This is a genomic window from Clostridium tertium, from assembly GCF_017873245.1.
GTDB lineage: Bacteria > Bacillota > Clostridia > Clostridiales > Clostridiaceae > Clostridium > Clostridium tertium.
Window position 1 is genome coordinate 1 of the sequence record NZ_JAGGJY010000016.1, and the last position, 85,847, is coordinate 85,847.

Here is an 85,847-nt window from a genome sequence, read left to right on the forward strand (position 1 = left end):
TTTAAAAGATTTAACTTTTAATAATGAATACTTATTTATATTTATAAAAAAATCATCATATAAAAAGGGAATATATGATAAATTTATAAGAAAAATATAAAATACTTCTTTAGTTAGAAAAATAGTAAGGATATTAAGTATTGATAGGATATAAATTTTTTTTATAACAATCACCTTCTAAAGTAAAATAATGTAAAATTAGTAAATAATATATATTATATCATGAATTAATTTATTAGTAATGTTTTAAAGAGTTTAATGGGCTAATAATAATTTTTAATTATAAAATTGAATAGGACTTTATTAAAAATAAATTTGAAGTAATAAAAAATACTGCCAAGTAAATAGATTATTGGCAGTATTTTTATTCATTTTTATAGTTTTATTTATCAATAACTTTAAAGTAATTTCCTTCAATTATATCATCTGCAATTTTGAATACATCTTTCAAATGGTTTTCTTCATTTGAGTCTTTTGGAGTACCAATAATATCTCCATTGTTTAATATTGTTGCATTTCTATTTGTATTAACTAGGACTCTACCCATAGATGTATTATCAAATTTAGATCTTTCAACACCTAAAAGATAAGAAATTGTAGGTAAGAAATCCACTTGTCCACCAGCTTTAGATATAGTGGTAGCTTTTAAATCTTTATTATAAATTATAAAAGGTATTTTCTTATCATTTTCTTGCCACCAGTTTTCATTTAATGGAGCATCTTTTATTTCTTCTTCATAGAATTTATGAACACCACCATGATCTCCATATATCATTAAAACTGTATTATCTAATTGACCATTCTTTTCAAGTTCCTCAATAAAAAGCTTTATTGCTTCATCTGCGTATCTTACGCTTTGGAAATAACCACCTAACATATTATCGTCTAATTCCTTAGGTAGATTTAATAACTTTTTATCTTCTGGCATTTCAAATGGACCATGACTTGTTAAAGTAGCAATGAAAGTATAAAATGGTTGATTTTCTGATTTAATCTTATCTGCAATTTGTTTCAAGTAGGATTCATCAGATAGTCCTGGTCCAATTACTTCATCAATATTAAATTCATTTATATCCCAAAGCTTATCTGCTCCAAACGACTTATGAGGTTCAGCCCAATTCCAACTTCCAGGTAATTCTGCATGAGTTGAAATTGTTGTATATCCTTCATTGTTTAATATATTTTGTAAACTATTATATTTGGTCCAAGGATATGTTGGGAATGTACTAGTTGCTCTGATAGGGAAAATAGATGTATTAACCATCAAATCACAATCAGAGCTGGTTCCAGAATTATTTTGCTCATAAATATTATCAAAATATAAACTTCCAGAAAGCAGCTTGTTTAAAGTAGGCGTAATTTCTTGTCCATAAACTTTTTTATTTATAACAAAATTTTCTAATGATTCAACTTGAATTGCAATTAAGTTTTTTCCTTTAAGCATTCCGAAATACTCATTATCTGGAATATCTTCTTTATTATTATTTATCCAAGATTGTACATCATTTATATCTGAATCGGATAACTCTTTGTTTCTTCCTACAAAATATTTTAAATCAAACCCATGATAGCCTAAAGGGCTCATATCACTAAATGTTTGAAAAGGAGCCCAAGATAATCTTAAAAATGATTGTCCAGGTATTCTACCTTTTATATCAATTATATAGTGAGAAATAAAAATAATAAGTGCACTTAATGAAAATACTATAGCAGTTTTTAAAATTCTTAATGATAATCTTGAATTATCATTATACTTTCTTAATTTATCAAATTTAAATAAGATAAAGAACACTATAAAATCTATAACAAATAATAAATCTATAGGTCTAAAGTTTATTAAATTCTTACCAATAGGATTAAATATTTCTGGATGGAGCAAATGTCTAATTGATAAGAATGTTCCATTATTCCTGTAGTACCAGATATCCGCAATAAATAATAGTGTAATAATTGCATCAATTACTAATGCAGTCCACATTTTACCCTTGTATTTAAATAAGAACATAATACTTAATATTAATGTTATTATAACTAAATGTGCTCCAATAGCAGGAACTCCAAAATACATAGTGGAAAAATTTATACTAGATGAATTTGTAGTTCTAAGCATTGAGAGTAAAAGCATAGATTTTGCTTGAAGTATCAATACCATAAGTATAAATAGCCAATTATTTAATACTATTTTTTTAAATTTTTCTTTCATATGATTTCCTCCGAAATAAACTATTTCTTTTCAACTTATTTTATCTTAAATATAGAATTAACGCCATATAAAAATTATTATGTCAAAAAAAAGTAATATTCAACTTTAACAAGTATTATATTTACTCTTTTAAATTACAAATGTATAATTATTCTAAAGGAGGAATTTTTAGAATTATTAGAAAAATATAACATTATATAATGAGGGTGATAATTAGTAGGGTGAAAAAATAAAGTTCATAAATTATTGACGGAAAAAGTAGAAAAATATTGCTAGAATATACAATGTGATTTATAAAAATTAAATAATTTAATTTAGGGAGGAATCATTATGTCACAAAAAAATAAGCTCTCTCATGATGCTTATGGTGGAATAAGTGGAGAAAATTACACGCCTTATATTTCAGTTAAGGATGCATTGCCAGAGTTAACTATAGTATCCATAGTAGTTGGATGCATATTTGCAGCAGTTTTTGCAGCTGCAAATGTATATTTAGCATTAAAGGTAGGTATGACTATTGCAGCTATAATACCTACATCAATACTTGGGACAGCCCTATTATATGCCTTTGGACGAAAAAGTATTTTAGAATCAAATATGGTAGCAGGAATAGCAGGAATAGGAGAATCTTTAGCTGGAGGTATCGTATTTACATTACCTGCTATCGTTATATGGAATGGAGATATTACATTATTACAAATAGTTACTATTACTATTCTAGGAGGGATCTTAGGGATTTTATTTGTTATTCCTCTAAGAAAATATCTAATGGTTGAAGAACACGGAAAGCTAGCATTCCCAGAAAGTATGGCTGCATCTGAAGTTCTTGTTAACTCAACAGTAGGTGGTACTGGGCTTAAAAGTGTTATAACTGGTTTAACTGGTGGTGGAATATATAAATTTTTATCAGGTGGATTATTGTTATGGTCTGAAAGTCCTACATGGATGATAAACATGTCACAAAACGGTAAATCTATATTTCAAAGTATGTTTGGAGTTGATGCTTTAGCTTCACTTCTAGGCGTTGGTTTTATAGTTGGAACAGAAGCTGCTCTTTATATGTTTGCAGGCGGTGCAATAGCTTATTTTGGACTTATACCATTAATTAAATTTTTTGGCGATGGAGCTGTCAATGCAGTATTCCCAGCAACTGTTCCAATTGCAGAGATGACTGCAAGTGCTATAAGGGGAGAATATATAAGATATATTGGTGCTGGAGCTGTTGCAGCAGGCGGATTTATAAGCCTTGGAAAATCAATTCCAATAATAGTTAAATCAATGAAAGCTGCTTTTTCAGGAATGAAGGCTTCAGGGGGAGATGTAAAAAGAACAGATAAAGACTTACCAATGACTTGGGTTATTGGAGGTGCAGCATTAGTATTTCTGTTGTCTTGGTTGTTACCGATTACAGGTATCCATCCAATAGGAGCTTTATTAGCAGTATTATTTTCATTTTTATTTTCTGTTGTATCTGCAAGAATATGTGGAATTATTGGAGCATCTAACAATCCAGTATCTGGTATGACAATAGCAACTTTATTGTTTATAACTGGAATTTTAAAAGCTATAGGAGTTGTTGGCAATAGGGGGATGATAATGGCTTTACTCGCTGGTGCTATAGCTTGTGTTGCAACTGCTGTTGCAGGAGGAACTTCCCAAGCTTTAAAAACTACATTTATTTTAGGAGGAACTCCTAAAAATATAGAAATTGGATTAATTATGGGGTTGATAGTATCAGCAATTGCTGGAGGAGCTGCAATGCTATTATTAATCAATATCTATGGTATTGGTGGAGAAGCTGGTCTTCCGGCACCACAAGCAACTCTAATGTCAATGGTTGTCCAAGGTGTTATGGATGCACAATTACCATGGACTTTAGTTCTAGTAGGAGCTGCAATAGGTATTGCAATTGAAATATTAGGCCTACCTGTATTACCAGTTGCATTAGGCATATACTTACCAATAAATTTAAGCGTTGGTATTTTAGCTGGTGGTATAATTAGAGTAATAGTAGATAAGAAATTTAAACATGACGAAGAAGTTAAGAAAGAAAAAGTTGAAAAAGGTATATTAATTTCTTCAGGATTAGTTGCTGGAGATGCCTTGATTGGTATTTTAGTAGCGGGGTTAACAGGATTTGGAATTAATGAAGTTGTTGGAATAGGTCCTAAGTTATTACCTGTATTGGCTGAAAGTAAAGAATTTGCTTTAGTTATGTTTTTAATTTTAACTTATTTAGTATATAAATATATTATAAGTGATAAGAAAAAGGAAAGTAAGGCTAATTAAATTATTGGAGAATAATAATGTTTAATAATAGTAAAAAGCAAGAAAACTTCTTGTTGTATATACCAGTAAAGAAACACAAGGCTTTTGAAGAAAAAAATAATAGAGTATATTTGATATTTCATCATGATAAATTAATAGAAAAAATAGCTAGAAAGTTATTTAAAAAGCCGGCTATTACTGATATAGAACTAGATGAATTAGGAAGTGAAGTCTGGAGATTAATTGACGGTGATAAAAATATTCTTCAAATAGTTGAAAAAATGAGAGGAAAATTTGGAGAAAAATGTGAACCTGTTAATGAAAGATTAATTTTATTTATTCGTTATTTAAATAAAAGAAACTGGATAAATTTTAAGAAAAGTATATAATAAAAAGAGCTAGAGGTAAGTATTTCTAGCTCTTTTAAGCTCGTACTCAAATAAATAGGTTTATACTATATAATAACTAAATAAATTTTATTAATAGTAGTGGATGAACTAAGAACCCCGCAACCTACTAAAGTATAATTTGCTTAAAAATATAAAAAAGTATATTATTCAGGTCTTGAGTATTATATAGGATATGAAGTGAATTCTTTGCAAGCTACAGGATTTGAATCAAATATTTTATAGATTAATATAACAATAGTATTAATAATTAAATATAATATATTATCAGTAATTAAAAGGAGTTTTATTATGGAAAGTCCCTAAGCTAACACCTTTAGTAATATTTATATTTTGTTCTGCTATAAATGATAATTTAAACTATATAAATTATTTGTATACTAGATATAGAAAAAGGATAGATAACATAAATAACAATGAAAAAGTTATTAAAGTAAATAAAAATATTCAAGAAGTTTTAAAAGATTTATTTAAATAAATCTACAAATGGCGCAATCTTAGAAGTTTATTTAATATAAAACTTATTCAATTTCAAGTAAGCTTTATTTCATTAAAAAAGATAATCTCTTATTTCTATAAAGGGAGTCGCGAAACGCGACTCCCTTTTAAACCATTGATTTTACTTGATTAAAGACGTTTTTAAACTTAAATAGTATTTATATATTCGCAAAAATGAAAGTTCTAATTTGGTAATCTCTTTTATCTACTAATATCAAAATTTATTTTGATACAGCCCCTTCTTTATTTAATAAAAAGAAAAATATAAAATTAAATATCTATATAATGTATAAAGGGATAATTATATAAAAATAGCAATTTTGTTATATTTATTGATGTTATTATACAAGAAATAGTTAGAGATTTATTTTATAATATGCTTGTAGTCAAAATAATAATATGTGAATTCAATTTATCTATTTTATGTTAATTAAAACAATTAACGTTTAAAATAGGACATATTCAATTATGCAGATTATAGTTGAAACATATATACTATGGAAATAATTATTAAGAATAGAGGGTGATTTAATGTTAGGTAGACTATTAGGCTATGAAGTAAATAATAAAGAAATTAGATTAAAGTATGAAAGAAATGAAGCTACTATAACAATTATTAATGATGGGGTTGTTAATTTTTTTGTTCCATTTCACAGAAAAGAGAGAAACTCTAAGGCAGTTGAAAATTTGAATATAGAAAGTTCTAGTTTTTCACTAGAAAAAACTGAATATACTTTAAATATATTAACAGAAAAATTAAAAATTGTTGTTAATGATAATTTTAAGATAGATATTTACGATAAAAATGAAAAGGTTTTATGTAGGGATTATAGGGATACAAGAAATCCATTTAAAAGAAGAGGAAACAATCTTGATCTTGCAGCTGAAGAAGGACATAGTTTAAATGGACATCAAGATTTTAAGGTTTATGTAGCAAAGACAATGGAAGATGATATGTATTTTTATGGTCTAGGAGAAAGAACAGGATCTTTAAATAAGAAGGGTTATCATTATAAAAATTGGAATACTGATGATCCAAGTCCTCATGGAGAAACATTTGAGCAATTATATAAATCAATACCATTTTTAATATCATTAAAAGATGAAGAGGCATTTGGAATATTCTTCGACAATCATTTTGAAAGTCATTTTGATATGGGAAAAGAAAATTCAGAATACTATTATTTTGGAGCTATAGAAGGTAACTTAGATTATTACTTCATATATGGACCAGAAGTAAAAAATGTAGTAAATGAATATACAAAGCTTACAGGAAAAACTCCTCTTCCTCAATTGTGGACATTAGGATATCAACAATGTAGATGGTCATATGCACCTAAAGAAAGAGCTTTAGAGATAGCAAAAGCTTTTAGAGATAAGGGGATTCCTTGTGACACATTATATTTAGATATAGATTATATGGATGGTTTTAGAGTATTTACTTGGGATAATAAAAAATTTGAAAATCCAAAGGAGTTTATTGATGAGCTTAAGAATATGGGATTTAAAGTTGTTACAATTATAGATCCTGGTGTAAAAATAGATAAAGAATATAATATATATGATGAAGGAATGAAAAATGACTATTTTGCAAAAGACAAAGACGGAATAGTATATAAAAATAAAGTTTGGCCAGGAGATTCAGTTTATCCTAACTTTATGAGTTCAGAAGTTAGAAAATGGTGGGCAAAAAATCAAAAGATTATGATGGATGCGGGTGTTTCAGGAATATGGAATGATATGAATGAACCAGCTAGTTTTAATGGAGCATTACCAGATGATGTAGTTTTTAATGAAGATGGGTTAGAGGTTACTCATAAAGAAATACATAATATATATGGGCATATGATGAGTAAATCTACTTATGAAGGAATAAAAGAAAGCACAAATAAGAGGCCATTTGTAGTTACAAGAGCATGCTATGCAGGCACTCAAAAATATTCAACTATTTGGACTGGAGACAATCAAAGTACATGGGAACATTTGAGAATGTCTATTCCTATGTTAATGAATTTAGGTTTAAGCGGAATGAGTTTTTGTGGAACAGATGTTGGGGGCTTTGGACATGATTGTACTGGTGAGTTATTAAGTAGATGGGTACAAGTAGGAACATTTACACCATTATTTAGGAATCATTCAGCAATGGGAACTAGAGATCAGGAACCATGGGCATTTGATAAAGAAACAGAGGAAATTAATAAAAAATATATAAATCTTCGTTATAAGTTAATACCTTATCTATATGATTTAATGTGGAAGTGTGAAAATACTGGAGCACCAATTATTAGACCTCTTCTATTTGAATATCAAAGTGATAAGAATACTTATGAAGTAAATGACGAATTCCTTTGTGGAGATAGTATTTTAGTATCTCCAGTAGTTGAACAAGGTATGAGACAAAAACTTGTTTACTTACCAAAAGGAAGTACATGGATAGATTTTTGGACTGGCGAAAGCTATAATGGAGGACAATATATAATAAAAGAATCTCCTTTGAATACTTGCCCTATATTTGTAAAAGCAGATTCCATTATTCCAATGAGCATAGAACAAAATTATATTGGTGAAAAAGAGAGTGATGAACTAATTTTAAACCTATATTTAAGCGAAGAAGAAAATGAGTTTAAATATATTCATTATAATGATGATGGTGAAAGTTTCGAGTATAGAAATGGAATATATAATGAATATGAAATAATTGTATCTAACAATGAAAGCATTGATATAAAATTTATAATAAATAAGAATAATTATATTAAAAAATATTCTAAAGTTAAGTTTATAATAAATAATTTAAAAACAAATAAGAAAATAACATTAAACGGTAAAGAAGTTAGCTTAAATAATAATTCTATAGAAATGAATATATAAAAAATAAAAGCTAGTAGAATTAGAAATATCTACTGGCTTTTATTTAAGTATTTAGTTTTTTATTTATATATAAAATTAAATGGTATATTATTTAACAAATTCAACTACATCTTCAAAAGCTCTTCTAGTTTTAGGGGCAGGATTTTCATTTCTATATCCTAATGCTAGCATACATGATATGTTAAAGTGATTAGTATCTAGAAGATTTCTATCACTTAATATTTTTGTAACAGCTTTAGCATCATATCCACCTATAGTGCATGAATCAATTCCAATTAAAGCTGAAGTAGTTAGCATTGTACCAAGTGCAATGTATACTTGTTCTCTTGAATAATGCTTTATTTCTTTTTCATTATTTTTAAATCTATTATCATTTACATCTTTTATCATCTTTAACATTATATCTGCAACTTCTTTTGGTAAATGTTTATCTTCATTGAATAATTTATTTAAATATTTAGAATCTGCTTTTAAATCATTTGCTGCTCTATTTAAAAGTATTACTAAATGGCTACAAGAAGGAATTTGTTTTTTGCCACCTAAAGCAACGGCAGCTAATTCATTTTTTAAGTCTTCATTAGATATAACCAAGAATTTCCAAGGTTCAATACCAATTGAGCTTGGAGATAATCTACCACTTTCAAGTATTAAATTTAAGTCTTCATCGTTGATTTTTTTATTTTTATCAAATTCTTTACAAGCATATCTATTATTTAAAGCATTTAAAATTTCAGTATTGTTCATATTAAACTCTCCTTTATTAATTAATATTTATAAACTTTACAATTTAAATTATAATATATAAAGTAGTATAATGAATAAGATATCTCAAAACAAGTAGGCAAGTTTTCTTTAGTTAGTTACAAAAAAGTAAGTAATGGAGGCTAAATTATGAGTAATTATATTGAAAAAAAAGAAATAAACGAAGAAGATGTTAAATATGCTTTAGATATATTATCAGGAAAGTGGAAACTAAAAATAATGATAGAAATTTGGAAAAATGAAAGCATACGTTTTAATCAATTAGAAAAAAATGTAGATGGTATATCTAGTTTAATGCTAACAAGATGCCTTCGTGAACTTGTTGAATATAAAATAATAGAAAGAAAACAATTTAATGAAATACCTCCACATGTAGAGTATTCTTTAACAAAGCTTGGAAAATCTATTTGTCCAATAATACATTCATTAGAAGAGTGGGGAAATAAGGTTAAAAGTGAAATTAATAAAAAATAATGTATATTTAAAATGTTTTTTTGTGAATTCAGGTTGACTTATAATATAAAAAGAGATAATATAAATACAAGAATATTAATTGTATAAAATTAAATTTTAAACAATGCGAAATAAATGGAGGAATATTAAATGAATTTTTATGATTTTAATGCTAAAGATATTGATGGAAAAGAAATAAATATGAGTAACTATAAAGGAAAGGTAATTTTAGTAGTTAATACTGCAAGTAAGTGTGGTTTTACTCCTCAATATGCAGATTTAGAGAAATTGCACAAAGAATTTAATGAAAGTGGATTAGAAATATTGGGATTCCCTTGTAATCAATTTTTAGAACAAGAACCTGGAAATAACAAGGAAGTTAAAAGCTTTTGTGAAATAAATTATGGAGTAACATTTAAATTATTTGAAAAGATAGACGTAAGAGGCCTTACTGCACATCCAATATTTAAATTTTTATGTGAAAAAGAAAAGTTTAAAGGATTTGATTTAACTAAACCAAATGGAAAACTATTAAATAGTATATTAAATGAAAAATTCCCAGAATACTTAATTGATGATTCAATAAAGTGGAATTTCACAAAGTTTCTTATTGATAGAGAAGGGAATGTTGCAGGAAGATTCGAACCAACAGTAGATCCTCTTGATATGGTTGAAAATATAAAGAAATTACTATAATTAAAAGGAGATAATTTAATGAGCTTTTATGAATATTCTGCAAAAAATATAGATGGAAAAGAAATAAATATGAGCGATTATAAAGGAAACATAATTTTAGTTGTTAACACAGCGAGTAAATGCGGCTTTACCCCTCAATTAAAAGATCTTGAAGAACTCTATAAAGAATATAAAGATTCAGGTGTAGAAATATTAGGTTTTCCATGTAATCAATTTTTAAATCAAGAGCCAGGAGAGAATAAAGAAGTTAAGAACTTTTGTCAAATAAATTATGGAGTTACATTTAATATGTTTGAAAAAATAGATGTTAATGGAAGTAATACTCATCCCATATATAAATATTTAAAAGAACAAGAAAAAGGATTATTAACGAAAGATATTAAGTGGAACTTTACTAAATTTTTAATTGACAAAGAAGGGAATGTTATAAAAAGATATTCTCCAACAACCTCTCCTTTAAAAATAAAAACAGACATAGAAAAACTATTATAAATATAAATACGTTTATAATAGATATTGACATAAGAGCTTTAAAAATGTAAAATCAATTTAATTTAATAAAATTAAATTTGATATTTATATTGTAGGTGAATAATATGAATGAATATAATAATCTAAAGTTAGATAATCAAATATGCTTTTCTCTTTATGCCGTATCACGAGAAATAATAAAACTGTATAAGCCAATATTAGATAAAATCAATCTTACTTATACTCAATATATAGTAATGCTTGTATTGTGGGAAGAAAGAAAAGCAACTGTAAAACATCTTGGAAATAGATTACATTTAGATTCTGGAACTTTAACACCATTACTAAAAAAGTTAGAAGGAATGGAGCTTATAACTAGATATAGAGACAAAAATGATGATAGAGTTGTTATAGCTGAATTGACTAAAAAGGGCTCTGATCTTCAAGAAAAAGCAAAAGATGTTCCAAGTAAGATGATGTGTAATATTAATATTTCAAAGGAAAAAGCTATTGATTTAAAAAGAAATTTAGATGAATTACTTAAAAATTTGGAATAACTTTAAATGGAGTGTATTTAGTTTTTAAATTAAATACACTCTATTTTTATATAAACAAATTTATTGCATAAAACCTTATACTAGAGTACTATATTAGGTGTTTATTAAAAAAACGGAGTGATTAATAATGGAAGAAAGATTACAAAAATATATGGCTAGATGCGGTGTAGCATCTAGAAGAAAATGTGAAGAAATCATATTAAGTAGTAAAGTAAAAATAAATGATAAGATTGTAAATGAGTTAGGGGTAAAGATAGATCCTTCTAAAGATAAAGTATTTTATAATGGGAAAAGAATACTCCCTGAAGAAAATAAGCTATACATAATGTTAAATAAGCCAGAAGGATATATAACTTCTGTAAAAGATGAAAAAGGTAGAAAAACTATATTAGATTTAGTAAAAGTTAATGAAAGAATATATCCTATAGGAAGATTAGATTATGATAGTTCAGGATTGATTTTATTAACTAATGATGGTGATATATATAATAAAATAATACATCCAAGAGTTGAAGTTGAAAAGAAATATATAGCATTATGTAAAGGTGTATTTTCTGATGAAGAAATTAAAAAATTTGAAAATGGAATTGATATAGGTGGGTATATAACTGCTAATGCAAAAATAAAGCTTATTGATAAAGAGAAGGATAAAAAGACTAATACAGTTAATTCTTTAGTTGAAATTATAATTCATGAAGGGAAAAATAGACAAATAAGAAAAATGTGTTCTGCACTTGGTCATGAAGTTATAACATTAAAAAGAGTAGCTGTAGGAGATATAAAATTAGGTTATTTGAAAAGAGGAGAATGGAGAAATTTAACTAAAGATGAGTTAAATTATATTAATTCATTATAGGGGGAAATATGTACAGATATGTAGGAAATATAAGTGATCTATCTCATTATATAGTAAAGGATTTTGTGTTAAATAAAAAGATAGCTATAGATGCAACATTGGGCAATGGACACGATACTGATTTTTTATCTAGTATATTTGAAAAAGTTTATTCTTTTGATATACAAAATCAAGCTTGCGATAATTACAAACTAAAAGAAATTAAAAATGTAGAAATAATAAACGATTCTCATCATTTATTAAAGAAATACATTGATGAAAATGTTGATTGTATAATGTATAACTTAGGTTTTTTACCTGGAGGAGATAAGGAAATTACTACATTACATAATACATCTTTAGAAAGTATAAAAGAAGGGCTTAAGATTTTAAATAGTGGTGGATTAATGACAATATGTATTTATAGAGGCCATTATGAAGGTAAAATTGAAGAATCTTGCATTTTGGAATATTTAAAAAATTTACCTAAAAATAAGTTTGGAGTCATGGTTCAATCATATCTAAACCGTGAAGATATCTCACCTTTACTTGTAGTTATAGAGAAAAAATAAAATTGACAACTTTACAATTTATTACAAGTTTTTATAAGAAATATATAATAAAATGAAATGATTATTGATGAATTATTCAAAAAGTGATAATATATAAATATAGGTTTATAAGTAAAAGTTGTTAAGTTTAACGAAAAGAAGGGATACGGATGGATAATAATCTGAATGAAAACTCAAAAGATTTAATGCGATTAATACAAGCAAGATTTTCAAGATTAAGTAAAGGACAAAAATTAATTGCAGAATATATCTTAAAAAATTATGATAAGGCTGCTTTTATGACTGCAGCAAAATTAGGGGTCTCTGTTGGGGTTTCAGAGTCAACAGTAGTTAGATTTGCTAATGAATTAGGTTTTTCTGGCTATCCTAAGCTTCAAAAAGCATTACAAGAATTAATAAAAAATAAACTGACAACAGTTCAAAGATTGGAACTATCCAATGATTATGTTAGTGAGGGATATGCTCTTAAAGGTGTACTTAAGGCGGATATGGAAAATATAAGAGCAACTCTTGAAAAGATAAATTATAATACATTTGAAGAAGTTGTTAATAAGATATTTGAAGCTAAAAGAATATATATTATAGGACTTAGAAGTTCAACTGCTTTGGCTGAGTTTTTAGGTTTCTACTTAAATATTATTTTGCAAAATGTTAAGACAGTGGGCTATGGAATTTCTGATATATTTGAACAAATGATTAATGTGGAAGAAGGAGACTTGGTAATAGGTATAGGTTTTCCAAGATATGCTTCTAGAACTATAGATGCACTTGCATTTGCACAAGATAGAGGAGCTGATGTTGTAGCAATTACAGATAGTCTTTTATCTCCATTAGCTTCTAAATCAGATTATGCATTAATAGCTCAAAGTAATATGGCATCATTTGTTGATTCACTTGTAGCACCTCTATCTGTAATTAATGCATTAATAATCGCTGTAGGTATGAGAGAAAAACAAAGTATTACAGATACATTCAACAATCTTGAATTAATTTGGAAAGATTATAATGTATATTCTTATAACAATAAAAATGTTGGAGACGATTAATAATAAGAGTGTTAAGTTATGTTTATTAAGCATTTCTTAGCACTTTTTAATTGCTTGTTATATTGAATTAAAGATATTAAAATGATATATTTATTATGACAAAATAATGCATTAGGAGGATTATAATGAAAAAAGTAATAGTTATAGGAGCTGGACCAGCAGGAATGATGGCAGCTATAACAGCATCTAAAAATAATAATGATGTTATCTTATTAGAAGCTAATGAAAAGTTAGGTAAAAAGTTATTTATTACAGGTAAGGGAAGATGTAATGTTACAAACATTAAGGATATATCAGAATTTTTTGATTATATACCAGGTAACCCTCATTTTTTATATAGTGCATTATATACATATACAAATGAAGATACAATTAATTTTTTTGAGTCCCAAGGAATAAAGTTAAAGGCCGAACGTGGAGGGCGCGTATTTCCTTTTTCAGATAAATCTTCTGATATAATAAAAGGTTTATCAAATGAACTTTCAAAAAATAATGTTGAAGTAAAATTAAATAGTAAAGTTACCGATATAAATTTAAAAGAAGGTAAAATAGAATCTGTAAAAGTAAATGATGAATATCTTATAAAGGCTGATTATTTTATTATTGCTACAGGGGGTGTTTCTTACCCATTAACAGGTTCTAAAGGAGATGGTTTAAAGTTTTCTAAAAAGTTAGGCCACAATATAACAGAATTAAAGCCATCATTAGTTCCTATTGAGATAAAAAACAATTGGGCTAAGGATTTATCGGGATTAACTCTTAAAAATATAGAAATATCAATTTTTGATGAAAAAGTTAAGAAACCTTTATATAAGGATCAAGGAGAAATGCTATTTACAAGTTACGGTGTATCTGGACCTCTTATACTTAAGGGCTCAAGATACATAACTAATAATGGCAATTATAACATAAACTTAGATTTAAAGCCTGCTTTATCAAATGAAGAACTAGATAAGAGGATTCAAAAGGATTTTAAAAAATTTATTAATAAAGATTTTAAAAATTCACTAGATGAATTACTTCCTAAAAAACTTATACCAATTATTATTGAGCTTTCTGAAATATCGGAAAATAAGAAGGTAAATGAAATAACAAAAGAAGAAAGAAAAAATCTTGTGAATTTAATAAAGGGAATCAAACTGAAAGTAATGAAGCTCAGACCTATAGAAGAAGCAATAGTAACATCAGGTGGAGTAGATACTTTAGAAATTGATTCTTCTACTATGAAATCTAAAATAATATCAAATTTATCTTTTGCTGGGGAAGTTATAGATGTCGATGCCTTTACTGGAGGGTATAATGTTCAAATTGCATTATCTACAGGCTTTTTAGCAGGAAGTAATACATAAAATTACTTGTTAAAAATAGATAATAATAATATAATTTATATGAAAATGTTTTTCAAATATGAAAGGTGGAATATTATTTTGAGAATATCAGTTGCTATAGATGGACCAGCGGGGGCAGGGAAAAGCACAATTGCTAAATTAGTTGCCAAGGAATTTAATTTAATGTACATAAATACAGGAGCAATGTACAGATCTGTAGCTTTAGTTGCAAGAGAAAATAATATAGAAGATACAGATGTTGAAGGATTATGTAATTTAATAGATACTCTTGAAATGAGATTTGAAAATGATGATTTAATTTTAAATGACATTAATGTTCAAGAACAAATAACAATGCCGGAAATAAGTGCAATAGTATCTAAATATGCTTCAATTCAAGAAGTAAGATCTAAATTAGTTAAATTACAAAGAGATATGTCAAATAAATTTGATGTTATAATGGATGGAAGAGATATTGGTACAGTAGTACTAAAAGATTCTAAATTTAAATTTTTCTTAACTGCAACTCCAGAAGCTAGAGCAGAAAGAAGATATAAGGAGTTAAAAGATAGAGGATTAACCGTTGATTATTCTAATATACTTGAAGATATAATAAAAAGAGATTATATAGATAGTAATAGGGAAGTTGATCCTTTAAAGAAAGCAGATGATGCCATTGAAATTGATACAACAGGATTATCAATTTCAGAAGTAACAGAAAAAATATGCTTAAATATAAAAAATAATATTTAATAAGAATATTATAGTCTAAACACTTAAAAATATAATATACTTAAAATATAATATGTAATTAAACTTAGGAGAATTAATATGAATAAAGTTGTATTAGCTGAAAGTGCAGGATTCTGCTTCGGTGTACAAAGAGCCGTAGAAGAAGCACTTAAGGTAAAAAAACAATATGATAAAAAGATATATACATTAGGACCTTTAATACATAATAATGATGTAGTTAGATATTTAGAGAAAAATGATATATATTCAATTGATTTTAGCGAAATTGATAAGCTAGAAAAAGGAGATGTAATAGTAATTAGATCTCATGGAGTTACAAAAAAAGTTGTAAATACTTTAGAAGAAAAAGGTCTTGTAGTAGTAAATGCAACATGTCCATATGTAACTAATATCCATAAGAAAGTTAATAAATATTCAGATTTAGGATATAATATTGTTATATTAGGGGATGACAAGCATCCAGAAGTTATTGGAATAAATGGATGGTGTAATGATAGTGCTATAATAACAAAAGATGGTACTTTCGAAGAAGAACTTCCTAAAAAGATTTGTGTTGTATCACAGACTACAGAAAAAGAAGAAACTTGGAAAAAGACATTAAATAATTTATCTTCTAATTCTAAGGAATTATTAGCATTTAACACAATTTGTTCTGCTACAGAAGTAAGACAAAAAAGTGCTAATGAATTATCTCAAAATGTTGATACTATGATTGTAATTGGAGGAAGAAATAGTTCTAATACAACTAAACTTTATCAAATAGCAAAAGCTAATTGTCCAAATACAATTCATGTTGAAAATGCTAAAGAACTTACTAAAGAGTTCATAGAAGAAAATAAAGGGAAAGTTGTTGGAGTTACTGCTGGAGCATCTACTCCTGACTGGATAATAAAAGAAGTAATTGATATTATGGAGGGAAAGATTAATATGGAAGATCAATTGAAGCTAATGGAAGAAATGGATAGAAGATTTAGAATTGGAGACGAAATAAAAGGTGGAATTCTATCAATTGGAAGAGAAGAACTAGTTATTTCTCTTGTTGGATATAAATCAGATGGAGTTATTCCATTTAAAGAACTTACTTCAGAAGAAAACTTAGAATCATATCTTTCTTCATTAAAAATTGGAGATGAAATAACTGCAAAGGTTATAAAGCTTAAAAATGAAGATGGAAATGTAGTACTTTCAAGATTAGAATATGAAAAGAAATCTGTATTGAATGAACTTGAAAGTATATTTAATAATAAAGAAGTATTTTCAGTTAAAATAAAGGATGCCAAGGAAAAAGGCATAATAGGATATTATAAGGGTGTTAGAATATTTATACCAGCTTCTCAAGTTGATATAAGATTTTCAAATGATAGAAGCAATTTAATAGGAGAAAATTTAGAAGTAAGACTAATCGACTTCTCATTAGATAACCCTTCAAAGATAGTTGCATCAAGAAGAATTATATTAGAAGAAGAGAAAAAAGTTAAAGAAGATGCTGCTTGGGAAAATATAAACGTTGGTGATGTTGTAAAGGCTGAAGTTAAGAGATTTACAAATTTTGGAGCTTTTGCTGATATAAACGGAGTAGATGGATTAATACATTTATCTCAAATATCATGGAGTCATGTAAAATCAGCAGAAAGCGTTCTTAAAAAAGGACAAATTATTGATGTTAAGATAATAGAAGCAGATAGAGAAAATAATAGACTTTCTTTAAGCATAAAGGCGTTAACTCCAGAACCATGGAGCAATATAGAAGAAAAATATCCAGAAGGATCTGCAGTTTTAGGAAAAGTAGTAAGAATTAGTGATTTTGGTGCTTTTGTTGAGTTAGAACCAGGTGTAGATGGGTTGGTTCATATTTCTAAAATAACTCATGATAGAATCAATAATCCTGGAGATGTTTTAAAGATTGGTGATGAAGTAAAAGCAATAATCCTTTCAGTAGATGCAGAAAATAAAAAAATAGCATTAAGTATAAAGGATGCTGAGTAAGTAATATATATATTAAGACACACATATAAATTATATGTGTGTCTTTTATTATTATCTTGACCAGAATATTATGGAAGAAGTATACTAATTTATATAGAGAATAAAAGGGGTTTGCAGTAATGTTAGAGAAATTGACATTAAACAATATGGAATCTTTTAAAGGACTTTATTCTAAGAGCATGAAACATGAAAATTATGATAAAGATTTCTTTAAATGCTATAATAATCAAAATTTCTTAATAAAATTTTTATATAGAAAATTTATGAGAATTATAAAATTAAATAATACCGATATTGGATATATATGGTACGAAGCACCAATGGATAATTATATTAGGGTTTGGGCATTATATATAGATTCAAATTATATAAATCTAATAAATAAATCTACATTATCTTATTTTGACAATAGTACCCTTTCTTATGAAGCAATAGACAATGTAGAAAACTCTATAATTTTAGAAAGGTTAGGGTTCAAAAAAATTAAGTATACTTCATTAATGGAAATGAATATAGAGGATTACAGTAATACTGATAGAATTTATGAAGTCTATAATGAGATGGTTAAGAAATTACATTGGAGTAAGAACATTAATTCTAGAACTTTATTTTCTACTAGAAAATTAGTAGTAGGAAAGGATGAAGAACTAAGGTGTAATATTCAAAATGATATATTTGGTGAATGGAATAGAAGACCTTTAACTGTTGAGGATATATATAATGACATGACACAAGATTACTTTCTAAAAGATTTATGTATATTTGGAATGATTAACAACTCATATATTGGATATGGTCAAATAATATTTAATAGAGAAATGTTTACAATAGTAAATTTCGGAATAGTTAATGACTTTAGAGGTATTGGTTTAGGGAAATTATTATTACATGAAATAATTTTATATGCTAAAAAGTCAGGAATAAAAAACTTAGCTATTAGGGTAGACTGTACTAACATAAATGCTATTAATTTATATAAGTGGATTGGATTTAAAGAAAAATATAAAATAGTAATTTGGGAAAGAGAATGATATCACTAAATAAAAACTGGATCATTATATAAGCTAATAATCCAGTTTTTATTTTTGTCTTAAAGATTCATAATATAATATTAATAAATTAATTAATAAAATCTTGACATTTTACTCTTAGCTAATAGTTTAGACTCTCCTGTTTTTTCCCACTTTTCAACTTGATTAATAGCTTCTTCAGGCGCTTTTCCCAAACCAACAAGTACACCTGATAAAATAAATTCTTGATATAAATGTTCAGGATTTATACCTTCTTTTGATTCCATTAAAGCACGATCAACTAATGGAGTAATATATTTAACCCAATCGTCTGGAGTAAATTTAGATGTATCCTCTTGAAGAGAATCCCTATTTTTTGATGACTTATTAGTATTATTTAATGTAAATAAATAGTTATACTTTGAAGCATGTTTTAATTCATCCATAATAATATCAAATAACATATCTTTATATGCTCCAATTGGAAGTGCTCTTCTAATTGCTTTATATTTATCTACAGCTTTTAACTCACCAAATAAAGCTGTTCTTATCCCCTCCATAAAAGATGATGGTTTTTTTAAGTTTTCTTCATTCATCGTATTAATATCATTACCAGTAAAGTCTTTATAAATTTTTCTAAAAAGTTGATTATGCTTACGTTCATCATTTCTAATTGACTCAATTATTTCTTTCTCATCTTTTGTAGGTGCTAAACTAATTAAATAGTCATAAAACAACTCATCTTCTCTTTCTCCTTGAACAGCTTTTCTTATCTCATCAAGAGCTAAAGATAATTGCGGATGAGGTTTTTGGTTATTTTGTAATTCATCCATAAATATTAATAATCCTCCTACGATTAAATATGCTTTATATATTATATTAATATGAGATTAAATGGATATACTTAATGCTCATTATTTTTAAAATTATTACTAAATAAAATGAATTAAAATATAGTGAATAAATATTTAATAATAATAAATGTTTAGCTATTTAAAAATAATTAAATATTTATTATAATGTTATTGGGGAAAATATATTTCTAAAAAGGAGAATACTTATGAAGGAAGAAATTAAAGAATTAAAATATTACATAGAAACTTGGGGATGCCAAATGAATGAAGAGGATTCGGAAAAGTTATCAGGTATGCTTAAAAGTGTAGGATATACTAAAACTGAATCAATAGAAGAAGCTGGCATTATAATATATAATACTTGTTGTGTAAGAGAAAATGCAGAAAATAAGGTTTTTGGTAATTTGGGAGAGTTAAAGCACTTAAAAAAGAAAAATCCTGATTTAATAATTGCAGTATGTGGCTGTATGATGCAACAAGAAGGAATGGCAGATAAAATACTTAAAAAGTTCCCTCATGTTAATATAATATTTGGAACACATAATGCATATAAGTTCCCAGAATATTTAAATAGAGTTAAAACAGAAGGGGTTCAAGTTAAAGAAATATTCAATAAAGAATCTGAAATAGTAGAAGGTCTTCCAATAGATAGAGAAAGTGATGTTAAAGCTTTTGTTACTATAATGTATGGATGTAATAACTTCTGTACTTACTGTGTAGTTCCATATGTTAGAGGAAGAGAAAGAAGTAGAAAATCAGAAGATATTATAAATGAAATAAAAGATTTAGTATCAAAGGGATACAAGGAAATAACTCTTTTAGGTCAAAATGTTAACTCTTATGGAAAAGGCTTAGAGGAAGATATTGATTTTGCTAAGCTATTAAGAAAAATAAATGAAGTTGATGGGTTAGAAAGAGTTAGATTTATGACATCTCATCCAAAGGATTTAAACAAAGATGTTATTTTAGCTATAAAAGAATGTGATAAGTTATGTGAACAAATTCACTTACCAGTACAAAGTGGATCTGATAGGATTCTTAAAAAGATGAATAGACATTATACTAAGGAATACTATTTAGAGTTAGTTGATATGATAAAAAGAGAAATTCCAGATGTATCATTAACAACTGATATTATAGTTGGGTTCCCAGGAGAAACAGAAGAGGACTTCTTAGATACATTAGATTTAGTTGAAAGAGTTGGATATGATTCAGCATTTACATTTATATATTCAAGAAGAAATAATACTCCTGCTGATATGATGTTAAATCAAGTTTCAGATGCTGATAAGCATCATAGATTTGATAGGCTTATTAAAGTTGTTAATGAAGGGGTTATAAAGAGCAATAAGGTTTATGAAGGAAAAACTGTAGAGGTATTAGTTGAAGGTCCTAGCAAAAATGATTCAACTAAGTTAACTGGAAGAACAAGAAATGGAAAATTAGTTAACTTCTCAGGTGAAAATGTTAAAGCTGGGGATTTAGTAAATGTTAAGATAGTGAGAGCACAACCATTTTCTCTTGTTGGGGAAGTAAAATAATTAGAGAAAGATCATTAAAGAAGTTATATATTTATGTATAACTTCTTTTTTACTTTATTGAAATAAATTTAAATTTATTTTCATATAATACCAAGAATAATGATTTAGAAAGTGGAGATTATATGAGGGTAAAAAAATCTTTTTTCAATTTAATATTTTGGATAGGTCTGGCTATCTTATTTAATGTATACATATATTTTTCAATGGGAAGTAAACCAGCTATGGAATTTTTAGGTGGCTATATAATAGAAATGTCTCTTAGCTTAGATAATTTATTTCTATTTTTAATGGTATTTTCAAGCTTTAATATATCATTAGAATACCAAGAAAGAGTATTAAAGTATGGAATAATTGGCGCTATGATATTAAGGCTTATTTTCATATTACTGGGTATAGGAATTATAAATAAGTTTCATTTTATAGTATATATATTTGGAATAATTCTAATGTTTAGCGGTCTTAAAATGATGTTTCATGACGACAATAATATAGATTTTAATAAAAATCCATTTATAAGAATATTCAAGAAAATAATGCCTGTACATGATAAATTAGTAGGTCATAATTTTTTCACAAGAATAAATAGAAAACTTTATGCAACTCCTTTATTTATAATTTTGATAATTATAGAAAGTTCAGATGTATTATTTGCACTAGATTCGATACCAGCTATCTTTTCAATAACTCAAGATCCACTTATAGTGTATACATCCAATGTTTTTGCTATAATATGCTTGAGAAGTATGTATTACATACTTAATAGATTAAATAGTATGTTTAAATTTATGAGATATGGAGTAGCACTTATATTAATGTTTACGGGTATAAAATTGCTAGTATTATACTTTAATATAGAGATATCAGTGTCAATATCAATTTTAATAATACTAATAATCTTATTATGTAGTGTCCTATTTTCACTTATATTTTCTAATGATAATGAAAATGAAAATTTAAGAATTAGATAATTAATAAAAATAATTGCTTTTTAATGCTAAAATCTATTGAATTTTTTTAATTTTATTATTATAATAATAAAAAACGCATATAAGAAAGATAGTGATAAGGAAGAGTAATTTGACTAAGCATTAAAGAGAGCTAAAGAATGGTGAAATTTAGTATGATATGTTAAGTGAAGCAGCCTTTGAATCTCGTATTGAAAAATAAGAATATAAATTCTTAATTAGGTATTGACGTTGTTCTCACGTTATAGAGAATTGAATATTTTATGTATTCAAGTTGAGTGAGTAAATTAAATTTTACTTATTAGGGTGGTACCGCGGAAGCTATATCCTTCGTCCCTTGTTTTGGGATGAAGGATTTATTTTTTTATATGGAGGTAGTTAAAATGGATGAAATTTTAGAGGTATTAGAAAAAAATAGTAGGTATAGTGATGAAGAAATTGCTTTAATGACTGGGAAAACGGTTGAAGAAGTTAGAGAAGCTATAATGGATTATGAAGAAAAAAACATAATTGCAGGGTACACAACTCTTATTAATTGGGAAAATACAGGTAAAGAAACAGTAACAGCTTTAATAGAAGTAAAAATTACTCCACAAAGAGGTGCTGGATTTGATAAAGTTGCAGAAAGAATATATAAATTTAAACAAGTTAAAGCTTGTTACTTAATGTCTTCAGGTGGCTTTGATTTGACTGTAATTGTAGAAGGTAAAACAATGAAGGAAGTTGCTTTATTTGTTTCAGAAAAACTTGCTGTTCAAGAATATGTAACAGGTACTGCAACTCACTTTGTATTAAAGAAATATAAAGATCACGGAACAATATTTAAAGAAAGAAAAACAGAAGATAGGGAGGCTATTTTTATATGATTTTAGAAGATATGATATTAGATAATGTTAGGAATATGCCACCATCAGGTATAAGAAAATATTTCGATTTAATTAATGAAATGGATGATGTTATATCCCTAGGTGTTGGAGAACCTGATTTTGTTACTCCTTGGAATGTTATAGAAGCAGGTATTTATTCATTAGAAAAAGGACAAACTCATTACTCATCTAATGCTGGATTTGTTGAATTAAGAGAAGAAATATCAAAATATTTGAATAGAAGATTTAATTTAAGTTATAATCCAAGTGATGAAATATTAGTAACTGTTGGTGGAAGTGAAGGAATAGATTTAGCCTTAAGAGCTCTTGTAGGGCCAGGAGATGAAGTTATAATACCAGAACCTAGCTTTGTTGCCTATAAAGGATGTGCAACATTTTGTGGAGCTACTCCTAAAATAATAAACTTAAGAGCAGAAGATGAATTCAAGCTTACTGCTAAGCTTTTAGAAGAAGCCATAACTCCTAAAACAAAAGTTGTAATAATTCCATTTCCCAACAATCCAACTGGAGCTATTATGACAAAAGAAGAGTTAAAAGAAATCGTTGATGTTTTGAAGGATAAAGATATAATAATTCTATCTGATGAAATTTATGCTGAATTATCTTATGATAAAGAGCATTATTCAATTGCTAGTTTTAGTGAAGTAAAAGATAAAACTTTAGTTATAAATGGATTTTCAAAAGCATATGCAATGACAGGATGGAGATTAGGATATGTTTGTGGACATAAAGTATTAATTGAGGCTTTAAAAAAGATACATCAATATGCAATAATGTGTTCTCCAACAACTGCACAATATGCAGCAATTGAAGCATTAAAAAATGGTGATGATAGTGTAAGAGAAATGGCTAGAGAGTATAATAGAAGAAGAAGAATTCTTGTAGAAGGATTTAGAGAAATGGGACTAGAATGTTTTGAACCACTTGGTGCTTTATATGTATTCCCTTGTATTAAGTCAACGGGAATGAGTTCAGATGAATTTTGTGAAAAGTTATTGATGGAAGAAAAGGTTCTTGCTGTACCAGGTAATGCCTTTGGAGAATGTGGGGAAGGTTTTATAAGAGCATGTTATGCCTCTTCAACTGAAGACTTAATAGAGGCAGTTAAAAGAATAAAAAGATTTATTACAAAAATTTCTTAATATATTTTACCATAACGTTAAAAAAGTTGTATATATATTGAGGTATTATTATAAAAAATGAAAAAATTCAGATAATTTTTCATAAAATAGTTGCAAAAATAAAAAAATCATAATATAATGGTAAAAAATAACTTTGAGCAATGGCGTTCAATAGAAGTCTTTCTATTGTGCGCTTTTTTTATAAAGATTTTGAGGGGGAATACTTTATGCCAAAATATTCAAAAGAAGATATTAAAAAATTAGTAGAAGAAAATGGGGTTAAATTTATAAGATTGCAATTTACCGATATATTTGGATTTTTAAAAAATGTTGCAATTACTGATAGGCAATTAGATAAAGCTTTAAATAATGAAATTATGTTTGATGGCTCTTCTATATTAGGATTTGTTAGAATAGAAGAATCAGATATGTATTTAAGACCAAACTTAGATAGTTTTGTAATTTTCCCATGGAGACCACAACAAGGTAAGGTTGCAAGATTAATATGCGATGTGTATAGGCCTGATGGAACACCATTTGAAGGAGATCCAAGAAATATATTAAAGAAAGCTTTAAAAGAAGCAGCTAATTTAGGATATTCAATGAATGTTGGACCAGAATGTGAGTTTTTCTTACTAGACATTGATGAATATGGTAATCCTAAATTAAAAACTCAAGATAATGCTGGATACTTTGATTTGAGTCCTTTAGATGCTGGTGAAAATGTCAGAAGAGATATTAGTTTAGTTTTAGAAAATATGGGATTTGAAATAGAAGCATCACATCATGAAGTTGCAGCTGGTCAAAATGAAATAGATTTTAAATATGAGGATGCTTTAACAACTGCTGATAATATTATGACATTTAAATTGGTAGTTAAAACAATTGCTCAAAGACATGGTGTACATGCTACATTTATGCCAAAACCGTTCTTTGGAATAAATGGATCAGGAATGCATGTTAATATGTCATTAAATAAAGATGGGAAAAATGCTTTTGTTGATGAAAATGATGAATTAGGATTAAGTAAAATAGCATATAATTTTATCGCAGGATTAATAAAAAATATTAAAGGAATATCAGCAATAACTAATCCATTAGTAAATTCATATAAAAGATTAGTTCCAGGGTATGAGGCTCCAGTATATATAGCATGGTCAGCTAAAAATAGAAGTCCTTTAATAAGGGTTCCTGCTGCAAGAGGAAATGGTACTAGAATAGAACTTAGATGTCCTGATCCAAGTGCAAATCCTTACTTAGTGTTAGCATGTCTTTTATCAGCTGGACTTGATGGGATAAAAAATAATTTAGTTCCACCTGAAAGAGTAGAGAAAAATATATTTAAAATGACTTTAGAAGAAAGGGATTTAGATGGAATTGATAGTTTACCAGGTAGTTTAGAAGAAGCAATTAAATATATGGAAGAAAGTGAATTAGTAAAAGAAACTTTAGGAAATCATACATTTAATAATTATATAAAAGCTAAAAAAAATGAATGGGACGATTATAGAAGTAAAGTTCATAAATGGGAGCTAGATAACTATTTAAAACAATATTAAATTTACTTGTAAGGGAGCAATGTAAATGGCAATAGATGTAATAGTTGCATTAAATAATGAAGAAATAGGACAAAAGATAAAAACTATTTTAATTGAAAGGGGTTATAATGTTTTAGCATTATGTACTTACGGAAATGAGCTAATACGTGCTATAAGGCAACTTTCACCATCTATAGTTATTAGCGGTTATAAATTTAAAGATATGACATTAATAGATATATATAATAATGTCGGTGAAGTATGTAGTTTTCTTGCAGTAGTAAATGAACCGTATAAATCTTTTGTTCAGGAAGAAACTGATATATTTTGTATATCTAGCCCTATAAATAATTCAATATTATTAACTTCATTAGATATGATTTATCAAAGTGAACGAAAAGTTAAGAAGCTAAAAGAAAAAGTAACTGTGTTAGAAACAAAAATAAATGAAAGAAAAGTTATAGAAAAAGCAAAAGGTATACTTATGCAACAAAAAGGTATGAATGAAAATGAAGCCTTTAGATATATTCAAAAAAATAGCATGGATCTCGGACTAAAAATGATTGATTTTTCAAATAAAATTTTATTAGGAAAATAAACAAAGACTTAGGATTCTGTTAAGCAAACTTTATGTATTAATTTATTAATATAGGAGCTGCCATAAGTCAGCTCCATAAAATTATATTTTATTATGAAAATGTGAAAGGAGGACATAAATGCATAGTGAAATAGGATTATATAGAAGCTCTTTTGAGCATGATGCATGTGGAATAGGTGCAGTTGTAAATATTGATGGTAAAAAGACTCATAAGGCAGTAGAGGATGCTTTAAATATTTTAATTAACTTAGAACATAGGGGCGGAACCGGAGCTGATGGTAAAACTGGAGATGGATCAGGAATATTATTTCAAATTCCCCACAGATTTTTCAAAGAGGAAGTCCAGAAACTTGGAGTTATACTACCAGATGAAGAGGAATATGCAATTGGAATGTTCTTTTTACCAGTTAATGAATTTGATAAGATAAATTGTATAAATATATTTGAAAAACTTTGTAATGAAGAAGATCTTAAAATATTAACATGGAGAGAAGTTCCCGTAAATCCAGCTGAACTTGGTGATTTTGCAATTTTATCAATTCCATCTTTTAAACAAGTTATAATTGAAAGACCTTCACATATAAATGATGTTAAAGAATTTGAAAGAAGATTATATATATTAAGAAGAAGATTTGAAAAAGAATTAGTAACTGAAAATGCTTATATTTCATCTCTTTCATGTAAAACAATTGTTTATAAGGGATTACTTTTAGCTGGACAACTTAAAAACTTTTATAAAGATTTATCTAATGCAAAAGTTGAATCTTCAATTGTAATGGTACATTCAAGATATAGTACAAATACTGTTCCTAGTTGGAAAAGAGCTCATCCTAATAGATATATAATTCATAACGGTGAAATTAATACCCTTAGAGGAAATATCAATAACTTAATTGCTAGGGAAGGAAATTTAAAATCAAAAATATTTGGAGAAAATTTAAGTAAAGTACTGCCTATTATAAATACAGAAGGATCAGATTCAGCTATTTTAGATAACACTTTAGAATTTCTAATTATGAATGGAAGAAGTATTGAAGAAGCAATAATGATGTTAATTCCAGAGCCATGGGATAAAAATCAAGTTATTTCAAAAGAGGAAAGAGCATTTTTTGAATATAATGCAACTTTAATGGAACCATGGGATGGACCAGCAGCCATAGTATTTACTGATGGAGATGTAATGGGCGCAACTTTAGATAGAAATGGATTAAGACCTGCAAGATATTACATAACTAAAAATAATAGTTTAGTACTATCTTCAGAGGTTGGAGCCCTTGATATAAAAAATGAAGAAATAGTTTCCAAAGGAAGATTAACACCAGGAAAGATACTTTTAGTAGATACAAAGAATAAAAAACTATTAAATGATTCTGAAGTTAAAGAAAAGTACTATTCAAGATTACCTTATTCAAAGTGGATAGAAAATAATATAATTACCCTAGATAAAATCAAGTTCAATGAAGAAAATACTTCTATAGAAATTTCAAAATCAGAAAGACATACTTTAATGAAAGCTTTTGATTATAGCTATGACGACTTAAAAAACACTATTTTACCTATGAGTGAAAATGGAGAAGAGCCAATAAGCTCAATGGGAGTAGATACACCACTTGCAGTTTTATCAAACTCACCGCAATTATTATTTAACTATTTTAAACAGTTATTTGCTCAAGTTACAAACCCACCACTAGATGCTATAAGAGAAGAAGTTATTACTTCTACTACAGTTTATATAGGATCACAAGGAAATATACTTGAAGATTCAAAAGATAACTGTAAACAAATCAAATTACCATCTCCAATTTTATCAAATGAAGATTTATTAAAAATAAAGTATTTAAGAATTGAAGATTTTAAAGCTAAGACAATCAGCATTTTATACGGTAAAGAAAATGGAAAGTATGATTTAGAAAAAGCTTTATATAATTTATCTCTATCAGCAGAAAAAGCTTGTTATGAAGATTATAATATTTTAGTTTTGAGTGATATAGGATTAAATAATAAGCTAATACCAATCCCTTCATTACTAGCTCTTTCCTCAGTTCATAATTATCTTATTAAGAAAGGCTTAAGAAGCAAAATAGACATTATAATTGAAAGTGCTGAACCTAGAGAAGTACATCATTTCGCAACTCTTATATCATTTGGAGCTTCTGCAATAAACCCTTATTTAGCTTATGAATCTATAAGACAATTAAAAGATGATAATTTATTAAAAGAAGATTATGAGATATCAGTAAAAAAATATAATAAAGCTGTATTGAAGGGATTAGTTAAGATTATATCTAAAATGGGCATTTCAACTATTCAATCATATAGAGGAGCACAAATCTTTGAGGCTGTGGGAATAAACAATGAAGTTGTAAACAAGTACTTTTCTAATACAGTTAGTAGAATTGGAGGAATATCACTAAAAGAAATTCAAGAGGAAGTTCTAATTAGGCATCAAAATGCATTTAGGAAAAGTAATGTAAACTTTGAATATATTTTAGATTCAAAAGGAAGAGATAAATTACGTTCTGGAAAAGAAGAGCACTTGTATAATCCACTTACTATTCATAAATTACAACAAGCTACAAGGACAGGTAACTATGAAATATTTAAAGAATATTCAAGTCTTGTAAATAATAATGAAAGTTTTTTTACATTAAGAAATTTAATGGATTTTAAATTTTTAAGTAATCCTATATCAATAGACGAAGTAGAGACTGTAGAATCAATTGTTAAAAGATTTAAAACGGGAGCTATGTCATATGGATCTATTTCAAAGGAAGCTCATGAAGCTTTAGCTATAGCAATGAATAGGATAGGTGGAAAGTCTAACACTGGTGAAGGCGGAGAAGATAGTGATAGATTTACACAAGATGCAAATGGTGATTCAAGAAAATCTTCAATAAAGCAAATTGCATCAGGTAGATTTGGGGTTACTTCAGAGTATTTAGTTAATGCAAATGAATTACAAATAAAGATGGCTCAAGGAGCAAAACCAGGTGAAGGTGGACAACTACCAGGTAATAAAGTATATCCTTGGATAGCTAAAACTAGAGGAGCTACTACAGGTGTTGGTCTTATATCACCTCCGCCACATCATGATATATATTCAATTGAAGATTTAGCTCAACTTATATATGATTTAAAGCAAGCTAATGACAAAGCAGATATATCAGTAAAACTTGTTGCTGAGGCTGGCGTTGGTACAGTAGCAACAGGAGTTGCAAAAGCTGGCGCTAATGTAATATTAATTTCTGGTCATGATGGAGGAACTGGTGCTTCACCTAAGACTTCAATTCAAAATGCAGGATTACCATGGGAGTTAGGACTTGCAGAAACTCATCAAACATTAATTTTAAATGGATTAAGAGATAGGGTTAGGTTAGAAACTGATGGCAAGCTTATGACTGGAAGAGATGTAGCTATAGCTGCATTATTAGGTGCTGAAGAATTTGGCTTTGCTACTGCTCCATTAATTTCTTTAGGTTGTGTCATGATGAGAGTTTGTAATTTAGACAGTTGCCCTGTAGGTATTGCTACTCAAAATAAAGAACTTAGAAATAGATTTAAAGGCAAACCTGAATATGTAATTAATTTTATGTATTTTATTGCAGAAGAATTAAGAGAATACATGGCTAAATTAGGCTTTAGAACTGTTGAAGAAATGATTGGAAGATTTGATAGATTAAAACAAAAAGAAAATGTTAAAGGTTATAAAAGAAGCAAGGTAAATCTATCTTCAATATTTGTTCAAGATAAAAGAGTTCTAACTTTAAAAAATAAATTCAACAAAAATAATAAAGTTGAGTTATCTAAGACTTTAGATAGAAGTTTATTAATTCCTATGGTAGAAAAGTATTTTAATGGAGAAAATACTTTAAAACTTTATATAGATATAATGAATACAGATAGAACGCTTGGAACATTACTTGGATCAGAAATTACAAGAAAATATGGATATAATACTTTAAATGATGATTCTATTACACTAAACTGTACTGGATCAGGGGGACAAAGCATAGGTGCATTTTTACCTAAAGGAATAACAATTGAAGTTAATGGAGATTGTAATGATTATTTAGGTAAAGGATTATCTGGTGGAAAGATAATTGTAAGGAATCCTAAGGATTGTCATATAAAGCCTGAAGAAAATGTAATTATAGGGAATGTTGCTTTATATGGAGCTACATCTGGAAAGGCATTTATAAATGGAGTTGCAGGAGAACGGTTTTGTGTTAGAAATTCAGGGGCTATAGCAGTTGTAGAAGGTGTTGGAGCTCATTGTTGCGAATATATGACTGGTGGAACTGTTGTTTTACTTGGTGAATGTGGAATTAACTTTGCAGCTGGAATGAGTGGTGGAATTGCTTATATATATAATAAAAACGACAACTTTAATATCAATTTTAACAGAGAAATGGTTGAAATAGAAAAATTAGATGATTCAGATATAGATAAAGTAAAATCTTTAATAGAAGAACATGTTGAAGCTACTGATTCTAATCTGGGCAAGCAATTATTATTAAATTGGAGTATTGAAAGTAAAAAGTTCTTAAAAGTAGTTCCAAATGAGTACAAAAAGATTATTACCTTAATAGATAAAAAGAAAGCAGAAGGATTAAATCATGAAGATGCTTTATTAGCAGCTTTTTATGAAAGGAGTGCAATATAATGGGAAAGCCAACTGGATTTTTAGAGTTTGAAAGAAAAGTGGGTATTAATGATTCTATAAATGAAAGAATAACTCATTATAAAGAATTCCATAACTTACTTCCAGAAAGTGAGCAAATAAAGCAAGGTGCTAGATGTATGGATTGTGGAATACCTTTTTGTCAATCAGGAATTCTTATAAATGGAATGGCATCAGGATGTCCTCTAAATAACTTAATACCAGAATTTAATGATTTAATATATAAAGAAAACTGGGATTTAGGATTACAAAGGTTATTAAAAACAAATCCATTTCCTGAGTTTACAGGAAGAGTATGCCCAGCTCCATGTGAATCAGCTTGTACAGTATCTATAAATTCTCCTGCTGTAAGTATAAAAGAAAATGAAAGATATATTATTGATAAAGCATTTAAAGATGGAAAAATAAAAGCAGTGCCTCCTAAATATAGAAATAATAAAAAAATTGCTGTAATTGGTTCAGGACCATCAGGACTTGCAAGCAGTTATCTTTTAAATAAATTAGGATACTTTGTAGATGTATATGAAAGAGAAGATAGAATTGGTGGATTATTAATGTATGGTATACCTAATATGAAGCTAGATAAAGAAGTTGTAAATAGAAGAGTTGATATCTTGAAAAATGAAGGGATTAATTTTTTTACTAACACAGATATATTTAAAGATAATCAATTAAAAGAAAATGTATTGAAAGATTACGATGCTATAGTTTTAGCAACAGGATCTACAAAGCCTAGAGATTTAAATGTATCAGGAAGGAACTTAAAAGGCATAGAATTTGCTATTGATTACTTAAAAGAAAATACTAGAAGTTTATTAAATAAAAATGATAAATTTATATCTTGTAAAAATAAAAATGTTTTAATAATTGGTGGTGGTGATACAGGAACAGATTGTGTTGCTACAGCTATGAGACAAGGATGTAAATCTGTAATACAATTAGAAATAACAAATTCTCTTCCAAAAGAAAGACTAAGTAATAATCCATGGCCAGAATGGAGTAAAACACTTAAAGTTGATTATGGTCAAGAAGAATGTATAGAGCTTTTTGAATATGATCCTAGAAGATATTGCACTAGCATTAAAGAGTTCATAGGAGACGAAAAAGATAGTGTAAAATCTGCTATCACCATAAAAGTTGAATGGATAAAAGATAGAGATGGAAGAACTACTTTCAAAGAAATACCTAATAGTGAAGAATTAATTGATGTAGATATTGTATTACTTGCAATGGGCTTTTTAGGTACAGAAGAGTATATAAGTAATAGCTTTAATCTAGATTTAGATAATAGAGGAAATATTAAAGCAGCTTATAAAGAATTTAAAACTAATAAGGATAAGGTGTTTACTTGTGGTGATGCTAGAAGAGGTCAATCTTTAGTTGTTTGGGCAATAAAAGAAGGTCTAGAAGCTGCCATTGCTGTTAATAGATATTTAGATTTACAAGAATAAATATTATAAGTAGAAGATATTTATATGATAAATTCATTAATTAAAACAGAAATTCAAATAAAAGCTATTAAATATTTTAAAAAAAATTTAGAGAATCTTCATTCAATTTATGTATATCAGTGGGATTGAGAAAAAATAATTTTCAAATTAGACAGGAATAAAGAATACTTAAAGAAAATTGTAAAATATATATAATGTTTAAAAAAACAAAAAAATATGTAAATAAAAATTTTTGCCAAAAAGAAAATAGACTTATTATAGAAAAAATTTCTTCATTTAAAATTTAAAATTATTCACATACTAATACTGTGGATATATTTAAAGGAGGTACAAAAGATGATTAAAAAATTTGCTACATTTTTTATCTTAACAGCTTCTATAATGAATTTTTCAAATTCATTATACGTACAAGCTGATGATGTAAAGAATAAATCAAATGCATATAGGGTCTTTAGTAACGCTATAGTTGATTTAGGTAAAGAAAAGTTTGATAACTTTTGGACTCCAGAAAACGAAGGATATCTTAATGCATCACAAAAGGAAAAGTTGAACCAATTAAGAGAAAAAGTAAATAATGGAGATATGTTAACTGCTTCAGAAAAAAATGAATTAAAAAATATGAAAGCAGAAGTAATAAAAATAAAATTAGGTGATGCAAAATTTCAAGAGTTACAAAAACTTATTGAAAAAAGAGAAGGATCTACTGATCTTACGCTAACAGAAAGACAAAGATTATATGAATTAAATAAAGAAGCTAAAGGCGTAAAATAATTGATATTCACAAAGAGGAAAAGCATTAAATTTATATTTAGTGCTTTTCTTATTTTTATTAACTGACCATATATCCATTTTTTATAAAAAAATATTAGAATTTTGTATAAAAAAATGATAAAATTATACAAACGTATAATTTTTAAAATTAAATGTTTAATATCTGTATTGAAAGGAATGTTTAGTATGGAAAAATATAAAGAAGAGTTTATTGAATTTATGGTTGAAAGCAATGTATTAAAATTTGGAGATTTTGTAACTAAAAGTGGAAGAAAGACACCTTTCTTTATTAACACAGGAAATTATACTACTGGAGAACAATTAAAAAAATTAGGCGAATTTTATGCTAAAGCTATACATAAACATTTTGGAGACGATTTTGATGTTTTATTTGGACCAGCATATAAGGGAATCCCACTTACAGTAACTACATCAATTTCATTAAGTGAATTATATAATATAAATGTTGAATATTGCTCAAATAGAAAAGAAGTTAAAGATCACGGTGAGGGTGGAATACTTCTAGGAGGTTCTTTAAATGATGGAAAAAGAGTCGTTATAGTTGAAGATGTTATGACTGCAGGTACATCTATATATGAGACTACCCCTATTTTAAAAGCTCAAGGAAAAGTAGATATAAAGGGACTTATTATATCTGTAGATAGAATGGAGAAAGGAAAATCAGATAAATCTGCGCAAGAAGAAATTAAGGAAGTTTTTGGAATAACTACATATCCTATAGTTACAATGAAAGAAGTTGTAAATTATTTATATAATAGAGAATTGGATGGTAAGATATATATAGACGATAATATGAAAAATGCAATCGAAGATTATTATAATAAATATGGAGTTACTTACCATAGTTAATAAGATATTAAAAGATTTATAAATTATGTACGTTTTTTAATAAATAATATAAGTAAGAAAGGCTAGCGTATTATGCTAGCCTTTTATAATGAGGTATTTTTTATAAGGAATTTAAAAACTTCAAAAATTAAAGCTGCTATTTCTTTATTATCAAAGCCATAAAAATCATGCCCCCCAGAATTTAGGCTAAGTAATTTTGAATTAACATCTTCTTCTTTTAGCTTATTATATAAATCAACAGAATTTTTATAGGGAACTAACTCATCGTTTTTACTATGTATTATTAAAGTGCTTGGAGAAGAGTCATCAACATAATTAATGGGGCTATATATATCACCTAAAAATGATTTTCCCTTTAACTTTTCTATTTCATCTTTAAATTCGTCATCAGCTAAAGAAAAATCTAATGTAGATAATTCAGTAGGACCAAATATATCAATTACATAATTAACTTTTGATGGATAATTAGCTAATTTTTTATCTCCAATGAATTCATCTTCACTTGAATAAGCAGATAATAAAGATAAATGAGCTCCAGATGATATTCCGAGAAGTCCAATATTATTTGTATCAAAATTATATTCATCTTTATTTTTATATACCCATCTTATAGCATCTTTTACATCACTTACTGGGTTTGAAATAGGAGTATCTTCTTTTAACAATTCATAAGATACACTTATTATATTAAACCCTCTTTTGTTGAATGCATTTACTATAGGATCTAATCCTATTGGAATACCATTATCACCGTATATCCAACTCCCCCCATGAACATATATTACAACTGGTGAAGGTTTATCAGTTATATTTGATTTATATATATCTAAAAATACATCATCAGATAAACTTTCTTTATATCTTAATCTACTTACATCCATTGAGGTAGAGCAATAATAATTTGTTAATTCACTTAATGTTGCTACACTTTTATTAGAATCTTTTAAATCTTTAACAATATCAAATGTTATTAAAATTGCGCCTTTGAAGTAAAATGCAATAAGTAAAGATGTTATAATAAATGATACTACAAATAATACTATGAATTTAGATATTTTCTTCAAAAGATCAACTCCTTATTTTTAAGCTATTAGTATTATAGACAATAAATGAAAATAATAATTTAAATTTGATTATAAATTATTATTTTTATGAATATATTGTATTAGTACTATTAACTTAAATTTAAACAGGAGGGAGTTGCTTAATACTAGCAGCGAATTTTATAAATGGTAAGTAAATTAGTTAAAGAAGAAGAGGTTTTAAGTACATTAAGCTTTGATTATATAATTGAAAGTATTATAAGATATTTGAAGGATAATAAAGATTTAATAATTAATAATTGTAGAGAAGAATATTTAATAAATATATTTGAATGTATCTTATACAAGCTCTTATTTAATGAAAAACAAGTATTAATATTATGTGATGATTATATTGATAAGGTTATAGATACATCGGTTATAAAGAACTTAGATAAAAGAACTATTTACTTAAAAGGTTCAATAGATTTTAAAAGTAATTTAAAAGAACAATTATTAAGTTTGCCAGAAGCTACTGGGAAAACTATTATAAGCAAAGTTGAAGTGTTATCTAGGAGTATTGATAAAAAGACTAAGCAATTAATAGATTTAATTAAGTTCTTTACATTAAGTAATAATAAATCATTATCTTTAATAGAAAAATATAAAATAACTCAAAGAAAATTAAATAAGTACGATTCTTTATATGAATATTATAGTATATATAGAATAAAAAAGCCTTTTGAGAAATACAGTTACTTTGAAGTTGATAATTGTGTCAATGAAATTATTAAATCTAATCTAATAAAGAAATATATAAAATATAGAAGATTCATTGATAATAATAAATTTAAAATTCTTAAAGAACCTGTTAATTATGAAATGTTAAATTTAGCAATTTATAAAATTGATGAGTTAAATAAAGATACAAATTTTAAGGTACCATTAAACTATTCTCAATATACAGAGGATTTTATAGAAACTTTATCTATAAATCAAAAAATGCCAAATGAAGATTTGAAGAGTCTCGTTAATTTAGTTAACTTAAAATATAATTATAATTTATTAACTCATCAAAAGAAAAATAGATTATTAAGTATATTTACAAAGAGAAAAGATAATGCAAAGTATGAAAATAATTTAAATAAGTACTCTAGTATAGAAGATGATATCACAAAAGAATATGAAGATAATTTAAGAAATATAAATTCATATATTGATAAATTAAACTTTCTAAAGAATGTATTAAATGATGAAGAATACAAAAGCTTCTTGGCTGATCTTATTAGAGGCAAAGATTTAAAAGATGATTTATTAAAATATAGAAAGATATTTAATATATCTTATGAAATGAGAGATGTATTAAATTTATTAAAGCATCTAAGTAAAATTGAAATTGAAATATTAAACTATGCCTATAATAATATCGAGGATAAAAAGTATATGGAGGATATTATTATAAGTATTCCTAAATTAAAACTATATTTAGAAATTGAAGAAGATGAAATTAGATTTTCTGATACTATAGATAAGTATAAGGACTTTGGTAAACTATTGAATGAATTAAATGAAGATATAAGGATAAGAAATAGTTTAATATCTGAATCGATAAATTATATATGGGATAATAAGTTAAGGGAAAAACTTAAAATAGGGAAAAATAATATTGATAAAGTTGATTTTTCTGATAAAGAAATAACTAAAGCTTTATTTCCATGTATAATTTCCAAGCTAGATAATTTGCAATTAAAGAATATAAATGATAATAATATAAAATTTGATAAAGTTATCTATTTAGGGAAGATTACTAATCTGGATGACAAAACGCTAGAAACTCTAAAATACTTAAGTAAGAGTATTATAATATTGTGTAAGGATAAAGTAGATACTCCTCTGAATCTTAAAAGCTATGAGAATATAGATATACTGAATATAGATATACCAATAACTTATGATAATTCAAGTGAAAATATAATTATAAATGAAATACAGAAATATTTAGAAGGATTAGGTTATATAAGTGAAAAAAATGTATGCATAGATAATTTTAATATCGAATTATTAATAAAGGATAATAATCTAAATACAATTGCAGCATTAGAAATAGACTCTGAAACTATAAATATTAATTCATCATATAAATTAAAAGACATCTATTTAAATAAAGTACTAAAGGATAAAAATATTAAATTATATAGAGTCTGGAGTCGAGATTGGTGGATAAACAAATCAAAAGAATTATGCAAATTAGAGGAATTTTTGCAAACTTTGAAAACAAAATAAGATATTGACTTTATAAAATTTATACAATATAATATTATAGAAAATTAAATAAGACAGTTCGGAAGCCTCCTGTCTATAAACAAAACTACGGTTATTAATTGCAATTTATATTAAGTGTGATTTTATTCGTAGAGGGTTCATTTATGTGAGCTCTCTATTTTATTTTTTCATCTACTATAATTTGTAGTTTTATTTCGTATTTTTATATTTTGAGGTGTCTGTTTTAGTAGGCACTTTTTTTATTTTTTTAGTTATAAATAATATTTTGGAGGAGATTGCATTGAAAGAAAATTTAACAAGAAAATTAGTCAAAGCAGCATTAGTTGCAGCAATTTACGCAGCACTAACAATGGTATTAGCACCTATAAGCTATGGTCCAGTACAATTTAGGTTATCAGAAGTATTAGTGTTATTAGCATTTGTAGATCCTTTTTACATAGTTGGGTTAACTGTAGGATGTCTATTAGCTAATATACTTGGTGGATTAGGTCCAATGGATATAGTATTTGGAACTTTAGCAACATTCTTAAGTGTGTCTGCAATATCACTTACAGCTAAATATATAAAGTCAAAAACCGTAAGTTTAATAATAAGTTCAATATGGCCAACTATTTTTAATGGTGTGATAATTGGATGGATGCTAAATTATGTTATTGGAGCACCACTAATATTAACTATGTTGCAAGTTGGAATTGGTGAGTTTGTAGTTGTTACAGTAATAGGTGTTCCGGTATTCAAATTTATAGAAAATAAATATAAGGGCAGAATAGCTCTACAATAAAAAGTAAGCTTAGATACTTTATAGTTGTCTAAGCTTACTTTTTTATTTACAATAGTTATATACAAATAGATAAATAGTTTAAGGAGATATATATGAATTTAATTACATTAGAAAATATAACTAAGACTTATAGCGAAAAAGTCTTATTAAACAACGTAACATTAAACATAAATGATGGAGATAAAATTGGTTTAATAGGTTTAAATGGATCAGGGAAGTCAACTTTACTTAAGATTTTAACTGGAAGAGATGAATTCTTTGATGGTAAAGTAGTAAAAGGAAAGAATATAAGAATAGAATACTTAGCACAAGATACAAAATATAATGATAATTCTACCATATTAGAACAAATATTTAAAGGGGATACTCCTGAAATGAAGCTTTTAATGGAGTATGAAGAATTACTAGAAAAAGTTAATAATGATATATCCCTTAATGATAAGTTAATAGCAATTCAAAGTAAAATAGATACTATGAATTTATGGGATTTAGAAAGTGATGCTAAAACTATTTTGACTAAGCTTGGAATAAGTGATTTTAACAAAAAAATGTCAGAGCTATCAGGAGGTCAAAAGAAAAGAGTTTTCTTAGCTTCTTCATTAATAACTCCATGTGAATTATTAGTTCTAGATGAGCCTACGAACCATCTTGATTCAGAGTCAATAGAATGGTTAGAAGAGTACTTAAACTCAAGAAAAGGCGCCTTAATTATGATTACTCATGATAGATACTTCTTAGATAGGGTAACAAATAAGATAATAGAACTAGATAGAGGAAATCTTTATTTATACGAAGGAAATTACAGTGATTTCCTTGAGAAAAAAGCTGAAAGGCTACAAGTAGAAGCATCTAAAGAAGAAAAGAGACAAAAGCTTATATTAAAAGAGTTAAAATGGGTAAGAAGAGGTGCTAAGGCTAGAACTACTAAGCAAAAAGCAAGGCTTCAAAGATTTGATGAGTTAGTAAGTACTGATTATATAACAGTAAATACTGATATAGAAATGCCTTTTGTAGGTAGAAGACTAGGTAAAAAGATTATAGAGATAAATAACATTTCAAAATCCTTTGATAATAAAGTGCTAGTTAAAGATTTTGATTACATTTTTTCTAAAAATGATAGAATAGGTGTAATAGGAAAGAATGGAGCAGGAAAAACAACTTTAGTAAATATGATTACAGGGGCTATAAGTCCTGATAATGGAGATATAGAAATTGGAGATACAGTAAGCATAGGAACCTTTTCTCAAGATAATACTCATATGGATTTAAATCAAAGAGCTATAGATTATATAAAAGAAGGTGGAGAAAACATACCAACAGAAGATGGATATAATATAACAGCATCACAATTAGCTGAAAGATTCCTTTTTGATGGTACAATGCAATACACTCCAATTGAAAAGCTGTCAGGTGGAGAAAGAAGAAGGTTACATTTATTAAGAGTGCTAATGGAATCTCCAAATGTACTTATACTAGATGAGCCTACAAATGATTTGGATATTGAAACCCTTAAGATACTAGAAGACTTCTTAGATGAGTTCATAGGAGTAGTAATTATAGTATCCCATGATAGATATTTCTTAGATAGATTATGTAATAAAATTTTTTCATATGAAGGTGATGGCTTAGTAAAACAATATGTAGGTAATTATAGCGATTACTTAATACATAAGGAATATGAAATAAAACCTGAGAAATCTAAAAATGAAGTAAAAGAAAAGAAAACTAATCAAAAAGAGAATAGAAATACTTCTTCTAAACCTAAATTTACTTTTAAGGAACAAAAGGAATTTGAAGAAATTTATTCTGTTATAGAATCTTTAGAGCATGAACTTACTGTTATAGAAAATAAAATGGCAAAAAACGCTTCAAATTATGGAGCTTTAAATGAGCTTATGAAAGAAAAAGAAACTTTAGAAGAGGAACTATTATTTAAATATGAGCGATTAGAATACCTAGAAGATATTGCTAATAAGATTGAAGAATACAAAAGCAGATAAAATTTTGAAATAATGACTTTCTCATTTTGAATAATTATAGTATAATCTTTGTGTAACGCAACTCACAAATATAATGTGAAAAGGAGATAAATTATTATGAAGAAACTTATTAAAAGTTTTAGTGTTCTATTAGTATCTTTTGCTTTAGTTGGATGCGGTAGTAAAAGTGCTAATGTAGAATTAAAGGAAGGATTAACTGCTAAAGATGTAGTGGCAAAGGTTGAAGAAAAGGCGCCTATGCAAATGCCTCAAGAATTCGATGAACAAATGGCTACTGATATAGCTAAACTAAACTTAGATGATGTTGAAGATTATGCTATTACTAAAGCAATGATAATGAACTCTGCTGATGTAGCGGCTGTTGTAAAGGCTAAGGAAGGTAAAGTTGAATCTGTTAAAGCAACTTTACAAGGTATGTTAGATACTGAGAAAAATAATGCATATTTACCAGATCAAAAGGAAAAAATAGAAAAAGCTATACTTGCTGAAAAAGGTAATTATGTTATATTATTAATAAATGCAGATATTAAAGCAGCAGAAGAAGCTGTAAATGAATGTTTTGAATAAGATTTTAATTAAAGCTAGATAGGAAAATATCCTTATCTAGCTTTTTTAGAAAGGATTTATTATGGTTTTTAGCAGCCTTATTTTTATATTTAGATTTTTACCTGTATTTATAGCAGTATATTATATAACTCCATATAAATATAAAAATCTTTGCATACTTATTTTCAGTTTGTTTTTTTATTCATTTGGCGAACCGAAGTATTTTCCAATAATGATTTCATCAATTATTATTGATTATATAGTATCTATACTGATTCAAAGAAATTTCAAAAATAAAGCTAAATGTAAAGTTTTATTATTAGTTTCTATAATATTTAATATGGGAATTTTAATTTATTTTAAATATGCTAATTTTTTTATAGAAAATATAAACTTATTATTTAAGTCTTCAATAGATAAGATTAGTTTAACCTTGCCACTTGGAATAAGTTTTTATACATTCCAAACTTTATCTTACACTATTGATGTATACAAAGGAAAAGTTGAAGCAGAAAAAAATATAATTGATTTTGGGGCTTTTGTATCTTTATTTCCACAACTGATAGCTGGACCTATAGTAAAATATAGTGATATAAATAAAGAAATAAAAAATCGCTCTATAAATATGAGTAATTTTGAGTTAGGATTAGAGGAATTTATAATAGGTTTATCTAAAAAAGTGCTAATAGCTAATAATATAGGAATGCTTTGGTCTGAAATATCTAGTAAAGATTTAATCAATATATCAACTCCTTTAGCTTGGCTTGGTATAATAGCTTTTTCATTTCAAATATATTTTGATTTTAGTGGATATTCATCAATGGCTATAGGACTTGGGAAAATGATAGGATTTAACTTTCCAATAAATTTTAATTTTCCATATATATCTAGGAGCATAACTGAGTTTTGGAGAAGGTGGCATATAACTTTAGGTTCCTGGTTTAAAGAATACGTATATATTCCTTTAGGAGGAAATAAAGTAAACAAAATAAGAGTATTTTTAAATTTATTGATAGTTTGGTTTCTAACTGGATTTTGGCATGGTGCTGAATATACATTTATTTTATGGGGATTATATTTCTTTACATTAATTTATATAGAAAAAATATTCTTGGGAGAAACTCTAAAAAGACATGTTATTTTCTCACATTTATATACTATATTCTTTTTAATAATAGGATGGTGTATATTTGCAATAACTGATATTGCGACTTTGGGTATTTATATAAATAAGATGTTCACTTGGGACTTTAAAAGTGATTGGATTTATTATATTAGAAACTACTTTATAGTTATTATATTATGTATTATTTCTTCAACTCCATTAGTGTTAAAAATATATAATAAGATGAATAAGGTAATTAAATCGATTATTATAGTCTTGCTCTTTATGCTATCTATAGCATATTTAGTAGATAGTAGTTACAACCCTTTCTTATATTTTAGATTTTAATAGGAGGAGAGTATGATTAAAAAAATAATAAAATATCCAATTAGTATATTGGTATTAACGATAATTTTATTCATTACTATAATAGATATATCCAATAAAGATAAAAATTTTTCTAACTTTGAAAATAGATCTTTAGCTCAAAGACCTGTATTTTATTTCGATGATTTCCTTAAAGGACGATTTTCTAAGGATTATGAAAGATACATTAATGATCAATTTGTCTTTAGAGATACGTGGATAGATTTAAAGTCTAGAAGTGAGTATTTATTGGGGAAGATAGAAAATAATAATATAATTTATGGAAAAGATAATTTTTTATTTGAAAAGTATGAAAAAGTAGATGAAGAAAATTTAGCTAAAAATATTGATTCTGTTTTAGGCTTTATAAAAAAAATACCTAATAATAACGTAAATTTTATGATTATTCCAAGTTCATATACTATATATAAAGATTATTTGCCTTACGGAATTAATTTAGTTGATCAAGAATTATATATAAATAATATATATAATTATTTATATAATTATAATAATACAAAAACAATATCATTAATAGATATATTTAAGGAAAATAAGGATAAGTATATCTATTATAAAACAGATCATCATTGGACGTCATTTGGATCATATTTAGCATATAGTGAATTTGTTAAAAATAATAATTTAAGTTTAGTAGATATTAATAACCTTAATAAGCATGAAGTTAATAATTTCTATGGAACTTATTTTTCAAAAAGTAAAAATTTTAATGCAGAAAGTGATTTAATAACTTATTATGATGTACCCAATTTAAGTGTATCTATAGATGGAGTACCTGTTGATAATATAAATGATAACTCAAAGTGGAGTAGTAGCGATAAATATTCAGCTTTTTTAAGAGGAAATAATGGATTAACTATAATACAAAATAACGATATTTCTAATAATAATAAAATCTTGGTTTTAAAAGATTCATTTGGAAATTCATTTATTCAATATCTAGTTAATAATTATAAAGAAGTATATGTAGTTGATTTGAGGGGGTTTATTGGTAGCTTCAATGAGTTCTTTAAAAGTAATAACTTCGATGATGTATTAATAATGTATAATTTTATAAACCTTGCTGATGATGTAAATATATCTAAAATCAAATATTAGTTATTAAGCAAAATAACTTTATTGACAATACTATAAATATTTGATACTCTTTTAAAGGTTGATTTATATAGTACATAGGAGGAAATTATGGAAGGAACAAAAGAAGTAAAAATTTTAGTTGCTGATCCTTCAGCAATAGGATTATTTGGACTAGCTGTAATAACATTAGTTGCATCATCACAAAAATTAGGACTTACAGACGGGGTATCTTTAGTATTACCTTGGGCTATATTCTTAGGAGCTACAGCTCAATTATTAGCGTGTATAAATGATTTTAAACACAATAATACTTTTGGAGCTACAGCTTTTGGAGCATATGCATTCTTCTGGTATGCAATGGGAATGACATGGCTTATACAAAATGGCGTATTGGGAGAAAAGCTTGCTTCTGCAGCTGATACAAAACAATTAGGATTTGCCTTTTTAGCATACTTAATATTTACATTATTTATGACTATTGGAGCAATAGAAACTAATAAAGTATTATTTATAATTTTTGTTTTAATAGACTTCTTATTTATAGGACTTATGTTAAATTCCTTTGGAATAGTACCACATTTTGCTCATAGCTTAGCTGCATATTCAGAACTTGGAATTGCAATCTTTTCATTTTATGGAAGTGGTGCAGCTGTTTTAAATAAACATTTTGGTAAAGTATTTTTACCGATAGGCAAACCATTTAACATTTTTAAATAAATAATAAATGTGATATTATAAATATAGTGTTATTGTATTAAACAAATTAACACTATATTTTTTTATTTTAATGAAATTTAGTTACGATTATACTTTGTATAAAATAGTTAATATATATTTGACATAAGGAGAAAATTTATGAAAGTATCTATATTTTTAAAAGGAAAAAAGGATCCAGTTGTATACGAAGGAGAGAAAATAGATATAGTAGATCTAAATTTGAATGGGACTAATTATAAGCAAGTAAGATGCTTCAATAAAAAAGGAAGTTCTAAATCAGAGTTGATTGTAAATAATTTAATAAATAAAATTATCGAGTCATAAAAGGTGCTGTAGTAGCACTTTTTTTATTTGTCTGAAAGTATAAATTTTATCTTTCATTAAGTAAAATAAAAAAGCAAACTTATATATGTCTATAATTTATTGTAAACTTGTTCTAAATTTAAAATGTTTACAATATTATAGTAATGAAAAAGATACTAACAGCATAATAATTTATGTATCTTGAAAAGACACTAACAGCAAATTAATATTATGCATTCACAATGTATGATATAATTATTATATAAACGTGTCTTGTATTAATTTTTAGGAGGAAAAAATGTCTAGTGTTTTAAGTAGGATAAGAGAAGAATTGTATAAAGTCTCGGAAATAGATATAGATGAAGAAGAAGTTAGCATAAATGTAATAGAAGAATTTATAGATAATATAGAATATTTTAGAAATGCTTCTGAAGAAGAAATTATAGAAAGTTTTAGAAGGATTTTTTACTCTGGAACTAAGTATAGCATTAAATTATTATTCTTTGTTAGAGATAAGATAAATGGATTAGGAGAAAGGAGAGTATTTAGAGTTATTTTAAAATACTTAGGAAATGAGCATCCAAATTATATAGAAAATAACTTAGCTTTAATTCCTAAGTATGGTAGATGGGATGATTTATATTCTCTATTTGATACAAAGCTTGAAGATAATGTTATAGACTTATTTAAAAATCAATTACAAATAGATGTTAATTCTAATAATCCATCTACATTAGCTAAATGGCTAAAATCAGAAAATACTTCTTCTAAAGAATCAAAAAGGCTTGCTAATAAAACAAGAAGGTTATTTGGATATTCCCCTAAGGAATATAGACGATTATTATCTAGTTTAAGAAAAAAGATAGATATAGTTGAAGCAAATATAAGTAGGAGAGATTATTCTAAAATAAATTATAATAATCTTACAAAATTAAATATAAAAAAATATCAAAAGGCATTTTTAAGAAATGATAAAGTTAGTTACGAAAAATTTAAATTACAAAATAATAAAAATGCTTTTATATTCGAATCCCTTGAGAAGATGATTTCAACTATTAGAAATAATTTGAATAATTATAATAGAAACAGTATAGAAGATATGTATAGCAAAAATTTAGAATATTTAATAGATATAACTATAAAGGATATAAACTCATTTGAAGATACTTTAATAATTAATGGAATTGAAGGGGAGTTTACAAAAGATCAAAATAGATACTTTGATGTATTAATTGCAACAATCCTTTTATACAACAAATTGAATTCGAACAGCTTCAAAAACTATTATATGTCTTTTAAAAAGAATTCTAAATTTAATAAATTAACAGGAGGCAATTATATAGAAGATATCGAAATAATATCTAAAAATAATATAAATTATAATATTGATTTAAACTCAGCCTTAGATTTATTATTATTTACTAGTATTAAAAAGAATTTAAAGCCTGAAGCAATTCCTAAATCTATAATGTTTATATATAATAAAGATGAAAATATTAATTTTATTGATTTTAAGAATATAAATGAAAAATGGATAAATTCAGGATTTGAAGTTCCTAAAATTAAATTTTGGGATCTAAATGATTTATCTCCAAAGTTTTCAATAAAATATAAAGATGGTGTAACAATTATTAAAGGGTATAATAATTCGATGTGGAAGTATTTGCTTAAATGTAAAGAAATGAGTCATTCGAATATTATTATAGACAAATTTAATAATATTGAATATAAAGATTTAATTATCTAAATTAAACAATGCATATGCATTGTTTATATAATATAAGTTTACATAATGTTTAATATGTTTAATATTGTTATCCATAAATTAAAATAATAAAGATTTATCAAAGTCGCATTTAATAACATGCAGTGAATAAAATTGTGAATATAATTATGCAAAATTTATGTATAGCAAAATTAAATTTAAAAATCTATTAAATCTATAAATAACTTATATAAAGACAAAATTAATTATGAAATTTGTCTTATTTTAAATTAAAGAAATATTTTAAAATAAACATACTTAATATAAATAAAAATAGTATGATTTAGGTTAAAAACATTCAAAAATACAATAAAATAATATAAAAAACCCTAAAAATTATTTCGCTAAATATACATTTATTATATTTCGTACTATTGTAAGTTTAAAATCTCTGTGATATAATAAAATCAAGGCTTTAGAGAGATTTTGGAGGTGAAAAAATGTCTACAGGACGAACGAAAACATATAAATACAAAGATTTTTGTTATACTAACGACGTAAAAAGACTTTTAAGTATAGAATTATCGAATAAAGATAAGAAAAAACTTCACTCAGTGTATTCTAATTATTATAATTTAGATGCTGAACGTGGATATGAATTTATAATTGAAGATTTATTTAAACTTGCTGAAGTGCATAAATTATCAACTTCTCAAATAGCACAAATTTATGATACCGGAATTAGAAACGTTCAAATTTGGCTTAAAGAACTTGGAATAAATCGTAGCATTAAAAAGGCTCAAAAGATCAACAAAAAGAATTCTAAAGTGAATTTAGAATTGAATTCTGTCGAAAATTTAAATTCAAACACAAACTCAATACAAAGTAAGTACGGTATTGAACAAGTTCAAATTAAAAATTTACCAGAATCAGTTGTTGATTTTCTTAATTATTTAGAAACAATTAAGGGAAAATCCCCTAACACTATTAAAGGATATGAAATAGATTTAACTTTATTCTTTAGATTTTTAAAAATATATAAAGGACTTATTACTGATGATTCTTTAGATTTTTCCGAAATAGATATTAGGGATATTGATAATTCATTTGTTAAGAAAATTAAATTAACTGATTTATATGCATTTTTATCTTTTGCAGAAAAACAAAGAGAAAATGGAAGTTATGCAAGAGCTAGAAAAGTTGCTGCACTTAAATCTTATTTTAAGTTCCTTAATGGAAAAGCAAAAATTATAGATGATAATCCCACTTTGGAATTAGAATCACCAAAGATAAATAAAAGGCATCCAGTTTATTTATCTTTAGATGAAAGTGTGAATTTATTAAGTTCCTTAGATAAAGATAATAAGAATTATTACAGAGATTATTGTATACTAACTTTATTTTTAAATTGCGGAATGCGTTTATCAGAACTTTGTAGCATTAAATTAGATAAAATCAAAAGTGATACTTTAACTATAATCGGTAAGGGAGATAAGGAAAGAACTGTTTATTTAAATGAAGCTTGCTTAAAAGCAATTGATAATTATTTAGCTGTTAGAGATACTTCTAAATGCACACCTGAAGATAAAGAATATTTACTACTCTCCTCCCGCTTTAAACCTATTAATAAAAGAACAGTTGAATTACTTGTTAAAAAACATATATTTAATTCGGGATTAAGTAATGAAAAATATACTCCTCACAAATTAAGACATACAGCTGCTACACTAATGTATAAACATGGTAATGTTGATATAAGAAGTTTACAAAGTATCTTAGGTCACGAAAATATATCTACAACCCAAATATATACTCATGTTGATGAAGAAATCTTAAGAGATGCTGTAAATTCGAACCCATTATCAAAATTATAAAACATAAAAATAAAAAAGACTCTATATAGATATATTTTCTTTTATAGGTATCCACTATATAGGGTCTTTTTATAACATATTAACCTTTTATTTTTTATTAGTACTTCCCTTTTAACTTTCTAACTCCAGGGAAAATTTCTTCTGTAGCATCTTCTAGTGAATCATCACCTAATATATCTAAATCATCTATGTATTCAATATGATCAAAAGCATCAACATAATCACTTGATTCATTTTCTAAAGCGTACTCTCCTACTTCATCAAGTTCTTCAGTTGAAAGCTTTTCTTCTTTTAAAGCTTCTATCATTTTTTTATATTCATTTTCTAAGAATTCATTTTCTTCAACTGTTTTAGCTATATCTTCAATTTTGATTGCTCTTACATCTATACCTTCTTCTTCTAGACAGTCTCCACAGTTGTCACAAATTCTATTAGGATATATATCACAATAATCATCTTCCGCGAATTTCTTAAAATCCATAAATACACCACCTTTGTTTAAAGTAAACCGAAACTTATTATAACAAATAAATATTAAATAAGCAAATTATATAATAAAATTAAATTCTATATGCTTTTAATTTTACTATCCTACTTAATATAAGTAAAATAAATTTTACCGCTAAATTTAAGAAATTTATAATGTCCATAATATGAAATTCATTATGTACATTATAAATTAACTTAATAATTACACATAATTTGCATTATAAATTAATTTAAGAATTACATATAAAAAATATAAGTAATTGCTGTAAGAACATAAGTTTCAAGAACGTTCGTTTTGAGAACATAAGTTTGATATTATCATATTTTTATGCTATAATAATAGAAATAGAGTGAGGTGTTATAATGAACGAAATAAAAGATAAACAATTAGAAATTTATGAGTTCTTAAAAATATATACAGAAAATAAAGGTTATCCACCTTCAGTAAGAGAAATCTGTGATGCTGTTAATTTAAGATCTACATCGACTGTTCATGGTCATCTAAAAAGATTAGAGAAAAAAGGATTAATAAGAAGAGATCCAACAAAACCTAGAGCCTTAGAAATTATGGAAACTTCTAATATGAAAAAAGAAATGTTAAATATACCTTTGGTTGGAAGAGTTACAGCAGGAACACCTATTTTAGCAACGGAAAATATAGAAGATACATTCCCTATTCCTATAGATTACATAAAACATAATGAAGAATTATTTATGTTAAAAGTAACTGGTAATAGTATGATTAATGCAGGAATACATGATGGAGATTATGCTATTATAGAAAAGGCTCCAACTGCTAAAAATGGAGATATAGTTGTAGCACTAATTGAAAATGATGCCACTATAAAAAGATTCTTTAAAGAAAAAGATCATATAAGACTTCAACCTGAAAATGATGCACTATCTCCTATTATTGTTGAAGACTGCATTATTTTAGGTAAATTAGTTGGTTTATTCAGAGCATATTAAAAAATAAGATTCATACAATATTGTATGAATCTTATTTTTTTACTACAATTTAAGGAGGTGCAGATTTTGAAAATTTCTATTTTAAAAAGCAGTAATAATAAAAATAATGACTTTATAGATGAACATAATAATGGCCATATTGTAAAAGAAGACTTTTCTTCTTTAATATTATTTATTAAAGTCATTATAGCATCCATTTATGCTTTTGGACTTGGATATAGCTTATTTTATAGTGGTGATGATTTTCTTAAAGTAGGAATTAAATTTTTACTAATACTAATAGTACTATATTTCTTAATGGAATTTCCTTATGCTCTTTTAAAAGCATCATTATTACCAAATGCTTTTAATAAAGATATAATTAAATTGAATTTAAATCCCTATAATATGAGTATATCTATATCTTCTAGGAAACCTATATCTAAAAATAGAGTGTTAATAGCATCAATAGTACCTTTTATAATATTAGCTTTAGCTCCAACTGTAATTAGTTATATATTAGAATTTAATATTTATTTATATGCTATTGCTTCTGCCTCAGCAATAATTTCTATGTCTGATTTAATATTTTCAATAATTCTAATTAGTAATGAGTCTGTTGGTGAAAGTTTAATAATTACACCTTATGAGTATATTGATTCAAATATATCACTAAAGGAAACTTCACTTGATTTAGATAAAGATGATAAGCTAGAATGTAAAGATGAATTTTGCTATCAGTTATTAGAAAATATAGATAAAAGTAAAATAAAAAGCAGCTTAATTGAACGAAATAAAGATCCAGAATATATTAAAGAGATGATTTTTAATGTTGATGATAGTAATGAATAACAAAAACACTAGCTATGTAATTAGCTAGTGTTTTTTGTTAAATATAAAGCTATTTTAAATTATCCAATTATATTATTTAAGGAAATTAATATACCTATCTTAGCATGGTCAAATGTAAGACCACCTTGTAAATAAGCTATATATGGCTCTCTAATAGGTGCATCTGCTGATAATTCAATTGAAGAACCTTGAATAAATGCTCCAGCAGCCATTATAACTTCATCATTATATCCAGGCATAGCCCAAGGTTCACATTCAACAAAAGAATCTATTGGAGAACCTTTTTGAATACCCTTACAGAATTGTATAAGTTTTTCTTTATCTCCAAACTTAATAGCTTGAATAATATCACTTCTTTTTTCGTTATATTTAGGAAGAACTTCAAAACCTGCAAGTTCCATTATTCTTGAACAAAATACAGCACCCTTTACAGCTTCCATAGCTATATGCGGAGCTAAGAATAAGCCTTGATAGAATTGTCTCATAACTCCAAATGTTGAGCCGCACTCTCCTCCTATTCCAGGAGTAGTTAATCTATAACTTGCTTGTTCTACATATTCTTTTTTACCAGCTATATATCCACCAGTTGGTGCAATTCCTCCACCTATATTCTTTATAAGAGAACCTGCAATTAAATCAGCTCCAACGTCTGTAGGCTCTATAATATCGATAAATTCACCATAGCAGTTATCAACGAAAACTACTACATCTTCTCTTATGCTTTTTACAAATTCAATAACTTCGCCAAGTTCTTTAACTAAGAATGAATTTCTCCATCCATAACCAGTACTTCTTTGAATATGTACAAGCTTTATAGTTTCATCAGATGTTAGTGTTTCTTTTATTTTATCTAAATCAAATTTACCATTTTTCAAATCAACTTGCTTATAGTTAACTCCATATTCTCTAAGTGATCCTATATTTTCTTTACCACTTATCCCAATTATGTTATGTAATGTATCATAAGGAGCTCCTGAAATGCATACCATTGTGTCCCCTGTTCTTAAATTCCCAATTAAAGCACAGCCTATAGCATGTGTACCATTAACAAAATGAGGTCTAACTAATGCACTTTCAGTATTAAAGACTCTTGCATAAACTTTATCTAATGAATCTCTTCCTATATCATCATATCCATATCCAGATGAGTTTGTAAAGTGAGATTCACTTATTCTTTCATCTTGGAAAGCCTTCAATACTTTTAATTGATTATACTCTCTTATTTCATCATATGATTCAAAAACCTCTTCTACATCTTTTAAAGCTTTCTTATATAGGTCAAATGTTTGAGGCTTAAAATTAAAGTTTTTCATCATTAATTCTTCTGTTTCTCTTAGCATAACGTTATTATTACATATCATTTAATAATATGTAATTTCTCCCTTCTAAGTAATTAAATAAGCTATTATATCACATAAATAAAATATTATCATATTTTAGCATAATTTCATAGTACATAAATTATATAAAAATATTATTGTAAATCTTTATTTACTAACACTAACATCTTTAAAAACCTTATTTAAATAATCTCTTGAAGTAAAGTTTCCAATTGTCGTTTCAAATTGTCACATGAAGTAAGAATTTTTTATCATTTGCTATTTAGTTATTTAGGTTTATATGGTTCTAAAATTCTTGTATCCAACTTTGAACTATAAATTTTTTAGCCTTATTTAAATAAAAAAGTAGGCAAAATGCCTACTCTTCATCATTATTAAATAAAATTGGTTTTGCTGGTGTTATAGTTGTTATTGCATGCTTGTAAACTAACATTTGCTTACCATCGCTATCAAGTACAACTGTAAAACTGTCAAATCCTTTTACATATCCTTTTAGTTGAAATCCATTAGTTAAGTATATAATAACGGAAATCTTATTTTTTCTTGCTCCATTTAAAAATATATCTTGTAAATTGTTTGGTTGTTTATTCACCATATTCACCTCCGCATAATCCTTACAATATTATTATACAATTTATGGTAGAAATTCACCAACTATTCTTTTAAATATTTCATCTTCACTAAATATATCTTTATCTAAAATAATAGCTCTTGGATCTCTTCTAAACCAAGTTAATTGTCTTTTTGCATAATTTCTTGAACCCTGCTTAATCATTTCTACAGCTTCATTTAGAGATATCTTATTTTCTAAGTAATAAAATATTTCTTTATACCCGATCCCTTGCATTGACTGTACAGATGAATTATACCCCATTTCCTTTAATTTTATACACTCTTCAAGTAAACCTTTATCCATCATTATATCTACTCTTAGGTTTATCCTATTATACAGCTTTTCTCTATCCATATTTAGAACATAATAAGTTACATCATAATGACCATTATAAAACTCTTCTCCTACATTAAATGAACTAAAAGGTTTCTTAGTTAACTTATATACTTCCAAAGCTCTAATAACCCTTTTTCTGTTATTATAATGAATTTCTTTGTAACTTATAGGATCTATGTCCTTAAGCATATTATGGATATATTCATTACCATGTTTTTCTGCAAGTTCTTCTAATTCACTTCTATACTTTAAATCATTTTCTGCTTCTGTAAAGTTCATATTGCATGTTAATGCATTTATATATAATCCTGTACCACCAGTTAGTATTGGAAGCTTTCCTCTAGATATAATATCGTCTATACATTTTTGTGCCATTTCTTTATAGTCAGCAACAGAAAACGGAGTACTAGGATCTACTACATCTATCATATGATGTGGAACACCACACATTTCTTCTTTAGTAATTTTAGCAGATCCTATATCCATATATTTATAAATTTGCATTGAATCTGTTGATATTATTTCTCCATTTAATTCTTTTGCTAATTTTATAGATAAATCTGTTTTCCCAACTGCTGTCGGACCTGCTATAACTAAAACTTTTTCTTTCATTGTTACTCCTTTTATACTATTCTTCTAAACTTTTTATCTAATTCATAGTTTGTAAACTTAATGATTACTGGTCTACCATGAGGACAATGGAATGGATCATCTATATATCTTAAATCATTTATTAGTTTTTCCATTTCCATTTGATTTAAATAATCATTAGCTTTAACAGCAGCTTTACATGCAAGTGTTGCAATTCTATTGTACTTTACTTCTGTTGTTTTACCGCTACCTAATGATTTTATATTATCTAAGATATTAATAAATAAATTCCTCGGATCAAGCTTACCTAAGAAATAAGGCACTTCTTTAATTGCTATAGTATTTCCACCAAAGTTTTCAATAGAAAAACCTGCCATAGTAAACACCTTTGAATTTTCTTCATAATAACAAAAATCATCTGTAGTTAAATCTATTAAAGTAGGTACTAATAGTTGTTGTACTACTATATCCCCCTCTTCTATGCTCTTTAAATACTTTTCAAAAAGAATCTTTTCATGAGCAGCATGCTGATCAATCATATATAGCACTTCATCATATTCAGCTAATATATAAGTCTTATTAAACTGCCCTATTATTCTTAAATTAGGGAACTTTGCATTTCTATTTTCTATATTATTTAAATTTTCTTTATTACTTACTACATTTTCATTATTTACTTCGTTACTTTTAATTGCTATATCTGTATTTACTTCATTATTAGAAATTTCTTTTTTATCTTCATAAACTACAGTATTTGAATCATAGTTTATAGGTCTATAATCAAAATTGTTGTTATCATCTATATTATTGTTATTATTATGTGTTTTAATATCTAATTTACCAAGTTCTTTTAGGTTCTTAAGATTATTATAAAGCTCTTCTTCTCTCCTTAAATCCTCATAAGAAACTCCTGGCATTGTATTTATTTCATTTTCCTTATTTTTATTACTATTATCTTCATAGTAAGATAAAGGTAAGTTATTTGAATTTGAATAAGTATCATTTACATTTATGTTAAAAGATATTTCCTCAACAACTTCTGTAGGTACTTCATCCTTATGTTCTTTTTCTTCCTCTGGTATATAGAAATCATTAAAAACTTCACTTTTAAAGGCTTTATGAACTACATCAAATACCTTTTTAAATATCCCTCTATCTTCTTTAAATTTAATTTCAGCTTTTGTTGGATGTATATTAACATCTACAAACTCTGGATAAACTTCAAGGAATAAAACAAAGAATGGAAACTTATTAACTGTCGCAAAGGACTTAAAGGCATTTTCTATTGCTGCAACTATAGTTTTATTCTTTATATATCTGCCATTAACAAAGATACTTTGATTATTTCTAGATCCTCTAGCTATTTCTTCTTTACCTATATATCCATATAAATGAATTGCATCTTCTGCACTTTCAAAGTATATTAAGTTTTCACTTATGGCTTTTCCATATACAGTTCTAATAACATCTTTAAGATTACCTGTACCATAAGTATGTAATACCTTCTTACCATTGTTATAGAACTTTATAGATACATCAGGATTAGATAAGGCTATCCTTGAAACTATATCACTTATTAATGCCCCTTCTCTAGAAGTAGACTTTAAAAACTTTCTTCTAGCTGGTACATTATAAAATAAATCTCTAACTTCAATTATTGTTCCTTTATTAGTTCCAGTTTCAGATTCAGAAAGTATTTCTCCACCTTCTATTGAAATTTCAGAGCCAAAATCTACTTCATTTATTTTACTTCTTAATAATACTTTTGATATAGATGCTATAGAGGCTAATGCTTCCCCTCTAAAGCCTAATGTCATAATAGAATATATATCCTCTACATTTTGGATTTTAGATGTTGCATGAGGCATAAAAGCCTTTTTAATGTCATCTTTATGTATTCCATTACCATCATCTATAATTCTTATTAAAGAAATACCACCTTCTTCTATGTCGATGGTGATATTTTTTGCTTCTGCATCTATTGAATTTTCTACTAATTCTTTTACAACTGAAGAAGGGCGTTCAACCACTTCTCCAGCTGCTATTTTATTAGAGGTATGTTCATCTAATAGATTTATTCTTTTCATATAATCACCTCAATTATGTACCCTTTTTTAATTACTTCACCCTTTTAGCCTCAAGAATTAACTTGTATAATGTATTCATTGCATCCATAGGAGTCAATGCCATAACATCTATATCAGCAAGTGAATTAATTAAATTTTCTTTTTCTATCATTGTAAAATCTATTTGATAGTCATTTATTTCATCTTTAGAATTCTTTTTCTTTTTAGAATCCTTCTTTATAATAGTATCTTCTAATACTGAATTATTTATATGATCACTTTCTTTTGCTATATAACTTTCATTAGATTCTTCTTTAGCATTATCTAATGAGTTATTATTTGCAGTTGAAACTGGAGCTTCTACAGATTCTTTAATGCTAGTAGATTTATTTACTTCATCTTTTTCAATCTTATCAGTTGCAACTTCTTTTAATGAAGTAACATCTAATGAATTACTATTTGATGTATTTTCTAGTGAAGATAATATTTCTTTAGCTCTGTCAATAACTTGTGTTGGTAATCCAGCAAGCTTTGCAACTTCTATACCATAAGATTGATCTGCTCCACCTTCTACTATCTTTCTTAAGAAGATTATATTATCATCTATTTCACTTACAGCAACAGAATAGTTCTTAACACCTTCTATTACACCTTCTAGTTTAGTTAATTCATGATAATGGGTAGCAAAAAGTGTTTTACACTTAAGGTTATTATTTTTTGATATATATTCTATTACAGACCAAGCTATACTAAGTCCATCATATGTTGATGTTCCTCTTCCAACCTCATCTAATAAAACTAAGCTTTTAGATGTAGCATTCTTTAAGATGTTAGATACTTCCCACATCTCAACCATAAAGGTAGATTTTCCACCTGCTAAATCATCAGAAGCACCTATTCTTGTAAATATCTTATCACATATAGAAATATTAGCAGATTTAGCTGGTACAAATGATCCTATTTGAGCCATAAGAGTAATAAGTGCCACTTGTCTCATATATGTAGACTTACCTGCCATATTAGGACCAGTAATAAGTAAAAGCCTATTATCATTTGAGTTTAATGTAGTATCATTAGAAACAAATTCACCTTTTCCAATTACTTTTTCTACAACTGGGTGTCTTCCCTCATTTATTTCTATAATTCCATCTTCATTTATGCTAGGTTTAACATAATCATTTTCTACAGCTATTAAAGATAAAGTAGATAAAGCATCTAAGTTACCAATAATTCTAGCACTTTGTTTAAGTCTTGCAATTTCTTTTTCTATAGCTTCTCTTATTTCTATAAATAAGTCGTATTCTAAAGATACTAGCTTTTCCTCTGCTCCTAAGATTTTATCTTCCATTTCCTTTAATTCTTGAGTTATAAATCTTTCAGCATTTGCGAGTGTTTGCTTTCTTATATATCTACCTTCAGGAATTGAACTATAATTAGCCTTTGATATTTCTATATAATAACCAAATACCTTATTGTAGCCAACCTTTAATGATCTAATTCCTGTAAAGTCTCTTTCTCTATTTTCTAGAGCAGCAATCCATTCCTTACCATGAAGTTTTGCTGTTCTTAAACTATCTACCTCTTCATTGTAACCACCCTTAATTATGTTACCTTCCTTTAAGGCAATAGATGGATCATCTAAAATAGAATTAGATAAAAGTTCTTTAATATCAGTAAGCTCATCTAAATCCTTATACCATTCTTTTAGTATATTTGATGATGCTTCTGATAAATGAGACTTTATACCTGGTAGCTTTTCTAATGAGCATTTAAGTGAGATTAAGTCCTTAGCATTCGCATTTTTATTAGAAATCTTACCTACAATTCTTTCTATATCATAAATTTCTTTAAGTAAACTTCTTAAATCTTCATTAAAATAAGCATTATTATATAGTTCTTCTACACCTTCTAATCTCTTTTCAATTTCAGATTTTATTATAAGAGGTTCTTCAATCCATTTTCTAATTGCTCTTCCTCCCATAGAAGTAGCAGTCTTATCTAAAACCCAAATTAAACTACCTTTTTTAGATTTTTCTTTTAGATTTTCAGTAAGCTCTAAATTTCTTCTTGAGTTACCATCTATAGTCATATAATTAATTATGTCATAATACTCTAAAAGATTTATATTAGTTAAAGTCATCTTTTGAGTATCATAAATATACTTTAATAAGGCTTTAGATACAGTCTTAGATAAATCATTTAAATTAGTAATGCATACTTCTGAAAATTGTTCTAGAAGTTCTTCTTCAGTACAAATACTCTTACTTAAATCTCTCTTAGTAATTAGTGCTGAAGAAATAGAAGTAATTTCTGATAATAATTCATCACTTATATTAATATCTACAATTATTTCCTTTGGAGCAATTTTAGTTATTTCATCTAATAAACTGGCTTTTATTGCTGTAAAACTCGTTACTTTAAATTCTCCAGTAGATATATCAGAAGAGGCTAACCCGTAATAGCCATTATCTTCAACGATACACATTAAATATGTATTTTTATATTCGCTATCTTCAGTATTTTCTATATATGTACCAGGAGTTATAACTTTAATAACATCTCTCTTAACTATACCTTTAGCAACAGAAACATCTTCAACTTGTTCCCCAATTGCTACTTTATAACCTTTATTAACAAGTCTTGCTATATAAGATGAAGCTGCATGAAATGGGATTCCACACATAGGAGCTCTTTCTTCAAGACCACAATCTCTTCCTGTTAAAACAAGTTCTAATTCTCTAGAAGCTATTTTAGCATCTTCAAAGAACATTTCATAAAAGTCACCTAATCTAAAAAATAAGATACAATCTTTATAATTTTCTTTTATTTCAAAATATTGTCTCATCATTGGAGTTAACATATTTTTATTACCTCACATCCCTAAATTTAAGTACAAACCTTGTAAACATAAGGTTTTATGACTATTATACTATAAAGTTGCAACAATAAAAAGTAATAAGTATTAAAGTAGAGTTAATAAGAAAAATGACCTTATCAATTTCAAACTTGATAAGGTCATTTTTAAATTAATATAAAGATTTATTTTATAATCTAATTTGCAATATCAGTATTAGCTGGGTCAAAAGTAGTTGGATCTATATTCATTATTAACTTAGTAATTTCATTATCACTAGTAATTTCCCAACCATTTTCTGATTTTTCTAGAGTTATATCTCCAGTTCTATCTGTAAATGTAACTCCATCTAAAGCTTTTACCATAATATCATCATATAGTTTATTTTGTTCTGCTTCTGTCATTTCTGTACCAGAAAAAGCTTGTGATAATACACTTGTAAACATTTCTTGAATGGACGTAGCAATTACAGCAGCTATATCTGGTCCATTAACTTTAACATTAACTGTTGCCTTTTCTCCATCAATACTTTCTGAATTAATAGTATAAGTAAGCTTTTGTATTTCAGTAATCATCTTTTTAGAAGAATTAGTGTCAGTTTCTTCTACATTACTTAGTAATGTAGAAATTGTTGCTTCATCAGCACCTTTAATTTCATCAAAATAAGTTTTTACTGTGTCAGATGGAGATGGATCTTTGCTTTTACACCCATAAAAAGCAGTAATTGATAGTACTAAAGTCATTATTATTGATATTCTTTTTAATAGTTTCATATATTTACCCCCTATTTAACTACATATATATTTTACTACATTTCCATATTAAAGCAATTAAATTAGTTAGTTTATTATCTATAAAAAATTATAATAAATGTAATATTCAGTATAATATTTCATATAAGAGATAAAGATAAAAAGAAAAATAATCTTATCAATTAAAAATAGATAGGATTATTTTTCTTTTTAATAATATAGAATATTATTGCATATTTCTCTTAGTTTAATAGAGTAATTAGTAATTCCTCAATACTAAATACATCATTAGTTTCAAATAATTCTTCTAAGGTTTCAATGTTTTCTTCTAAGTGTTCTACATCCTTAGAATATGTATGAGCTATGTCAACCATATCTGTATTTGTAAACTCTTTATTTTCTAGATATCTTACTACACATAATTCTTTTATCATTATATAGCTTATTAATGCTATTTTCACCTTAGCTAAAGCATCATAGTCAAAAACAGCCTTCATAAAGTATCTAAATAGAAAGTAAACTAGTATTTGTTCAAATTCATAGCTTTTTGCTTTATAATATTCATCAAACTTTTTATGAATATCTAAGTAAATATCTTTATCATCTTCATTTTGCCAAAAGTATCTTAAGGCATCTTCTAACCCTAAAATGTCATTTGGCTTAATATGCTTTAAATCTCTAAAGACTTCTAGAACTTCTTTTATGTTAATATATTTTTTTGTAGTTTTCCCATTATATACTTCAATATCATTAATAGTTGATTTAATAAAATCCTTATTTAAGAACTTATCTTTAACTAACTTAATTGATTGAATATCATTTGAATCTATCTTTTCTTGTACTTCATTTATAAAAGTAAGAACTAAAGCACATCTTATTTTTAAATCTATTTCTCTATTTTGCATAATATCAAAAATTATTTTTCTACATTGCATAAGATTAATATATAGCATTGGATTAATATCATTATAGCTAGTTATTTCTTCATCATTTTCACTTAATTCAAATTCTACTTTATCAGATTTTCTTAGTATTATTCTTGCAGCTTCAGGACATGATAAGGATATACCAGTTTCACGAGTATTTCCAAACTCCTCTAAGTAACGAGGGTACTGTCTACATGTATAACAAAGACTTTCTGCTCCTAAATTATTATATATATCACATAAATTATTTTCGTTTAAAAAAGAGCATCTATCTCCATTTAAGACAAAAACATTTTCTTCATCTTCATTAATTATCTTGCTTCTTAATTCATCTCCAAATGTACTATCTACAGACAAATACTTTTTATGACTTTCTTCATCTATAACTATTCCCCATCCAGCACAACAAGTATCTTCACATTCAGAAGCTATACATTTAAATTCATCAAAGTAATCTGGCTTTCGTATTTTCATTTTTAACCTCACATCATATGTATTTATTATTTTTGTACATACTAATTGTAATACTCACTATAAATCTATTCAAGAATATGTTTATTTTAAATTAGTTTATATAATATTTTGTTTATAATATAGGTGTAATTAACCATATAAAAATAGCCTTTAATATACTCCTTTTTAGTATATTAAAGACTATTTTTTATTAAAATCTAAATAGTATTATTCTTAATTTATAATCTGATATTTATTATTAAATTGTCCAATGAATAAGCTTACAATGAATAAGCTTACTTTGTTAAATAAAATACAATTATGTGCGAAAAATACCATCAACTGTTATATTTTGTCCAGTTAAATACTTGGCTTTATCTGATGCTAAGAACACAGCTGTTGCACCAATTTCTTCTGGCTTTCCAAGTCTTGCTGCATATACACTACTTTTTATCCAAGTCTTTAATTCTTCTGGAAGAACTGATACCATATCTGTTTCTATAGCTCCTGGAGAAATAGCATTTACATTAATTCCTATTGGTGCTAAGTCTCTAGCAAGTGTTTTTGTTAATCCAAGAAGCGCTGATTTTGAAGAAGCATATGCAGAGCTTCCTAATGCACCTGTTGAAGCACTTGTAGAAGATATAAAAATAATGCTACCCGATTTTTCATTTAGCATATATGGAACTATTAGTTTTGACATATAAAAAGGTCCATATGCATTTGTTTTCATAACTTGATCAAATTTTTCTATTTCTGTATCCATTATTGAACCATTAAATTCAATACCTGCATTGTTAACAAGTACATCAATAAAACCAAATTTACTTATTGATTCTTGAACCAACTTTTCACATTCATCATATTTTGAAACATCTGCTTGACATACTAGAACTTCAGCTCCTAGTGATATGCACGCATTAGCTACATCTTTAGCTCGTTCTACATTGCTATTACAATGAATAATAACATTATATCCTGCTTGAGCAAATTCTGTAGCACATGCCGCACCTATTCCTCTTGATGAGCCTGTTATAAGAGCAACTTTTTTACCCATAAATTAATCATTCCTTTCATTTAGTCATACCTTTATATTAAATATTTTTATAAATTTATTATTGTATTATTATTGGAATATTGTATCAATTTTACTTATTACTTTAAATTATTTTACTTTATTACTGTTATGTATGTTATAATATCTATATTGTTAATTATTAGGCATAGTTCTTCTAGGAGTGATGTAAATGTTTTCTGACGAAAGTAGTTTTTTATCTTTAGATGATATAGAATATATCTGTAATAAAACCTTTGGAATGTTAAAAATACCAATATTCTTTTTTAACTCTAGTGGTATAATTCTCTTTAAGTTTTCTTATAAAGATAGTACTAACCCCTTATATAGTAATACTGAACAACTTTTAAATGACTTTTTATCTATTAATGACGAAAACACTCCTATAAATATTAAATCAACAATGTATCATGAAAATTATTTTATTATTAAAGTAATTACTAGTGACAATATTAGTGGAACTCTTTTAGTAGGACCTACTATTTCTTCTGAAATTGATGAAAAGTCTATTAATTCAATTATAAAAAAGTTTGATATCTTAATAAAATATAAAGGCAGCTTAATTAATTATTATAACAATATCGTTATAATGGATTTTAATAGTTTTATAGATGCAGGACTACTTCTTTATCATTCCATTTATCATGATAAATTAGATTTTACTAATGTAGTAAATATTGATGAAATGCTTATTGATGTTGGGCTTAAAGATAGCAAAGCCTTTTATATTTCCAATTCAAAGAAAAGAAGAAATAGTAGATTGCATCATTCTCAAGAATTTGAAAGAAAACTATTGAAACATATAACAGATGGAAATTTAGAAGAGGTAATAAAATTTTTAAAATATACTACTTTTGACGGTGAATTAGGAATTAACTCTAAAAATCCTTTAAGGAATTTAAAGAATATTTTTATTAGCTATACATCAATAGTGTCCCGTGCTGCTATAGAAAAGGGACTTGCTTGGGAGGTATCCCTAACACTTACTGATTTTTATTTTGAAGCAGTAGAAGAACTTAATACCATAAAAGATATAAATGAATTATTTTTAAAAATGATTTTAGATTATACAGAGCATGTAAACAAAGTTAAAATGTATAACTACTCTTCTGCTATACTTAAATGTCAAAAATATATATTTGAACATTTATATGAGAAAATATCCCTTTCAATCCTAGCAGATTACTCATCTATGAATCCTTGTTACCTCTCACATTTATTTAAAAAAGAAGTTGGACTATCTATTAGTGATTACATGCAAAAAGAAAGAATTGAAGAATCTAAAAAATTAATTTTATCTGGTAAGAAATCTCTTGTAGATATTTATGTACCTTTAGGTTTTATTGATCAAAGCCATTTTTCAAAGACATTTAAAAAATTTGTTGGAATAACTCCAAAAGAATATAAAACATTATATTTTCATGAAATATGATTATATAATTTAAAGTGTATATGAGTTATATAAATATTTCATTATTTTTAAATTTATAAACTTTTAAATTTTATTGAAGAAAAAAATTAATTGTTTTATAATTAATTTAATAACTTTTGGAGGAATAATTATGAAAGCACTAAATAACTTATATAAATTTATACATCATCATTGCTAGAGAGACTTGCTCTTATAAAAAGAGTGCAAGTCTATTTTAAGTGGGCTTGTATCTCTTGGCTATGATATGTAAGTGCAATCATATTTTTGTAAGCCATGTGGGATATTAGCCTACATGGCTTTTTAATTTAGAATTAAATATAAATACTAATAATTCTTATATTGCTATTCATTAGTATTAAATGCTTAAATAACTAAACTAAAATATTAATATAAAGGAGAAATGAAAATGAGTAACTATAAAATTAAACCAAGTATTTTACCAGGATTTATGGAGTTATTACCTATAGAACAAAGAAAATTTAATGATATTGTAGAAAAAATTACAAAGGTATATGAAGAAAATGGATGCCTTCCAATAGATACTCCAATTATAGAAAAAGCTGAAGTTTTACTTGCTAAAAGCGCTGGAGAAACAGAAAAGCAAGTTTATGCATTTCAAAAAGGATCTAATAATTTAGCATTAAGATTTGATTTAACAGTTCCTTTTGCTAGATATACTTCTCAATACTTTAATGATTTAACTTTTCCATTTAAAAGATATCAAATAGGCAAAGTATATAGAGGAGAAAGAAATCAAAGGGGACGATATAGAGAGTTTTATCAATGTGATGTTGATATTATAGGAAAAGATAAGCTAAGTATTAAAAATGATGCTTTAGTTATAAGTTTAGCTTCAAAGGCTTTTAAATCAATAGGATTAAAAGATTATAAGTTTCAAATAAGTAATAGAAAAATACTCTCTGCTTTATTAAGTTCTCTAAATATCGAAAGCTCTATTGATGTTATGATATTAATCGATAAATACGATAAAATTGGTGAACAAACATTTAAAGAAGAACTAGATAAGTTAGTTAATAAAGAAAGTGCAAAAATAATAAAGAAAGTCATAAATATAAATGGATCTAAAGATAAAGTATTAGAAGAATTAGAATTATTAAATATACAAGATGAAAAATTCACCTTAGGATTAAATGAACTTAAAGAAGTTACTACTACTTTAGAAGTGCTTGGGGTTGATGAAAGCGAATATATAATAAATTTAAAAATTATAAGAGGATTAGATTACTATACAGGAACAGTATTTGAAACTTTATTAATTAACAATGAAGAATATGGCTCAATTTGTTCTGGTGGTAGATATGATAACTTAGCAGAAAATTATACTAATAATATCTTACCTGGAGTTGGAATTTCAATTGGTTTAACTAGATTATTCTTCGTTTTAAAAGAAATAGGATTTGTTGAAAGTTATAAACTTCCATCTAAGGTTGAATATTTAATTATTCCAATTGGTGATACTTTAAAATATTGTGGTGAAGTATATAAAAAGTTAACTGAGTCTGGAAAATCAGTAGAAATGTATTTTGAATATGATAAATTAAAGAAAAAACTTAATTATGCCAATAAGTTAGAAATACCGTACGTTATACTTTTAGGTGAGGAAGAAGAGGCAAATAAATCTATAAATATTAAAAATATGATTACTGGTAAACAAGAAACTATAAAATTTGAAGATATTTTTTAAGGGGAGCTATCAAATAGGCTTAAAATAAACTTCATCCTCCATTAAATAAAAATAACCTTAAGCACTACATCTGTATTGCTTAAGGTTTTATAATACTTACAACTTGTCACTATGCATTAACTTCTTTTACATTTAATCTATTATTTGTTTTTTTACCTAAATTAATTGCAATAGAAGCTATTAAACATGTGATAATTGCAGCCAATAATATAGATATTTTTACTATATTTAATACATTTTCATTACCTGTAAATGCTATTTCAGCTACAAATATAGACATAGTGAAACCTATTCCTGCAAGCATTCCAACACACATTATATCGTACCATTTTACATCTTTAGGCTTCTCTATTACTTTAAACTTAGATAAAACAGATGTAAATAACATTATACCTAAAGGCTTTCCTACAACTAGCCCAACAATTATACCTAAAGCTACCTTTATTGAACCTTGTGGTATTGATGAAATATTCATATTTATTGCAGTATTAGAAAATGCAAATAACGGAAGTATAATTAAATTAGCATATGGTGCTAGTACATGTTCAATCCTAATTAATGTACATTCAAGTGTATCCTTATTACACTTACTAATCGGTAATGTAATAGCTAATAAAACACCACTTATAGTAGCATGTATTCCACTTGCAAATATACAAAGCCATAAAATAAATCCTAGTATAAAGTAAGGAGTAAGTCTTTCTTTTTTATCAATTTTTCTAAGTGATAATAATATGATAAATGTTACAGCACCTAAAACTAGCGGTATTATCTTTATTCCTGACGAATAAAATATTCCTATAACTGCAATAGAAATCAAATCATCAACCACTGCTAAAGTTAATAAAAATATTTTAAGGGAATTACTAAGTTTATTCTTAAATATCATAAATGCTCCAACAGCAAATGCTATATCCGTTGATATAGGAACACCTATCCCATTAACATATGACGTACTTCTATTAAAAATAAAAAATATAATAGCTGGTATTGTTACTCCCCCAATTGCAGCAACAATTGGAAAAGATGCTCTTTTTACATCTGATAAATGCCCTCTTATAACTTCCATTTTAATTTCACAGCCTACAACTAAAAAGAAAATTGCCATTAAAAAATCATTTATAAACTTGTGCAAATTAAAATTAGGGAATATTTCTATATGATGAAATATAGTACTATATAATTCCTTTAATGGGCTATTTGCAATAATTAATGCAAAAACAGTTGCAATTAATAGTAATAATCCAGGTAAAGCCTCCCATTCTAAAAGTACTTTTAACTTACTTAAATAATTTCTTTTTTCTTGTGTATAATACATTTAGTCCCTCCATCTGTAAAGTGTTCTAACTACTTTATTTTACATATTATTACATAAGTATATTTTTTAGAGATACACTATAGTATATTTCCAAAAAATATATTATTTTACGCAACTATTATTATAACAACTATCCAACACTTTACAATAAAAGTTATATTTTTAACCCTTTTTATACTTCTTTTATACTTTCTTTGAAGGCCATATTGATATTTTTTCACTTTAAATCACATATAATTATATTTATAATTATATTTATGTATTTTTTTGTAAATGTATACGATATCACCAAATTGCTATCTTTTTTCATTTGTTAAGTTTATTTCATTAGTATCATTACTGTTAAATAGAATATTGTTAAACTAATCTATTGGTTGATTATATTCTTATAAGTAAAATTGATTTCTATTTAATGAGTTAATTATAATTATATATACTGTTTATTTAATAATAAAAAAGTAGTTAGTTTTGGTTTTATACAAAACTAACTACTATCTCAGCTATTATAACTACCTCTATTTATTTTACTTCTATTTGATTAATAAACCCTTTGACGTATTAAATTAAAAGATATTATTTTTGTATCTATATATTCATAAGTTAAATATATTGGTGTATCATTATCATCATAATTAACCCCTTTTAAAATTAAAAAGGACTTTATATCATCTTTACAATTAAATATTTCAGTTAGTTCTTTCTCCTTAGAATTATTGGTTGTAGAAATCGTCACTTTATCCCAATATATTTTTATATTATTTTTTTCTAAGAGAAATTTGTATAATGAATCATTATATTTAAGTAAATCTGATACAAAATCATTATCATAACCTAAGATGCTTAGTGGTAAATAATCTATACAATAAACACAAGCATTATTATCTGCAAAAAAAGTTTTTTTTAATATTAATACGTCACTTCCCTCTTCTATTCTTAAAATATTACTTAAACTTAAATCTGCATTTATAAATTCATGACTTATATTTTGAATTTTAGATTTATATCCACTTTTTCTTATAATTTCACCAAATTCATTTATAGGATTTAATTTAGTATTAAGCTTAATAGCTTCAACATTTATAAAAGTACCTTTTCCTTGTCTTCTAAAGATAACACCTTCAGTTGCAAGTTCATTAAGAGCACTTCTAACAGTTATCCTACTTACCCCTAAATCCTTTGATAGGTTTTCTTCACTTGGTAATTTATTGTTAACATCTAAATTCAATGTTCTTATATACTTTAAAATAGATTCTTTTGTTATTTGCGTAAGTGATTTTGTTTTTATTGGTTCTAACCCCATATATCCTCCATAATATTCAAGTTATATTAAAATTATTATCAAATTAGTTTACATAATTATATATTATTATATAATTTTACCATAACAAACTCAATAAAATCATTTTAGAAAACATTTACAAATAATATTGATTTTTACAATTTATGGTAGTAAAATAAAATTTGTAATACGTATTACCTATTTTATTTTTAGAGGAGAAATATTTATGTATAAAGATCACATTTATTATTTAAGAAAGTGTGTTGAAGTATCTAAAAGATCTAGAGAAAGTGGTAATATGCCATTTGGATGCATTCTAGTGGATAAGGATGGCAATATAATTATTGAACAAATGAATATTGAGGGTACAGATTATAAATGTACTGGTCATGCAGAAACTCAACTTATGGAAAAAGCATCTATGAAATACTCAAAATCATTTCTATGGGATTGTACTTTATATTCTACTGCTGAGCCTTGTGCAATGTGTACAGGAGCTATTTATTGGGGAAATGTAGGTAGAATAGTTTATGGATTGTCTGAAAGGGATTTATTAAATCTAACTGGAAGTGATCCTAAAAACCCTACTTTTGATCTACCTTGTAGAGAAGTATTATCTAAAGGACAAAAAGATATTAAAGTTATAGGGCCATTCCCTGAGATAGAAAATGAAGTTGCAGATGTTCATAAAGACTTCTGGAATAAATAAAATTAAATATAAATTATAAGGAGTTGTATTATATTGGCTTTTAAAAAAGATATTGAAACCAATACTAAAGAGTATGAATTTACTTCTGTACCTAAGGATCAAAGAAAAAGCTATACAAGTTTAACTATTGTATGGACTGGATACGTCTTTGTAGTAACAAGTATGATGACTGGTGGCGGATTAGCTGCTGGATTAACATTTAAAGAAATAGTGTACGTGTGTATTTTAGGAAATATCTTTTTAGGAATAATTGCTACCCTTGTAAGTATAATTTCAAGCAAAAATGGGCTTAGCTTTGCGCTTCTTACTAAATATAGTTTCGGTACGAACGGTTCAAGGATTGCATCATTTTTTGTTCCCTTTGTAAACTTAGGATGGTATATAATACAAGCTGCTACCTATGGACATTTTATTGCATTAATTTTTAATTTAGGTTCATTTGGTGAAGGCATAGCAATGATTGCAAGTGCATTAGTAATGGGAGTCTTTGCTTTATCAGGCATGAAGGCAATAACAATTTTAGGATATGTTTCTATACCTGCAATTGTATTTCTTTCAATTGCTACATCAGTAAAAGCAATTCAAATTACTGGAGGAATAGAACATATATTATCATATAGACCTTCTGCTCCAATGGCAATAAGTACAGGAATAACTGCAATTATAGGTACTTGGATTTTATCTTCTGCAACATGTATTGCTGATATAATGAGATATGCCAAAAATACTAGAGATGCAATAGCAAGTTCACTTACTGGATTGTTATTAGGGAACTCATTAATGATATTATGTGGAGCATTAGCAGCTATTGCTGTAGATAATAGTGATTTACCTGCTGTATTACTATCTATGGGATTACTTATTCCATCAATTATACTTATGACAACAAATATATTTACAACTAATGCAGCAAACTTATATTCAAATTCATTAAATTTATCTAATTCATTTAATATGGATAGAAAAAAGATGATTACTATCCTTTTAATTATAGCCGCAATAGGAACATTAACAAAACCATATGAAATAAATTTCTTATTTACATTTTTAAATACACTAGGTAATATTATTCCTCCTCTTGCCGGAATTATTATTGCTGATTATTTTATTCTTAATAAAGGACATTATGAAGACTTCAATAAAGTCACATTTAAAAATTGGAATGCTTTGGCCTTTATTACTTGGATAATATCACTTATTTTATCATTTGTATTACCATTTGGCCTTCCAGCATTAACAAGTTTAATTTCTTCAATCATAATTTTCCCTGTACTAACTATAATAGTTTCAAAATTAAATGTTAAAGGAGGCAAAAATTATGAAGAAATATAAAATATCAGCAATTTTAGGCACTATCCTTATGGGGATTTGTTCCTTTTTAGCATGTATATCTAATAATATTGCTTTAATTAATATAGGAAATATAGGCCTTTTAGTTAGCATTGGTATAATGTCCTATGGCTTTTCAAATTGGCAACCATAAAATTCGCGTTAGAAATTAAATTACTTTATATTATAAGTTTATTATATAAATGCCTCCTTTTATTATCTAACTATTATAAAAGGAGGCATTAAACTTTTTATATTAATTTAAAATTGTTTTATTATAAGTACTATTAGAAAAGTAAAATAAGATCTATAATGCTATTTGTATATTTAACCAACTCATCATAACTGAGAGGCTTAATAGAATTTATAATTCCTTTTAGGTTATTATTAAAATCATTTAAATATTTTAACAAATAGTTTTTACTATTAGTATATCCTACGATAAATGAATCATCTTCTAAGTCTAATATTATTTCATCTATTATTACTTGAGATTTTGAAGCTTTGACATTAATTTCAGAAATTAACTCATCTGTAAAAGATAAGTTATTTTGAATATTTTGCCTCATATTACTTGTAATTTTTCTTAGTATATATATTTCATCATTTAAATTAACGTAATTCTTCTTTCCAAGTATCTTTTCTATTAACTTTCTATCCAAAGCACCCTCCTTAATATTATTAAAATTAAACTTAATATAATTCTAATGTTATTGAGGATAATTTTCAATAGATTAATATAATAATATCTACAATTACAAAAATTATTATGTAAATTTATATTTTTTTAATTATCTTTTATAATTCTAAAGATTTATCATTTATCTCGTTATCATGCTTCTCATTTGATCTTGATTCTATTGCTAAATAAGTAACTGCTATAAAAATAACTAAACAGCCTATAATCTTTTTAATATCTATAGATTCATTAAATAATAATAAGCCACTTATTACACTAGTAATTGGTTCAAATAAAGAAAATATTGAAGCTGAGGTAGATCCTATAATTGATACTCCTACTTGAAATAAAATAACACCTACTATTGATGTTAATAATGATATAATTATCATTAAAATATATATTTTTAAAGAAAGATTAAATTTTATATAACCACCAAAAATATTACCTATTAGCATTTCAAAAGAAACAAAGGAAACTATGTAAAAAGATAGTTTATATGGGTTTATTTTAACTAGTTCTTTCTTTTCAAGATATACTATGTAAAAAGCATAAGTTAGTCCAGATATTAATGCCATTAATGCTCCTAATAAATTATTGCTACTTTTCATGTCCATAAAAAGTGCTACACCTAGAAAAGCCATTACTAAAGATAGTACTTTTCTTTTACCTAACGTTTCATTAAAAATAAACCTGCATGCTAAGGCAACGAAAATTGGATACATAAAATGTAATGTAGTAGCTACACCTACCCCTATATATGAATATGAACTATATAATAAAGCTGTAGTTAAAGCAACACCTATTAAGCTAAGAATAAATATATGTTTTAATTCTTTCTTTTCTACTTTCAAAGAAATTCTTTTGTATTTTAATATAAAAAATAAAATTGGAATAGCAAGTAAATTCCTAAAAAAAGTCATAGATAAAGAATTATTCCCGAATTCATAGGTTATATTTGCTAAAGCCGGTGTAAATCCAAAGATTATTGCTGATAGTATTGTAAATAAGATGCCTTTAATCTTCATATTATCCCCTTCTTTTCTAAATAAATTTTTACCAACACTAGGTTTATTTTACTACAAAGTTTCTCTAATTACATCATCTTTAAGATTAATTCGTATATTTAAATTGTCCTATAGACAAACTAACCATGAAAGGTGGTTATTATGATGAAAAAATTTTTTTATACTCTTTTAATTTTTTTATGCTTGAGCTGTAATATCGCTAAAGCTCAGCCTCCGATATATACTAATATTTTCAATCAAGGTGTTTATAAAGTAGACTCAATTGTTAAAGTTCTAGGAAGGGATATCTCATTTATACAAAACATATCTAGTGAAAAAAGTGTTTATTTCTTATTAGTGGATGAAAATCAATCAGTAATACAAGCACTTAAAATGGAGCCTAATTCTCCTAAGTATGATTTACACAAACTAGAACCAAACTTTAAAATAATTTTAATTGGTGAAGGATCAGCATTTTTATCTTAAAACATTTTAACTTTAAATAATATAAATTTACTTGAAAGGCGGTTTAACTTATGAAAAAATTTATTTTTACGCTATTAATATCTTTATCTTTATCTTTTAATGTTGCTGCGACCGGGTTTCAAGCACCTTCTAAAACACTTGCAGAAGGTGTTTATAATGCAAACGCTCTTGGTATTTCACTAAATGAGATAAATTATGCCCAAAATGTTTCAGAAAAAGGTACTACTTATCTTATTATTTATGATGAGAGCAATACTATAGTTCAATCGATAAAACTAATGCCTAATTCTCCTAAGGTTCAAATATATCCTCAGTTGGACCCTAGCTATAAAATAATAGTAATTGGTGATGGCTCAATAGTTTTATTACAAACATAATTTAAATATTTATGATTTGATAAATAATTGTTGAAATTTATCTAATAAAAGCCTTAAAAATGTATCTATATACGCATGTTTTAGTGAATCTTATTTTAATTTAAAGCATAGAATATATTATTAAATACAGCTATCTTTATAGGGAAACTTATAATTTTTAATATCATTATTTTAAATTTAATCAAGTGCTTTAATTACATAAAATTATAAAAGGGGGATTGTTAATGTTCTGTAAAAATTGTGGGAAAGAAATAGACGATAATGCAGCAGTATGTATACATTGTGGAGTTGCAACAAATTCTGCACCTGCTGTTGTTGATAATGGTGGATTTGGATGGGGACTATTAGGATGCTGTATTCCAATTGTAGGTTTAATTTTATTCTTAGTTTGGAAAGATACTAAGCCTAAAACATCTAAGGCTGCTGGGATTGGGGCTTTAGTTTCAGTTGGTATTTATATATTATTATACTTATTTATATTTATCCTAGGTGCTGCAGGTGCTTCATATGGTTATTAAGAAATGATTGAAAAATTCTTTTTTAAATGGTTGCCAATTATATTTGGATGTCATTGTAGAGCTGATAGATCTTTTTATTTTAAAAATAAAAAATTTCCTATATGTGCGAGATGTACTGGCGAGCTAATCGGCATGATTTGTTCGCCATTTCTATTTTCCTTTTATCAACCCACTATCCTTTTAAATTTAATTTTAATGATTCCAATGCTTTTAGATGGTTTTATTCAATTATTAACCCATTATGAAAGTAATAATATAAAAAGAGTTTTAACAGGATTACTTTTTGGATATGCATTAAGTAATATATTTATACTATCAATAATTTTCACATGGAAGTGTGGTTATAATTTTGGAAGAAATATTTAGGGAATAAGGAAATGTCAATTCTTCTTTATATATTCTAAATTACTTGAAATACATAAGCTTTATAAGTATTTTTTAAATATTAAATAATAAAATAAAAGTTGTATAAGATTAAGTATTACTAATTAATCCTATACAACTTTTTAATTTTTATCATTGAGTTTAATAATAGTTAGTTTTAATTATTATTTTACTTTGATTCCTCTATATATGCTTTATCAAAATATACATGTCCAAGCATTGAAACTCTAACTCCCTTAACTTCTGGCTTAGCCCCAGTTGTTTTATTGTAGAAGTAAAGTGGAATTATTGGCATATCTTCCATTAAGATATCTTCTGCTTGCTTCATCATATCCCATCTCTTATTTACATCAGCTTCAACCTTAGCACCATTAACTAATTCGTCATACTTAGGATTTGAATAACCAGCATCGTTGTTTCCTCCACCTGTTACCCATAAATCTAAGAATGTCATTGGATCAACATAATCTCCAAGCCAACCATGTCTTGCAATTTGATATCCACCTTGTTGTCTAGTATTTAAGAATACTTTCCATTCTTGGTTAGTAAGCTCTACATTTACTCCAATTTTAGCCCAGTCTTGTTGAATTACTTGTGCTACTAAATTATGAGATCCTTCTGTATTATACATAAATTCTAAAGTTGGTATTCCTTCTCCATTTGGATATCCAGCTTCAGCTAGTAATTTTTTAGCTTCTTCTATATTAGGTTTATTTGCATCATAATACTTTCTATCAGCAAAATCTTCTCCTTCAGCGTTTAAAATTCCTTCTGGAACAAAAGCATATGCTGGAGTTTGTTTTGCTTTTGTAACTTCATTAACTATACCTTCTCTATCAATTGCAATAGATAAAGCTTTTCTTACTTTTTCATTACTTAAAACTTTTTTTGCATCTTCAGATAAAGTTGATTGTTTACCAACATTAAATACTACCATGTAGGTACCAAGATTTGGATGGATTGTAACTAATCCTTCAGCTTGACCACTTTCAATTTCTGATGGTGGAACTGTATCAACCATGTCAAATTCACCAGATTTTAATGAAGCATAAGCAGTATTTTGATCAGTAACTAATTTATAAACTACTCCTGGAAGCTTTATATCATCTTTGTTCCAGTAATTTTCATTCTTTTCAAATACTAATTGATCTTTCATATCCCATTGAGCTAATTTGAAAGGTCCATTTGAAACATAAGTTTTTGGATCTAGTGCCCATCCTTCTGGATCACTACTAACTATATCTTCTCTTAATGGCATATAAGTTGTAAATGTAGTAAGCTCTAGGAAGTAAGCTGTTGGTGCTTCTAAAGTTACTTTTAAAGTATGATTGTCTACAACTTCAATTCCAACATCCTCTCTAGTTGCTGTACCTTCGTTAAATTTTTGCGCATTTTTTATATAAAATAATTGATAATTATATTCTGCTGCTGTTTCCTTGGATATAGCTCTAATCCAAGAATACTCAAAATCCTTTGCTGTTACTGGTTCTCCATCTGACCATTTAGCATCTTTTCTTAACTTAAAAGTATAAACTAAATTATCATCTGAAACTTCATAACTTTCAGCAACTCCAGGAACTGCTTTTTCATTTTCATCGAGTCTCATTAAACCTTCAAAAGCATTATCTATTACTGATCCTGATCCTGATGAAGTGTTTAATGTAGGATCAATTGTTTCTGGATCCTCTCCTAAATTATAGATCAATTTTCTTGATTCTTCTTGTTTACTTTGGCAGCCTGCAAATACAGACATTCCAAGTGCAAGTGTTAATGCTACGGCACAAATTCTCCTTAATTTTTTTGCCTTCATAAAATTATTCCCCCTTAATATTTATTTTTTTAATTTAATAATAAAATTAAACCCCAATGATTTCTTTTTTTATAATCTAGAAAGAATTTATATACACTTCTTATTTGTATTTATTCTTCTGATTTAAACAAATAATACACTTTAATACATAAAATGTCAATATGTATTTTTCAAAAAAATTAATATTTTATATAAAATCTTTAAATTGTTAGGAGTTTTTATAATTAATTTAATAACTATAACCTTATTTCGGTTAATAAATTATCAATAACCATTATTCTTGTTTTTTTATATTTCATTAAAATTTTCCTTATAATTATAAACAAAAAGTAATGTTATTTACAAATTTACATCACATTAAAAATAACCCAGAAATGAAACTTCTAAATTGCATTTCTGGGTTATTAATGTTATAAAGCTATTTGTAATATGTATTATGACCATTACTAAGTATATATGAATCATTTGGAGCCTGTACACTAATTAAAATAATGTTCAATAAATCAACACAAGATCCACCAGCATTTAATAAACATAAGAAACAAAGAAATCCATTTAATACTCCTAAATTACTTAAAATTATTGGAAAAATAAAAGATAATATTAAATAAGGCATTACAGAAATAATTATAAATCTACTTTTTTTTACCTTTTCTTCAGTATAAATAAAAGCAAACATTCCATTAAATCCCCAATATGTCCTATTTGACTTTAATATTTTTGGAATAAATAAAGCATGAAGTAATTCATGTATAATTAAAAAAATGATAATAGTAATTAAATATATGAATATATTAAAATTTAAAGTTAACTGTAATTTTAAACCGCTACTTCCATTGATAAGTTCTCTAAAAGGTTGATATAAAAAGTAAATAAGTGTTAATTCAATAAAAAAAGAAATAATCATAATCGGCAAAGAATAAAAAATAGCGGATTTAACATCTTTAGGCTCTTTTAGCTTTTTCCAACCATCTAGCAATAAATTTTCACATACTAATTTATCTGTAGATGGAATGCATTTTATATATTTCAACTTAACCCCTCCCTAAAAACAAATACTATACAATTATATTTTTACATATATTTATAAATACCACAATTTCAAAAATTAAACTGTGGTATTTTAAATTAATATAGAGCTTTTAGATTATTTTTGTTCAAAAGACATAAGATATTCCCTTTCTTTTGTATCTTCATTAATAAGCTCTTCTAAAACAACAAAACCATTTTTATTGTAGAAGTTTATTGCTCTTTGATTTTTTATAAAAACGTTCAGTGTTAAATAGTGATATTTAGCCTTACAATAATCTATTAATTTTTGTCCTACACCATCTCTTTGGTAATATTTTTTAACAAAAATTCCACCTATATAATTATTTTCAACTACACCTATAAAACCTTTAACAACATCATCCTCTTCAAATATATAAACATCAGCTTCTTTAAGTAACTCCCTAACTAAATCATAATTTTTAATCCAATACTCCTTACATATAAAATCATGAGCATCTATATTAGTTTCTAACCAAATTTTCATTACTTCTTCTAACTTATTTATATTTGAATTTAAATCTATTATCATACTCTTTCTCCTCAATTTATATAAATTTTAAAAGTAAGAGTTTAAGCACTCATTAAGTTCACCCTTTCTAAGAATATATTTATGGAAATTCTATCTTTAGATTAAATAATTTTACTTACCTTTAAAATTATATACTAAAAATAAAAAACATGATATTGCAATTAATTTAATTACAATATCATATTTTTTTATTTAAATTATAAATATGGCTACCAAAGTAGTTACAACTATTCCAATTACCACTGGTTTAAAGTTCTTCTTAGTAAGCTCAAAAGGATCTATACCGCATATTGCTGCTACTGGTATTACAGCCCAAGGAACTATAGTTCCTCCACCAACCCATATTCCAACTAATTGGCCTAAAGCTGTAAGTGTTTCTATTCCTCCACCTAAGGCAGTTGAGAATATTTGTGAAACAGATCCAACTAGTGATATCCCTGAAAATCCAGAACCATCTAAACCTGTTATGGCACCTACTACAGAAAGTGTACTTGCTGAAACAACTGAATTTATAGGTACTAAATTAGCAAGGGCAAGTCCTAAATCATTTACTATCCCATGAGAAACTTCAGGAAGTATCTTTCCAAAAATTTCATTAAATGCTGAATCACCTAAATAGAAAAATGCAGCAACTGGTATAACAACACCAAATATTTTAAAACCAAATCGCAATCCTTTTACAAGATTTTCTGTTACTTTTTCAAGAGATTCTTTTTTATATGATACTACAGAAACTAAACTTAATATAAATACTGCAGTACCACCAATAAGAGCTGTTGCATCATTTCCCTGAAGATTTGCCTTAAACATTATAATTAAATCTAAAGCAAATAATACTAAAATTAAAAAGGCTAAAGCTCTTCTTACTTTTTTTGATGATATAGCAATTTTATTTTCATTACTATTTTCTTCATAATTAATGTTATCTTCTATAGTCATTGATCCTGATTTAATGTCTTTTCTAAGGTAATAAAACGCAACAGTAGTGGTTACAACCCCCATTGTTATTGCAAGGGGAACACTAGCTGAAATAACACTTCCTATAGGTATACCAGCTGCATCTGCAGTAAGTTTTGGTGCAGCTTGAATAATGTAATCACTTGATAATGCAATACCATGTCCAAATAAATTCATAGCTATTGCAACTCCCATAGCAGGAAGTCCAGCTTTTTTAGCTAAAGGTAAAAACAAAGCACCTATAAGCGCTACTGCTGGTGATGGCCAGAAGAACCATGACAAAATCATCATAACTATGCCAATAACCCAGTAAGCAATCCAATAATTTTTAATTACTCCTTTAAAAGGAGAAACTATCTCATCATTTATACCTGAATCAATTAAAGACCTACTCATAGCTGTTACAACAGAAATAATAAAGATTGTCGGCATGAGCTCCTTTGTAGCATATACAAAACTATTAAAAATACCCATAGTTGCCTTTGAAAGAGATTGTGTTCCCATAAGGCCCAATATGAATATACCCAATATACAAATTAAAGATATATCTCTTTTCTTTACCATAGCAATTATAATAACTATAATAAAAATAAGATAAATGTAGTGTAGTGGTGTTAATGTTACGTTTATCATGTATGTCTCCACTCTATTAATTACTATAGTATAAATAATATGATACTTACTGTTGCTTCGTTACAGAATAATAGTCAGAAAAATACATAATTCTAATTAATACTACTTTTTGTTATGATAAATACTACTTTTTTATATCTAATATACCTCTATATAAAAGACCAAATAACTTCCTAAAGCCCCAAATAATTAAAAAGATAATAGTTAATTTGCCACTTCAAATTGACTATAATAAAGAGAAGCATAAAATCCATTTTGTGCTAGAAGATTTTCATGATTTCCTCTTTCTACAATATCACCATCTTTAACAACTAAAATCATATCGGCATTTTGGATAGTCGATAATCTATGAGCTATTATAAAACTTGTTTTATCCTTCATAAGTCTTGATAAAGCTTTTTGTATTTCTACTTCTGTCCTTGTATCTACACTTGAAGTAGCTTCATCTAATATCATAATTGTAGGATTTGTCAGCATAGCACGAGCAATTGTTAAAAGTTGCATTTGTCCTTGAGAAACGTTTGATGTTTCACTAGAAATTACTGTATCATATCCATGCTCTAATGTACGAATAAAATGGTCACAGCTAGCAGCTTTTGCAGCAGCTATTATTTCTTCAAGTGTAGCATCCATCCTACCATATGCAATATTTTCGGCTATTGTACCTTCAAATAGCCATGTATCTTGAAGTACCATACCAATTTGTCTACGTAATGTATTTCTAGGTATATCCTTAATATTAATTCCATCAATTGATATAGTTCCTTCATTTAATTCATAAAAACGCATAATTAAGTTAATTAATGTAGTTTTTCCTCCTCCTGTTGGTCCAACAATAGCTACCATTTCATTTGGTTTTACTTCAAGATTTAAATCTTTTATTAAAGTTTTTTCAGCAGTATATCCAAATTTTACATTTTTAAAATCTACCTTTCCCATGGATATAGGATGTTCATTAAATGAAAGCTCATTGAATTTATTATCTGAAATTTCTTCTTCTTCATCTAATAGTTCAAAAACTCTTTCAGCTCCAGCAATAGCAGATTGTAAAGACATAATAACATAAGAAGCTTGAGTAACAGGCTCAGAAACTTGATTTACGTATTGTAAAAATGCCTGAATTCCACCTAAGGAAATTTGTCCATTAAGTGTCATTATTCCACCTACAATTGCTGTTGTTACAAAACCTAATTGACTTAAAAATCTAATGGTTGGATATATAGCAAAATCCACAAATTGAGCTCTTCTATTTGCCTCAAATTGTTTTTTATTAAGCTCAGTAACTTCTTCAATTATATTATTTTGTTGATTAAAGACTTTGATAATACGATTACCAGAATACACTTCTTCAATTTTTCCACTTAAGTCGCCCATAGCAGCATAATTTTCTGCATAATAACGTTGACTTAAACTTGATACATAGTTAGTTGCAATTGCACTAATTCCAAGGAATATAAAAATTAATAAAGATAGTTTTAAATTTAATATAAGCATTGAAATAATTGTAAGTACAATTGTAAAACAAGAAGATATAAACTGCATAAATCCAACTTGCATCACTAGGGATACTTTTTCAAGATCATTTGTTACCCTGCTCATAATATCTCCTGTTTTATGTGAATCAAAGTATTTTAGTGGAAGTCTATTTAATTTTTTACTAATTTCTTTACGTAATGAAAGAGTTAAATTTTCACCAATACTAGATATTATATATTGCTGAACATAAGAAAGAAAACTGCTAAAAATAGAAGCTAGTACTAACATTAAAACTGGCATAGCTAGTGCATCTGTCACCATTGATAAAACACTCACAGATCCATCAAAATTACGAATTGCATTTACTAAATTATTAATAGCTGATCCAACAATAAGTGGAATAATTGCATAAGCCGCACTGCTAAGCAATGAAGATATTCCTACAATTATTAACTTCTTACTTTGTGTTTTTAATTGGCTCATTAGCCTTTTAATAGTCTTTTTTGTGTTTTGAGGAATATCCTCGCTAAATGTCATTGTATCTTTTTTCTTATTTTTATCCTTCTTCATAAAATCAAGCCTCCTTTATATTCATTTGACTTTTAGCAATTGCTTGATATACAGAACAATTTTTCATTAGTTCATCATGTTTCCCAATACCAACTAGATTCCCTTCATCTAATACAAGTATTTGATCTGCATCCATAATTGTACTCACCCTTTGAGCAATTATTATCTTAGCTGCATCCGTCATGTTTTCTTTAAGTGATTTACGAAGTGCTGCATCTGTTTTTAAATCCAAAGCAGAAAAGCTATCATCAAAAATATAAATTGGTACTTTTCTTATAAGAGCTCTTGCAATAGATAAACGTTGTTTTTGTCCACCTGAGAAATTTGAACCACCTTGAGACACTTCAGATTGTAACCCTTTAGGCAATTTATTAACAAAAGATTCTGATTGAGAAATACTTAATGCTTTCTTCATATCTTCTTTAGTTGCTTCTTTATATCCCATTTTTAGGTTATCCTCAATTGTTCCACTAAACAAAAATGCTTTTTGAGGAATATAACCAATTGTATTTCTTAATTCATTTTGTGAAAGATTTCTTATATCCATACCATTTATACGAATTTCTCCTTGGTCTATGTCATGTAGTCTTAGAATAAGATTAGCAATAGTGCTTTTACCAGAGCCTGTACTTCCAATAATGGCTGTAGTCTCACCTTTATTACATGAAAATGATAAATTGCTAATAACTGGTTCTTCTGCTCCATGATAAAAGAAAGATACATTTTCAAATTCAACTACTGCATGCTTATCTTTTGTACATTGCTTTTCTATATCCGAATCCTGAATCTCTGGATTAATTTCTAAAACTTCCTCTATACGATCAAGACATGATTTCATTTTAGGAAGATTAACACTTGTTGTTGTAGCCATTATTAAATAGCTTAATGTAATAATAGAATATTCAGTTACAGCAGTTATTTGGCCAATTTCCATTGTACCCTTCATGGAAAGAATTCCACCTATCCAAACTATAATAGCTATTGAAAGACCAATCATAAGCCATATTATAGGATTTAATATAGCAAATAGCTTATTTAGTTTTATCATATCTGTAGCATAGCTTTTAAAAGCTTTACCTGATCTACCTTCTTCATATTTTTCATTTCCAAATGCACGAATAACACGAATTCCAGTAATAGATTCCCTTATTACTTGATTAATATGATCTAGTTTAGATTGAACCCTTTTAGAAATAAATATTGATTTCTTAAGTACTAATCCAGAAAAAGCAATAAATATTATCACAGATAAAATAAGTATTAAGGCTAAAGAAAAGCTAGTGTATGCTGTCATGATAATAGATGTACCAATAATAAGTGGAGCTGGAACTATAAGCTGCAAAGCTAACCCAAAGTTCTGTTGCAAATTAGAAATATCTGAAGTTGTACGTGTTATCATAGATGAAACTCCAATAGTATCAAATTCATGAATAGATAACTCCTGACTCTTACGGAAAATCTTATCTCTTAAGTAATATCCAAAAACTGCAGCAAGATCTGCAGAATAATAACTTCCAAGTACAGCTGCAATTGTTGTTATTAAAAGAACTATTATCATTTGAACCCCTATATGAAGAATTTCATTCATATCACCTTTCAAAATTCCATTGTCTACAATTCCTGCTATTAAATATGGAATTAGTAATGTTCCTACTACTTGTCCAAAAAGCATAATTAATGTTATTCCTACTTTACTTTTGCTTTCTTTTAGGAATAGTTTTAAATACTTCATAGTTTACCTCCGTTATGTAAGTAATTTTGCAAAAATTTCATTTCAGTGGTATTATAAAGCTTAAAGTAACTTTAATGTCAATAGTATAATTAAAAATTGGAGGTACTTATGAAAGATAAATCTAATATGCAAATTAAAGAATTTTCTGCTCTTACAGGTATTAAACGTGAAAATTTAAGATACTATGATCAAATAGGATTGTTATCACCAGAATTTCGTGGTGAAAATGGCTACCGATACTATACTAGAAATCAGTTAACTACAGCATATTTAATTATATCTCTTAGAGAAATTGGAATTGGAATTGATGAGATAAAAAGATATATTGATATACGTACTCCAGAAGAAATGTTTACTTTATTTAGTGCACAAAAAAAACATATATTAACTGAAATAAAAAAGCTTAAACGTATATTAGAAGTTATGCAACTTTATGTTGATATGGCAGAAGATGCTATTAGATATAAAGAAAATAGCATAAATATTGAGTACAAAAAGAAAGAACCTATTTTCCTAGGCCCAAAAATTTCTAAAGATTCTATAGATGCATCACAAGATGAATCTGCTATTTCATTTTATAATTTTGCGGCTGAAAATGGAATTGATATAGGTTATCCCCTTGGTGCTATTGTTAGTAAAGAAGATATTGAATTAGGAAATCCTTTATATGCAATTCAATATTATTTTAAAGCTATAAATGAGCAAAAATCATATAAACCTGAAGGCAAATATGCAGTTTTTTATGGAAGATGTGCTTATGGAGAATCTGATGATCTTTATGAAAAATTATATAAATTTATTAAAGAAAATAATTTGCGTATTTGCAGTAATGCCTATGAGGAATATCCCCTAAACGAACTTTCAACTAAAGATGAAAGTAAGTACTGTGTTAAAATAGAAATAATGGTGGAGAGTGATGATCGGTAGTTTTGTTGTAAAAACAAAACTACCGACTGTTTTTTCATAAATAGCTAGTAGTTTTAAGTAATATACTATATAAATTTTGGAGGAAACTATAGAACTTAAAGGATTTCTAAAATAACAGCTTAAGATAAATCCTATTCTATTTCTACTCTTACCTGTTGTTTTTGTAATAATCTTAGCATTAAATTTACAATTATTCTTTCTTTAAGTTTAGTAGCTTCTTGTTTTGTTGTAGTTTCATTGCTTAAAATTGGATTTCTATTAATATCAACTTCAATAAAATTTGCTTTTACTAGTTCAACAAATGGCTTTTCATTAAAGACTTCTGTAAATACTAAACCTTGTTCATACTGCTCACAATCAATCACTGAATCTTTGTAAGCATCACATATTTTAGGTCTACCATTAAAAAATTCAACTTCATTTATAGTAGTGTTTTCAGTAAAAATTGGTGGTCTAGTATAAGTGATTCTAGTAGTAAAATTAAATGGCACTTCAACTGTACAGTATTTTATATTTCCAGAACTATTTTCTACTTTTTCTTCAGTATAAGTTTTAGATTCATACTCAATATTATTCCTTATAAAACCTGTGACAAATAACATTCCTGAATTATTCTCCGAAATATTTGATGGAAAAGGAATAAGACGGGATTTAATTAAAAATACATTTATTTTAATTAATTTAATTTCATTAACTTCTTGGTCTAATGTGATAGTATCTTCAACAGAAATTGTTATATTTGTTTCTGCTAATATAATAGGTAAGTTAGCATATAATCCTTTTGTTGAAATATTAATATTTTTAGATGATTCTTCTTTTACAATAGTATTATAGTTCTCCTCTATAAGCTTTTGGTCATCTAATTCTAATAATTTTTTATCACTTGCTTTTACAGATTCTTTAGCTTCCCCTTCATTTATTTCTTTATCACTTTCTTCTAGAAGTTCATTACTATTTTCTTCTACGAATTCTTTATCACTTTCTTTTAGGACTTCTTTATCATTTTCTTCACATAATTCTTCATAAATTTCTTCTAATAATTCTCCCTTAGGTGAATCTTTAATAGTAATACTAGTATTACTATTATTATCTAAGTACTCATTATTAGATAAATCATTCTTTTTATATTCTAAGTTATTTTCTTTAATATTAACCTCTTGAAATTCGGAGATACTTTTTTTTATTCCAAAGTTATTTGTATTACTATCTTCTATGTTAAGAGTTTTAAAAAAATCAAAAAACTCACTTTGTGTAGTATTAATAATATCCTTATTTTCTTTAGGATGTTTTTCATCACTTTTTTTATTATATAAATAATACTTATTTTGGTTTTCAATATATTCTTCATAGTTCTTTTGCATATACACATATTGTTTATTCTGCATCTTAATATATTCTTCATACTTATTTTTCATATAAATATACTGCTGATTTTGCTTTTTAATATATTCTTCATAATTCTTTTTCATATATATATAATACCTATTTAGTCTTCTAACATATTCTTCATATTGCTTTATCTTAAGTTGATTATAATTTTGCCTTGAATAGTATCTCCTTTCCATAATATCTCCTCCACTTAAGAATTTAATAAAATAAGCGTATAATTAACTCATTTTAAAACAGACCTAAAAATTTTCTTAGTAAGCCTTAAGTCTGTAATATATTATCAAATAATATTAAATTTTTAGATTTATATATATTTAATAATTATAATGCTGTAATTCTTACTTGTTGTTTTTGTAATACCTTTAATGTTAAATTTACTACTGCTTTTTCTATAAGCTTAGTAACATTATCTTCTGTAGGAGTTGTGCTGTTTAATACTTTATCTGTATGAATATCAACTTCAATAATATCTGCTCTTACTAATTCAGTAAAAGGTTTTTCATTAAAGAATTCTGTAAAGAAAAGACTCTGATCACAAGTATTGCATCCAATCACTTTATCCAAGCAATCATCACAATCATTAAGATTATCTGTAAAAAAATCTAATTTACTTGGTGTAGTCTTTTCGTCAAAAACTGGTTCTCTAATGAAATTAATCCTTGTTGTAAAATTAAAAGGTACTTCAACTGTGCAATGTCTTATATCACCATAAACACTTTTACTTCCTGGTATGCTATAAGTTTGTGTTACATACTCAATATTATTTCTTATAAAACCTTTTATAAATAGTATTCCAGTACCAGGTTGATCATCTTGAGAAAATGGAATAATTCGAGACTGACCCAGAAATACATTCTTTTTAATTCGTTTAATTTCCATAGCTAATTTATCTAATGTGATAGTAGCTTCAACAGGAATTGTTATATTTATTTCTGCTAATACAACTGGAATTTTAGCAAATATAGGCCCAGATGAAATAACATCAGGAGTTACAGGTGTTTCTTTAGTTAGTGATTGAACTTGAGAATTAACAGTTGCACAAGGAGCTGTTATGATTTTACATTCATTTGTATTTTCTTTAATTTCATTCATTCTAATGTATCCTCCATTTTTAGCTAATTTAAATGTAACTAGGTAACTATCTAATGTATAATATACAAATTTCCCCTTTTATGTACTAGAATAAATAAAAAGCTATTATATTTAAAAAAATATTAAAATTCTAATTGTATGTTTGTTTATTTCAAAACTCAAAAAAATCCTCAGCAAAACTTATATTAAGTATTACTGAGGACATACTTATTCTAATATATTATTATATTGTGATTAGGCAAGGTCATAAATTTATTTTATAAGTCAATTCTTAAATCTGTATTTCTATTAAACTAAAGCTGTAACTCTTACTTGTTGATTTTGTAATACTTTCAATGTTAAATTAACAACTACTTTTTCTGTAAGCTTAGTGAAAAGTTGTTCTGTAGGAATTTCACAGTCCTTATATGGATCTGTGTGAATATCAACTTCAGCGATATCTGCTCTTACTAATTCAGTAAAAGGTTTTTCATTAAAGAATTCTGAATTGAAAAGTCCTTGATCACAAACATTACGTCCAATAACTGGATCTGCACAAGCATCGCAACTCTTATTCTTATCTGAGAAAAATTCTACTTCAAGTGAAGGTGTATTTGTAATAAATATTGGTGGTCTAAGGAAAGTAATTCTTGTTGTAAAGTTAAAAGGCACTTCAACTGTACAATGTCTTATATCGCCACAGATATTAGGAGATCCATGCCTATTGCAAGTTTTAGTTGCATATTCTATATTCTTTCTTATAAAACCAGCTATAAATAGTATTCCAGTACCAAATAAACCATCTTGAGAAAATGGAATAACCCTAGATTGATTTAAATATACATTCTTTCTAATTCTCTTAATTTCTATTGCTGGATGATCTAATTTAATAGTAGCTTCTACTGGTATTGTTATATTAGTTTCAGCTATTACAACTGGAACCTTAACAACTACTGGTCCTGGTGCAATAACGCTAGGAGCTACAGAAGCTTGCTCAGTTAAAGATTGTTGTAGAGTTTTAACCTCTGCACAGTGTCCTACTAAAGCTGCACTTTCAACTACATTTTCATTCGTATTCATTTTGTTATCATTCATAATAACACTTCCTCCGTTTTTATCTAGTTAAGATATCGTTAGTAAACCTTATATTATATAATATATAAAATACATATTTTTGTGCATATTTCTAAATTAAAATACCTACATAATGTGAAAATTAACCCTCTCCAATCTTTTAACCCTTTCACTACTTTATTTGGCAAAATGTGGTCTGCCCCCTAAAAAGTAGACATTATTAAAAAGGATATATCATTGTGAATTACAAAAATGGCTTCGATATTTAATTGGAGCCATATTTTTTAACCTTTTTTGAAATCTAATATTATTATA

71 protein-coding genes, 1 pseudogene and 1 other annotated feature are annotated in these 85,847 nt (G+C 26.6%); of the genes and pseudogenes, 46 read left to right on the top strand and 26 right to left on the bottom strand.

Going from position 1 to position 85,847, the window contains the following annotated elements; translation table 11 throughout:
- Positions 1-382: 382 nt before the first annotated feature.
- Positions 383-2,203, bottom strand: coding sequence for an LTA synthase family protein (locus tag J2Z25_RS15330; protein WP_209741199.1), 1,821 nt, complete (start codon positions 2,201-2,203; stop codon positions 383-385).
- Positions 2,204-2,533: 330 nt separating this feature from the next.
- Here J2Z25_RS15330 and J2Z25_RS15335 point away from each other — a divergent pair, with 330 nt between their 5' ends.
- The 3 genes from J2Z25_RS15335 to J2Z25_RS15345 all read left to right on the top strand — a co-directional run bounded on the left by J2Z25_RS15335 (position 2,534) and on the right by J2Z25_RS15345 (position 8,247).
- Positions 2,534-4,492, top strand: a complete 1,959-nt coding sequence (locus J2Z25_RS15335; RefSeq protein ID WP_209741200.1) for an OPT family oligopeptide transporter — start codon at positions 2,534-2,536, stop codon at positions 4,490-4,492.
- 17 nt (positions 4,493-4,509) lie between these two features.
- Positions 4,510-4,860 (top strand): PqqD family protein, encoded by a 351-nt coding sequence (locus tag J2Z25_RS15340; protein ID WP_209741201.1) that lies wholly within the window; start codon positions 4,510-4,512, stop codon positions 4,858-4,860.
- A gap of 1,047 nt (positions 4,861-5,907) precedes the next feature.
- Positions 5,908-8,247 (top strand): glycoside hydrolase family 31 protein, encoded by a 2,340-nt coding sequence (locus J2Z25_RS15345; RefSeq protein WP_209741202.1) that lies wholly within the window; start codon positions 5,908-5,910, stop codon positions 8,245-8,247.
- An 87-nt stretch (positions 8,248-8,334) separates the two neighbouring features.
- Here the strand turns inward: J2Z25_RS15345 and J2Z25_RS15350 are convergent, their stop codons facing one another.
- Positions 8,335-8,991, bottom strand: a complete 657-nt coding sequence (locus tag J2Z25_RS15350) for an NAD(P)H-dependent oxidoreductase (RefSeq protein ID WP_209741203.1) — start codon at positions 8,989-8,991, stop codon at positions 8,335-8,337.
- A 147-nt stretch (positions 8,992-9,138) separates the two neighbouring features.
- Between J2Z25_RS15350 and J2Z25_RS15355 the strand changes: the two genes are divergently transcribed.
- The 11 genes from J2Z25_RS15355 to J2Z25_RS15405 all read left to right on the top strand — a co-directional run bounded on the left by J2Z25_RS15355 (position 9,139) and on the right by J2Z25_RS15405 (position 18,737).
- A complete protein-coding gene (locus J2Z25_RS15355; protein ID WP_097034197.1) occupies positions 9,139-9,483 on the top strand; it encodes a winged helix-turn-helix transcriptional regulator in 345 nt (114 codons plus the stop codon).
- Positions 9,484-9,612: 129 nt separating this feature from the next.
- Entirely contained in the window at positions 9,613-10,158 is a 546-nt protein-coding gene (locus J2Z25_RS15360; RefSeq protein ID WP_097034198.1) for a glutathione peroxidase, read from the top strand.
- An 18-nt stretch (positions 10,159-10,176) separates the two neighbouring features.
- Entirely contained in the window at positions 10,177-10,650 is a 474-nt protein-coding gene (locus J2Z25_RS15365) for a glutathione peroxidase (RefSeq protein WP_209741204.1), read from the top strand.
- 104 nt (positions 10,651-10,754) lie between these two features.
- Positions 10,755-11,186 (top strand): MarR family winged helix-turn-helix transcriptional regulator, encoded by a 432-nt coding sequence (locus J2Z25_RS15370; RefSeq protein WP_008678850.1) that lies wholly within the window; start codon positions 10,755-10,757, stop codon positions 11,184-11,186.
- 127 nt (positions 11,187-11,313) lie between these two features.
- Positions 11,314-12,042 carry a pseudouridine synthase gene (locus J2Z25_RS15375; protein ID WP_209741205.1) on the top strand — a complete coding sequence of 243 codons (729 nt, stop codon included), beginning with the start codon at positions 11,314-11,316 and terminating at the stop codon, positions 12,040-12,042.
- Between the two features lie 8 nt (positions 12,043-12,050).
- On the top strand, positions 12,051-12,593 hold the full coding sequence (gene mnmM / locus J2Z25_RS15380; protein WP_008678848.1) for a tRNA 5-(aminomethyl)-2-thiouridylate-methyltransferase MnmM: 543 nt from the start codon (positions 12,051-12,053) through the stop codon (positions 12,591-12,593).
- 149 nt (positions 12,594-12,742) lie between these two features.
- Positions 12,743-13,639 (top strand): MurR/RpiR family transcriptional regulator, encoded by an 897-nt coding sequence (locus J2Z25_RS15385; protein WP_008678847.1) that lies wholly within the window; start codon positions 12,743-12,745, stop codon positions 13,637-13,639.
- Positions 13,640-13,764: 125 nt separating this feature from the next.
- A complete protein-coding gene (locus J2Z25_RS15390) occupies positions 13,765-14,988 on the top strand; it encodes a BaiN/RdsA family NAD(P)/FAD-dependent oxidoreductase (protein ID WP_209741206.1) in 1,224 nt (407 codons plus the stop codon).
- A 78-nt stretch (positions 14,989-15,066) separates the two neighbouring features.
- Positions 15,067-15,720 (top strand): (d)CMP kinase, encoded by a 654-nt coding sequence (cmk, locus tag J2Z25_RS15395; protein WP_209741207.1) that lies wholly within the window; start codon positions 15,067-15,069, stop codon positions 15,718-15,720.
- Positions 15,721-15,798: 78 nt separating this feature from the next.
- Entirely contained in the window at positions 15,799-17,706 is a 1,908-nt protein-coding gene (locus J2Z25_RS15400) for a bifunctional 4-hydroxy-3-methylbut-2-enyl diphosphate reductase/30S ribosomal protein S1 (RefSeq protein ID WP_008678844.1), read from the top strand.
- A 119-nt stretch (positions 17,707-17,825) separates the two neighbouring features.
- Complete coding sequence (locus J2Z25_RS15405) at positions 17,826-18,737, top strand: GNAT family N-acetyltransferase (RefSeq protein ID WP_209741208.1); 912 nt, start codon at positions 17,826-17,828, stop codon at positions 18,735-18,737.
- Between the two features lie 92 nt (positions 18,738-18,829).
- Here J2Z25_RS15405 and J2Z25_RS15410 read toward each other — a convergent pair whose 3' ends face one another.
- A complete protein-coding gene (locus J2Z25_RS15410) occupies positions 18,830-19,549 on the bottom strand; it encodes a ferritin-like domain-containing protein (protein ID WP_209741209.1) in 720 nt (239 codons plus the stop codon).
- A gap of 227 nt (positions 19,550-19,776) precedes the next feature.
- Between J2Z25_RS15410 and miaB the strand changes: the two genes are divergently transcribed.
- The 10 genes from miaB to pyrE all read left to right on the top strand — a co-directional run bounded on the left by miaB (position 19,777) and on the right by pyrE (position 33,993).
- Complete coding sequence (miaB, locus tag J2Z25_RS15415) at positions 19,777-21,111, top strand: tRNA (N6-isopentenyl adenosine(37)-C2)-methylthiotransferase MiaB (RefSeq protein ID WP_209741210.1); 1,335 nt, start codon at positions 19,777-19,779, stop codon at positions 21,109-21,111.
- Between the two features lie 122 nt (positions 21,112-21,233).
- Entirely contained in the window at positions 21,234-22,079 is an 846-nt protein-coding gene (locus J2Z25_RS15420; protein WP_209741211.1) for a TerC/Alx family metal homeostasis membrane protein, read from the top strand.
- 82 nt (positions 22,080-22,161) lie between these two features.
- Positions 22,162-22,417 (top strand) — a binding site (T-box leader).
- A gap of 42 nt (positions 22,418-22,459) precedes the next feature.
- Complete coding sequence (locus J2Z25_RS15425; protein WP_008678837.1) at positions 22,460-22,942, top strand: Lrp/AsnC family transcriptional regulator; 483 nt, start codon at positions 22,460-22,462, stop codon at positions 22,940-22,942.
- Complete coding sequence (locus J2Z25_RS15430; RefSeq protein WP_209741212.1) at positions 22,939-24,105, top strand: aminotransferase class I/II-fold pyridoxal phosphate-dependent enzyme; 1,167 nt, start codon at positions 22,939-22,941, stop codon at positions 24,103-24,105. Before J2Z25_RS15425 ends, J2Z25_RS15430 begins: the two co-directional genes overlap by 4 nt.
- Before the next feature lie 206 nt (positions 24,106-24,311).
- Positions 24,312-25,643: a type I glutamate--ammonia ligase gene (gene glnA / locus J2Z25_RS15435; protein WP_209741213.1), complete on the top strand. Its 1,332-nt coding sequence runs from the start codon at positions 24,312-24,314 to the stop codon at positions 25,641-25,643.
- A 25-nt stretch (positions 25,644-25,668) separates the two neighbouring features.
- Positions 25,669-26,220 carry an ANTAR domain-containing response regulator gene (locus tag J2Z25_RS15440; RefSeq protein ID WP_209741214.1) on the top strand — a complete coding sequence of 184 codons (552 nt, stop codon included), beginning with the start codon at positions 25,669-25,671 and terminating at the stop codon, positions 26,218-26,220.
- Positions 26,221-26,338: 118 nt separating this feature from the next.
- Positions 26,339-30,883 (top strand): glutamate synthase large subunit, encoded by a 4,545-nt coding sequence (gene gltB / locus J2Z25_RS15445; protein ID WP_209741215.1) that lies wholly within the window; start codon positions 26,339-26,341, stop codon positions 30,881-30,883.
- Positions 30,883-32,352: a glutamate synthase subunit beta gene (locus tag J2Z25_RS15450; RefSeq protein ID WP_209741216.1), complete on the top strand. Its 1,470-nt coding sequence runs from the start codon at positions 30,883-30,885 to the stop codon at positions 32,350-32,352. The genes gltB and J2Z25_RS15450 overlap by 1 nt, the downstream gene beginning before the upstream one ends.
- 336 nt (positions 32,353-32,688) lie before the next feature.
- Positions 32,689-33,123 (top strand): hypothetical protein, encoded by a 435-nt coding sequence (locus J2Z25_RS15455; protein ID WP_209741217.1) that lies wholly within the window; start codon positions 32,689-32,691, stop codon positions 33,121-33,123.
- Positions 33,124-33,309: 186 nt separating this feature from the next.
- A complete protein-coding gene (gene pyrE, locus J2Z25_RS15460) occupies positions 33,310-33,993 on the top strand; it encodes an orotate phosphoribosyltransferase (RefSeq protein ID WP_209741218.1) in 684 nt (227 codons plus the stop codon).
- Positions 33,994-34,076: 83 nt separating this feature from the next.
- On the opposite strand, the gene J2Z25_RS15465 is transcribed toward pyrE, so the two are convergent.
- On the bottom strand, positions 34,077-35,057 hold the full coding sequence (locus J2Z25_RS15465) for an alpha/beta hydrolase (RefSeq protein ID WP_209741219.1): 981 nt from the start codon (positions 35,055-35,057) through the stop codon (positions 34,077-34,079).
- A 165-nt stretch (positions 35,058-35,222) separates the two neighbouring features.
- Here J2Z25_RS15465 and J2Z25_RS15470 point away from each other — a divergent pair, with 165 nt between their 5' ends.
- The 10 genes from J2Z25_RS15470 to J2Z25_RS15515 all read left to right on the top strand — a co-directional run bounded on the left by J2Z25_RS15470 (position 35,223) and on the right by J2Z25_RS15515 (position 47,793).
- Positions 35,223-37,298, top strand: a complete 2,076-nt coding sequence (locus J2Z25_RS15470; protein WP_209741220.1) for a hypothetical protein — start codon at positions 35,223-35,225, stop codon at positions 37,296-37,298.
- Positions 37,299-37,578: 280 nt separating this feature from the next.
- A complete protein-coding gene (locus J2Z25_RS15475; protein WP_008678824.1) occupies positions 37,579-38,079 on the top strand; it encodes a QueT transporter family protein in 501 nt (166 codons plus the stop codon).
- A gap of 92 nt (positions 38,080-38,171) precedes the next feature.
- On the top strand, positions 38,172-40,079 hold the full coding sequence (gene abc-f, locus J2Z25_RS15480) for a ribosomal protection-like ABC-F family protein (RefSeq protein ID WP_209741221.1): 1,908 nt from the start codon (positions 38,172-38,174) through the stop codon (positions 40,077-40,079).
- 96 nt (positions 40,080-40,175) lie between these two features.
- A complete protein-coding gene (locus tag J2Z25_RS15485; protein ID WP_209741222.1) occupies positions 40,176-40,646 on the top strand; it encodes a DUF4358 domain-containing protein in 471 nt (156 codons plus the stop codon).
- A gap of 61 nt (positions 40,647-40,707) precedes the next feature.
- Positions 40,708-42,078: an MBOAT family O-acyltransferase gene (locus tag J2Z25_RS15490; RefSeq protein WP_142690067.1), complete on the top strand. Its 1,371-nt coding sequence runs from the start codon at positions 40,708-40,710 to the stop codon at positions 42,076-42,078.
- A gap of 12 nt (positions 42,079-42,090) precedes the next feature.
- On the top strand, positions 42,091-43,215 hold the full coding sequence (locus J2Z25_RS15495) for a DHHW family protein (RefSeq protein ID WP_209741223.1): 1,125 nt from the start codon (positions 42,091-42,093) through the stop codon (positions 43,213-43,215).
- Positions 43,216-43,302: 87 nt separating this feature from the next.
- Positions 43,303-43,911, top strand: a complete 609-nt coding sequence (locus tag J2Z25_RS15500; protein WP_209741224.1) for an acetate uptake transporter — start codon at positions 43,303-43,305, stop codon at positions 43,909-43,911.
- A 138-nt stretch (positions 43,912-44,049) separates the two neighbouring features.
- Entirely contained in the window at positions 44,050-44,235 is a 186-nt protein-coding gene (locus tag J2Z25_RS15505) for a hypothetical protein (protein ID WP_008678818.1), read from the top strand.
- Between the two features lie 277 nt (positions 44,236-44,512).
- Positions 44,513-45,961, top strand: a complete 1,449-nt coding sequence (locus tag J2Z25_RS15510; protein WP_209741225.1) for a DUF2828 family protein — start codon at positions 44,513-44,515, stop codon at positions 45,959-45,961.
- Between the two features lie 836 nt (positions 45,962-46,797).
- Positions 46,798-47,793 (top strand): tyrosine recombinase XerC, encoded by a 996-nt coding sequence (locus J2Z25_RS15515; protein ID WP_209741249.1) that lies wholly within the window; start codon positions 46,798-46,800, stop codon positions 47,791-47,793.
- A gap of 97 nt (positions 47,794-47,890) precedes the next feature.
- Here the strand turns inward: J2Z25_RS15515 and J2Z25_RS15520 are convergent, their stop codons facing one another.
- Positions 47,891-48,274: a hypothetical protein gene (locus J2Z25_RS15520; RefSeq protein WP_008678814.1), complete on the bottom strand. Its 384-nt coding sequence runs from the start codon at positions 48,272-48,274 to the stop codon at positions 47,891-47,893.
- 371 nt (positions 48,275-48,645) lie between these two features.
- On the opposite strand from J2Z25_RS15520, the gene lexA reads away from it, so the two are divergent.
- On the top strand, positions 48,646-49,251 hold the full coding sequence (gene lexA, locus J2Z25_RS15525) for a transcriptional repressor LexA (RefSeq protein ID WP_008678813.1): 606 nt from the start codon (positions 48,646-48,648) through the stop codon (positions 49,249-49,251).
- Positions 49,252-49,308: 57 nt separating this feature from the next.
- Complete coding sequence (locus tag J2Z25_RS15530; RefSeq protein ID WP_278600926.1) at positions 49,309-50,082, top strand: metalloprotease family protein; 774 nt, start codon at positions 49,309-49,311, stop codon at positions 50,080-50,082.
- A gap of 59 nt (positions 50,083-50,141) precedes the next feature.
- On the opposite strand, the gene J2Z25_RS15535 is transcribed toward J2Z25_RS15530, so the two are convergent.
- From J2Z25_RS15535 to J2Z25_RS15570, 8 genes are all read right to left on the bottom strand, one after another.
- Positions 50,142-51,422 carry a methionine gamma-lyase family protein gene (locus J2Z25_RS15535; protein WP_209741250.1) on the bottom strand — a complete coding sequence of 427 codons (1,281 nt, stop codon included), beginning with the start codon at positions 51,420-51,422 and terminating at the stop codon, positions 50,142-50,144.
- A gap of 358 nt (positions 51,423-51,780) precedes the next feature.
- Positions 51,781-52,017 (bottom strand): RNA chaperone Hfq, encoded by a 237-nt coding sequence (gene hfq / locus J2Z25_RS15540; protein WP_008678807.1) that lies wholly within the window; start codon positions 52,015-52,017, stop codon positions 51,781-51,783.
- A 39-nt stretch (positions 52,018-52,056) separates the two neighbouring features.
- Complete coding sequence (gene miaA / locus J2Z25_RS15545; RefSeq protein ID WP_209741226.1) at positions 52,057-52,983, bottom strand: tRNA (adenosine(37)-N6)-dimethylallyltransferase MiaA; 927 nt, start codon at positions 52,981-52,983, stop codon at positions 52,057-52,059.
- Positions 52,984-52,994: 11 nt separating this feature from the next.
- Positions 52,995-55,049 carry a DNA mismatch repair endonuclease MutL gene (mutL, locus tag J2Z25_RS15550; RefSeq protein ID WP_209741227.1) on the bottom strand — a complete coding sequence of 685 codons (2,055 nt, stop codon included), beginning with the start codon at positions 55,047-55,049 and terminating at the stop codon, positions 52,995-52,997.
- 31 nt (positions 55,050-55,080) lie between these two features.
- Complete coding sequence (mutS, locus tag J2Z25_RS15555; protein WP_209741228.1) at positions 55,081-57,888, bottom strand: DNA mismatch repair protein MutS; 2,808 nt, start codon at positions 57,886-57,888, stop codon at positions 55,081-55,083.
- A 191-nt stretch (positions 57,889-58,079) separates the two neighbouring features.
- Entirely contained in the window at positions 58,080-58,655 is a 576-nt protein-coding gene (locus J2Z25_RS15560) for a hypothetical protein (RefSeq protein ID WP_209741229.1), read from the bottom strand.
- Between the two features lie 221 nt (positions 58,656-58,876).
- Positions 58,877-60,034 carry a flagellin lysine-N-methylase gene (fliB, locus tag J2Z25_RS15565; RefSeq protein WP_209741230.1) on the bottom strand — a complete coding sequence of 386 codons (1,158 nt, stop codon included), beginning with the start codon at positions 60,032-60,034 and terminating at the stop codon, positions 58,877-58,879.
- 298 nt (positions 60,035-60,332) lie between these two features.
- Positions 60,333-61,070, bottom strand: a complete 738-nt coding sequence (locus tag J2Z25_RS15570) for an SDR family NAD(P)-dependent oxidoreductase (RefSeq protein WP_008678796.1) — start codon at positions 61,068-61,070, stop codon at positions 60,333-60,335.
- Positions 61,071-61,260: 190 nt separating this feature from the next.
- Between J2Z25_RS15570 and J2Z25_RS15575 the strand changes: the two genes are divergently transcribed.
- Complete coding sequence (locus J2Z25_RS15575) at positions 61,261-62,520, top strand: helix-turn-helix domain-containing protein (protein ID WP_209741231.1); 1,260 nt, start codon at positions 61,261-61,263, stop codon at positions 62,518-62,520.
- A gap of 406 nt (positions 62,521-62,926) precedes the next feature.
- A complete protein-coding gene (hisS, locus tag J2Z25_RS15580) occupies positions 62,927-64,225 on the top strand; it encodes a histidine--tRNA ligase (RefSeq protein WP_209741232.1) in 1,299 nt (432 codons plus the stop codon).
- A 109-nt stretch (positions 64,226-64,334) separates the two neighbouring features.
- Here hisS and nhaA read toward each other — a convergent pair whose 3' ends face one another.
- Both nhaA and J2Z25_RS15590 read right to left on the bottom strand, forming a co-directional pair.
- Positions 64,335-65,543 (bottom strand): Na+/H+ antiporter NhaA, encoded by a 1,209-nt coding sequence (gene nhaA / locus J2Z25_RS15585; RefSeq protein WP_209741233.1) that lies wholly within the window; start codon positions 65,541-65,543, stop codon positions 64,335-64,337.
- Between the two features lie 538 nt (positions 65,544-66,081).
- On the bottom strand, positions 66,082-66,843 hold the full coding sequence (locus J2Z25_RS15590; RefSeq protein WP_008678787.1) for a GntR family transcriptional regulator: 762 nt from the start codon (positions 66,841-66,843) through the stop codon (positions 66,082-66,084).
- A 205-nt stretch (positions 66,844-67,048) separates the two neighbouring features.
- Between J2Z25_RS15590 and J2Z25_RS15595 the strand changes: the two genes are divergently transcribed.
- From J2Z25_RS15595 to J2Z25_RS15605, 3 genes are read left to right on the top strand one after another with little or no spacing between them, the layout of a single operon-like run.
- On the top strand, positions 67,049-67,531 hold the full coding sequence (locus tag J2Z25_RS15595; protein WP_209741234.1) for a nucleoside deaminase: 483 nt from the start codon (positions 67,049-67,051) through the stop codon (positions 67,529-67,531).
- Between the two features lie 33 nt (positions 67,532-67,564).
- Positions 67,565-68,863, top strand: coding sequence for a cytosine permease (locus tag J2Z25_RS15600; RefSeq protein ID WP_209741235.1), 1,299 nt, complete (start codon positions 67,565-67,567; stop codon positions 68,861-68,863).
- Positions 68,850-69,014, top strand: a complete 165-nt coding sequence (locus J2Z25_RS15605; RefSeq protein ID WP_008678783.1) for a hypothetical protein — start codon at positions 68,850-68,852, stop codon at positions 69,012-69,014. The genes J2Z25_RS15600 and J2Z25_RS15605 overlap by 14 nt, the downstream gene beginning before the upstream one ends.
- Before the next feature lie 133 nt (positions 69,015-69,147).
- Here the strand turns inward: J2Z25_RS15605 and J2Z25_RS15610 are convergent, their stop codons facing one another.
- Both J2Z25_RS15610 and J2Z25_RS15615 read right to left on the bottom strand, forming a co-directional pair.
- Positions 69,148-69,522: a hypothetical protein gene (locus J2Z25_RS15610; protein WP_209741236.1), complete on the bottom strand. Its 375-nt coding sequence runs from the start codon at positions 69,520-69,522 to the stop codon at positions 69,148-69,150.
- Positions 69,523-69,658: 136 nt separating this feature from the next.
- The gene (locus J2Z25_RS15615) at positions 69,659-70,567 is read right to left on the bottom strand and encodes a DMT family transporter (RefSeq protein WP_209741237.1); all 909 of its coding nucleotides are present in this window, start codon (positions 70,565-70,567) and stop codon (positions 69,659-69,661) included.
- A gap of 183 nt (positions 70,568-70,750) precedes the next feature.
- On the opposite strand from J2Z25_RS15615, the gene J2Z25_RS15620 reads away from it, so the two are divergent.
- From J2Z25_RS15620 to J2Z25_RS15635, 4 genes are all read left to right on the top strand, one after another.
- Complete coding sequence (locus tag J2Z25_RS15620; RefSeq protein WP_245173432.1) at positions 70,751-71,032, top strand: hypothetical protein; 282 nt, start codon at positions 70,751-70,753, stop codon at positions 71,030-71,032.
- 50 nt (positions 71,033-71,082) lie between these two features.
- Positions 71,083-71,409: a hypothetical protein gene (locus J2Z25_RS15625; protein WP_209741238.1), complete on the top strand. Its 327-nt coding sequence runs from the start codon at positions 71,083-71,085 to the stop codon at positions 71,407-71,409.
- A 224-nt stretch (positions 71,410-71,633) separates the two neighbouring features.
- Positions 71,634-71,927, top strand: coding sequence for a zinc ribbon domain-containing protein (locus J2Z25_RS15630; protein ID WP_209741239.1), 294 nt, complete (start codon positions 71,634-71,636; stop codon positions 71,925-71,927).
- A 3-nt stretch (positions 71,928-71,930) separates the two neighbouring features.
- Positions 71,931-72,293 carry a DUF2085 domain-containing protein gene (locus tag J2Z25_RS15635; RefSeq protein ID WP_195960071.1) on the top strand — a complete coding sequence of 121 codons (363 nt, stop codon included), beginning with the start codon at positions 71,931-71,933 and terminating at the stop codon, positions 72,291-72,293.
- 187 nt (positions 72,294-72,480) lie between these two features.
- Here the strand turns inward: J2Z25_RS15635 and J2Z25_RS15640 are convergent, their stop codons facing one another.
- The 6 genes from J2Z25_RS15640 to J2Z25_RS15665 form a co-directional block, all read right to left on the bottom strand.
- On the bottom strand, positions 72,481-74,121 hold the full coding sequence (locus J2Z25_RS15640; RefSeq protein WP_209741240.1) for a peptide ABC transporter substrate-binding protein: 1,641 nt from the start codon (positions 74,119-74,121) through the stop codon (positions 72,481-72,483).
- Positions 74,122-74,539: 418 nt separating this feature from the next.
- A complete protein-coding gene (locus J2Z25_RS15645; protein WP_209741241.1) occupies positions 74,540-75,154 on the bottom strand; it encodes a DUF3267 domain-containing protein in 615 nt (204 codons plus the stop codon).
- A gap of 114 nt (positions 75,155-75,268) precedes the next feature.
- Entirely contained in the window at positions 75,269-75,703 is a 435-nt protein-coding gene (locus J2Z25_RS15650; RefSeq protein ID WP_209741242.1) for an N-acetyltransferase, read from the bottom strand.
- A gap of 192 nt (positions 75,704-75,895) precedes the next feature.
- Positions 75,896-77,293, bottom strand: coding sequence for a TRAP transporter large permease subunit (locus J2Z25_RS15655; RefSeq protein ID WP_209741243.1), 1,398 nt, complete (start codon positions 77,291-77,293; stop codon positions 75,896-75,898).
- A gap of 204 nt (positions 77,294-77,497) precedes the next feature.
- Positions 77,498-79,339, bottom strand: coding sequence for an ABC transporter ATP-binding protein (locus J2Z25_RS15660; RefSeq protein ID WP_209741244.1), 1,842 nt, complete (start codon positions 79,337-79,339; stop codon positions 77,498-77,500).
- A 4-nt stretch (positions 79,340-79,343) separates the two neighbouring features.
- Positions 79,344-81,071, bottom strand: a complete 1,728-nt coding sequence (locus J2Z25_RS15665; RefSeq protein ID WP_209741245.1) for an ABC transporter ATP-binding protein — start codon at positions 81,069-81,071, stop codon at positions 79,344-79,346.
- A 108-nt stretch (positions 81,072-81,179) separates the two neighbouring features.
- Between J2Z25_RS15665 and J2Z25_RS15670 the strand changes: the two genes are divergently transcribed.
- On the top strand, positions 81,180-81,998 hold the full coding sequence (locus J2Z25_RS15670) for a MerR family transcriptional regulator (RefSeq protein ID WP_209741246.1): 819 nt from the start codon (positions 81,180-81,182) through the stop codon (positions 81,996-81,998).
- A 131-nt stretch (positions 81,999-82,129) separates the two neighbouring features.
- Here J2Z25_RS15670 and J2Z25_RS15675 read toward each other — a convergent pair whose 3' ends face one another.
- The 3 genes and pseudogenes from J2Z25_RS15675 to J2Z25_RS15685 all read right to left on the bottom strand — a co-directional run bounded on the left by J2Z25_RS15675 (position 82,130) and on the right by J2Z25_RS15685 (position 85,553).
- Positions 82,130-83,563, bottom strand: a complete 1,434-nt coding sequence (locus J2Z25_RS15675) for a CsxC family protein (RefSeq protein ID WP_209741247.1) — start codon at positions 83,561-83,563, stop codon at positions 82,130-82,132.
- Positions 83,564-83,708: 145 nt separating this feature from the next.
- Positions 83,709-84,506, bottom strand: a pseudogene (locus J2Z25_RS15680) (CsxC family protein); the annotation flags it as partial.
- A 261-nt stretch (positions 84,507-84,767) separates the two neighbouring features.
- Positions 84,768-85,553 carry a CsxC family protein gene (locus J2Z25_RS15685; protein ID WP_099346453.1) on the bottom strand — a complete coding sequence of 262 codons (786 nt, stop codon included), beginning with the start codon at positions 85,551-85,553 and terminating at the stop codon, positions 84,768-84,770.
- Positions 85,554-85,847 lie beyond the last annotated feature (294 nt).

Excerpts from the sequence above, each read along its gene's own strand:
- J2Z25_RS15330 (WP_209741199.1), bottom strand. The coding sequence starts at position 2,203 with ATGAAAGAAAAATTTAAAAAAATAGTATTAAATAATTGGCTATTTATA.
- J2Z25_RS15335 (WP_209741200.1), top strand. The coding sequence starts at position 2,534 with ATGTCACAAAAAAATAAGCTCTCTCATGATGCTTATGGTGGAATAAGT.
- J2Z25_RS15340 (WP_209741201.1), top strand. The coding sequence starts at position 4,510 with ATGTTTAATAATAGTAAAAAGCAAGAAAACTTCTTGTTGTATATACCA.
- J2Z25_RS15345 (WP_209741202.1), top strand. The coding sequence starts at position 5,908 with ATGTTAGGTAGACTATTAGGCTATGAAGTAAATAATAAAGAAATTAGA.
- J2Z25_RS15350 (WP_209741203.1), bottom strand. The coding sequence starts at position 8,991 with ATGAACAATACTGAAATTTTAAATGCTTTAAATAATAGATATGCTTGT.
- J2Z25_RS15355 (WP_097034197.1), top strand. The coding sequence starts at position 9,139 with ATGAGTAATTATATTGAAAAAAAAGAAATAAACGAAGAAGATGTTAAA.
- J2Z25_RS15360 (WP_097034198.1), top strand. The coding sequence starts at position 9,613 with ATGAATTTTTATGATTTTAATGCTAAAGATATTGATGGAAAAGAAATA.
- J2Z25_RS15365 (WP_209741204.1), top strand. The coding sequence starts at position 10,177 with ATGAGCTTTTATGAATATTCTGCAAAAAATATAGATGGAAAAGAAATA.
- J2Z25_RS15370 (WP_008678850.1), top strand. The coding sequence starts at position 10,755 with ATGAATGAATATAATAATCTAAAGTTAGATAATCAAATATGCTTTTCT.
- J2Z25_RS15375 (WP_209741205.1), top strand. The coding sequence starts at position 11,314 with ATGGAAGAAAGATTACAAAAATATATGGCTAGATGCGGTGTAGCATCT.
- mnmM (WP_008678848.1), top strand. The coding sequence starts at position 12,051 with ATGTACAGATATGTAGGAAATATAAGTGATCTATCTCATTATATAGTA.
- J2Z25_RS15385 (WP_008678847.1), top strand. The coding sequence starts at position 12,743 with ATGGATAATAATCTGAATGAAAACTCAAAAGATTTAATGCGATTAATA.
- J2Z25_RS15390 (WP_209741206.1), top strand. The coding sequence starts at position 13,765 with ATGAAAAAAGTAATAGTTATAGGAGCTGGACCAGCAGGAATGATGGCA.
- J2Z25_RS15400 (WP_008678844.1), top strand. The coding sequence starts at position 15,799 with ATGAATAAAGTTGTATTAGCTGAAAGTGCAGGATTCTGCTTCGGTGTA.
- J2Z25_RS15405 (WP_209741208.1), top strand. The coding sequence starts at position 17,826 with ATGTTAGAGAAATTGACATTAAACAATATGGAATCTTTTAAAGGACTT.
- J2Z25_RS15410 (WP_209741209.1), bottom strand. The coding sequence starts at position 19,549 with ATGGATGAATTACAAAATAACCAAAAACCTCATCCGCAATTATCTTTA.
- miaB (WP_209741210.1), top strand. The coding sequence starts at position 19,777 with ATGAAGGAAGAAATTAAAGAATTAAAATATTACATAGAAACTTGGGGA.
- J2Z25_RS15420 (WP_209741211.1), top strand. The coding sequence starts at position 21,234 with ATGAGGGTAAAAAAATCTTTTTTCAATTTAATATTTTGGATAGGTCTG.
- J2Z25_RS15425 (WP_008678837.1), top strand. The coding sequence starts at position 22,460 with ATGGATGAAATTTTAGAGGTATTAGAAAAAAATAGTAGGTATAGTGAT.
- J2Z25_RS15430 (WP_209741212.1), top strand. The coding sequence starts at position 22,939 with ATGATTTTAGAAGATATGATATTAGATAATGTTAGGAATATGCCACCA.
- glnA (WP_209741213.1), top strand. The coding sequence starts at position 24,312 with ATGCCAAAATATTCAAAAGAAGATATTAAAAAATTAGTAGAAGAAAAT.
- J2Z25_RS15440 (WP_209741214.1), top strand. The coding sequence starts at position 25,669 with ATGGCAATAGATGTAATAGTTGCATTAAATAATGAAGAAATAGGACAA.
- gltB (WP_209741215.1), top strand. The coding sequence starts at position 26,339 with ATGCATAGTGAAATAGGATTATATAGAAGCTCTTTTGAGCATGATGCA.
- J2Z25_RS15450 (WP_209741216.1), top strand. The coding sequence starts at position 30,883 with ATGGGAAAGCCAACTGGATTTTTAGAGTTTGAAAGAAAAGTGGGTATT.
- J2Z25_RS15455 (WP_209741217.1), top strand. The coding sequence starts at position 32,689 with ATGATTAAAAAATTTGCTACATTTTTTATCTTAACAGCTTCTATAATG.
- pyrE (WP_209741218.1), top strand. The coding sequence starts at position 33,310 with ATGGAAAAATATAAAGAAGAGTTTATTGAATTTATGGTTGAAAGCAAT.
- J2Z25_RS15470 (WP_209741220.1), top strand. The coding sequence starts at position 35,223 with ATGGTAAGTAAATTAGTTAAAGAAGAAGAGGTTTTAAGTACATTAAGC.
- abc-f (WP_209741221.1), top strand. The coding sequence starts at position 38,172 with ATGAATTTAATTACATTAGAAAATATAACTAAGACTTATAGCGAAAAA.
- J2Z25_RS15485 (WP_209741222.1), top strand. The coding sequence starts at position 40,176 with ATGAAGAAACTTATTAAAAGTTTTAGTGTTCTATTAGTATCTTTTGCT.
- J2Z25_RS15490 (WP_142690067.1), top strand. The coding sequence starts at position 40,708 with ATGGTTTTTAGCAGCCTTATTTTTATATTTAGATTTTTACCTGTATTT.
- J2Z25_RS15495 (WP_209741223.1), top strand. The coding sequence starts at position 42,091 with ATGATTAAAAAAATAATAAAATATCCAATTAGTATATTGGTATTAACG.
- J2Z25_RS15500 (WP_209741224.1), top strand. The coding sequence starts at position 43,303 with ATGGAAGGAACAAAAGAAGTAAAAATTTTAGTTGCTGATCCTTCAGCA.
- J2Z25_RS15505 (WP_008678818.1), top strand. The coding sequence starts at position 44,050 with ATGAAAGTATCTATATTTTTAAAAGGAAAAAAGGATCCAGTTGTATAC.
- J2Z25_RS15510 (WP_209741225.1), top strand. The coding sequence starts at position 44,513 with ATGTCTAGTGTTTTAAGTAGGATAAGAGAAGAATTGTATAAAGTCTCG.
- J2Z25_RS15520 (WP_008678814.1), bottom strand. The coding sequence starts at position 48,274 with ATGGATTTTAAGAAATTCGCGGAAGATGATTATTGTGATATATATCCT.
- lexA (WP_008678813.1), top strand. The coding sequence starts at position 48,646 with ATGAACGAAATAAAAGATAAACAATTAGAAATTTATGAGTTCTTAAAA.
- J2Z25_RS15535 (WP_209741250.1), bottom strand. The coding sequence starts at position 51,422 with ATGCTAAGAGAAACAGAAGAATTAATGATGAAAAACTTTAATTTTAAG.
- hfq (WP_008678807.1), bottom strand. The coding sequence starts at position 52,017 with ATGGTGAATAAACAACCAAACAATTTACAAGATATATTTTTAAATGGA.
- miaA (WP_209741226.1), bottom strand. The coding sequence starts at position 52,983 with ATGAAAGAAAAAGTTTTAGTTATAGCAGGTCCGACAGCAGTTGGGAAA.
- mutL (WP_209741227.1), bottom strand. The coding sequence starts at position 55,049 with ATGAAAAGAATAAATCTATTAGATGAACATACCTCTAATAAAATAGCA.
- mutS (WP_209741228.1), bottom strand. The coding sequence starts at position 57,888 with ATGTTAACTCCAATGATGAGACAATATTTTGAAATAAAAGAAAATTAT.
- J2Z25_RS15560 (WP_209741229.1), bottom strand. The coding sequence starts at position 58,655 with ATGAAACTATTAAAAAGAATATCAATAATAATGACTTTAGTACTATCA.
- fliB (WP_209741230.1), bottom strand. The coding sequence starts at position 60,034 with ATGAAAATACGAAAGCCAGATTACTTTGATGAATTTAAATGTATAGCT.
- J2Z25_RS15570 (WP_008678796.1), bottom strand. The coding sequence starts at position 61,070 with ATGGGTAAAAAAGTTGCTCTTATAACAGGCTCATCAAGAGGAATAGGT.
- J2Z25_RS15575 (WP_209741231.1), top strand. The coding sequence starts at position 61,261 with ATGTTTTCTGACGAAAGTAGTTTTTTATCTTTAGATGATATAGAATAT.
- hisS (WP_209741232.1), top strand. The coding sequence starts at position 62,927 with ATGAGTAACTATAAAATTAAACCAAGTATTTTACCAGGATTTATGGAG.
- nhaA (WP_209741233.1), bottom strand. The coding sequence starts at position 65,543 with ATGTATTATACACAAGAAAAAAGAAATTATTTAAGTAAGTTAAAAGTA.
- J2Z25_RS15590 (WP_008678787.1), bottom strand. The coding sequence starts at position 66,843 with ATGGGGTTAGAACCAATAAAAACAAAATCACTTACGCAAATAACAAAA.
- J2Z25_RS15595 (WP_209741234.1), top strand. The coding sequence starts at position 67,049 with ATGTATAAAGATCACATTTATTATTTAAGAAAGTGTGTTGAAGTATCT.
- J2Z25_RS15605 (WP_008678783.1), top strand. The coding sequence starts at position 68,850 with ATGAAGAAATATAAAATATCAGCAATTTTAGGCACTATCCTTATGGGG.
- J2Z25_RS15615 (WP_209741237.1), bottom strand. The coding sequence starts at position 70,567 with ATGAAGATTAAAGGCATCTTATTTACAATACTATCAGCAATAATCTTT.
- J2Z25_RS15625 (WP_209741238.1), top strand. The coding sequence starts at position 71,083 with ATGAAAAAATTTATTTTTACGCTATTAATATCTTTATCTTTATCTTTT.
- J2Z25_RS15630 (WP_209741239.1), top strand. The coding sequence starts at position 71,634 with ATGTTCTGTAAAAATTGTGGGAAAGAAATAGACGATAATGCAGCAGTA.
- J2Z25_RS15635 (WP_195960071.1), top strand. The coding sequence starts at position 71,931 with ATGATTGAAAAATTCTTTTTTAAATGGTTGCCAATTATATTTGGATGT.
- J2Z25_RS15640 (WP_209741240.1), bottom strand. The coding sequence starts at position 74,121 with ATGAAGGCAAAAAAATTAAGGAGAATTTGTGCCGTAGCATTAACACTT.
- J2Z25_RS15650 (WP_209741242.1), bottom strand. The coding sequence starts at position 75,703 with ATGATAATAGATTTAAATTCAAATATAAATAAGTTAGAAGAAGTAATG.
- J2Z25_RS15655 (WP_209741243.1), bottom strand. The coding sequence starts at position 77,293 with ATGATAAACGTAACATTAACACCACTACACTACATTTATCTTATTTTT.
- J2Z25_RS15660 (WP_209741244.1), bottom strand. The coding sequence starts at position 79,339 with ATGAAGAAGGATAAAAATAAGAAAAAAGATACAATGACATTTAGCGAG.
- J2Z25_RS15665 (WP_209741245.1), bottom strand. The coding sequence starts at position 81,071 with ATGAAGTATTTAAAACTATTCCTAAAAGAAAGCAAAAGTAAAGTAGGA.
- J2Z25_RS15670 (WP_209741246.1), top strand. The coding sequence starts at position 81,180 with ATGAAAGATAAATCTAATATGCAAATTAAAGAATTTTCTGCTCTTACA.
- J2Z25_RS15675 (WP_209741247.1), bottom strand. The coding sequence starts at position 83,563 with ATGGAAAGGAGATACTATTCAAGGCAAAATTATAATCAACTTAAGATA.
- J2Z25_RS15685 (WP_099346453.1), bottom strand. The coding sequence starts at position 85,553 with ATGAATGATAACAAAATGAATACGAATGAAAATGTAGTTGAAAGTGCA.